Below are 113,838 nucleotides of genomic sequence, written 5' to 3'. Positions count from 1 at the left end.
CCGGGCGAGCAGGGAGTCGTCCCAGCGGTCGACCAGGTCGGACGGGCCGTCGAAGACCTCGTCGGCCCCGGCCGCCTCGAGGTCGCGCCCGGAGATCCCGCCGCAGGTGAGGCTGATGATCCGGACGCCCGCGGCCCGCGCAGCCTGCACGTCCCAGACCGTGTCGCCGATCGCCACCGTCCGGGCCGGGTCGAGGTCGTGCTGCCGCATCGCGGTGGTCATCAGGTCCGGGGCCGGCTTGCCCTCGGCGACGTCGTCCGAGGTGGTCGTCCCGGCCAGCACGCCAACGCCGACCCCGATCGCGGGCAGCATCCAGTCGAGGTCGCTGCGGGGCCCGCTCGTGGCCAGCACCACCCGGAGGCCGGCGTCGTGGCAGCGGCGTACGAGATGGTCTGCCCCCGAGAACGCGACGACCTCGTCCTGCAGCTTGGCGTAGCGCTTCGTGTGCCGCTTCACGACCTTGGCCTTGGTCCTGTCGTCGGCCTCGGCCGCCAGCCGGTCGACGAGCCCCTGGCTCGCGATGCCCACGGCGCGGTGCGTGTCCGCCATCGTCACGCCGGCGACGCCCGCGTCGCGGAAGGCCTGCCACCAGGCGAGGGCGTGCAGGTAGTTGGTGTCGAGGAGGGTGCCGTCGACGTCCAGCAGGACCCCGGGGGCGTCGTTCGCGCTCATCGCCCGATCGTCGCAGGGCCCGCCCGAGACCGACGGGGGGTCCACAACGCGGCCAAAGCCGGCGCACAGCGGCCGGCGCGAGGGTGAGGACGTGCCGACGACCTCTGCCCCCATCCCGACCGCCAGCAGCCCGGCTGCGTCGGCCGCGCCCGCGATCGACGCACGACCTTCAGTGCGCCGACGCGCGGTGCCGGTCGTGCTCGCCGTGCTCCTGGTCGTCGGCCTCGCGGCGCGGGTACCGATGCTGGGCGAGCAGTCCGGGGACTACAGGGCGTTCCTGCTGCCCTGGTACTCCCACCTCGTCGAGGCCGGCGGCTTCGCGGGCCTCGCGGACTCGTTCTCGAACTACAACACGCCGTACCTCGTCCTGCTGGCCGCCCTCTCGTACCTCCCGGTCGACCCGCTCGTCGGCGTCAAGGCGATCTCGATCCTCTTCGACGTGCTGCTCGCCGTCGTCGCGTACCGGATCGTCCGCGAGGTCCGCCCCGCCGCGCGGTGGCTGCCGACGATCGCCTTCGGGGCGACGTTCCTGCTGCCGACGGTGGTGCTGAACAGCGCCTGGTGGGCGCAGTGCGACTCGATCTACGCCTCGCTGTGCCTCGGTAGCCTCTACCTCCTGCTGCGCCGCCAGACGGCGCTGGCCTGCGTCCTCTTCGGGCTGGCCTTCGCCTTCAAGCTGCAGGCCCTGTTCTTCCTGCCGGCCCTGGTCGTGCTGGTGCTGGTGAACCGGCAGCGCCTGCGCGGACTGGTCCTGGTGCCGGCCACCTTCCTGGCGGCACTCGTCCCGGCCTGGGTCGCGGGCCGGAGCCTCGCCAGCCAGCTGTCGGTCTACCCCGCCCAGATCAGCAACCCGTCGGGCGCCGGCGGGAGCGGCGGGGGAGCGGCCCGGGCGGGCGGGGGCTTCGGCGGCGGCGGTCGCGGCGGTGGCGGCTTCGGGGGCGGTGGACCGGGCGGCGGTGGCGGCTTCGGCGGAGGAGGGGGTGGCAGGACGACGACCGCGCACAGCTTCACCAGCAACGCGCCCACCTGGTACGCCTGGCTCCCGGCCGACGCCTCGACCACGTGGAAGTGGGCCGGCCTGGGCCTCGCCGCCGCAGTGGCGCTGGCGTTCGCGGTCTGGCTCCTCGCCCGACGCCGGCGGCTGGACCCGGCGGAGATGGTGCTCGTCGCGGCCACGCTGTCGCTGGTCGTGCCGCTGCTGCTCCCCGAGATGCACGAGCGGTACTTCTTCCTCGGCGAGGTGCTCGCGGTGGTCGCGGTCTTCGTCGACCGGCGCTTCCTGGTCGTGGCCGCGCTGATGCAGATCGCCACGCTGAGCACGTACGCCACGTACCTGCGAAGCGTGACCACGCTCCCGCTCGAGACGGCGGCGGTGTTCGCGCTCGCTGCCGCACTCGGTGCCACGGTGATCCTGGTCCTCCGGCTCAGAAAGCGTCAGACCGACGCTGCATGATCGGTTCATGCTGCTCGAGCGACTGGCGAACACCTGGGGCGCGCTCGGCGCCACCCGCAGCCGGCTCGCCAAGCGGGACCTGATCGTCGCGGTCCTGGCCGACCTGGGGGACGGCGACGACCTCGAGACCGTGGTGTCGTACCTGATCGGTTCGTTGCGCCAGCGCCGGACGGGGGTGGGGGGACGTTCGCTCGGCGACCTGCCCGCGCCGGCCACCGTCGCGACGCTGACCGTCGCCGAGGTCCACGAGGCCTTCGAGGCCATCTCCGCCCTCGCGGGGCCGGGCTCGGTCGCCGTGCGGGCGGCCGCGGTGGAGGCGCTCTTCGCGCGGGCGACCGGGCCCGAGCAGCACTTCCTGCGGGGCCTGGTCTTCGGCGAGCTCCGTCAGGGCGCCTCGGAGGCAGCGGTCCAGGAGGCGCTCGCCGTCGCGTACGAGGTCCCCGTGGCGGCCGTACGCCGGGCGGCGATGCTGCGTTCCTCGACCGTGGCCGCCGCCGCCCTGCTGCACGCGGGCGGGCTGGCGGCGCTGGAGTCGGTCGGGCTGGCGGTCGGCACGGCGGTGCAACCGATGCTCGCGGCCAGCGAGCCGGACCCCGCGGCGGCCGTGGAGCGCTCGGGGCTCCCGGCGATGGTCGACGCCAAGCTCGACGGCATCCGCGTCCAGGTGCACCGCGACGGCGCTGCGGTGCGGGTCTTCACGCGCAGCCTGGACGACATCACCGCGCGGCTGCCCGAGGTGGTCAACGCGGTCCTCGCGCTGCCGCACCAGCGCCTGGTGCTCGACGGCGAGGTGCTGGCCCTGCGCGACGACGGGCGGCCCGAGGTCTTCCAGGCGGTGGCCTCGCGGACGATGAGCAGCCTCGACGTCCCGGCCGCCGAGCGCCGCCTGCCGCTGCGGCCGTTCTTCTTCGACGTCCTGCACGCCGACGGCCGGGACTTCCTCGACGTCTCTCTGCGGGAGCGCGCCGCGGCGATGGAGTCCCTGCTGCCCGCCGACCTGATCGTCCCGCGGGTCGTGGCGACGAGCACCGAGGAGGTCGAGACGGTCTTCGCCGACTGGGTCGGCCAGGGCTTCGAGGGGGTCGTGGTCAAGAACCTCGACGCCCCGTACGCGGCCGGTCGCCGCAGCTCGGGGTGGGTCAAGCTCAAGCCCCGGCACACCTTCGACCTGGTCGTCGTGGCGGTGGAGTGGGGCCACGGCCGCCGGCAGGGCTGGCTGTCGAACCTCCACCTCGCGGCCCGGGACCCCGACCGCGGCTTCGTGATGCTGGGCAAGACCTTCAAGGGGTTGACCGACGAGACGCTGCGCTGGCAGACCGAGCACTTCCTCGGCCTCGAGACGCGGCGTACGCGCGGGGTCGTCTTCGTGGAGCCGACGACGGTGGTGGAGATCGCGATCGACGGGCTGCAGGTCTCGACGCGCTACCCCGGCGGCGTGGCCCTGCGCTTCGCGCGCGTCCTCCGCTACCGCCCCGACAAGTCGGCCGAGGAGGCGGACCTGCTGGAGACGGTGCGGGCCCTGAGCCCGGTGCTGCCGGTGGGCGAACCGGAGTAGGCAGATCCACCTGCCCAACGCGTCTGCGAGCCGGACCCACGCCGGTCCGGGCGCCGGTGTCTGGACGACCTTAGGAGGAAGCCCCGCGGCACCCAGGCTCGGGAGAAGTGCGACCTGCGGGCTTCCGAGGGAGGGAGGAAGACATCGGACCAGAGCCCGGTCCGCGTCGGAGCGAAGCGGAGACAAAAAGATCCGGGCATGACAAACCCGCGAGCTTGGCGACGAGGCTCCGGTGGAGCCCTGACGTCGGCCAGATGGACGGTCTGGCACTCGCGGGTTCGGGTGTTGGCTTGGATTAGCCGGCCTCTCGACCGAGCGGATCACGCCGCGTCCTAGGTCGAACGGCTAGGCCGCCGCCACCTCACTTGTCCGAAGAGAATGCATGAATCGGACCACCTCCTTTCCGTGTACCGCAACGGTAGGTCGGCTCCGCGCGCCGGTCAACGACTTTCTCGAACTCGTCCGCCTGCCCCCGTTCGCCCACAGAAAACGCTGACTCCTGACGGGGACGACGCCGGGTTCCAGGGCGGGAGTCAGCGGTTCCTCAAGGGGATGGGGGAACGCGGGGGAGGGTGGGCTGCGGGCTTCAGCCGCGGACCTCGTTCCAGCGGTCGAGGGCCTCGAGGCGCTCGGTCTTGTGGTCGACGACCGGCGCGGGGTAGCCCGCCGGGGGACCGCCGGGTGCGAGCCAGGGCTCGTGGACGTGCTCGACGGCGACGCCGGCCAGCTCCGGCACGTAGCGGCGGACGTACGCCCCGTCCGGGTCGAACTTCTCCGCCTGGGTCGTGGGGTTGAAGACCCGGTAGAACGGCGACGGGTCGTTGCCGCAGCCGGCGACCCACTGCCAGTTGAGCTGGTTGCTGGCCACGTCGCCGTCGTGCAGCCAGGTCATGAACCAGCGCGCGCCCTCCTCCCACGGCAGGTGGAGGTCCTTGACCAGGAACGACCCGACGACGAGGCGTACGCGGTTGTGCATCCAGCCCTCCGCCCGCAGCTGGCGCATGCCGGCGTCGACGAGCGGGTACCCCGTACGGCCCTCCTGCCAGGCGACGAGTCGCGCGGCGGCGGTCTCCGAGGTGGCCGGGTCGTCGCGGTGGAGCTGGGCGAAGCGTGGCTGCACCGGACGGGTCGTCGCGGCGGGCCGGTGCCAGAGGACGTCGGCGTAGAAGTCGCGCCAGGCGACCTGGCGGGCGATCGCCGCCGGCCCCTCGCCGTCCAGCCCCGCGAGGTCGGCGAGGACCGTCCTCGGGTGCAGGTGGCCCCAGCGCAGCGCCGCCGAGATGTGCGCGGTGGCGTCGGCGCCCGGGACGTCGTGCAGCCGCTTGTAGTCCGCCGGCCCGCCGGCCTGGAGGTGCAGCCAGTCCTCCCAGCCGCGCCGTGCTGCGGCCTCGCCCGCCTTCTCGGCGAGGTCGGGGTCGGGGTCCTCGACCGCCAGGCGGTCCGGGTGGGCGAGCCAGGAAACCGCGGTCGGGTCGATCTCGGGCGCCGGGCCGTGCACGCCCCGGGCCAGCCAGGCCCGGTGGAAGGGGGAGAAGACCTGGAACGGGGTCCCGGTCTGGCTGCTCAGCGTGCCGGGCGCCACCGCGTAGGGCGACCCGGTCGCGTGCAGCTCTCGGCCGTCGCGGGCCAGCGCCGCCGCGACCCGGCCGTCCCGCCGGCGTCCGTACGGGCCGAAGTCCGCGCTCACGTGCACCGTGGGCGCGTCCACCGCGGCGGCGAGGCGGGGGACGACCTCCTCGGGCCGGCCCTCGAGCACCGTGAGACCCGGCCCGCCCGCGTCCCACAGCACCCGGTCGAGGTCGGCCACCGCGGCCGTCAGCCATGCGGCCCGGCCGTGCCCGGCGGACCGGCGCAGGACGGGGTCGGAGACGAAGAGGGGCAGCACGGCCGCCCCCTCGTCGACGGCGGCACCCAGCGCGGGGTTGTCGGCGAGGCGGAAGTCGCGCCGCACCCACCAGATCACCGGGCGATCGGGGGGAGTCATGTCGTCTAGTCTTGCGGTCGGGTCGCACACGCGAGGGCTGACGTTGCTCCACAGGCCCGTGCGCCGATCCAGGAGGGCTGAACGTGAGCGATCTCATCGACACCACGGAGATGTACCTCCGGACGATCTACGAGCTGGAGGAGGAGGGGATCGTCCCCCTCCGCGCCCGCATCGCCGAGCGCCTGCACCAGAGCGGGCCGACCGTCTCCCAGACGGTCGCGCGGATGGAGCGCGACAACCTGGTGCGCGTCCAGGGCGACCGTCACCTCGAGCTGAGCGACGAGGGCCGGTCCCGGGCCATCCGGGTCATGCGCAAGCACCGGCTGGCCGAGCGGCTGCTCATCGACGTCATCGGGCTGGACTGGGAGCTCGTCCACGACGAGGCCTGCCGCTGGGAGCACGTGATCTCCGAGGACGTCGAGCGCAAGCTCGTCGACCTGCTCAACAGCCCGACGGAGTCCCCGTACGGCAACCCGATCCCCGGCCTCGACGAGCTCGGCGTGGTCGAGCCCGCCACGCTGTTCCGGTCCGGGAACGTCCAGCTCGCCGACGCGGTCCGCGACGCCCCGGCGCGCGTGGTGATCGAGCGCATGAGCGAGGAGATCCAGAAGGACGTCGAGATGATGGGCACCCTGCGAGTCGCCGGCATCCGACCGGGCACCGAGGTCGACGCCGAGGCCGGCGGACTGGGCGTACGCCTGTCCGCGGCCGGGTTCCCGGGCTGCGAGATCGACCGCGAGGCCTCGACCCACCTGTTCGTCACCCCGGTCTGACGCGGGCCGTGGCTGACCGCCAGGTCGACTGGCCCGACTACCTCGCCGGCTTCCACGCCAGCCGGCCCGGGGTGGTCGAGGACGTGCTGTCGCGCGCCCTCCGCGCCGACCACACGCCCTACCGCTGGCTGGCCCGGGCCGTCTCGGCGGACGCAGGCGTGGTCGTCGACCTGGCGTCGGGCTCCGGACCCGTCGCCCGTGAGCTCGCCCGTCCCGGACGCACTGTCGTCGGGGTCGACCTCTCCGACACCGAGCTCCGGCTCGCCCAGCAGCGAGGCGCCGGTCCGCTCGTCCGGGCGGACGCCCGGGTGCTGCCGTTCCGCGACGGTTCCGTGGACGTGGTGACGAGCGCGCTCGGCCTCGTCGTCGTCCAGCCGCTGCCGACGGTGATCGCCGAGGTGGCCCGGGTGCTCCGCCCCGGTGGCGTGCTCGCCGCCATCGCCCCCGCCGTACGCCCGCTGGCCCCCGCCGACGTGCGCCAGCTGGGCCAGCTGAACGTCCGGCTGCGGGCCAAGCCCCGCTTCCCGGGACCGGTCGAGCTGGCCGGCTTCCGCCGGACGGTGGCCGAGCAGGGCATGACGGTGGTCGAGGACAAGCGCGAGCGCTACCGCTTCACCATCGAGACCTCGGACGACGCGGCCCTCCTGCTCTCCGCCGTCTACCTGCCGTTCACCTCCCCCGCCCGGGTCGCGTCGGCGCTCGACTACCTCAGCGAGGCCGCCGAACGGCGCGGCTCGGTCGACATCGCCATCCCCGTACGCCGGCTGGTGGCCATCAAGTAGGTCGCGGGGCCGTCGGAATAGCCCCGCCGGGTCGGTCGTTCCTCCTCCAAGGCCCGCGACGGACGTCGCGAGACGCAACGTGGAGGAGCAGGAACATGGCGACGGTCGAGATCAACGCCGACAACTTCGAGCAGACGATCAGCGACAACGACATCGTGCTGGTCGACTTCTGGGCCGACTGGTGCGGCCCGTGCAAGCGCTTCGGCCCGATCTTCGAGAAGGAGTCGAGCGAGCACGGCGAGATCGTCTTCGCCAAGCTGGACACGGACGCCAACCAGGCGCTCTCCGGGTCGCTCGGCATCGAGGGCATCCCGACGCTGATGGCCTTCCGTGAGGGCGTGCTGGTCTTCAACCAGGCGGGCGCGCTGCCCGGCCCGGCCCTGAAGCAGGTCGTGGACGCGGTCAAGGGCCTCGACATGGCCGAGGTGCACAAGCAGGTCGCCGAGCTCAAGCAGCAGCACGAGGGTTCCGACGACCACGCGGGACACGACCACCCGCACCAGTGAGCTAGCGGTCGAAGTCGTCGACGACCGCGCAGTACGCGGCCGCGGCGGCTTCGACGTCGAGGTCGAGCGCGACCTCGAGGACGCGCCACGGGTCGCGGTCCAGAGCCTGCTGGTCCTGCGCGAGGGGACGTCGGTCGACGACGGTCTGGCCGCGGCCGATGCCCTGCAGGTTCACCCGGACCGGTAGCGCCTCGGTCGTGAACAGCTCGGGGTGCGTGAGGATCAGCAGGGCGCCGGCGTCCCCGAGGACGCCCTCGTAGTCCTGCTCGAAGCCCGCGGCCCGCATGCCGCGGCGGTGCAGGAGCTCGCCCGCCGCGCGCACGGCGGGATGGCCGGACCGGGTCCACCGGTCGGCCGCCTCCTGCGGGATCAGCAGACGGTTGAACACATCGAGCCCGTACATCGTGACGGGCAGCCCGGACTCGACCACGCAGGTCGCCGCCTCGGGGTCCTGCCAGACGTTGAACTCGGCCACCGCGGTGACGTTGCCCTGCGACGCCGACCCGCCCATGAACACGAGGCGCTCGAGGTGGTCGGCGACGTCGGGGTGCAGCGTCAACAGCATGGCCACGTTCGTCATCGGCGCCAGGCTGACGAGAGTGACGGGCTCGGCGGACGACGTGATCTGCGTGTAGAGCATCTCCGTCGCGCTCAGCGCCGAGACGGTCCGCGTCGCGGTCGGCAACTCGACGCCGCTCAGCCCGTTCTCGCCGTGGAACTGCTCGTCGGTCTGAGCGCGCTCGATGAACGGCTTCGTGGCCCCGGCCGCGACCGGGAGGTCCGGCGCCCCGGCGACGTCGAGGACCCGCAGCGTGTTGTCGACCACCTGCTCCAGGCCGGCGTTGCCCGCCACGCAGGACACCCCGCGCAGGTCGAGGTCGGCGGACCGGACGGCGTAGAGCAGCGCGAGCGCGTCGTCGGTCCCGGTGTCGACGTCCAGCACGATCGGTCGGGGCATGGGCCCATGCTCCCAGGACGGTTAACCTGTGGCGCCGGCCCCCATAGCTCAGGGGATAGAGCAGAGGTTTCCTAAACCTCGTGTCGCAGGTTCGAATCCTGCTGGGGGCGCCGCCACTCGCCGTCAGAAGCCGGGGATCGACCCGCCGTCGAGACGTTGAAGAATAAATTGAGTTCCGGAGCAATCCAGGTCCGGAGGGGCTTCGAATCTGGGTCGATCGGGCGTAGCCGCGCTCTCGGGGGAGATCGGATCGTACTGGCACGGCTGCGCGCAGCCCTCCTCGGAAGAAGCCCCCGATGCTCCCTCGAACCGCTCACCCGCTGTCTCTCCGGGCCACCGCCGCGCCGACCGTCCACCCCGCCCCGGCGGGTCGGGTCCTCCACTACACGGGGAGCCCTCGACCGGAGGGCGCGGACGTCGCGTTCCACCCGGACGTCCTGCCCCTGGTGCCGGAGAGCCCCCTCGTCGAGCACGAGCCCGCGTACGGGGCCTGCCTCCCGCGGCAGGCGGACATCGTCTGCGCCGAGAACGCCACCTGCATCTGCCCGCTCTCCGACCACGTGACGGACGCGGAGCGCGCGGTCATGAACGACATCTCCCGCCAGGCGTCCCGGCTGGCGACGGTCCTGTCCTGGCTCTTCGCCCTCGCGGCCCTGGCCGCCCTGGTCCTGCTCCTCCTCCGCTAGCGATCGACCGGGACCTCCCCGGTCGGCGGCGGGCGTCAGGGTTCGAGGACGTGGCGCAGGTAGCGCTGCGGGTCCTGCAGGTAGGACCGCCAGCTCGCGACCAGCACGAGGTCGTCCCAGGTCGTCTCGCGCAGGCCCCAGTCGCCGACCTCGAGGATCGTCGCGCCCGGCAGCGCGGCCAGCACGGGTGAGTGGGTCGCGCAGACCACCTGGGCACCGTCGGTCTGCGCCAGCTCGTGCAGCTGCGCCACGAGCACGAGCGTCGAGGAGAAGGACAGCGCCGCCTCCGGCTCGTCGAGGCAGAAGAAGCCGGGACGGCGGAAGTACCACTGCATGGCCGCCAGGAACGACTCCCCGTGACTCATCTCGTGGTAGCCGGAGACGCCGGCCTCCGTGGCCAGGTAGGTGAAGAAGCCGTGCATGGTCTCCGCGCGGAGGAAGAAGCCGTTCCGGGTGCCGCCGGCTCCGCGTTCGAGGCGCAAGTGGTCCACGAGCCCGGACTCGGAGACGTACGTCTGGTGCAGCGACTGCCGCTCGCCGCCCTCCACCCCCAGCCCGAACGCCCCGGCCAGGCCCTCGAGCAGCGTGGACTTCCCCGAACCGTTCTCGCCGACCAGGAAGGTGACGCCCGCCGGGAGGTCGAGCCCGTCGCGGAGCACCTGCGCGACGGCAGGCACCGTCGCCGGCCACGTGACGTCCGGCGGCTCGTCGACCCCCTCGACGCGGCGGACCGGACGCCGGTCGAACGCCACCGGGCGGGAGGGCCTCAGGCGCCGGCGGTGATGTTGACCAGCCAGGGCACGCCGAAGCGGTCCTTGCACTGGCCGAACTCGTCGCCCCACATCTGCCGCTCGAGCGGGAAGACGACGGTCCCGTCGGCGGACAGCCGCTCCCAGTAGCCGTGCAGGGCGTCGACGTCGTCCCCGCTGAGGCTGACGGTGATGTTGTCGCCGACCGTCAGCTCCATCGAGCTCGGCACGTCCGAGACCATCAGCGTGAAGCCCATCGAGGTCTCGAGCTGGCCGTGCATGACGTCGGTGGCCTGGCTCCCGGGCGGCGGGTCGCCGAACTCCCCGAACGTGCTCACGGCGACGTCCCCGCCGAAGACCGACGCGTAGAAGTCGAGGGCCTCCCGGGCCTGGCCGCGGAAGTTGAGGTACGGGTTGAGGCGCGAGGCCATCACGTGCTCCTTCGGTCGCGGGCGGCTCCTGGCAGGAGGGTAGACCCGACCGCGCGCGTCGGGGAAGGGCTCCGACCCCGGCCCCGTACCCTCGTCGCCATGCGGCAACCCGGTGCTGTCAGCCGTACGGTGCTGGCGTTCCTCTGGCTGGTGCTCGGGGCCGCCATGGTCGGCGTCACGGTGTGGATCGGCTGGACCCGCGGGAGCGTGATCCTCAACGGTCACCCCGCCGGCGTGGTCCTCGGTCTGGCCACCGGCCTGCTGGGCTTCGTGGCCCTCGCCTGGGCCGTCGCGTCCCTGGCCATCGGCGACCGGCAGGACCGCGAGGGCGACGACCCCGAACAGCCGGCACGACGCACCCCCGCCCAGCTCGAGCGCCGCGCGAAGCTGCGGATCGTGCTCGCCGTCCCGCTGCTGGTGCTCGCGCTCGTGTCGGTCGTGCTCCTGGGCTACTCCCGCCCGCTCGCCGCCACCGCGGAGGCCGTCACGGCGCTCCGGACCGAGAACGGCGTACGCCTGGTCGACCGGGTCACCTGGTACGAGCTGGTGCCGAGCGTCGAGGACAACCGGGGCACCGTGGTCGCCCCGACGACGGGGCTGATCTTCCTGCCCGGCGCCCGGGTCGACCCTCAGGCGTACGCGCCCGAGCTGCGCCGCGTCGCCGAGGCGGGCTTCCTGGTCGTCGTGCTCAAGGAGCCGTTCGGCTTCTCGATCTTCGACCGCGACCACGCGACCAAGGTCATCGAGAACCACCCCGAGGTCGGGCACTGGGCGATCGGCGGGCACTCGCTCGGGGGCACGGTCGCGGCCTCGTACGCCGAGGACGACCGGCGCGTCGAGGGCCTGCTGCTGCTGGCCTCCTACCCCTCCGCGAAGGTCGAGCGGACCGACCTGAGGGTCACCTCCGTGTCCGGCGACCAGGACGGCCTCGTGACCCCGGAGGACATCGCGCGGTCGAAGGCCAACCTGCCCGCGGACGCGACGTTCGTCGTCGTGCCGGGGGCGTCGCACGCGAGCTTCGGCTCGTACGGCCGCCAGCCCGGCGACGGCACACCGACCGCCGACCCGGGGGCGGTCCAGGACCAGGTGGCCGCCGCGACCGTGAACCTGCTCACGGCGATCACGCCCGAGGCGAAGTAGGGCGCCCGTCCTCTCTAGGATCGGCGGCATGAGCGCAGAGGGTCTGGAAGCCGCCCGCAGCAAGATGTCCGAGGCCGGGGTGCAGCCCCAGGCGATCGAGGTCTTCACGCACTACTACCACCAGCTCGAGGAGGGCGTCACCGGCCTCATCGCCGAGGACAGCATCGACCCGCTGACCGACCCGCCGATGCTGAGCGCGGTCGAGGTGAGCCCCGAGCAGGCCGCCGAGGCGCTGGGTCGCACGGCGATCATCAAGCTGAACGGCGGGCTCGGCACGTCGATGGGCATGGAGAAGGCGAAGTCGCTGCTGCCCGTCCGCGGCGACCAGACGTTCCTGGACCTGATCGTCGAGCAGGTCCGGGCGGCGCGGGCCACCTACGGCGCCCGGCTGCCGCTGCTGTTCATGAACAGCTTCCGCACGCGGGACGACACCCTGGCGGCGCTCGCGGCGTACGACGACCTGCCGGTGGACGGGCTCGGCCTGGACTTCGAGCAGAACCTCGAGCCCAAGCTCCTCACCTCCGACCTCACTCCCGTCGAGTGGCCGGCCGACCCCACGCTCGAGTGGTGCCCGCCCGGGCACGGCGACCTCTACACGACGCTGGAGGGGTCCGGCATCCTCGACCGGCTGCTCGAGCAGGGCTACGCGTACGCCTCGGTCTCGAACTCGGACAACCTCGGTGCCGCGCCGGACGCCACCATCGCCGGCTGGTTCGCGGCGAGCGGGTCCCCGTACGCCGCCGAGGTCTGCCGCCGCACCCCGGCCGACCGCAAGGGTGGGCACCTGGCGATCCGGAAGTCCGACGGCCGGCTGATCCTGCGCGACACCGCCCAGACGGCTCCGGACGAGATGCACTACTTCACCGACGAGCACCGGCACCCCTTCTTCCACTGCAACAACCTGTGGTTCGACCTGGCGGCGGTCTCGAAGGTGCTCAAGGAGCGCAAGGCCGTGCTCGGCCTGCCGCTGATCAAGAACGTCAAGAACGTCGACCCGGCCGACGCGTCCTCGCCCGAGGTCGTGCAGATCGAGAGCGCGATGGGCGCGGCGATCGAGGTCTTCGCCGGGGCCACGGCGATCGGGGTCGGGCGCGAGCGCTTCCTCCCGGTCAAGACGACGAACGACCTGATGCTGCTCCGCTCCGACGTGTACGACGTCACGCCGGAGGGCCGGCTGGACCGGGTCGTCGACCCGGCTCCGCTGATCGACCTCGACCCGAAGCACTACAAGACGATCGCCCGGTTCGACGGCCACTTCCCCGACGGCGTCCCGTCGCTGCGCGGGGCCGAGAGCCTCGCCGTCGTGGGTGACTGGACCTTTGCGGGGGACGTCACGGTCACCGGTGCGGCGAGGCTCGAGGACGAGGGCCGACCGAGCACCGTCCCGAGCGGCACCGTCCTCGACGGCTGAGCGGGTGGACGGCACGGCGACCTGGCACCAGGCGCTCGTCTACGCGGTGACGGGGGAGCGCCGTCCGGAGCTCGGGAGCCAGCAGACGCCCGACCTGGCGGCGGTCCTCGAGGCGATCGGGGACCGAACCCGGGGCGCGCACCCGGTCCCGGCGGATCTCACGGAAGGCCTCGGCGCAGCGCGGTTCGCCGCGGTGCTGACCGAGCTGCGGGGGCGGCTCGTGGCCGCCGCCTCCCGTCCGGTCCTGGCGGAACGGGCCCCCGACGCGGCCGAACGTCGGCTCCTCGCCGAGGTCCCGCCGCATCACGGGTCCTGACCCGCACCGGGGCCTGACCCGAGGGCCGCGGCTCAGCGCTGGTCGGAGACCCGACCGGTGGTGGGGCTGCCGGCCTGCTGGCGCAGCAGGTCCCGGATCTCGGTGAGGAGGTCCTCGGAGGTGACGGCCGGGGCCGACTTCGGCTGGTCCTCCAGCTCCTTGAGCCGGGCGCTGACCCGGTTGTAGGGGATGACCACCAGGAAGTAGACGACCGCCGCGGTGAGGACGAAGGAGAGCACCGCGGTGACGAAGGCGCCGACGCTGATCCCGTAGAACGAGGTCTTGCTGAAGTCGGGCACGCCACCGACCTTGCCGATCAGGTCGGTGATCATGTCGGTGAAGGCCTTGACCACCGCCGTGAAGGCGGTGCCGATGATCACCGCGACCGCCAGCTCGACGAGGTTGCCCCTCATCAAAAAGTCGCGAAAGCCCTTCACATGTCCCCCTGGGTCGACGGAGCCGCCGGTGACTCCGCCGGAACGCTAGCAGCCCCGATCACGGCCAGACGACCGTCAGGTTGCCCGTCGCGGCCGCCCGCGCCAGTGGTTCGGCGTCGTCCTCGGCGAGGTCGAGGACCACGAGCGCACCGGTCGCGGTGCCCTGGTCGTCGGGGTCCGCCGCGGGGACGGTGACCACCCGGACCGAGCGGGCGACCGTGGTCGTGGCGCCGCCGTCGGCGGCCGAGGCGATGACGTCGACGAGGTCGCCCGGCTCGAGCAGGGCCACGACGTCGGCGTCGGCCAGCCGGACCGGGGCGAGGACGTGTCCGACCCCGACCGAGCTGTCCACCGACGCGAGCGCGGTCACGGTCAGCACCTGACGGCGGGGGACCGGCGCGGCGAGCCGCCGACCGACCAGCTCGGCCGGGTCGGACATCGTGCGGTCGGGCACGGCGTCCCGTGGGAGGTCGACGACCTCGAGGTCGTCCGCGGAGAGCAGCACCCCGCCGGCGAGCGCCTGCGTCGTCCGGACGACCGGGGTGGTGGGCGGTGCGGGTGGGGCGACGGACGCGAGGCCCGTCAGGACCGTCGCGACTGCGGCCAGGACGGCCAGCTTGCGCCGGTGCCAGGAGGCCGCACGCCTGAGCTGCCGCAGCGGGCTGCGGCGGTGAGGAGACGGACGAGGGGCAGGGCGGGCGCGCACACCTCAGTCATAAGGACGCCGACCCGGATCGGCCGGTCGTCCACAGCCTCAGCTGCTGGAGGTGGACCCTGTGGACGAGCCGGAGGAGGCCTTCGCGGGAGCCTTGCCGCCGCCGGACCCCGCGCCGTTCGTCGAGCCGGAGTCGGACTTCTTCTCCGACGTGCCGGAGCTCGAGGCGTCCTTGCTCTTGGTCTCGCCGCCGGCCTTGGACTCGCTCTTGGACTCGCTGCCCTTGGGCTCGCTGCTGGAGCCCGAGGAGGAGGACGCCCCCTCCTTCGGCCGGGAGTCGGTGCGGTAGAAGCCCGAGCCCTTGAAGACGACGCCGACCGCGTTGAAGACCTTCCGCAGGGCACCGTGGCAGGTCGGGCACTCGGTCAGGGTCGGGTCGGTGAACTTCTGCACGGCCTCGAGGTCGGTTCCGCACTCGGTGCAGCGGTACTGGTACGTGGGCATCTCGGGGCTCTTCTCGTCGTGGTCGTGCTGGTCTCGCTAGCACTCAAGGATATCGACTGCCAACTCATTCCGTGCTTTCTGCCCTCGCTGCGCTCGGGCGCGCATCTCGCTCGGACCCGATGTCTTTTTCCCTGCCGCGCAGGACGAAGAGCGTGTCCTGCACGTCCGGTCGTCCAGACACCGGCGCGAGATGCGGTCGTGGTCGGCCCGGCGATCGACCCTCGGTCGGCCTGACGCCGGCGCGAGATGTGGTCGTCGTCAGCCCGACCACCGATACTCGGCGGGTGCGTTCTCTGCCCCGCTGGCTCGTCTACGCCCTCGTCGTGGTCGTGCTGGCCGCCGGGGGCGTGCTGAGCGCCGGGACCGCCGCCGTCCGGAGCCCGCTTCCGCAGCTCGACGGCGAGGTGACCCTCCCGGGCCTCAACGACCGGGTGACCGTCCTGCGGGAGGGGCACGGGGTCCCGCAGGTCTACGCCGACCAGCCCGAGGACCTCTTCGAGGCCCAGGGCTACCTGGCCGCCCAGGACCGGTTCTACGAGATGGACCTCCGTCGGCACGCGGCCGCGGGCCGGCTGTCCGAGCTCTTCGGGGCCTCGCAGGTGGCGACCGACACCTACGTCCGCACGCTCGGCTTCCGACGGACGGCCGAGGCCGAGCTGGCGCTGCAGTCGCCGTCGACGCGCCGCTACCTCGACGCGTACGCCTCCGGGGTCAACGCCTACCTCCGCGGCCGCTCGCTCGGGCAGATCTCGCTCGAGTACACGCTGCTCCAGCTGAGGGGTCGTGACGCCCAGCCGGAGGAGTGGTCGGCCGTCGACTCGCTCGCCGTCCTCAAGGTCTTCGGATGGCAGCTGGGGTCCAACGCCGGTGCGGAGGCCGTTCAGGCGCAGGTCGTGAGCGCCGTGGGTCCGGACCGCGCCGCCGACCTGAGCCCGGACCACCCGCTGCCGGGGATGGAGCCGGTCGTGGAGAGCGGGACGGTGGTCGGCAAGGTGTTCGACCCCGCGGCCGGGACCTCGGCGGGCGCTCCGCGCTCGACCGCCGTCCCCGCCGTGCCCGCGGCCGCGAGCGGTGCCGTCGCCGGAGCCCGGCGGGCGCAGGAGACGCTGACCGGGCTGTTCGGCTCGGGGGAGGCCATCGGGTCCAACTCGTGGGTGGTCAGCGGCGCGCACACGGCGAGCGGCGCGCCGATGCTGTCCAACGACCCGCACCTGGACACGGCCATCCCGTCGCCGCTCGCCCAGGTCGGGCTCCACTGCACGACGGTGGCGGCGCAGTGCCCCTTCGACGTCACCGGCTTCTCCATCACCGGGATGCCCGGGGTCGTCATCGGACGCAACGCCTCGATCGCCTGGGGCCTGACGACCAGCTACGCCGACGTGGCCGACCTCTACCTCGAGGACGTCGTCGACGGCGCGGCCCGGGTGGGGGAGGCGTACGAGCCCCTGACCGTCCGCACGGAGGAGCTGCGCGTCGCCGGCGAGGACGACCCGCGCACGATCACCGTCCGCTCCTCGCGGCACGGCCCGCTGCTGTCCGACGCCGACCCCTCGACCGCGGCGGCCGGCCGCGTCCCGGGCGGGCCCGCCGACGGCTACGCGGTCGCCCTGGCCTGGACCGGCTCGACGCCGGGCCGGTCGATGGACGCGATCTTCGGCTTCGACGCCGCCTCGGGCTGGACGCCGTTCCGGACGGCCGCCGCGCTGCTCGGCGTCCCGTCGCAGAACCTCGTCTACGCCGACGTGCAGGGCAACATCGGCTACCAGCTGCCCGGTCAGATCCCGATCCGTCGCGCGGGCGACGGTCGGACGCCCGTCCCCGGGTGGGACACGGCGTACGACTGGGACGGCACGATCCCCTTCGCCCAGCTGCCGTACGCCGAGAACCCGGCCAGCGGGATCATCGTCGCGGCGAACAACCAGGTGATCGGCGCGCGCTACCCGTACGTGCTCGGCTCGGACTACTCCTACGGCTGGCGCAGCCAGGAGATCCACGACCGGCTCGCCGGCGCCAAGGGCCTGACTCCGGACGCCGGGGAGCAGATCTTCTACGACGAGCGGGTGCGGTTCGCCGCCACCCTCGTGCCCGAGCTGCTGCGGGTCCGCGTGGACGACGGCTTCGTCCGCGAGGGCCAGCAGACCCTCGTCGGCTGGGACTACACGATGTCGGCCGACTCCGCCGCGGCCGCCTACTTCGCCGTCGTCGCGCACGACCTCAAGAAGCTCGTCCTCGCCGACCAGCTCGCGCCGGAGCTCTGGCCGCAGGGCGAGGACCGGTGGTACGCGGTCCTCGACCGGCTGCTGCAGGAGCCGGACAACCCCTGGTGGGACGACGCCTCGACGCCGCAGGTCGAGCACCGCGACGACGTCCTCCTCTCGGCGCTCACGCTGGCCCGCAAGGAGGCGACCTCGCTGATGTCGCGCGATCCCGGTCGGTGGGCCTGGGGCCGGATCCACCACGTCCGCCTGCGGAACCAGACCCTCGGCTCGAGCGGCTTCGCCCCGGTCGAGGCCCTGTTCAACCGCGAGGACGACGCGGTCGGCGGCTCCGGCACGACGGTGAAGGCTCTCGGCTTCGACGACCAGGTGCCGTACGGCGTGACCCAGGGCTCGGCGATGCGCATGCTCGTCGACCTCGGCGCCGCCGACTCCGGGCGCTGGGTCAACCAGAGCGGCGCGTCGGGGCACCCCTTCGGCCCCTACTACGAGGACCAGGCCGAGCTCTGGGTCGCGGACCGCACCTGGCCGATGCTGCTGACGCGCAACGCCGTGGCCGCGCAGACCCAGCACACGCTGGTGCTGAAGCCGGACGGCTAGAACCCGGATGCTCGCGCGCCGGGTGATCGCTAGACTCGACCACATCAGGCGTCGACCCGGCCATCACCGGCGAGCCTCCGGAAGAACAGGCGTCCTGCCCCGGCAGCCGCCCCAGTAGAACCGGACGGGTGGGCCCGTCACAGCCTGCGACAAGAGCGGGCGGCCGTGCGGGTGGGCCGTCAAGCGGGGTGGTACCGCGGCGCGTCGCCTCCGGTTCGGAGGTCGTGTCGTCCTCGTGTCCCAGCAGGCACGAGCACGACGAAGGATCCCGCGATGACGTACCCGAAGCAGAGCCACGGCGAGGGCCGGTCCGTCCCGTCGAGCCCCGACTTCCCGCGGATCGAGGAGGGCGTCCTCGCGTTCTGGAAGGGTGACGACACGTTCCGCGCGTCCGTCGCCCGGAACGCGACGGGCACGAACGGGGCGAACGAGTTCGTCTTCTACGACGGCCCGCCCTTCGCCAACGGGCTCCCGCACTACGGCCACCTGCTCACCGGCTACGTCAAGGACATCGTCCCGCGCTACCAGACGATGCGCGGCCGCCACGTCGAGCGCCGCTTCGGCTGGGACACCCACGGCCTGCCCGCCGAGCTCGAGGCGATGCGTCAGCTCGGGCTGAAGACCAAGGCCGACATCGAGGCGCTCGGGGTCGAGAAGTTCAACGCCGCCTGCCGCGAGTCCGTGCTGCGCTACACCGACGAGTGGCAGGACTACGTCACCCGTCAGGCCCGCTGGGTCGACTTCGAGAACGACTACAAGACCCTCGAGCCCGACTACATGGAGTCGGTGCTGTGGGCGTTCAAGACCCTCTACGACAAGGGCCTGGTCTACGAGGGCTGGCGCGTGCTGCCCTACTGCTGGAACGACGAGACGCCGCTGTCCACACACGAGCTCCGGATGGACGACGACGTCTACCAGGTCCGCAACGACCCGGCCGTCACCGTCGGCTTCCGTCTCGAGACCGGCGAGCTCGCCCTGATCTGGACCACGACGCCGTGGACCCTCCCCAGCAACCTGGCGATCATGGTCTCCCCGGAGATCGACTACGTCGTCGTCGAGTCCGACTTCACCGGCACCACCGAGCGCTACGTGATCGGCGAGGCGCGCGTCGCGTCGTACGCCCGTGAGCTCTTCGGGGACGCGGCCAAGGAGAAGGGCTTCGACTGGCGCACGCGCGTCGTCGAGCGGCTCACCGGCGCGGACCTGATCGGGCGCTCGTACGCCCCGCCCTTCAGCTACTACGCGGGTCAGCCGCGCGCCCACCGGGTCGTGGTCGCCGACTTCGTCACCACCGACGAGGGCACCGGGCTGGTCCACAGCGCCGGCGCCTTCGGCGAGGAGGACAAGGAGGTCACCGACCGCGAGGGCATCGAGGCCGTGATGCCCGTGGGCCCCGACGGGAAGTTCACCTGGCCGGTCGAGGAGTACGCCGGGATGCAGGTCTTCGACGCCAACCCGCACATCATCGACGACCTCAAGGCGGCCACCCGCGGCGAGCGCGCCGCGTCGGTGACGCCGGGCACGGTGCTGCTGCGCCAGGAGTCGTACGCGCACTCCTACCCGCACTGCTGGCGCTGCCGGCAGCCGTTGATCTACAAGGCCGTCTCGAGCTGGTTCGTCGAGGTCACCAAGATCAAGGACCGGATGGTCGAGCTCAACCAGGACATCACCTGGGTGCCCGAGCACGTCAAGGACGGCCAGTTCGGCAAGTGGCTGGCCGGCGCGCGTGACTGGTCGATCAGCCGCAACCGCTACTGGGGCACGCCGATCCCGATCTGGGTCTCCGACGACCCCGCCTACCCGCGGACCGACGTCTACGGCTCCATCGCGCAGCTCGAGGCCGACTTCGGCGTGCAGGTGCCCGACCTGCACCGGCCGTTCATCGACGAGCTCACGCGGCCCAACCCCGACGACCCGACGGGGCAGTCGCGCATGCGCCGGATCGGCGACGTCTTCGACGTCTGGTTCGACTCGGGCTCGATGCCCTACGCCCAGGTGCACTACCCGTTCGAGAACGCGGAGTGGTTCGAGCACCACTACCCGGGCGACTTCATCGTCGAGTACATCGGGCAGACGCGCGGCTGGTTCTACACGATGCACGTCCTGGCGACGGCGCTGTTCGACCGGCCGGCCTTCTCGAGCTGCATCAGCCACGGCATCGTGCTGGGCAGCGACGGGCTCAAGATGAGCAAGTCGTTGCGCAACTACCCCGACGTGTACGAGGTCTTCGACCGCGACGGGGCCGACGCGATGCGCTGGTTCCTCATGTCGAGCCCGATCCTGCGCGGCGGCAACCTCGTCGTCACCGAGCAGGGCATCCGCGAGGGCGTGCGCCAGACGCTGATCCCGCTGTGGAACGCGTACTACTTCTTCACCCTCTACGCCAACGCGGCCAACGGCGGCGAGGGCTACGAGGCGAAGGAGAGCCGCGACTCCGAGCACGTCCTGGACCGCTACGTCCTGGGCAAGCTCGACGAGCTGGTCGCGACCCTGACGACGCGGCTCGACGCGCTCGACGTGGCCGGGGCGTGCGACGCCGTCCGCGGCTTCCTCGAGGTGCTGAGCAACTGGTACATCCGGCGCTCGCGCGACCGCTTCTGGGACGGCGGCTCGCCCGAGTCGTACGCGGCCTTCGACACCCTCTACACGGTGCTGGAGACCACGACGCGGGCCGCGGCGCCGCTGCTGCCGCTGGTCTCCGAGGAGGTCTGGCGGGGGCTGACGGGCGGACGTTCCGTGCACCTGACCGACTGGCCGGAGACGGCCGCGCCGGCCGCGGGGGCCTCCGACCTGACGGCGGCGATGGACCGGGTCCGCGAGGTCTGCTCGACCGGTTCCGCGCTGCGCAAGGCGGAGGGGCTGCGCGTCCGCCTGCCGCTGACGCGCCTGACGGTGGTCGCCGACGACGCGGCCGCGCTGGCCCCGTACGTGGACCTGGTCCGCGACGAGCTCAACGTGCGGTCGGTCGACCTCGCCGCGGCGAGCGACGAGGGCGCGGCCTCCTTCGGCGTGCGCCAGGTGCTGCAGGTCAACGCGCGTGCGGCCGGCCCGCGGCTCGGGCGTGACGTGCAGCTGGCGATCAAGGGCGCCAAGAGCGGCGACTGGTCGGTCGACGACGCGGGCGTGGTGACCGCGGGCGGGTTCGCGCTGGCCGAGGGCGAGTACACGCTCGTCACGCAGGTCAGCGAGGCCGGTGCCGACGAGCGGCGTGCGGTGTCGATGCTGCCCGGCGGCGGCTTCGTCGTGCTGGACACCGAGGTGACGCCCGAGCTGGCGGCCGAGGGGCTGGCGCGCGACGTCGTCCGGGCCGTGCAGCAGGCGCGGCGCGACGCCGGCCTGGACGTCAGCGACCGGATCGCGCTCGTCCTCGGCGGGGACGACGACGTGCGGGCCGCGCTCGAGCAGCACCGCGACCTCGTGGCGCGCGAGGTGCTCGCGTCGAGCGTCGAGGTCGGCGGCCCGCTGGGCGAGGGGAGCACCGCGGCGACGGTCGGGCTGGACCAGCTCGTGCGGCTGACGGTGCGTCGCGCCTGAGGGCCGCGGTCGGGCGCGGCGCTGATTGCGACCGGGGTGGTCGGGTAACCACCGGACATGGCTGACATCAACCCGATCCACCTGCAGAAGGCGCTCAAGGGCGCCAGCTACCCGGCCACCAAGGACTCGCTGGTCGCGACCGCCAAGGACAACGGCGCGGACGACGAGGTCATGACCTTCCTGAACGACCTGCCGGACCGCGAGTTCGGCGGGCCGAACGGCGTGACCAAGGAGATCAGCTCCGACAGCTGAGGCTGTCGCGCCGCCGTACGCCCACGAGGCGTGCGGCGGCGCCCTCCGAGCACCCACCCACGAACGGAAGGAGCGGCCATGCGCGCCGTCACCTGGCAGGGCAAGCGGAAGGTCTCGGTCGAGGAGGTGCCCGACCCGCGGATCGAGCAGCCCACCGACGCGATCGTCAAGATCACCAGCACCAACATCTGCGGGTCGGACCTGCACCTCTACGAGACGCTCGGCCCGTTCATGGACCGCGGTGACGTCCTCGGCCACGAGCCCATGGGCATCGTCCAGGAGGTCGGCAGCGAGGTCGGCGACCTCAAGGTCGGCGACCGCGTGGTGCTCCCGTTCCAGATCTCGTGCGGGCACTGCTGGATGTGCCAGCGCGGCCTTTACACGCAGTGCGAGACCACCCAGGTCCGCGACCAGGGCAGCGGCGCCGCGCTCTTCGGCTACTCCAAGCTCTACGGCCAGGTGCCCGGCGGCCAGGCGGAGTACCTCCGCGTGCCGCAGGCGCAGTTCACCCACATCAAGGTGCCCGAGGGGCCGGCGGACGACCGGTTCGTCTACCTCTCCGACGTGCTCCCGACCGCCTGGCAGGCCGTGACGTACGCCGAGTGCCCGGCCGACGGGACGCTGCTGGTCCTCGGTCTCGGACCGATCGGCGACATGGCGTGCCGCATCGCCCTGCACAACAACCCGGGCCGCAAGGTCATCGGCGTCGACCTGGTCCCGGAGCGGCTCGCCCGCGCCAAGGCCCGCGGGGTCGAGGTCATCGACCTCGACGAGCACGGCGACGACCTGCTCGAGGTCGTCCAGAGCATGACCGACGGCCGCGGGGCCGACGCCGTGATCGACGCCGTCGGGCTGGACGCGCACGGCTCGCCGAGTGCGGCGCTCGCGCAGAAGATGGCGGGGCTCCTGCCCGACGCCATCGCGCAGCCGATCTTCAAGACCGCCGGCGTGGACAAGCTCGCCGCCCTCTACTCCGCGATCGAGCTGGTCCGCCGCGGCGGCACCATCTCCCTCAGCGGCGTCTACGGCGGCATGGCCGACCCGATGCCGATGATGACGCTCTTCGACAAGCAGATCCAGCTGCGGATGGGTCAGGCGAACGTCCTGCGGTGGGTGCCCGACATCCTGCCGCTGCTGACCGACGAGGACCCCCTCGGCGTCGACACCTTCGCAACGCACCACCTGTCGCTGGAGGAGGCCCCGCACGCGTACGAGATCTTCCAGAACAAGGAAGAGGGCTGCGTGAAGGTCGTGCTCAACCCGTGAGCCGTTCCGACCTGACGGCGGCCGCACCGCTGACCCGGGTGATGGACCGGATCGTCGGGGTGATCGAGCACGCCACGTTCCTCGACAAGCTCGGCGAGCCGGCCGCCGCCTTCGAGAAGAAGCTCGGGCACGCGCTGCCCTGGTGGAAGAACCTCGCGAGCGGCACGTTCCTGGGCCACTCGCTCCACCCGCTGCTCGTGACCGTCCCGATCGGCTCGTGGACGGCGGCCGCCGCCTTCGACGTCGTCGGCGACCGCAAGGGCGCGAAGCGACTGGTCGGGCTGGGGATCCTGGGCGCGCTGCCGACCATGGCGACCGGTGGCTCGGACTGGGCCTACACGGCGGGCGCCGAGCAGCGCGTCGGCCTGGTGCACGCGACGGTCAACTCCCTCACCCTCGGGGCGTACGCGCTCAGCTGGTGGGAGCGGCACCGCGGCCACCACGGCCGGGGGGTCGCCTGGTCGATCGCTGGCGCGACCACCATGGCCGCCGGCGGCTGGCTCGGTGGGCACATGTCGTACGCGCTCGGGGTCGGCATCGACACCACCGCCTTCCAGCACACCCCCGACGAGTGGACCCCCGCGGCCGAGGCCACGGAGGTCCGGGTCGGCGAGCTCACGGGCGGCGAGGCCGACGGCGTGCCGGTCGTGCTCACCCGCCTCGTCGGCGGTCAGGTGGTCGCCATGGCCGACCGGTGCACGCACCGCGGGGCGCCCCTGCACGAGGGGGAGCTGGTCGACGGGTGCATCGTCTGCCCGTGGCACGAGACCCGGTTCGCCCTCGACGGCGCCGTCCTGCGCGGCCCGGCGACGCGTCCGCAGCTGGTGTTCGAGACGACCGAGCGCGACGGCCAGGTGCTCGTCCGCCGTACCGACGAGGAGCGCACGCTCCGGACGAACCCCGTCGGCGTCTGACCTCGGACCCGCGGCCGCCAGACGGCGGCCGCGGTGTCCCTCTAGGGCCGGGGCAGCCGCGCGTACGGCCGGTCGAGACGGGTCCGCAGGTCCCGGTCGGTCTCGTCGGCCGGGACCTCCCGGACCTGCAAGAACCGCAGCTCCGGACGCTCGTCAGGGCTCCGGTCCTCGTACACCGTGCGCCACGAGGTGACCAGCTCGCCGAAGAGGTGGACGGGGTGCACCTCCCACGCCTCGAGCGGGAGGTCTGCCACCACGCTCGACCCCGCCCTGACGGTGGTGCCGTCCCGCACGGCGGCACCGAGCCGGTTCAGCACCTCGTGGTCGGCCCGGACGTCGCGGCCGACGAGCAGCAGCTCGGGGTGGCCGTAGCTCTCGCTCAACCCGATCGTGTAGGACCAGCCCACCCGGCCGGGTCTCGGCTCGACCATCTGCACGCTCCACCCGATGGTCGCGATGTGGTGGCGCTGGTCGGCAGCCACCTCTTCGTGGGTCCAGCCCTTGCAGATCGCGCACATGCAACCCAGGGTGGCGTGGGCCTCTGACACTCCCTCGGCTCTCGCCGTGCGCTGACTGCCCGGCCCGGCCCGGTCCGGTCCGGTTCGGTTCGGTCCGGTTCGGCTCAGGCGGCGTACGGCGGGTCGCAGTCGACGATCGCGTCCGGCGTGGCCAGACGGTCCACGCGCCGGTCCCACGGCTGGGCGGGGATCGCGTCGAGCACCTCGTCGCGGTTGAGCAGGACCACGACGGGGGCGCTCTGCCCGGCGTGCAGCAGGGCGCGGTCGTACCAGCCGCCGCCGCGGCCGAGCCGGTCACCGTGGACGTTCGCCGCCAAGCCGGGGCACACGACCAGCTCCGCCTCCGGCAGCTGACGGGCGGGCAGCGGGGTGGTCGTCGGCTCGAGCAGGCCTCGCGGCCCGACGCGCAGCGCGTCCGGCCCGTCGTACGCGGCCCACGCCGGCTCGGCCAGCCGCCCCCCGGAACCGTCCGTGAGCAGCGGCAGCAGCACCCGGACCCGGCGTGCGGCCAGCCAGGCGACCAGGCGGAGCGTGTCCGGCTCGTCGTCGGCCGACAGGTACGCCGCGACGGTGTCCGGCAGGCGGTCGGCCAGCGTCGCCGCCAGCACCGCGAAGCGCGCCTCGTCGTCGGCGGAACGTTCCGCGGTGGGGCGCGACGCCCGGCGCAGCAGCACCGCCGAGCGGAGCCGGCGCTTGGCGGCGGCCAGGGCGGCCTGGTCGGCCGCGTCCGTCACGGGTCGACCGGTCACCGCGGGCCCCGCGGGGGAGCGCCGGTCGTGCGCCGCAGGACCACCCGGGTGGGTACGAGGACGGTCGGGTGGTCGGGGACCTCGCCCGCCGCCAGCGCGAGCGCCAGGCTCGCGGCCTCGGTCGCGGTGCGCTCCGCGGGCTGGGCGACGGTGCTCAGGCCGAGGCGCTCGGCCATCGCGTGGTCGTCGAAGCCGAGCAGGGACAGGTCGTCCGGCGCCCGCAGCCCGGCGCGTACGAGGGCGGCCAGGATCCCGATCGCCAGCTCGTCGGAGTCGACCGCCAGCGCGGTCGGCGGGTCCGGGTCGGCGAGCACGGTGGCGAGCACCTCGTCGCCCGCGTCGAGGTCGCGCGCGTCGACGACCAGCTGGTCGGACTCTGGCACACCCGCCTCGGTCATGGCGCTGCGGAACCCTTCGACCCGGCGGTCGGCGCTGTAGCGGAAGCCGGGCCGGCGCCCGACCGAGCGGACGAAGCCGATGCGGCGGTGGCCGAGACCGAGCAGTGCGCTCACGCCGTCCCGCGCGCCGGCGACGTCGTCGATCGCGACGCTGGGGACGCCGACGACCTGCTGGTTGAGGTAGACCAGCGGGACCCCGAGGGTCTGGAGCCGGGTGCGTTCCGCGGCGGTCAGCGCGAAGGAGGCGACGATGAGCGCGTCGACGTTCCGGCGGGCGGGCAGGCGGGTGAAGAACCGGTCGCGCTCGGCCCGGTCCGCGATGCGGAAGATCGTCAGCTCCACGTCGGCCGGGGTCAGCCGGGAGTAGACGGCGTCGATCACGGTCCCGTTGAACCAGCTCTGCAGCGGTCCGCCGACCAGCACGCCGATCCGACCGAGCCGTCCGCTGGCCAGGCCGGACGCGACCCGCGAGATGGCGAAGGAGAGCTCCTCGGCGGCCGCCAGCACCCGGGCCGTCGTCTCGGCCGAGACCAGAGGCGAGCCGTGCAGGGCGCGCGACACCGTGGCGACGGAGACGCCGGCGAGCCGGGCGACGTCGGCCATGCTGGCGTGGTGGTCCGTGGTCGGCACCCTGGTCCCTTTCCCCCTCGTGCGGGGTCCGAACGGTGTGAGCAGGGTAACGGCGGGGGTCCGCCCCGCCCCCTTTGCGCGGAACGTCGCGACGTCCGTACGCTGGTCCCTGCAAGCGCTTGCATAGTACGCCGCTCGCGTCCACCCCACTCCCGCTGAGGAACCGCTGTGCCCGCTCCCGAGTCCCTGCTGCTCGACTCCGACCTCTCGCCGCACCCCGCCCTCGACGCCGCCTGGTGGCGCCAGGCCGTGGTCTACCAGGTCTACCCCCGCAGCTTCGCCGACAGCGACGGCGACGGGCTCGGCGACATCCCCGGAGTGACCTCGCGCGTCGGCTACCTCGCGGAGCTGGGCATCGACGCGATCTGGCTGAGCCCGTTCTACCCCTCGGCGCTGGCCGACGGCGGCTACGACGTCGACGACTACCGCGACGTCGCCCCGGAGCTGGGGACGCTGACGGACTTCGACGCGCTGGTCGGCGCGGCGCACGCCGTGGGCATCAAGATCATCGTGGACATCGTCCCCAACCACAGCTCGAACCGGCACGCCTGGTTCACCGAGGCGCTGGCCTCGGCGCCGGGCTCCGCCGCCCGGGCCCGCTACGTCTTCCGCGACGGCACCGGTCCCGACGGCTCGCTGCCGCCGTCGGACTGGACGAGCCACTTCGGCGGGCCGGCCTGGACCCGGCTGGTGGACGCCGACGGCAACCCCGAGCAGTGGTACCTGCACCTCTTCGCGCCCGAGCAGCCCGACTTCGACTGGAGCAACCCGGAGGTGCACGAGGAGTTCCTCACGACGCTGCGCTTCTGGGCCGACCGTGGGGTCGACGGCTACCGCGTCGACGTCGCGCACGCGCTGGCCAAGGACCTGTCCGAGCCGCTGCGCAGCAAGCCCGAGACGCCCGGCGAGCTGCCGCTCGACGGCAGCGACCCGCTCTTCGACCGCGACGAGGTGCACGAGATCTACGCCGAGTGGCGTGCGGTGTTCGACGAGTACGACCCGCCGCGCACCGCGGTGGCGGAGGCGTTCTCGGCGCCCGAGCGGCGCGCGCTCTACGCCCGGCCGACCGGGCTCGGGCAGGCGTTCAACTTCGACCTGCTCAAGGCCGACTTCGACGCGGCCCAGTTCCGCGAGGTCGTCGAGTTCTGCCTGGCGCAGGCGGCCACGGTCGGCTCGTCCAGCACCTGGGTGCTGTCCAACCACGACGTCGTGCGGCACGCGTCGCGCTACGGCCTGCCCGCCGGGACCGACCTCGACGACTGGCTGCTGAAGGATGGGCTCGAGACGCTGCTCGACGAGGAGCAGGGCCTGCGGCGGGCCCGCGCCGCCGCGCTGTTCATGTTCGCGCTGCCGGGCTCGGCGTACCTCTACCAGGGCGAGGAGCTCGGGCTCCAGGAGGTCGCCGACCTGCCGGCCTCGGTCCTGCAGGACCCGATCTGGCTCCGGACGCTGAACACGAAGAAGGGTCGCGACGGGGCCCGCGTCCCGCTGCCGTGGACGGCGGAGGGCCAGACGTACGGGTTCGGCTCGGGCGCCAGCTGGCTCCCGCAGCCCGCCGCGTGGTCGCGTACCGCCGTCGACCGCCAGGCCGGCGTCGAGGGCTCGACCCTCGAGCTCTACCGTCACGCGCTGCGGATCCGGCACGAGCTCCAGACCGAGGAGACCCTGGGCTGGGTCGAGACCGGTCGGGCCGACGTCGTGCACTTCGTCCGCCCGAACGGCTGGCACTGCGTCACCAACTTCGGCGCCGAGCCGTACGCCCTCCCCGACGGCGTCGTCCGCGTCGCGAGCGCGCCGGTCGAGGGCGGTCGGCTCCCTGGCGAGTCGAGCGCCTGGCTGACGGCCTGACGCTCCGGACGACAACGGGGATGTTTCGGCACCGCTCAGGTGCCAGAACATCCCCGTTGTTCTCCAGGTGCACTGGCGCCTAGAGAGCCGGCTGGCAGTGCGGGCACCAGAACAGGTTCCGCGCGACCATCGTCGCCGCCGCGATCGGGGTGTCGCAGCGCAGGCAGGGCTGGTCCGTGCGCCGGTAGACGTAGTACGAGTCGGACTTGGTGGCCCGCCCGCTGCGTCGTACGCGGTCCTCGCGCTCGGTCGTGACGATCCGGCCGGCCCGGACGCCGGCCTGCATGAGCGTGATCAGGTCCGTCCACATGTCGTCGAACACCGCCGGGGCGAGCTCGCGCCCGGGGATGTAGGGGTTGACGCCGTGGCGGAAGAGGATCTCCGCGCGGTAGACGTTCCCGATCCCGGCGAGCACGTGCTGGTCCATCAGCAGCGCGCCGATCGCCACGCGGCTCTTGCCGATCCGCTCGCGGGCGGGCGTCGGGTCGGTCTTCGGGCGCAGCGGATCCGGCCCGAGCGCGGCGGTGACCTCGAGCTTCTCCTCCGGCGTCGCGATCTCGCAGCGCGTCGCGCCGCGGAGGTCGAGGTACTGCCCGCCGCCCTCGAGCCGGAGGCGCAGGGCGCCGCGCGGCTCGGGCGCGGGGAGCGGCCCGTCGGCGAACTTGCCGTAGAGCCCGAGGTGCACGTGCAGGTAGAGGTTGCCCGAGTAGCGGTGGAACAGGTGCTTGCCCCAGGCGTCGGTGCCCTCGAGCACGCGGCCGCTGAGCAGCTCGGCGCCCTCGGCGAAGCGGCCCTGCGGGCTCGTGGCGATCACCTCGTGCCCGGCGAACATGGCCTTGTGGCGCCGTGCCAGACGGTGGATCGTGTGCCCCTCAGGCACCGGCTGCTCCCTTGCTCCTCGACGGACGAGCGCCGAGCCTAGGTCTGCCGGGTCCGGACGCCGGAAGACCCTTCCCGCCGCCGGCCCGCTCCGGACGCGCGGTCCTGGGGTCCCCGAGGTCCCGGGCGGTGTCCGGGTGCCGCCGTAGGGTTCGGCCATGCCCCTCTTCGGACGCAAGAAGAACGACGAGGCGCTGCGGCACGTGCCCGAGGTCGCGGTGCTCCCGGAGCCGCCCGCGCCCGGTCCCGACGGGCTGCGCACCCTCGACCAGCACCGCGACTACCTGCTCGGCTGCGTCGAGGAGCTGATGCCCTTCGGCCAGCACGTCCTCGACTCGCTCGGGCTGAGCATCTGCGAGGACGTCGTCTCGGACCTCGACCTGCCCCGCTTCGACAACTCCGCGATGGACGGGTACGCCGTCCGCGCGGCCGACGTCCAGTACGCGACCGACCTTCGTCCCGTACGGCTGCCCGTGGTGGGTGAGGTGCCGGCCGGCGGGGCCGCGCCGCACCGTCTCTCGCCGGGGACGGTCATGAAGATCATGACCGGGGCCCCGGTGCCCGGCGACGCCGACGCGATCGTCCCGTACGAGGCGACCGACCGGGGCTCGGCGGACGTCACGGTGACCGTGCCCAGCACCGTGGGCCAGCACATCCGCCGTCGGGGCGAGGACGTCGCCGAGGGGGAGACGATCCTCGCCGCCGGCTCGCGGATCGGCGTGCGGGACGTGGGTCTGCTCACCGCCGTCGGGATCGACAAGGTGATGGTGCGACCACGTCCGCGCGTCGTCGTGATCTCGACGGGCTCGGAGCTCGTCGACCCGGGCCTCCCGCTCAGCCCCGAGCAGATCTACGACTCGAACTCCTACCTGATCGCCGCCGCGGCCAAGGACGCCGGCGCGCAGGTGTTCCGCGTCGGCCACGTCGGCGACGACCCGGCCGCGCTCAAGCAGCTCGTCTACGACCAGCTCGTCCGAGCCGACCTGATCGTGACCACCGGCGGCGTCAGCCAGGGCGACTACGACATCGTCAAGGCCGTGCTGCCCGAGCTCGGCGCCACGGACTTCGCCGGGGTGGCCATGCAGCCGGGCAAGCCTCAGGGCTTCGGCCTCATCGGCGAGGACCGGACGCCGATCGTCATGCTCCCCGGCAACCCGGTCAGCGCCTTCGTGTCGTTCGAGGCGTTCGTCCGCCCGGTCATCCGCAAGCTGATGGGCATCACCCCGTACGTCCGCCCGGGCGTGCGCGCGACCGCGGCCCACGCCATGAGCTCGGTCCGGGGCCGGACGCAGCTGGCGCGCGGCGTCGTCACCTCCGACGAGACCGGGGCCCGCTCCGTCGAGCTCGTCGGCGGCCACGGGTCGCACCTGCTCGGTGACCTGGCCAAGGCCGACGCGCTCGTCGTGCTCCCGGCCGACGTCGACTTCGTCGCCGCGGGCACCGAGCTCGAGGTCTGGCCGTTGGACCAGCCCCGATGACCGCCGCGGCCGAGCCCGGCGGCGGGCTCACGCACCTCAACGCGGCGGGCGAGGCCCGCATGGTCGACGTCTCAGACAAGGCGGTCACCGTGCGGACGGCGACCGCGGCAGGTCGCGTCCGGCTCAGCGCCGGCTGCGTCGCCGCGCTGCGCTCTGGGAACGTCCCCAAGGGCGACGCGCTGGCGGTCGCGCGGATCGCCGGGATCATGGCGGCCAAGAAGACCCCCGAGCTCGTGCCGCTGTGCCACCCCCTCATGATCAGCGGCGTGGACGTGCTGGCCGAGGTGACGGACGACGGGGTCGAGCTGCGCGCGACCGTGAAGACGAACGAGCGCACCGGCGTCGAGATGGAGGCGCTGACCGCGGTCAGCGTCGCCGGTCTCGCCGTGATCGACATGGTCAAGGCGATCGACCGGGACGCGACGATCACCGACGTCCGCGTGGTCGCGAAGTCCGGCGGCCGGAGCGGGGACTACCGCCGGGCGGGCGAGCCCGAGGGCGCTGCGTGACCACGGCGCTGGTGATCACGGTCTCGACCCGCGCGTCGGCCGGCGTCTACGAGGACCGGTCCGGGCCGGTGCTGGTCGCGGGCCTGCGTGAGTGCGGCTTCGAGGTCGGCGATCCCGTCGTCGTGCCCGACGGCGACGAGGTGGGTGCCGCGCTGCGCGATGCGGTGACGGCTGGCCACGCCGTGGTCCTCACCACGGGCGGCACCGGGCTCAACCCGAACGACCACACCCCCGAGCAGACCCGCGCCGTGATCGAGCGCGAGGTCTCGCAGTTGAGCGCGGCGGTGGCGGCGTACGGGGTCGCGCACGGCGTGCCCACGGCCACGCTGAGCCGTGGCGTCGCCGGCACCGCGGGACGGACCCTGATCGTCAACCTGCCTGGCTCCAGCGGCGGCGCGCGCGACGGTCTGGCGGTGCTGGCCCCGGTCCTGCAGCACGCGGTCAGCCAGCTCCGCGGCGGTGACCACTAGTGCCGGAGACCCCGAGGTGAGCTCCGGCTACAGCTACGGCTCGCACCACTGGCCCGTCAGCCTGCGCCACGAGCAGGTGGTCATGTCCCCGATGCGCCGCCGGGACCAGGCGACGTGGGAGCAGGTCCGGCGCCGCAACGCCGCGTGGCTCAAGCCGTGGGAGGCCACACTGCCGCCCGGCTCCTCGCTCGGACCGACCTCGTACGCCGCCCTCGTACGGTCGCTGGGCCGGCAGGCCCGTGACGACCGGATGCTGCCCTGGCTCGTCTTCTACGAGGACCGGCCCGGCCGCCCGCCGGAGCTCGCGGGTCAGCTGACCGTCAGCGGCATCGTCGGCGGGTCCGCGTCCTGGGGGCAGATCGGCTACTGGGTCGACCAGCGGCTCGCCGGGCGCGGCATCATCCCGACCGCCGTGGCGCTGGCCGTCGACTACTGCTTCAGCGTGATGCGGCTGCACCGGATCGAGATCGCCATCCGGCCCGAGAACGCGGCCAGCCTGCGGGTGGTGGAGAAGCTGGGGTTCCGGCCCGAGGGGGTCCGCCCGCGCTACCTCCACATCGACGGGGACTGGCGCGACCACCTGGTCTTCGCGCTCAACGCGGAGGAGGTGGGCGACGGCCTGCTGCGTCGCTACGAGAGCCTGCGGCTCCACCGGCCGCCCGCGACCGGGTCGTGACCTCCGGCCCGCGGCGGGTCACGCAATGATCACGCGACACACCGCGGCAGGTGGGCGGTGCCGGCCGGGGCAGGAAATACCGTTCGCCACGTGGGGACAACGGGTCTGATCTTCGCCGGGATCGCGATCGCCTGGCTCGCGTATCTGGTGCCGCACTTCGTGCGCAGGCGCGAGGGCGAGCCGGACGTCGAGCGCGAGGCGGTGGACCCGTTCTCGGACTCGGTCCGCATCCTGCGCAGCGGCACGGCGCCGCTGCTCGACCAGGACCTCGCCGAGCTGCGCGAGTTCGAGGTCTCGACGCCGGTCACGCGCCGCGCGGCCGTCGCCGACCTGCGGCGCCTCGAGCGGGTCGCCGCCTCGCGTCGCCGCCGGGTGCTCTCGGGGCTGTTCGCCATCCTCTGCGCGGTCATCAGCGTCGCCTCGATGAGCTGGCTGCCCTGGTGGACCGTGGCGATCCCCGGCGGCCTGGTGCTGCTCTTCGTCGTCGTCTCCCGGGTCAGCGTGGGGGCCATGCGCCGCGACCTCGACGCCCGCTACGTCGCGATCTCGCGCGGCAGCGACGAGCAGACGGTCATGATCAGCCGCAAGGACGCCGCCGCCGAGGGCAGGGACAAGAAGGCGCTGGCGAAGAAGGCCAAGAAGGCGGCCAAGGACGCCGAGGGCAAGCCGGGCCTGTGGGACCCGCTGCCGATCACGATGCCGACGTACGTCTCCAAGCCGCTCGCGCCGCGGACGGTCCGCACCATCGACCTCTCCGCCCCCGACGTCACCTCCTCGGGCCGGCAGAGCGTCCCGGTGACCGCCGACGCGCCGGCGGAGACGACGGTCGAGCACGCCGAGCACGACGAGACGCAGGAGCAGAGCGGCGGGTCGCAGGCCGCGTCCGCCTGAGCGCCCGTCTCGGGCCGACAGGTCCGGGCTCGAGCGGTGGTAATGTTCGTGGCCGACCGGTTCGCCGGTCGGTGAGGGGCCTTGGCGCAGTTGGTAGCGCGTCTCGTTCGCAATGAGAAGGTCAGGGGTTCGAATCCCCTAGGCTCCACCCCTCGTGGTCCGGCTCACGGACCCTTCCGCTGACGCAGCGTCCGCCTCCGTCCGTACGCCGGGCGCGAGGCGTGCGGCTTGGTCCTCCGCCCGTGATGACGGCACCTTCCCGCGGGAACGACGCGAGCCACCTCCCGGACCTGGCAGGGTTGTGGGGTGAGCGACCAACCTTCCCCGACGCCCCTCCCGACCATCTCCGAGCACGGGATGATCGGCGACCTCCGTACGGCGGCCCTGGTCGCGACCGACGGCAGCATCGACTGGTTCTGCCCGGGTCGCTTCGACTCCCCGAGCGTCTTCGCCCGGATCCTCGACACCGACGTGGGCGGTTCCTGGGACCTCGCCCCGGTCGACGGCGGCGTCCGGACCCACCAGACGTACCTGCCCGGCTCCAACATCCTCAACACCCGCTTCCTCGCCGACCAGGGCATGGTCGAGGTGCACGACTTCATGCCGTTGGTGAAGGGCCACGACGGCGAGCACCGGCAGCGCATCGTCCGGCGCGTGCAGAGCGTGCGCGGCGACCTGACCGTCCGGATGCGCCTCGCCGCCCGCCCCGACTACGGCCGCGAGCGGCCGACGCTGACCGCGGTCGACGGCGGGGTGCTCATCGAGAGCGGTTCCGTCCGGCTGGGCCTCGCCACCACGGTGCCGGTCCGGGTCGAGGGCGACGACGTCGTGGCCGAGCTGAAGCTGACCGGCGGCGAGCGCGCGTTGTTCGTGCTCGAGGTCCTCGGCGACGAGGGCGACTTCGTGCCGTGCACGACGGAGGACGCCGACGGGCTCTTCGACGCCACGAACGCCTTCTGGCAGGGCTGGATCGCGCACTCCACCTACCGCGGCCGGTGGCGCGAGACGGTCGAGCGCTCGGCCCTGACGCTCAAGATGCTGTGCCACGAGCCGACCGGCGGCATCGTCGCGTCCGTCACCACGAGCCTCCCCGAGCTGATCGGCGGCGAGCGCAACTGGGACTACCGCTACGTCTGGATCCGCGACGCCGGCTTCAGCCTCTACGCGCTGCTGCGGCTCGGCTTCCTCGAGGAGGCCGGTGCCTTCATCCGCTGGCTCTCGGAGCGGCTGGGGGACCACGACGGCCCCCGTACGGAGGAGCTCGGCCCGCTCCGGGTCCTCTACGACCTCGACGGCAACATCCCCGACACCGAGGTCGAGCTCGACCACCTCGCCGGCTACGCGGGCTCCCGGCCGGTGCGCGTCGGGAACGCGGCGTCGGGCCAGCTGCAGCTCGACATCTACGGCGACCTGATCGACTCGATCTACCTGTTCAACAAGTACGGGCCCGGGATCAGCCACGACGCCTGGCAGGACCTGACCCGGCTCGTCGACTGGCTGATGCGCAACTGGGACCGTCCCGACGCCGGCATGTGGGAGTCGCGCGACGAGCCCCGCAACCACACCACCTCCCGGATCATGGAGTGGGTCGCCATCGAGCGCGCGATCCGGGTCGCCCGCCAGCGGGGCCTGCCCGGCGACATCAGCGCCTGGTCGCGGGTCCGCGACGAGATCTACACCAGCGTCATGGAGGACTGCTGGGACGCGGAGCGGCAGACCTTCACGCAGGCGGAAGGTTCCGACACGGTCGACGCCGGCCTCCTCCTGCTGCCCCAGGTGAAGTTCGTCGCGCCGCTCGACCCGCGCTTCCTGTCGACGCTGAAGGTCATCGAGGAACGTCTCGTCACCGACACCCTCGTGTTCCGCTACGACGTCGAGGCCTCGCCCGACGGCGTCGACGGGACGGAGGGGACGTTCTCGCTCTGCTCGTTCTGGTACGTCGAGGCCCTCACCCGCGTCGGCCGCCTCGCCGACGCCCGCCTCGCGCTCGAGAAGATGATGACCTACGCCAACCACGTGGGCCTCTACGCCGAGCAGATCGGCCTCAACGGCGAGCAGCTCGGCAACTTCCCCCAGGCCTTCACCCACCTCGCCCTCATCAGCGCCGCCCACAACCTCGACCGCGAGCTGGGCTGAGGCCACCCATATCCGCGTAGCCGCATAGCCGCACAGGTCCGGAACAGCCGCACGGGCCCGATACACCCGCACAGGTCCGGGCCTGTGCGGGTGTGCGCGGTCTGTGCGGCTGCACGGTCAACGGCGCGCCCCGCGGTCGAAGGCGCGAAGGAGCCGCGCGCGAAGCCGGTCGGGCCGCCAGAGGTCGGCGTCGATCCAGCGGACCATCTCGTTCCCGAGCCCCCGCAGCTCGTCCTCGCGCACCTTCTCGTCGAACACGGTGTCACCCGGCTGCTCGTCGTCGGGCACCAGACGGCCGTACTTGACCTTGCCGTCGAACTCGCCGAGCGTGCGGAACTGCCGCCAGCCGAAGTCGCACCGCCCGACCAACCTGCCGTCCGCGTCGAAGACCTTCACCTGGAGGTCTGGTGGGGGCAGGCGGAGCTCGTCGATGACCACCCGGCTGTACGACTCGCCGACACTCTCGGACCGTCCGTCGAGGAAGGCCGCCGCCCGGCGGGCCGTGGTGATCCCGACGCGGCCCGCGGCTCGGCGGAGCTGGTCGGCGAGCTCGGCAGGGTCCAACCCCCGTCGCAGGGCGGCGTCACCGAGCGCCACCGCTCGGCGGAAGGGCAGCGTACGAAGGCAGTCAGCGGTGGTCCGTGCCAGGGACGTCGCGGCGGTGCCGCCCAGCCGCGCCCGGTCGGTCGGCTCGAGAAGGGCGGGATGGACGTGGACCAGCGGATCGCGTCGACCGCCTCCCAGTCGCGAACGGGTGACGTGCACCCGCTCCAGGAGGTCGCCCCACCAGGGCAGGTCGTGGAGCAGAGCAGCTGAAAGGTGGCTCACGCACGCGTCGTCCGACAGCAGCGGCATGGTCGCGCCGACGAGCAACCGGTGTGCCTCCGCCTCGTCCATTGCCGCCGCCATTCGGCTGGCGTAGGCACCACGCCTCAGGTGGGCGAGCTCGCCGGTCCGACGCATGGTGGCCAGGTCGCCGCTGCCGAAGCCAGCTCTGCGCAGGTCGCGGGCCAGCAGGACGGGTTCGGTCGTCACGGGTAGGAGCGGCATGACGTCCAGCGGAGCAGGCCGGGTGCTCTCGCTCCAGCGAGGCCGGCGAGCTGTGGACGACGTACGCACCTGCAGCCGGCTCCTGTGGACAGCGGGCACGGTCAGCCGCACAAACAGGACACAGGCGCACAGGACCCAACGTGTGCGGCGGTGCGGAAGGGGTGCGGCTGTGTGAGAGGTGTGCGGCTGGACCCAGAGGTACAGCACCGCTCAGATCCAGCTGCGGAACCACATCCTCGTCAGCCAGCGGGGGTAGGGGAGGAGCTCGTCGGTGAGGATCGGGTAGAGGTAGGCGAAGTTCGCGATCACGACGGCGACGAAGACGCCGACGACGATGCCGCCGAGCAGGCGGCGGTCCCCGGAACGTGCGTCACCCAGGATCCGGCCCGCCACGAGCGCGACGGCCATCACCGAGAACGGGATGATCATGATCGCGTAGAAGAAGAAGAGGGGCCGCGAGTCGTACTGGAACCACGGCAGCCAGCCGGCGGCGACGCCGACGACGGGGATGCCGTAGCGCCAGTCGCGCCCGCCGACCCAGAGCAGCAGGGCGACGACCAGCGCGAGGACGGCGACCCACCACAGGATCGGCGTGCCGATGCCGCTGATGACCCGGATGCAGTTGTCCGGACCGGCGCAGCCGTCGGTGCCGGGCGCGATGTTGTTCACCGCGTCGATCCCGATCGGCCGGGCCACAATCAGCCAGCCCCACGGGTCGGCGCGGTAGGCGTGCTCGGCGTGGTTGATGAAGTCGCCCGTGTGGAAGTTCCAGATGTCGCGCTGGTAGTGCAGCCAGCTCGCGAACGTCTCCCCGAACGCCTTCGTCGTCCCCGCCTCGGGGTGCTGCGCGCCCCACTGCCGCCCGTAGCCGCCGGACGTGGCGAACCAGCCCGCCCAGGTCGCCACGTAGACGCCGAGGGCGACGACGACGAGCGAGACGAACGCGGGGACGCCGTCGCGCAGGAGCGCCAGGTTCGCGCGCCGACCGGCGCCGGCGAGGCGGCGGGCACCGACGTCCCAGGCGAGGCTCAGCAGGGCGAAGGCGGCGAGCACGTAGAGGGCGTTCCACTTGGTCCCGAGCGCGAGACCCCAGCAGACGCCGGCGGCCAGGCGCCACGGTCGGACGACCAGCGCCGGACCGAACGCGCGCCCGAGGTCGGGGACGCCCCGGCGTACGAGGTCGGCCGCGAGCCGGGCGCGGAACCAGTCGCGGTCCGCGGCCAGGCAGGCGACCGCGGCCACCGTGAAGAAGGCGACGAACACGTCGAGCAGCGCAGTGCGGGACATGACGAAGGCCAGCCCGTCGACGGCGAGCAGCAGCCCGGCCAGGCCGCCGATCAGCGTCGAGCGCGACACCCGGCGCACGAGCCGGATCAGCACGAGCACGAGCAGCGTGCCGAAGACCAGCGGGGCGACCCGCCAGCCGAAGGAGTTCATCCCGAAGAGGTGCTCGCCGAACGCGATCAGCCACTTGCCGACGGGCGGGTGCACGACGAACTCGGCCGTCTTCTGGAACACGTCGACGTTGCCCGACGTGATCTGCTCGTTGGCGTTCTCGGGCCAGTTCCGCTCGTACCCGAACTTCAGGAGCGAGTACGCGTCCTTGGCGTAGTAGGTCTCGTCGAAGACGAGCTTGTTCGGGTAGGCGAGGTTCGGCAGCCGCAGGACGAAGGCGATCGCCGTGACCACGAGGGTGACGACCCAGCCGCGGAGCCGGTCGGCCGGCATGGGGTCCCGCAACCGCTCCACCGTGGTCGGGCGCGGCGCCTCGGGCGGCGCGGAGGCCGTGGTCGAGGCGGGTTCGGCGCCCGGCGCGGGGGGCGCGAACTCCAGCACCGGCCGCGTCACGCCGGCCACTGTAGTCAGCGGAGCCTGTGCCTTCTGCGATTCTGAAGGACGTGCAGGAGACCGCGAGCCCCGCCGGACCGGGCGTCCTCGTCCTGGCCGGGACCCCGATCGGTGACGTGGCGGACGCGTCGCCCCGGCTGCGGGCCGAGCTGGAGGGGGCCGACGTCATCGCCGCCGAGGACACCCGGCGGTTCCGCGCGCTGCTGCACCGGATGGGGCTGACCACCTCGGCCCGCGTCGTGTCGTACTTCGAGGGCAACGAGGCCGCCCGGACGCCCGAGCTGGTCCAGGCCCTCCTCGACGGGTCGCGCGTCCTCGTCGCGACCGACGCGGGGATGCCGTCGGTGTCCGACCCCGGCTACCGGCTGGTGACCGCCGCGGTCGAGGCGGGCATCCGGGTCACCGCGGTGCCGGGGCCCTCGGCGGTGCTCACCGCGCTGGCCGTGTCCGGCCTGCCCGTCGACCGGTTCTGCTTCGAGGGCTTCCTGTCGCGCAAGGCTGGAGAACGCTCCCGGCAGCTGGCCCGGCTCGCCGACGAGGCTCGGACGATGGTCTTCTTCGAGGCCCCGCACCGCACGGCCGAGACGCTCGACGCGATGGTCGAGGCCTTCGGCCCCGGACGCCCCGGTGCGGTCTGCCGCGAGCTGACCAAGACGTACGAGGAGGTCGTGCGCGGCTCGGTCTCCGAGCTCGCCGCCTGGGCGGCCGAGCAGGTCCGCGGCGAGGTGACGCTGGTCGTGGCCGGCGCGCCGGAGCGCGTCGTCGACCTCAACTCCGCGGCCGCGGAGGTCGCGACGCTGGTCGCGGCCGGTGCTCGCCTCAAGCCGGCCGTCGGCGAGGTCGCGGAACGTGACGGCATCGCCCGGAACGCCCTGTACGCGGCCGCGCTGGAGCTGACCCGGCGCCCGGTCAAGCCCTGATCGGCGAGGCCGGCCCGGATCGGGAAGGATCGGGGGCGTGAACGCACGCTCCGAGCCGCCCGCAGCACCCGAGCCACTGCCGGGGCCCGTGGTCGACACCCACTGCCACCTCGACATCACCGCCGAGTACTCCGGCCTCGACGCCGACGACGCGCTGGCCCGTGCGGCGTCGGTCGGGGTGACCCGGGTCGTGCAGATCGGCTGCGACGCCGAGCAGTCGCGGTGGGCCGTCGACTTCGCGCGGAACCACCCGTCGGTGGTGGCCGGGGTCGCCCTGCACCCGAACGACGCCGCCCGGCTCGGCCTCGCGTCGCGCCGGAGCCTGGACGAGGGCCTCGCCGTGATCGAGGCGTTGGCGCCAGACCCGCTGGTGCGCGTGGTCGGCGAGACGGGGCTCGACTTCTTCCGCACCCCCGACGCGGCCGGCCAGGCCGTGCAGCGCGACGCCTTCGCCGCCCACATCGGCTTCGCCAAGGCGTACGACCGCACGCTCGTCATCCACGACCGGGACGCGCACGACGCCGTGCTCGACGTCCTCGACGCCGAGGGCGTGCCCGACCGCGTGGTCATGCACTGCTTCAGCGGGGACGAGGCGTTCGCCCGGGCCTGCCTGGACCGCGGCGCGCACCTGTCGTTCGCCGGGACCGTGACGTTCAAGGCGAACGCGCACCTGCGGCGGGCCCTGGCCATCACCCCGCTGGACCGGGTCCTCGTGGAGACCGACGCCCCGTTCCTGACCCCGGAGCCGCTGCGCGGGCGCCCGAACGCGTCGTACCTCGTCCCGGTCACCGCCCGGGCCATGGCCGAGGTGCGCGCGCTGCCGCTGGAGGACCTCTGCCGGGCGCTCGACGAGAACGCCGAGGCGGCGCTCGGCGGGACCTGGCCCCCGTACGCGGCCGCCTGACGTGGAGCTCGCCGACGCCCTCGCCCGGCGGCGGATGGTCCGCCGCTACGACCCCGACGCACCCGTCGCCGCCGAGGCGGTCGACGCCGTGGTCGCCGCGGCCCTGCGCGCGCCGTCGGCCGGCTTCACCCAGGGCGTCTCGCTGCTCGTCCTCGCGTCCCCCGGCGAGCGCGAGCGCTTCTGGACCGCCACCGGGGGCACCCCGGGCGAGGCCTCGAACCGCTGGCTCGACGGCATGCGGACGGCCCCGGTGCTCGTGCTCGTGCTGACGAGCCGGCAGGCGTACCTCGACCGCTACGCCGAGGCCGACAAGGGCTGGACCGACCGCGACGAGGACCGCTGGTCGGCGCCGTACTGGTTCGTCGACGCGGGCATGGCGGCGATGGCGATGCTGCTGCGTGCCGTGGACCTCGGGCTGGGTGCCTGCTTCTTCGGCGTCCCGGCCGACCGGAGCGACGCCGTCCGGGCCGCGTTCGGCGTCCCCGTCGACCTGCTGGACGTCGGCGTGGTGAGCCTCGGGCACCCGGTCGCGCAGGGCGACCGGGGCAGTCGCGGGTCACCCAGCCGCCGCGGGCGTCGACCGGCGGAGGAGCTGGTCCACCGCGGGCGCTGGTGAGGGGAACCGTCGCGATCCGGCCGTGACGGGTGAGGCGTCGAGTTTGACGTCCTCTCAGGGTCTCGTTATGGTTCCGTGACCTTTGCGGCCGGAGCGGCCGCTTGACTCGACCGGGGCCCTCGGGGGTTCCAGCCAGGAGCAGCGTGCGTTCCCTCGTCCCCGTCATCGCCGGTGCCGCCGTCCTCGCCGTGGGCGGTGGATCCCTCGCCTACGCCGGCCTCCGGTCCGACGTCACCATGGCGGTCGACGGCCAGGCCACCCAGGTGACCACCAGCGCCCAGACCGTCGGGGACCTGCTCTCCGCCCAGCACATCTCTGTCGGCCCGCACGACGTCGTCGCGCCGTCGACAAACACCGAGCTGCGTGACGGCACCCAGGTGTCGGTCAAGTACGGCCGCCAGGTCACCGTGTCCGTGGACGGCGCCCCGCAGACCGTCTGGACAACCGCGACCGACGTCGGGAGCGCCATCGCCACCCTCGGCCTCGACACCACCGGTGCGGACCTCTCGACGAGCCGCAGCGCCCCGATCGGGCGGCAGGGGCTCTCGGTCAACGTCGCGACGCCCAAGCGCGTGACCGTCGACGCCGGCGGCAAGAAGCAGACCCTCACCACCACCGGTGCGACCGTCGGTGCCGCGCTCAAGGCCGCGGGGATCGCCCCGGACGACGACGACCAGGTCAGCCTGCCGGTCACGACCACCCTCACGAACGGGGCCAAGGTCACCTTCGTCCGCGTCGACGTCACGTCTAAGTCCAAGCGCTCCGACGTCGACTTCAAGACCGTCGAGCAGAAGTCGTCCAAGCTCGAGCGCGGCAAGACCCAGACGAAGACCCAGGGCCGCGAGGGCAGCCGGACCACCACCTACCGCGTGGTCTCCCACGACGGCGACGTGGTGAGCACCAAGGCGACCAAGAGCGTCGTCACCCGCAAGCCCGTGAACCGCGTCGTGGTGGTCGGGACGAAGGCCCCGGCAGAGCCCGCTGTCGCGAACGTGGGTCTGTGGGACAAGATCGCCGCGTGCGAGTCGGGTGGGAACTGGTCGATCAACACCGGGAACGGCTACTACGGCGGGCTGCAGTTCTCGCTGGCGACCTGGCGCGCGTACGGCGGCACCGGCATGCCGAACGAGCAGAGCAAGGCCGCGCAGATCGCCGTCGCCGAGCGCGTCCGCAAGGGCTCGGGGCTCGGGAACTGGTCCTGCGCCTGACGCACCGTCCCGGGATTGGCTGCGGCGGTCGGGAGCTCCGGTGAGCCTCCTCGACCCCCGGTCGGTCCGGGAGATCGCGGCACGCCTCGACCTGCGCCCGACCAAGCAGCGTGGGCAGAACTTCGTCGTCGACGCCAACACGGTGCGCCGCATCGTCGCCATCTCGGGCGTCGGCCCCGCCGACGTCGTGCTCGAGGTCGGCCCCGGGCTGGGCTCGCTCACGCTCGGGCTGCTCGAGGTCGCCGACCGCGTGGTCGCGGTGGAGATCGACGAGCTGCTGGCCGGCGAGCTGCCCCGGACGGCGGCCGAGCGGCTGCCCGACCGGTCCGACCGGCTCGACGTCGTCGTCGCCGACGCGATGCGGGTCACCGAGCTGCCCGCCGTCCCCACCGCGGTCGTGGCCAACCTGCCGTACAACGTCGCGGTCCCGGTGCTGCTGCACCTGCTCGCCACGTTCGACGGGTGGCGCCGCGGGCTGGTGATGGTCCAGGCCGAGGTCGCGCGGCGGATCTGCGCCCCGCCCGGCTCCAAGATCTACGGCGTCCCGTCGGTCAAGGCCGCCTGGTACGGCGAGGCCACCTGGGCCGGGTCGGTCCCGCCGACCGTGTTCTGGCCGGTGCCGAACGTCGACTCCGGCCTCGTCGCCCTCGTACGCCGCGACCCGCCGCCCACGACCGCGACCCGGGAGCAGGTGTTCGCCGTCGTGGACGCCGCCTTCGGTCAGCGGCGCAAGATGCTCCGCTCGGCGCTGGCGGGCCTCGCCGGCTCGTCGGCGGCCGCCGCGGAGGCCCTTGAGGCGGCCGGCGTCGACCCGCAGGCCCGGGGCGAGGTGCTGGACGTGACCGCTTTCGCCCGGATCGCCGAGCGGCTGCCCGGAGGCGCTAGCCTTCGGTGAATGGCCTCGCCCCTGCCGCCGTCCCCGGTCGGTGTGCACGTCCGGGCACCGGCCAAGATCAACCTCGCGCTGAAGGTGGGCGCCCCGCGCCCTGACGGCTACCACCCGCTGGCGACCGTCTACCACGCGGTCTCGCTCTACGAGGACGTCTTCGCCGAGTGGGCGGAGCCCGACGAGTTCGAGCTCGAGGTCACCGGCGAGGGCGTCGCCGACGTGCCGCTCGACGACAACAACCTCGCCCTCCGCGCCGCCCGGCTGCTCGCCCGGGTCCACGGGGGCCAGGACCGGCTGGGCGTCCGGCTGACCATCCGCAAGTCCATCCCGGTTGCGGCGGGGCTGGCGGGCGGCTCGGCCGACGGGGCCGCCGCGCTCCTCGCCTGCGCGACGCTGTGGGACATCGACCTCGCGCCCGAGGTGCTGCGTCATCTGGGGGCCGAGCTCGGCAGCGACGTGCCCTTCTCGCTGCTCGGCGGCACCGCGGTGGGCGGCGGCCGCGGGGAGGACGTCGCCCCGGCGCTGGCTCGGGGGAGCTACCACTGGGTGCTCGCCTTCGGCCACCAGGGCCTGTCCACCCCGGCGGTCTACCGCCGCTTCGACGAGCTCAACCCCGACCCCACGCCGCCCGAGGTCCCCGCGGACCTGATGAACGCGCTGCGCGGGGGAGACCCGTACGAGCTGGGTGCGGCGCTGACCAACGACCTGCAGCCGGCCGCCCTCAGCCTGCGTCCGGCGCTGCGGCGCGTCCTCGAGACCGGGCTCGAGCTGGGTGCGGTGGGCGCGATCGTGTCGGGCTCCGGTCCGACGTGCGCGTTCCTCGTCGAGGACGAGGAGGAGGCGATCGACCTGAGCGTCTCGCTCAGCGCCGAAGGGGTCGCGCGCAAGGTCCTGCGGGCCACGGGGCCGGTCGTCGGCGCCCGCGTCGTCGCCTGACCGGCGCCTACGTCCCCGCGCCGGGTCCGCGCGCCGCTACGGTTCGCCCGTGAGCGCACCCGCCGTGACCGCCCGGCTCCTGCGGCCCCTGCGGCCGCGTGACCCGTTGGAGCAGGGTCGCGTCGCCTCCGAGCTCGAGCTGCTGACCGACCTGTGCTTCGTGGTCGCCGTGGCCCAGGCGGCCCTCGCGCTGCACCACGGCCTGGTCGGCGGTCACGCCGGTCCCGCCGTCCTCGGCTACGCCATGGCCTTCTTCGCCATCTGGTGGGCCTGGCTGAACTTCAGCTGGTTCTCCTCGGCGTACGACAACGACGACGTCGTGTTCCGGCTGCTGACGATCCTGCAGATCCTCGGGGTGCTGACGCTGGCGGCCGGCATCGCGACGTTCGCCGCCGGCATGGACGAGGGCGAGGGGCGCTTCGGGCTGATCATCGTCGGCTACGTGATCATGCGCGTCGGCCTCGTCCTGCAGTGGCTGCGCGCCGCGCGCAACGATCCGGACCGACGGGCGACCTGCCTGCGCTACGCGCTCGGCATCGTCGTCGTCCAGCTGGGCTGGATCGCGTTCTACCCGGCCAGCCACGTCGAGGCGCTCGTCGTCCCGCTGTTCGCGCTCCTGGTCGTGTGCGAGCTCTGCGTCCCGGCCTGGGCCGAGCGCCGGGGCGAGACGACCTGGCACCCGCACCACATCGCCGAGCGGTACGGCCTGTTCTTCATCATCGTGCTCGGCGAGACGATCCTGTCCTCGACCCTGGCGGTGCAGGAGGCGTTCACGGGGGAGACCGAGCACCCGCTGGCCGTGGCGTCGGTGACGCTCGGCGGGGTGCTGATCGTCTTCGGGCTGTGGTGGCTCTACTTCTCGCGCGACGCCGCCGAGGTCCGGGAACGGGCCCGGCGCGACGGCACCCACGTGCAGTACCTCTTCGGCTTCGGCCACTACTTCATCTACGCCGCCGCGGCGGCCGTGGGCGCGGGGCTGGCGGCGCGGACGGAGCACGTGGCCGACCCGAGGGACGAGCACCTGGACCTCGTCACGTCGGCCGCCGTGACCGTGCCGATCGCGGTGCTCCTCGTGGCGATGTGGGTCGTGCACCTGCGCCTGCACGACGCTTCCTGGCGGACCGGCCTGCCCTTCTTCGGTGCGGCCGCGATCGTGCTCGCCGGGACGCCGCTGGCGTTCAGCGAGCTGCTCGCGGGCGCCGTCATCGCGGCCCTGGTGATCGTCGAGACCCGCCTCGCGGACGCCGCGCCCCCGCTCCACGAGCACGCCGGCGAGCCGGCCGGGGACGGGGCCTAGGCCGGGTCCCCGTACGAGGCCAGCAGCCGCCGCAGGCCCGCGGCCAGGGTCGTCCGGCCGGGAGCGTCCAGCCCGGCGAGCAGCTCGCGCTCGGCGTCGAGCAGGTCGACCAGGGCCCAGTCGACGGTCGCCCGACCCTCGGGCGTGAGCTCGACCCGGATGGAGCGCCGGTCGTCCGGGTCGCTGTCGCGGCGGACCAGGCCCCGACCGACGAGGCGGTCGACGCGGTTCGTCATGGTCCCCGAGGTGACCCCGGTGGCGCGGACCAGGGCGCTGGGGGAGGCGCGGTAGGGCGCGCCCGACCGGCGCAAGGCGGCCAGCACGTCGAACTCCCAGCCCTCGAGCCCGTGCCGGCTGAAGGCGGCCGCCCGGACGCGGTCGACGTGGCGGGCCAGCCGGTCGACCCGGGACAGGACCTCCATCGGCGACGTGTCGAGGTCCGGCCGCTCCCGACGCCAGGCCACGACGAGGTCGTCGACCTCGTCGACCTCGCTCCGGGCGTCGCTCACGCGGTCAGGCTAGGGGGTGGGGCACCGCTCAGGCGAGGTCGCGGTCCTCGCGCGGCATGGTCGCGGCGAGGGCGACGATGCCGGCGCAGAGCACGGCCGGCACGGCCATCGCGTGGTGGATGCCGACGTGGCGCACGAGGAAGCCGATGACGGCCGGCCCGGCGAGGAACGCGGCGTAGCCGAACGTGACCACCACGGCGAGCACCCGACCACCGCCCAGGTGCCCGGCCACCGCGTACACCTGCGGGGCGATCATCCCGACGCCGAGGCCGACGAGGGCCCACCCGGCGACGAGCAGCGGGAGCGGGCTGACGAGCGTCACCGTGAGGTAGCCGAGGGCAGCGCTGACGCCGCCGAAGCGGACGATCGCACGACGCCCGAAGCGCGTCACGAGCCGGTCGCCGAGGAGGCGGATGACGACCATGAACCCGCTCACCGCGACCAGCCCGATCGCGCCGGTGGTCGAGTCGACCCGAGCGACGTCGGTGATGTGGATGGAGGACCAGTCGACCGCGGTGCCCTCGGACAGGCCGAAGGCCAGGGCCATGATCCCCAGGACCCAGGCGGCATGCGGGATGCGGATCTTCCCGCCCTCGGCGTCGCGGTGCTCGACCGGGGCGGCCGTCGGGGCGATGCGGACCAGCACGACGAGGACGAGGACCGCGACCACGGCGAGCGTGAGCAGCAGCGGCGTGACGACCGTGCCGCCGGAGAGGCCGAAGGCGCCGGCCAGACCGAGGACGGCGGCGGCACCGAGGAGGTTGCCGATGGAGAAGAACGCGTGGAACGAGCTCATGACCGGCCGGCGGCGGGCCTGCTCGATCTGCACCGCGACGGCGTTCATCGCGACGTCCATCGCCCCGTTCCCGAGGCCGAGCAGCGCCGCGCCCACGACCGCGACCGGGTAGGCCGGGGCGAGCGCGAGCGTGACGATCGCGGCGACGAGGACCGGCAGCGCGACGAGGGCGATCCGGCGGGCGCCGACGACGTCGGACAGCCGCCCGCCGATCTGCATCGAGGTGATCCCGGCGATGCCGGCGGTGAAGAGCAGCACGGCGACCTGGCCGTCGCTGATCGCGAGCTTGTCGCGCAGGGACGGGAGGCTACCGCCCCAGCCGCCGATCAGCAGCCCGTTGACCGCGAACATCAGCGTCACGGCCGTACGGGCCACCGGTGCGGCCAGCGAGCGGGGGGTGGCCGGGTCGACCGGCGACACGGGCGCGAGAGAGGCGCTCACGGGTTCTCCTTCTTAAACGTTACAGAAGCAGCGTAGGACCTCGTGGGCCGTCGCGCAACCGTCCGCGGCGTCCCGCCCGGGTGACGTGGGGGCCGCCCCGTGCGTACCCTGGTGCCGGCCGGTCCCCGGTCGGTCTCACGACGGCCAGGGCCCACCGCGAGCAAGCGATCCCCGGTTGGTCTGCCGGCAGGGCCCGCCTGACTTTGAATCAGGACCAGCGACGTAGGTTCGACTCCTACCCGGGGAGCAAGGCACGAGCGGCGGCGGTCTCCGCCCCAGGACAGACAGGACGTGCGTGTGCCCGTGAGCAGCGGCCTGCCGCCGACCAGCACCTTCGAGGGCGAGCCCGTCTCGGCGGTCGTCATCCTCGCCGCGGGCGAGGGCAAGCGGATGCGTTCGTCCCGCTCCAAGCTCCTGCACGAGATCGCCGGGCGCTCGATGCTCAGCTACGCCGTCGACGCGGCCGCGGCCCTCCAGCCCGAGCACGTCGTCGTCGTCGTCGGGCACCTGCGGGAGCAGGTCGAGGCCCACCTCGCCGAGATCGCGCCCCACGTGACGACCGTCGTCCAGACCGAGCAGCGCGGCACCGGGCACGCGGTCCAGGTCGCGCTCGCGGCGCTGCCCGACCTCACCGGCGACGTCCTGGTGACGTACGGCGACGTCCCGATGCTCACCGCCGACACCCTCGTGGCCCTCGTCGCCGACCACCGCGGCGCGCGGACCTCGGTCTCGGTGCTGACCGCCCGGGTCGACGACCCCACGGGGTACGGCCGGATCGTGCGCGGGGCCGGGGACGACGTGCTGGCGATCGTCGAGGACCGCGACGCGAGCGAGGAGCAGCGCGGGATCGACGAGATCAACTCGGGCATCTACGTCTTCGAGCCCCAGACGCTGCGCGAGGGGCTGGCCCAGCTGCGGCCCACGAACGACCAGGGCGAGCTCTACCTCACCGACGTCGTCGCCCTGGCGCGGGAGGCCGGCCGGACCGTGTCGGCGTACGCGACGGCCGACGCCTGGCAGACCGAGGGCGTCAACGACCGGGTGCAGCTCGCCCGGATGAACGCCGAGGTCAACCGGCGCACGCTCGAGGCCTGGATGCGCGCGGGCGTGACCGTGGTCGACCCGGCGACTACCTGGGTGCACGCCTCCGTCGACCTCGCCGAGGACGTCACGCTGCTGCCGGGCACCTCGCTCGAGGGCGCCACCTCCGTCGCCGCCGGCGCGACGATCGGCCCGGACACCACCCTCGTCGACGTCGAGGTGGGGGAGGGCGCGACCGTCGTCCGCGCCCACGGCTCGCTCGCGGTGATCGGCGCGGGGGCGAGCGTCGGCCCGTACGCCTACCTGCGGCCCGGGACGGTGCTGGGCGAACGGGGCAAGATCGGCACGTTCGTCGAGACCAAGAACGCGAGCATCGGCGCGGGCACGAAGGTGCCGCACCTGACGTACGCCGGCGACGTCGAGATCGGCGAGGACGCCAACATCGGCGCCGGCGTGATCTTCGCCAACTACGACGGCGTGACCAAGTCGCGGACGCGGGTTGGGCGCGCGAGCTTCGTCGGCAGCGACTCGACCCTCGTGGCCCCGGTCGTCGTCGCCGACGGCGCGTACGTCGGGGCCGGCTCGACCGTGACCGGGGACGTCGGCGCCGGCGAGCTCGCGGTCAGCCGCGGCCGCCAGCGGAACGTGGCCGGCTGGGTCGCCCGCAAGCGGGCGGGGACCAAGACCGCCGCGGCGGCGGAGGCGGCCGGAGCGAGCCTGGCTGCCGGAGCAGGCGACGGTTCCGCGGACGTGGCGCCCGACGCCCCGGTGCCGCCGCCGGAGCAGGCGCAGGACGTCGTCCACGCGCCGCTCACCGACCAGGCGGTCGTGCCACCCGGCCCCGACCGACCGAACACCGACGAGAGGGAGTCGTGACCGGCTTCAAGCGGCCGAACGTCAAGCACCTGATGCTGTTCTCGGGGCGTGCCTACCCCGAGCTCGCGGCCGAGGTCGCCGAGATCCTCGACGTCGACATCGTCCCGACGCGGGCGATCAGCTACGCCAACTCCGAGATCTACGTGCGCTTCGAGGAGTCGGTGCGCGGCAGCGACGCGTACGTCCTGCAGAGCCACGCGGCCCCGGTCAACGAGTGGCTGATGGAGCAGCTGATCATGGTCGACGCGCTCAAGCGGGCCTCGGCCAAGCGCATCACCGTCGTCGCGCCCTTCTACCCGTACGCCCGCCAGGACAAGAAGCACCGCGGCCGTGAGCCGATCTCGGCCCGGCTCGTCGCCGACCTGTTCAAGACCGCGGGCGCCGACCGGATCATGTCGGTCGACCTGCACGCCGCGCAGATCCAGGGCTTCTTCGACGGCCCGGTCGACCACCTCTGGTCGCTGCCCGTCCTCGCCGACCACGTCGAGAGCCGCTACGACAAGTCGGAGATCACGGTCGTCTCGCCCGACGCGGGCCGTGTCCGCCTCGCCGACATGTGGAGCGACCGGCTCAACGTCCCGCTGGCCATCGTGCACAAGCGCCGTGACCACGACGTCGCCAACACCGTCGTCGTCCACGAGGTCGTCGGCGAGGTCGAGGGCCGCGTCTGCCTGCTCGTCGACGACATGATCGACACGGCCGGGACGATCTGTCAGGCCGCCGAGGCGCTGATGGCCCGCGGGGCCAAGGCCGTCGTCGCCGCCGCGACGCACGCCGTCCTCTCCGGTCCCGCCGTGGACCGGCTGACCGCCTCCTCGATCGAGGAGGTCATCGTCACGAACACCCTCCCCATCACGCCGGAGCGCCAGTTCCCCAAGCTGACGGTGCTCTCCATCGCCCCCCTGATCGCCCGGGCCATCCGCGAGGTCTTCGAGGACGGCTCGGTCACGAGCCTGTTCGACGGGCAGAGCTAGCCCCGTCCGGCGGGGCTGACGCCGCGAGTGGGACGACACGCCGGGGTTCTCTGCGGGGCGCCTCGGCGCGTCGTCACTCTGGACGGCTTGTCCACAGCTCGCGGGGACGGACCGGCCGATCTCGGGTCCGGTCCTTACAGATCTGGGTGTGGACCCGGACCTGCTCGACCGCTGCGCGCGTGCGCGCTTCCACCTGCCGGCCGACGCCGTGCTCGTCGGGGTGACCGCCCTGCAGCTGTACGGCGTCGACGTCGGCGATCGACGACCCGTGCGTGCCTCGACGCTCACCCGGGCGCAGACCCGGCGGCACGGCGTACGGCTCTCCCGCGTCCGGTCGCTCCCGCCGCACCGCGACGGGCTGGCCCGCCCGGCCGCCGCCTGGTGCCAGGCGGCAGCGGACCTCGACCTCGTCGAGCTCGTGGCCGCCGGCGACGCCCTGCTGAAGGCCGGGCTCGTGACCCTGCCGGACCTGCAGGCGGTCGCGGCACGGGCCGGCGGTCGCGGCTGCCGGCTCGTGCGGCGGGCCGCGGGTCTGGTCCGGGAACGGGTCGACTCGATCCCGGAGACGCGCCTGCGCCTGTGCCTGGTCCTCGCGGGTCTGCCCGAACCGCGCTGCAACGTGGTGCTGGGGCACGGGGACCGCGTGATCGGGAGGGTCGACCTGCTCGTCGAGGAGTTCGGGCTGATCCTCGAGTACGACGGGGGCCAGCACCGTGAACGCGGCCAGTGGAACAACGACCTGGACCGCGACGACGCCTTCTCCGACGCTGACTTCTCGACCATCCGCGTGACCCGGGACCGCCTGCGCCGACCGCGTGAGCTGGTGCGCAAGATCCACGCACGGCTCGTCGAACGGGGCTACCGCGGTCCTGCTCCCACTTTCACGCCCGAGTGGGTGGCGCACTTCGAGCGCCGAGTGTGACGACATGCCGAGAAGCCCGCCCGAGAACCCCGGCGCGCCGTCACTCTCGACGGGAGGACTGAAGGGGCGGAGGGCACGACGGGACGGATTCGGGCGTACGGCCGCCGTCGGCTAGTCTTCTGAGGTTGCCTCGGCGAGGGTCGCAGACCGTGATCGACAGGGCACCGGCTCCGCGCGGGCCGGCCTGCGGTCGCCCGCTGCGCACCTCCCGGTGCTGACATCCGAGTCCAACCCACATCGTTCGAAGCAGTCGTTCGAAGCAAATCGCAAGGAGTTCGTCCGTGCCTGAGGTCACGATCATCGCCGAGGCGCGCACCGAGTTCGGCAAGGGTGCTGCCCGCCGTATCCGTCGTGCCGACAAGATCCCCGCCGTCCTGTACGGGCACGGCACGGATCCTGTCCACATCACCCTGCCGGGTCACGAGACCCTGCTCGCGCTGCGCACCGCCAACGCGCTCCTCTCCATCGAGCTCGACGGGGGCGCCCAGCTCGCCCTGCCCAAGCAGGTCCAGCGCGACCCGATCAAGCGCACCATCGAGCACGTCGACCTGGTCCTCGTCCGTCGTGGCGAGAAGGTCACGGTCGACGTCGCCATCCTCGTCGAGGGCGAGGCGGCTCCGGACGCGCTCGTCGACGTCGTCGCGAACTCGATCCCGGTCGAGGCCGAGGCGACGCACATCCCCGTGAACGTGGTCGTGTCGATCGAGGGCCTCAAGGCCGGTACGCAGATCACCGCGGGCGACATCACGCTCCCCGAGGGCTCGACCCTGTCCGGGCTCGACCCCGAGGCGCTCATCATCAACATCACGGCGGCCGCGACCGCCGAGCAGGTCGAGGCCGAGCTGGCCGAGGCCGAGGCCGAGCTGGGCATCGAGCCCACGCTGGCCGAGGACACCGAGACCGACGCGGCGCAGGCCGAGGAGTCCGGTTCCTCCGAGGACTCCGAGAACGCCTGACCTCACCCGGTCGAGGCAGCATGCTCTGGCTGGTGGTCGGGCTCGGTAACCCGGGCCCGACCTACGCCGGTCACCGCCACAACGTGGGCTTCCTCGTCGTCGACGAGCTGGCCCGTCGTGGCGGTGCTCGTTTCTCACCCGTCAAGGGCATCCGCGCCGAGACGGCCGACGTCCGCGTCGGCCCTCCCGGCGTCGACCAGCAGCGGCTGGTCCTGGCCAAGTCGCGCTCGTACATGAACGAGACCGGCGGGCCCGTCTCCGGGCTGATGTCGTACTACAAGCTCGAGCCGTCGGCGTTGATCGTGATCCACGACGAGCTCGACATCGACCCCACCCAGCTGCGGGTCAAGCTCGGTGGCGGGGACAACGGCCACAACGGCCTCAAGTCGATCCGGCGCTCGCTCGGCACCGGCGACTACTACCGCGTCCGCATCGGCGTCGGGCGTCCGCCCGGGCGGCAGGACCCGGCCGACTTCCTGCTGAGCAACTTCCCTCCGTCGGCCCGGACGGACCTCGAGATCGAGGTCCAGCGGGCCGCCGACGCGGTCGAGTTCCTCGTCCAGAACGACCTCGAGCGGACCCAGAGCCAGTTCAACTCCTGAGGGACGCACCCCCGCGTCGGTTTCGCGCCCTCAGTACAGTCTGACCAGTGAGTCTTGCGGGCCTGGTGAGCCTTTTCTGCACCGATCCTGTCGTCGCCGAAACGATCGGTGACGCGCGCTCGCGCGCGCTCCCGGCCCTCGACCTGACCGCCCCGCCCGCCATGCGGGCGATGATCGCCGCCGCGCTCACCTCGGCCGTCGCACAAGGTGGGGCCGACCGGCCCGTCCTGCTCGTGACGTCGACCTACCGCGAGGCCGAGGACCTGACGGCCGCGTGCCAGTCGCTGCTCGGGACCGACGCGGTCGCCTACTACCCCGCCTGGGAGACGCTGCCGCACGAACGGCTGAGCCCGCGCTCCGACACCGTCGGTCGCCGCCTCGCCGTGCTGCGGCGCATCGTCGGCAACGACGAGCTGCCGCCCCCGCGCGTCGTCGTGGCCCCCGTCCGCAGCATCCTGCAGCCGCAGGTCAAGGGGCTGGCCGACCTGCTGCCCGTACGCCTCGTCACCGGCCAGGACTTCGACACGTCCGACCTGGCGGCCGCCCTGGTGGGGGCCGCGTACAACCGGGTCGACCTGGTGGAGCGGCGCGGCGAGTTCGCGGTCCGCGGCGGCATCGTCGACGTCTTCCCGCCGACCGAGGAGCACCCGGTCCGCATCGACTTCTTCGGCGACACCATCGAGGACATCCGCTACTTCACCGTCGCGGACCAGCGCTCGACCGACCTCGTCATCACCGACGTCGTCGCGTCGCCGTGCCGGGAGCTGCTGCTCACCGACGAGGTGCGGAGCCGCGCGTTCGCGCTGTCGCAGGAGCACCCCGAGCTCATCGAGATGCTCGACAAGATCGCCCAGGGCCACGCCGTCGACGGCATGGAGGCCCTCTCGCCGGTGCTCGTCGACGGGATGGAGCTGCTGGTCGAGCTGCTGCCCACCGGCACGCAGGTGCTGATCTGCGACCCCGAGCTGGTCCGCGGCCGCGCGATCGACCTCGTCCGGACGAGCGAGGAGTTCCTGCACGCGTCCTGGGCCGCCGCGGCGGGCGGGGGCAAGGCGCCGATCGACCTGGGCGAGTCCTCCTACCGGCCCTTGGCCGAGGTGCGTTCCGCGGCGCTGGCCCGCGGCCTGTCCTGGTGGACCCTGTCGCCCTTCAGCGCCGGCCCTTCGACAGGCTCGGGGAACGAGGGCGCCGGGGACCAGGGTCCGCGGCACGGCGAGACCCGGGCGGCGGAGGGCTGGGGCGCCGGGAACGTCCGCACCGAGGACGGTGAGCTCATCGACTTCAGCTCGGTCTCCCGGGAGGCCGGGGTCGTCAGCCGGACCATCGCCGGCCGTCCCGTCGAGAGCTACCGCGGCGACACCGAGTCCGCACTGCACGAGGTCACCGCGCGGATCCGCGACGGCTGGCGCGTGCTGCTGATGGCCGAGGGCAAGGGCATCGCCGACCGTCTTGCCGAGGTGCTCGTCGCGGAGGACCTCCCCGTACGCCGGCTGGAGGCCCTCGCCGACCACCCGGCCCCGGGCATCGCCACCGTCGTCTGCGGCGAGCTGGCGTCGGGCTTCGGGGCCGACGGCGTGAAGCTCCTCGTGCTGACCGCCCGCGACCTCTCGGGCCAGCGGGCGCCGGACAAGGCGAGCCGCAAGATGCCGGCGCGCCGCAAGCAGACCATCGACCCGCTCGAGCTGAGCCCCGGCGACGCCGTCGTGCACGCCCAGCACGGCGTCGGCCGCTACGTCGAGATGGTGCAGCGCTCGGTCGGCAAGGACAGCACGCGGGAGTACCTCGTCATCGAGTACGCCCCCTCCAAGCGCGGGCAGCCGGGCGACCGCCTCTACGTCCCGATGGACGCGCTCGAGCAGGTCACGCGCTACGTGGGCGGGGAGAACCCGACGCTCGACAAGATGGGCGGCGGGGACTGGGCCGCGCGCAAGACACGCGCCCGCAAGGCCGTCCGCGAGATCGCCGGCGAGCTGATCAAGCTGTACGCCGCCCGCCAGGCCACGCGCGGCCACGCCTTCAGCCCCGACACGACGTGGCAGCGCGAGCTCGAGGACGCGTTCGGCTTCGTCGAGACCCCCGACCAGCTCGCCGCCGTCGAGGAGACCAAGCGGGACATGGAGCAGGTGGTCCCGATGGACCGCCTGATCTGCGGCGACGTCGGCTACGGCAAGACCGAGATCGCCGTCCGCGCCGCGTTCAAGGCGGTGCAGGACGGCAAGCAGGTGGCCGTGCTGGTGCCGACGACGCTGCTCGTGCAGCAGCACCTCCAGACCTTCGCGGGCCGCTACTCCGGCTTCCCGGTCAACGTGGCCCCGCTCAGCCGCTTCCAGTCCGCCGCCGAGATCAAGGCGACGATGGCGGGGGTGACCGAGGGCAAGGTCGACGTGGTCATCGGCACGCACCGCCTGCTCGGCGGGGAGATCAAGTTCAAGGACCTCGGGCTGGTGATCATCGACGAGGAGCAGCGCTTCGGCGTCGAGCACAAGGAGCAGCTCAAGCGCCTGCGCACGAGCGTCGACGTGCTCGCGATGTCCGCGACGCCGATCCCGCGCACGCTCGAGATGGCCATCACCGGCATCCGCGAGATGAGCACGATCGCGACCCCGCCGGAGGAGCGGCACCCCGTGCTGACCTTCGCCGGGCCGTACGACGAGGCGCAGGTCACCGCAGCCATCCGGCGCGAGCTGAGCCGTGAGGGCCAGGTCTTCTTCGTCCACAACCGCGTCTCCAGCATCGACAAGACCGCGAAGCGGATCACCGAGCTGGTCCCCGAGGCCCGGGTCGCGACCGCCCATGGCCAGATGGGGGAGCAGCGGCTCGAGCAGGTCATGGTCGACTTCTGGGAACGTCGTGCCGACGTCCTCGTCTGCACGACGATCGTCGAGGCCGGCCTGGACATCAACACCGCGAACACCCTGATCGTCGACCGCTCCGACCAGCTCGGCCTGAGCCAGCTGCACCAGATCCGCGGTCGCGTGGGGCGTGGGCGCGAGCGCGGCTACGCGTACTTCCTCTACCCGCCGGAGAAGCCGCTGACCCAGACGGCGTACGACCGGCTGGCCACGATCGCGGCCCACACCGACCTCGGCGCCGGCATGGCCGTGGCGATGAAGGACCTCGAGATCCGTGGGGCGGGCAACATGCTCGGCGGCGAGCAGTCCGGCCACATCGCCGACGTCGGCTTCGACCTCTACATCCGCCTGGTCGGCGAGGCCGTCTCGGAGTACCGCGGCGACGCCACCGAGCCCGAGCCGGAGATGCGGATCGAGCTGCCGATCGACGCCCACCTGCCGACCGACTACGTCGAGTCGGAGCGGCTGCGGCTGGAGATGTACAAGCGGCTGGCCGAGGTCAAGACCGAGGCCGACGTCAAGGCGATCGAGGCCGAGCTGCACGACCGCTACGGCGCACCGACCCAGCCGACGCTCAACCTGCTCGAGGTGGCGCGGTTCCGGCTGCTGGCGCGCGAGGCGGGGATCACCGAGGTCGTGTCGCAGGGGAACTACATCCGCTTCGGGCCGGCGGAGCTGCTCGACTCTCGTCAGCTGCGGCTCAAGCGCCTCTACCCGCGCAGCGTCGTCAAGGAGACCGCGCGGCACATCCTCGTGCCGCGCCCGCTCGCCAGCACGATCGGCGGGCCCACCGTCGAGGACCTCGAGCTCCTGCGCTGGTGCGCCAAGGTCGTCCGCGAGATCTTCCTGGCCTAGGCTCAGGTCAGCTCCGCCCTACGTCTCGAGAGGTCCCATGCGTCCCAGGTTCCCGGCTGCACCGCAGCGCCGGCTCCGCCTCGCCGCCACGACCGTCGCGCTCCTCGCGGTCGGCCTCACCGCCGGCTGCGGCGACGCGAGCCCGTCGGTCGCCGCGTACGTCGACGGCACGACGATCACGTCGAAGCAGCTCGACGCCGCGGTCGCCGGGGTCGGCTCGACCGTCCAGGAGGGCCAGCAGGTGTCGCCCCAGGCGGTGCTGGACGCCATGGTCCACGGGGTCATCGCCGACCACATCGCGGCGAAGAACAACATCGTCGTCACCGACGCCGAGCGCGGCGCCGCGCTGCAGGGCTCCAACCTGGAGCCGCTCGTGTCGGTCCCCGGGGCGGCGGAGGTCGCGTACGACGTGGCCGACCAGCAGATCGTGGCCCAGAAGATCGGCCCCCAGCCCTACCTCGACCAGGTCGCGCAGCAGAAGGTCACGCTCAACCCGCGCTACGGCGTGCTCGACGAGCAGCAGAAGCTGATCATCACCGACCAGTCGGGCTCGCTCGCCCAGCCCGCGAGCCCCAGCCCGACGCCCACGCCCTGACGCCGGTGCCCCAGGCGGTGACCGAGGTCGACCGGCTCGTGGCGGTGATGCACCGGCTGCGCGCCGAGTGCCCCTGGGACGCCGAGCAGACGCACCGCTCGCTCGTCCCCTACCTCGTCGAGGAGTCCTGCGAGGTGGTCGAGGCCATCGAGGCCGGGACGACCGACGACCTGCGCGAGGAGCTCGGCGACCTGCTGCTGCAGGTCGTGTTCCACAGCGAGCTGGCGGCGGAGGAGGGTGCGTTCAACGTCCAGGCCGTGGCCGCGGGGATCGCCGACAAGCTGGTCCGCCGGCACCCCCACGTGTTCGCCACCGAAACGGCCCCCGACGACCCGCACGCGAGCTGGGAGCAGCGCAAGGCGGTCGAGAAGGGCAGGACGTCCGCGCTCGAGGGCATCCCCGAGCAGCTCTCGGCCCTGTCCCGGGCGGGCAAGATCCTGTCCCGGGCCCGTTCGCGTCGCGTGCCGCTGGCGGCCCCGGCGGAGGTCGAGCCGATCACGGACGAGGCGCTCGGCGAGGCGCTGCTCGACCTCGTGGTCCGCGCGCAAGCCTCCGGGCTCGACGCCGAGCAGTCGGCCCGCACGGCCGTACGCCGCCTCGAGGTGAGGGTCCGCGACGCCGAACGGGGCTAGCCTGACGGTGTGAGCGAGCCCACACGACCCTCCTCAGAGCTCCGACGCGACGTGGACGCGGCGCTCGGAGCGCGCCACGACCTCGGGCCCGACTACGAGGACGCGGTCGCGGCGAGCCTGGCCGACCGCGTCGAGGAGATCGTCGCGCAGCGGACCGCGCAGGTGGTCGCGACACCCGAGGAACGCCAGCACGCGCGCGACGAGGAGAAGGCGACGGGAGACGGCCGCTTCTTCATCGCGCTGGCCTCGCTCGGCGCCGGCATCCCGATCACCGGGATCGTCCACGACTCGATCATCAGCACCGCGATCGCCTGGGCCGGGATCGTAGGGATCAACGTGGCCGCCGCCCTGCGCGGGCGACGGCCCCGTCGACCTGACGTCGGCTGATCAGCCGGTCAGCCGGTCAGCCCTCGAGGTTGCGGTTGCGCTGCCCGACGCCGAGCTCGCCGTAGGGGTAGTCCGTCGCGCGGAGGTCGCTCGCCTCGTCGAGGGCAGCGGTCTCCTCGTCGGTCAGGTGCAGACCGGCGGCCTTGAGGTTGGTCTCGAGCTGCGCGGTGGTGCGGGCGCCGAGGATCGTCGAGGTGACGCTGGGCCGGTCGGTGACCCAGGACAGGGCGACCTCGGCCATCGAGACGCCGCGGTCCTCGGCGATCTTCTGGACGGCGTCGATCGTGTTCCAGGTGCGCTCGGTGCCGCGGCGGTCGTACGCCTCCATGCCGCGCTCCGGGTTGTCCCCGAGCCGCGTGGCGCCGGTCGGACGCTCGTCGCGCTTGTACTTGCCGGACAGCCAGCCGCCGCCCAGCGGGCTCCACGGCAGCAGGCCCATGCCGACGTCGAGGGCGGCGGGGACGATCTCCCACTCGATCTCGCGGACGATCAGGCTGTACTGCGGCTGCAGCGTGACGGGCTCGTTCAGACCCAGCGCCCGCGCCGTGTGGACGGCCTTGGTGAGCTGCCAGCCGGTGAAGTTCGACAGGCCGTAGTAGCCGATCTTGCCCTCCTGGACGAAGCCGTCGAGGGTGCGCAGCGACTCCTCCAGCGGGGTCCACGCGTCGAACGCGTGCACCTGGTAGAGGTCGACGTGGTCGAGGCCGAGCCGACCCAGCGAGGCGTCGAGCGACCGGGTGAGGTTGCGGCGCGAGAGGCCGGACGAGTTCGGCCCCTCGGTCGTCGGGAACCGACCCTTGGTCGCGAGAACGACCCGGTCGGTGACGTCGGAGGGGCGGTTCGCGTACCAGCGACCGATGATCTCCTCGGAGACCCCGCGGGTGTAGACGTTCGCCGTGTCGACGAAGTTGCCGCCGGCGGCGACGAAGGTGTCGAGCTGCTCGTGGGAGCCGGCCTCGTCGGTCTCGTTGCCGAAGGTCATGGTGCCGAGGCAGAGGCTGGAGACGGCGGTGCCGCTCGAGCCGAGGGTGCGATATTCCATGTCCGCAGTGTTACCCCGCCGAGACCTGCCTCAGCGCCGGGGCTTCGGCGCCCGGGCCTCAGCCCTCGTCACGCGGCTTCGCGGCCACCTTGTTGAGCAGCGCCTTGACCTTGTCGGGCAGCACGCCGGCCACCAGCGCGCTGGCCTTGGGGCCCGGCGACGAGGCCGCCACCTTGGCCTTGCCGGCCATGAGCGCGTCGAGGCCCTGACGGGCGACCTCGGCCGGGTCGTCCTGCGGGCCCTCGCCCATGAGCGTGTCGTCCATGCCGGCGCGCGCGAAGAAGGCCGTGTCCGTCGGGCCGGGCATCAGCGCGGTGATGACGACGTCCGTCTCGGCCAGCTCGGACTGCAGCGCCTCGGTGAAGGACTGGACGAACGACTTCGACGCGTTGTAGACGGTCATGAAGGGGCCCGGCAGCTCCGACGCGATCGAGGAGGTGACGAGCACCCGGCCCGTGTTCGCCAGCACCATGTCGTCGAGCACGAGCTTGGCCAGGTGCACGGTGCCGAGCACGTTCAGCCGGATGACGTCGAGCTCGTCGTCGAGGCTGTTGTCCACGAACGCCCCGCCCCGGCCGATCCCGGCGTTGAGCGCGACCACGGCCAGCGGGCGGCCCAGCGCGACGGTCGCCGCGTAGAGGGACTCCACCCCGGTCCCCGTCCGCAGGTCGGCGACGAAGGTGTGGACCTCCGCGCCCAGCGCGGCGAGCTCCTCGACCCGGTCGTCCAGCGGCACCTCGGCGGTGATCAGGAGGTCGTGGCCTCGGCCGGCCAGCTGGCGCGCGAGCTCCAGGCCGATGCCGCTGGAGGCCCCCGTCACCAGGGCGAACGGTCGGTCCGAGGTCGGGGCGGGGGTGTCGTTGCTCATGGGTGGGACTTACCCCGCGAGGCGAGCCGTACGCCGCCGCCTCAGGTCCCGGGCCCGCGCCCGCGTGGGAGACTCGGCGACGTGGAGATCCCGCTCCTGCCCGTCGTGCTCGTCGGCATCCTCCTGACCTTCGCGGTCGCGGTGCTCGGCTGGTGGGTCGCGTCCCGCGTCGAGCGGCGGCGTCGGACGGCCCGCCGCCTCGCCGAGGACGACCGGCTGCGGGGCCGGCCGGGAACCCCCTCCTGACGACTTCTCAGTTTCCGCACAGTCCGCTCTGATCCTCCGTACGCTCCTCCTGCCCGGTCGGGCGACGAGGCAGTGGAGGTCAGGGGTACGTGGTGCGACAGCAGCGGTTCGCGACAGGTCGGCGCTTCATCGGGGTGGTCGTCCTGGCGGTAACCGCCGGCGTCCTCGGGACGGTGCCCGCGTCGGCGACGCCCGTGTCCGTCCCCGCCCCCGTGGAGCGGCTGGCGGAGGCCGCCGGTCACGACCTCGTCGCCCAGAAGCACGACCGGGCCGGCGAACGCCACGCCCTGGCGATCCCCGGCGAGGACGACGAGGCCTGGCTGGACGTCGATCCCGGCTGCGCGACCGGCACGGGCAAGGCCAAGGTCGCCGGCTACGTCTACACGCCGACGAAGGTCAAGCTCGACTACGTGCTGACCGGGACCGGTCTGCGCAAGACCGGCACCGTCAAGACCAAGGCCGACCGGCCCGTGTCGTTCTCGCTGCCGTCCGTGCGCACTGGCTCCTACCACCTCACGGTCGCCCTGCACGGCAGGACCGACCTCGTGGCGGACGCGACGTTCGACGTCCTGCCCTGCGTCACGGTGAAGGCCAGCTGCCGAGCGGTCACGTTCACCAACCCGGCGGGCAACCCGGCGGCGTACGGCCTCTACCGCGGCCACAAGAAGAACCAGGACTTCGAGCTCGACCTCGCCCCGGGCGCATCGCTCACCGTGCGCGCCGACCACTCCAAGATCGACTACGACCTGACGTCGGACGACTCCGGTCTCGGGAATGGCACGATCAAGGTCAAGCAGTCCTGCAAGCACGGCGCCGCGCAGCCGGACTCCCACGCCCTGCAGACCACGGGCTACGTGGGCTGCGCCCAGTCAGCGGCGAAGGCGGACGTCCAGCTGGGCTGGTCAGCGCAGCCGTCGCTGAAGAAGCTGCGCTTCGAGGTGCTGGACGCCCAGCAGGCCGTCGTCGCCAAGGGCACCCCGAAGGGTGGGCGCGAGAAGGACCTGAGCCTGGCCGCCGGCTCGTACACCTACCGCAGCTACGCCAACGGCCTGGCGAAGCCCTTCGAGGACGTCGCCTTCGTCGTGCTCGGCTGCGTCGAGATCACCCCGCGCTGCGAGGCGATCGAGCTGCGCAACCCGAACCCCATCGGTGTGGTCGTGGAGCTTGAGACGGCGGGCGACGGCGACCCCGACGAGGACTACGTCGACCCCGTGACGGTGGGTGCCGGGCAGACCGTGACCGTGCCGTGGCAGAGCACCGGCGCGTACGCGGCCGCCTACCTCGACGACCCGACGTCGCTGAGCCAGTCGTACTTCCTCAGCCTCGCGTCGCCGGCGCCGTGGGACGAGGACTCGCCCGAGATCGTGGTCCCGCAGAACTGCTGACCTCCTCCGCGAACCGCCGAGGCGGCGCGGCGGCCGTGCGCCGTCGCGCCGTTAGGGTGGGGCCGACACCTGGTCCTCCCCGACGCTGACGCGCGGGAAGCAGCGAAAGGCAGTGCTCGTGGCGAGTATCGAATTCATCGGGGCACGCGAGATCCTCGACTCCCGGGGCAACCCGACCGTCGAGGTCGAGGTCATCCTCGACGACGCGTCCGAGGGTCGCGCGGCGGTGCCGTCGGGCGCCTCCACCGGCGCGTTCGAGGCGGTCGAGCTCCGTGACGGCGGCTCCCGCTACGGCGGCAAGGGCGTGACCAAGGCCGTCCTCGGCGTGGTCGACCAGCTCGGCCCCGAGCTCCTCGGCTTCGAGGCCAGCGAGCAGCGCCTCATCGACCAGGCGATGCTCGACCTGGACGGCACGGACAACAAGTCCAAGCTCGGCGCGAACGCCATCCTCGGCGTCTCGCTCGCGGTCGCGCACGCGGCGGCGAACTCGGCCGACCTCCCGCTCTACCGCTACGTCGGCGGCCCGAACGCCCACGTCCTCCCGGTGCCGATGATGAACATCGTGAACGGCGGCTCGCACGCCGACTCCGACGTCGACGTCCAGGAGTTCATGATCGCGCCGATCGGGGCGGCCACGTTCCGCGAGGCCGTCGAGATGGGCGCCTCCGTCTACCACTCGCTCAAGTCCGTGCTCAAGAAGCAGGGTCTGTCGACCGGCCTGGGCGACGAGGGCGGCTTCGCGCCGAACCTGCCCGCCAACGTCGCGGCGCTCGAGCTCATCTCCACCGCCGTCGAGGCGACCGGGCTCACGCTCGGCACCGACATCGGTCTGGCCCTGGACGTGGCGAGCAGCGAGTTCTTCAAGGACGGGTCGTACAGCTGGGAGGGCGGGACCAAGTCCGCCGACGAGATGACCGCCATCTACGCGCAGTGGGTGAACGACTTCCCGATCGTGTCGATCGAGGACCCGCTGGCCGAGGACGACTGGACCGGCTGGTCCGCGCTGATGGCCCAGCTGGGCGACAAGGTCCAGGTCGTCGGCGACGACCTCTTCGTCACCAACGTGACCCGCCTGCGCCGCGGCATCAGCGAGCGCGCCGCCAACGCGCTGCTCGTCAAGGTCAACCAGATCGGATCCCTCACCGAGACCCTCGACGCCGTCGACCTCGCGCACCGCGCCGGCTTCGCCTGCATGATGAGCCACCGCTCGGGCGAGACCGAGGACACGACGATCGCCGACCTCGCCGTCGCGACGAACTGCGGCCAGATCAAGTCCGGCGCCCCGGCCCGGACCGACCGCGTCGCGAAGTACAACCAGCTGCTCCGCATCGAGGAGGACCTCGACGACGCGGCCCGCTACGCCGGCGCCTCCGCCTTCCCGCGCTTCACCGCCAAGTAGGCCGCAGCAGTGCCGCCGTCCGGACCTCGTCCGACCTCCCGGCCGGGCGCAGGTCCCGGCCGGGGCAAGCCGCGCGCGCGGCCGCAGGCCCGCGAGCGGTCCGGGTCGACCGACCCGGCGAACGAGCCGACGGTCGCCTTCGAGGTCGGCACGCCGGCCCCGGAGCCCAAGCCGGCCGCCGCCGGCGCGAAGGCGAAGGCAAGGACGACGGCCGCTGCGGCGCCGGTCCGGAGCTCGGCTCCGCGGCCGGGTCTGACCGCTCCGCGGTCGGGACGGACCGCGGCGGCCGGGTCGGCGGTCACGCGACGGTCCGCGGCCGTGCTCCACCGGGCCGTACGGGCCAACCTGACCGCGCGCGCCCTCGCGCTCGTGGTCGTCGTGCTCGTGCTGACGATCTCGTACGCGACCTCGTTGCGCATCTACTTCTCGCAGGCGCACGAGATCGCGACCACCAAGGCCGAGATCGCCGACAGCCAGGCCGCCATCGGCGACCTGCAGGGCCAGATCGCCCGCTGGAACGACCCGGCGTACGTCGCCGCCCAGGCCCGCGAACGGCTCGGCTGGCTGGTGCCCGGGGAGACCGGCTACACGGTGGTCGGCGCCGACGGCAAGCCGCTCGGCGGCGGTCTCACGCTCGACTCCTCGGCCACCACCGACCCCGAGCAGCAGCAGCCGATGTGGTGGGACCGCATGTGGGGTTCGGTCAAGGCCGCGGACAAGCCCGCCCCGGTCAAGGCCAACCCCGCCAACCGCGCACCCGTGACGCCGGACTCCAAGCCGCGCTAGCTTCGCGTCCGCGCAGCTAGCGGCCCTTGAGGAACGTGTCGACCTCGGCGGCGGTCGGGATGCTCGGGCTCGCGCCGGGCTTCGTGGTGGCCAGGGCGCCGGCCGCGGCGGCGCGGCGCAGGGCGACGGGCCAGGGCAGACCCGCGGCGACCGCGGCACCGAGGGCTCCGGCGAATGTGTCGCCCGCGGCGGTGGTGTCCACCGGCGTGACGCCGAAGGCGGGGATCTCCGTCGTGCCGGACGGCCCGACGACGACCGTCCCGCGGCCACCGCGGGTGATGACGACCTGATGGACGCCCCGCTCGAGGAACCAGCGCGCCGCACGTTCCGCGGAACGGACGTCGGTCACCCGGGTGCCGGTGAGGACCTCCGCCTCGGTCTCGTTCGGGCAGGCCAGCCAGACGCCGGCCCAGATCTCCTCGGGCAGGGGCGTCGCCGGCGCGGGGTCGAGCGAGAGCCGCAGGCCGAGGTCGGCGCAGGCGCTCGCGGTCGCGACCGTGACCTCGAGCGGGGTCTCGAGCTGGAGCAGGACCACCGGAGAGGTCGGGGCGGCGGCGGTCAGCGCTGCCCGGACGCGCTCGGCCGTGACGGCGCCGTTCGCCTCGGGGACGATGACGATGCTGTTCTCACCGGTGCGGGAGTCGACGCGGATGTGGGCGACGCCGGTGGACCCGTCCACCTCCTCCACCCAGCCCACGTCGACCCCGTCGGCGCGCAGGGCGTCGAGCGCTACCGCGCCGAACGGGTCGCGGCCCACGGCCCCGACCATGAGCGTCCGTGCACCCGCGCGGGCCGCAGCCACCGCCTGGTTGGCGCCCTTGCCGCCGAGCAGCGTGGAGAACTGGGTGCCCGACACCGTCTCGCCGGGCCGGGGGAGCGGGGAGGCCGAGACCGTGAGGTCGACGTTGATGCTCCCCACCACGACGACCGTGCCCGGTCCCGGTGCGGTACGACCCGCCGATGCTGCCGCCGCTGCCATGCGCGAACTGTAGCGAGGACCGGGGTTACGGTTCTCGCAGGTCGCAGCCGTGCGCGGTCGTCCGGAACCGGGGAGAACGGAGCAGCTCTGAGCCTCAGCGGCCAGACCACGTCCTCGGGACGCGGCTCTCGACGCGTGCCCGAACCGCGCCGGGCTCTGCCCGGTCCGCGCGACAGCGGGCTCTGGCTCTTCGGCTACGCCCACTCCCTCGTCGGCGAGCAGATCTTCTACGTCGCCCTGACCTGGGCCGCGGTGCAGATCATGTCGCCGGCCGAGGTCGGCCTGCTCCTCGTGCTGGGCTCGCTGCCCCGCGCGGTCGTGCTCCTCGCCGGCGGGGTCTTCGTGGACCGGGCCGGTCCCAAGCGCCTCATCATCGTCTCCGACGTGCTGCGGACCGCGGTGATGGTCGCCGCCGCGGTGCTGCTCGGGGTGGGGCTCACGGGGACGTTCCTGCTCGGGGCCCTGACCGTCGTCTTCGGCTTCGTCGACGGGCTGTTCCTCCCGGCCGTGGGGGCCGCCCCGGCCTTCGTCGCGACCGTGGAGGGCCAGACGCGGCTGCAGGCCCTGCGCACGATCGTCTACCGCGGCGCCCCGATGGTCGGCGCCCCGCTGGCCAGCGCGCTGCTCCTCACGTACGGCACCGTCACCGCCTTCGGGGTCACGGCCTTCCTCTTCGCCGCCTCGGTCGTCGCGCTGTCCTTCACCCGGATGACGCGCCCTGCGTCCGGCTCCGCGCTCTCCGCCGCGGTCGACCGGACCGCGCGGACCAGCGTCTTCGGCGAGATCCGCGAGGGGCTCCGGCTGATCGTCTCCAACCGGCAGCTCCTGGTGGTCGTCGGCGTCCTCGCCATCCTCGACTTCGGGTTCGCCGGCCCGACCACGGCCGGCGTCCCGCTCCTCGCCGCCGAGCAGGGCTGGGGACCGGGGGGCATCGGCTGGATCGTCGGCGGCTTCGGGGTGGGTGCCGTCGTCACGGCGGCCGTGCTGGCGTGGCGCCGCCCGACCGTCCGCGCCGGTGTGGTGGCCGCCGTCGGCCTGACCATGATGAGCGTCGGCCTCGTCGCGCTCGGCCTCGTCGAGCAGGTCGACGGCACCCCGATGCGGGAGGTCCTCCTGGCCGGGTCCTGCGCCGCCTTCTTCGGCGTCGGGACCGGGCTGTTCGGCACGCTCGTCAACGCCGCGCTCGTGGCCATGACCCCGGTCGCCCAGCTCGGCCGCATCATGGCCGCCGTGTCGCTGTCCGGCTACCTCGGCGACCCCGTCAGCTTCTCCCTCACCGGCATCGCGGCCCAGGGCCTCGGCGCATCGAGCACGTTCCTCTTCGGTGGTGGCTTCATCATGGTGGCCGTGATCATCAGCTGGGTCTCGCCCGCCGTCCGTTCGCTCTCGCTGCCCGGCACGAGCCGGCGGTCCTGAGACCATCGACCCCGGGACGCGACCGATGGACCACACCACCCCCACGCTGAGCGACGAGGACACCGCCACCGTCGAGGCGCAGCTGGGGCGCCCACCCCGCGGCGCCGTCGAGGTCGCCCACCGGTGCCCGTGCGGCCGCCCCGACGTGGTCGCCACCGGCCCGCGCCTACCCGGTGGCTCGCCCTTCCCGACGACGTTCTACCTCACCTGCCCCCGGGCCTCCTCCGCCTGCTCGACCCTGGAGTCGAACGGCGTGATGGCCGCCATGGCCGCCCGGCTGCGCGAGGACCCGGCCCTCGCCGACGCGTGCGCGGCCGCGCACGAGGCCTACCTGGCCGCGCGGCGCGGCATCGGCGCGCTGACCGGTGACGGCGACGTCCCCGAGATCGCGGGGGTCAGCGCGGGCGGGATGCCCGACCGGGTGAAGTGCCTGCACGCGCTCGCGGCGCACGCCCTCGCCGCGGGCCCGGGGGTCAACCCGCTGGGGGATGAGACGCTGGCGCTCGTCGGGCCCTGGTGGGAACGACCCTGTCTCCCGAGCCCCGCGGAACCCTCCGCGGGACGCGCGGGCGACCGAACGGAAGAGGACCGATGAGCACCACCGTGGCGGCGTTCGACTGCGGCACCAACTCGCTCCGCCTGCTGCTGGCCGGCCCGGGCACCGGAGGCGAGGACGGGACGGCCCTGACCGACCTGGACCGCCGTACGGAGATCGTCCGGCTCGGCCAGGGCGTGGACGCGACCGGGGAGTTCACGCCGGAGGCGCTGGAGCGGACGTTCGCGGTGACGCGCCGCTTTGCCGAGCTCGTCCGCGCGGCCGGTGTCCCCGCCGGGCGCACCCGGTTCGTCGCCACCTCCGCCTCGCGGGACGCCCGCAACCGCGACGAGTTCTTCAGCGGCATCGAGGAGCTGGTCGGGGTGCGCCCCGACGTCATCAGCGGCGACGAGGAGGCCCGGCTCTCCTTCGCCGGCGCCCTCAGCCGCATCCGGCCCTCCGCCGAGCCCGTCCTGGTCATGGACGTCGGCGGCGGCTCGACCGAGCTCATCGTCGGAACCGCCGCCGGCGAGGTGACCTCGGCGATCTCGCTCGACATCGGCTCCGTCCGCCTGACGGAACGGTTCCTGGGCGCCGGCCCGCCCGCTCCCGCCGCCCTGACGGCCGCCCGCGACCACGTCGACGCGCTGCTCGACTCGTCCGGCGTCGACTTCGCCTCCGTGGGCACCTGGGTCGGCGTCGCCGGGACGGCCACGACCCTCGCCGGGGTCCACCTGCAGCTCGAGGCGTACGACCGCGAGCGCGTCCACGGCTCCACGATCCCGCTGCCCAAGCTTGACGAGCTCGCGTTCCTGCTCTCCCGGATGGACGTCGACCAGATCAAGGCGCTGCCGTCCATGCACCCCGGCCGCGCCGACGTGGTCACCGCGGGCGCCCTCATCGCGAACCGCGTCGCCGCCCGCCTCCACGTCGCCGACCTGGTCGTGAGCGAGTCCGACATCCTCGACGGCATCGCCCTGCAGCTGCTGCAGGCCGGCTGAACCCTCACCGCGGCGGGGGCACGACCGTCGCGTAGTGGTCGGCGATCGCTCCCGGCGTCGTGAACCACACGCCGTCGGCGTGCGCCCGCAGGTGCTCCAGCGCCTCGCGCACCCGCCGCAGGCGGTAGGGCTGCCCCGCCAGGAACGTGTGCAGCGAGATCGACAGCACCAGGGGCTGGCGCCGGGAGTCCTCGCGCAGCTCCTCGAACGAGTCGATGATCATCGAGGCGAAGGTCTCGGCGGTCTGGTGGTGGTGCACGAAGACCGGCAGGTCGTTGAGCTCGTGGGGGTAGGGGACCGACAGCAGCGGCCCGCCGCGGGTGGTCATCCAGACCGGCTGGTCGTCGATCGGCCAGTCGAGCGTGTACGCGTACCCGGCCTCGGCCAGCAGGTCCTCGGTAGCCCGGCTCGGGTTGGCGCCGGGGCTCATCCAGCCCCGTGGCGCTGCGCCCTCGGCGTCGGCGACCGTGCGGCGCACGAGCTCGACGGTGGCCCGCTCCTCGTCCTCGGTCTGCGCGTTCGGCTGCACGGAGTTCGTGCGGCCGTGGGCGACGAACTCGGCCCCCAGCGCCCGGAACGCGGCGGGCACCGACGGGGCGTGCTCGTACACCTCGCTGTTCACCAGCACCGTCGGCACGATCCCGACCCGCTCCAGGGTCTCGGCCACCCGGAAGGCGCCGACCCGGAGGCCGTAGTCGCGCCAGCCGAAGTTGTACGAGTCCGGCTGGTCCAGCCCGGGCGTCCAGCCGAGGTCGGTCTCCCCGTCGTCGTAGGCGAAGTGCTCGCAGTTCACCGCGACGTAGACGGCGAGGCGTGCGCCGCCCGGCCAGTCGAAGTCCGGGCGCTGGGTGATGGCGGAGTGGCCGAACCGGCCGTGGGTGGGCAGCACCCGGCCATCATGCCGACGCGCCCGCCGGTCCGCCGGACCGGTCGGTGCGGGCGCCCGGGCTGGCAGGATGACGCCTGTGAGCTCCCTGGCCGTGACCGTCGTCGGGCACGACCGCCCCGGCATCATCGCCGCGGCGGCCGACGCCCTCGCCACCTGCGGGATGAACCTCGAGGACTCCTCGATGACCCTGCTGCGCGGGCACTTCGCCATGACGCTGGTGTGCGCCGGCGACGCCGCGGTCGAGGCCGTGCGTGCGGCGCTCGAGCCGCTCTCCGCGTCCGGGCTCGACGTCGCCGTGCGTGAGGTGGTCCCCGACCCCGACGTGCCCGCGGCGGTCGCGACGCACCTCGTGACGGTCTACGGGGCCGACCGGCTCGGGATCGTCGCGCGCCTCGTCGGCGTCGTCTCCGAGGCCGGCGGCAACGTCACCGACCTCACCACGCGGCTCTCGGGCGAGCTCTACGTGCTCCTCGCCGAGGTCGCGCTCCCGGTCGGCGCCGCCCCCGGGACCGACGTCGACGCCCTCCGCGCACACCTCGAGGAGGTCGCCTCCGACCTCGGCGTCGAGGTCACGCTGCGGTCCGTGGAGAACGACGAGCTGTGAGCTTCGACGAGACCACCCTGCCGCCGGGCCGGGTGCGTGAGGTTGTGCGCGCCCCCGCGCACGTCCTCGCCGCGGCCGGGCCGGAGGTCGACCCGACCGACCCCGAGGTCGTCCAGCTCTGCGCCGACCTCGTGGCGACCATGCGGGTGTCGCCCGGCTGCGTCGGCCTCGCCGCGCCGCAGGTGGGGGTCTCGGCGCAGGCCTTCTGCGTCGACGTGACCGACCACCCCAAGACCCGGACGGCCCACGGCCTCGTCGTCCTGGTCAACGCCCGGGTCGTGGAGTCCAGCCGGAACGAGCGCGCCCGCGAGGGCTGCATGTCCGTCCCCGACCTCACCGGCGACGTCAAGCGCGCGACCCGGTTGACCGTGCGCGGGCAGCTGCCGGGCAGCGGCGAGGAGACCGACGTCGTGACCGACGCCTTCGAGGCGCGCGCGCTCCAGCACGAGATCGACCACTGCGCCGGCCTGCTCTTCCTCGACCGCGTCGCCGGCGCCCATGCCCTGCACGCCCGCCAGGTCTACCTCGACGCCCCGGCCGACCCCGGCGCCTGACCTCCGCCCGCCCCGGCGTCCGCGTCTCACGGAGGACCCGCGCCCGACACACGGCTTCCGCACACTGGTGGCGTGCGTACGCGTCGGCTGGGCAGCGTGCTCGCGCGGCACGCCGCGCGGGTCCGCTCGCGCCGCACGCTCCTGGCCAGCACCGGTCGCGCCCTGGCCGTGACCCTCGTCGCCGCCGTGCTGGCGCTGCCGCTCGCCGCCGCGTGGGGCGTCGGGCACGCCCGGGTCGACGACTACCTCGGGCCCAACCGGGTGTCGCTCGCCGCCGACTACAGCGGCGAGATCGAGATCGACCTGGGCCCGCTCGGCCGGGCCTACCTCCCCAGCCCGTACGCCCCGGTCGGCCTCCGGGCGACCGTGGGCGGGGTGGGGGAGTCCGGCTCGACGCTCGGCTCGCTCTTCTCGAACGAGACGCTCGCCGCCTACACCGCCCTCTACACCGACCCCGAGGAGGCGGTCCGGGGCGTCGTCGAGCGGCTCCAGCGTGACGCGCTCGAGCGGACGGCCGTGGCCGAGGCGGTGCTGCTCGTCGGGTTCGCGGTGTGGAGCCTGCGGTCGCGCCTCCTGGCGCCGTGGGTGGTGCGGCGGGTGACGCGCCGCCGCACGCTCGCCGTCTACGGCGTGGTGATGGCGGTCGTCGTCGGCGGGGTCCTCGTGCCCACGCGCCCCGACGGGCCCCGCATCCCGATCGACCTCCCGCTGCCCGACGCCAGCCCGACGATCAGCGTCGACAGCCCGCTGCTCGCCGACCTCCTCGGGCGCGGCGTCTCCGGCATCCGGATCCTCAGCGCCCGGCAGCAGGCGGCGGTCGCGGCGTGGGTCGAGACGGCGACGCAGAGCCTGTCCGCCCAGCTCGCGGTGCTCCCGCGTCCCCGCCCCGGCGAGACGATGGCGTACGGCTTCAGCGACCTGCACTGCAACCAGGCGACCACCGAGCTGATGTCGCGGCTCGTCGCGGTCACCGATCCGGCAGTCGTCCTCGACTCGGGCGACGACACCGTCAACGGGACCGCGGCCGAGCGGGGCTGCATCCGGCGCGAGGCGGGGATCCCCGGCGGCCGGCCGTTCGCGGTGGCGACGGGCAACCACGACTCCGACGTCACCGAGGCGCAGCTCCGCGCGGCGGGGGCCACGGTCCTCGACGGGAGCGCCGCACAGGTCGGGGACTGGGACGTCCTCGGCGACGACGACCCCGAGCGCCAGGTGCCCTTCAGCGTGGAACGCACCCTCGACCGGCCCGAGGACGAGGCCCAGCTCGGGCAGCGGATGGTCCAGGCGGCCCGGACGCGGCCCGTCGACGCGATCCTCGTCCACCAGCCGACCGCCGCGGCCGAGATCATGAAGGCGCCCGACCCGCCCGCCGCGCTCGTGCTGTGGGGCCACATGCACGCCCAGCTGGGCCCGACCGTCGTCACCCACGCCGACGGCTCCTGGACCGTCGGGATGCAGCAGGGCACCTCGGGCGGGGTCAAGCAGCCGACGCTGGCCTCGTTCAGCACGCCCTTCAGCCCGCCGCTGGTGCGGGCGGACTCGTACTTCTACTTCTCGGACCTGGCGACCGGCCTGGTCACCGGCGTGCAGGCGGTGCACCTCGAGCCCGACGGCGAGGTCGTCGTCGACGCCCGCACCGACACCGGGAACGTGGCCGCGCTGCCCCCCGAGACCCGGAACCGCCTGGCCGGGGAGACCGCCTCGCCGACGCCCGAGGCGCCCCAGGCCTCCGTGCGCTGAGCGGACGGCGCTCCGGCACTAGGCTCACGACGCTCGGCGCGGCCCTCGTAGCCCAACGGCAGAGGCAGGCGGCTTAAACCCGCTCCAGTGCGGGTTCGAGTCCCGCCGGGGGCACGCCGAGAGCCCCGAACCATAGCCCGAACATGCGTCTGACCAGGGGAGATCCAGGGTCGGGGCGGCGGGGGAACACGCGACCCGGGTCCGTTCGTTGTCTACACTGGAAGCACGGCGCGCGGGTTGGCCTTCCCGGCAAGCTCCAGAGCGCCTCACCCAGGAGGACCCCAACACCATGTTGCGCAGCTCGAACCCGATCCTCTCCAAGAAGGACGCGTTCACCCCCGCAGCACCCCAGTACGGCCAGCAGCCCTACCAGGGCTGCCCGGGCCAGGGTGGCGGCTTCGGCGGTCCGCAGGACCCCCGCTCGAACGCGAGCCAGACGGTCCAGGGCCGGATGACCCTGGACGACGTCATCACCAAGACCGCCGTGACGATCGCCGTCCTGGTGATCACCGCGGCCCTCGCGTGGAACTTCGTCCCGGACAGCCTCTACTTCCCGGCGATGATCCTGTCGGCCCTCGTCGGCTTCGGCGTGGTGCTGCTCGTCTCGTTCCGCCGGGTCGTCTCGCCCGCCCTGGTCGTGCTGTACGCGGCCATCGAGGGTGTCTTCATCGGCATGATCAGCAAGGTCTTCGAGTCGGTCTACACCGGCATCGTCGCCCAGGCGGTCGTGGCCACCTTCGTCGCGGCGGGCGTGACGCTCGCGGCGTACAAGTTCTTCAACATCCGCGTGACGGCGAAGTTCACCAAGATCGTCTTCATCTCGACCGCCGCGTTCGCCGGTCTGATGCTGGTCAACTTCATCTTCTCGCTCGTCACCGGCAGCGGTGGCCTGCGCAGCGGGATCACCGGCCCGGTCAGCGGCCTGTCGCTGCTGGTCTCGGCCGTCGCGATCGTCCTGGCCGTGCTCAACCTGATCCTCGACTTCGACTACGTCGAGCGTGGCGTCGAGATGGGCGCCCCGGCCAGCGAGTCCTGGCGGGCGGCCTTCGGCCTGACCGTCACGATGGTCTGGCTCTACATCGAGCTCCTCCGGCTGATCTCCTACATCCGCCGGTAGTCCTCGCTCGAACCACGTACGCGGGCCGCGTCTCCCTCCTGGGGGACGCGGCCCTCGTGCGTTCTGGGGGTGCAAGCCGACCCGCTCCGGGCCGTTCGACCAGATCAGGGCGCGTTCGACGCGCCGAACACGCTCCCTGAGCTTGTCGAAGGGCCTCGAAGAGGTTGGCGTGCTCTTCCGTGGACTGGGCAGGATGGGGGGCATGAGCAACGACGCCCCGGTCATCGTCGTGGGCGCCGGCCTCGCCGGCCTCGCCTGCGCGCAGCACCTCGTCCGGTCCGGCGTCGAGGTGGTCGTGCTCGAGGCGTCCGACGGCGTGGGCGGTCGGGTCCGGACCGACGTGGTGGACGGCTTCCGCTGCGACCGTGGCTTCCAGCTGCTCAACCCGGCCTACCCCGCGCTGAAGCACGTCGTGGACGTCGGAGCGCTCGACCTCCACGCCTTCGGGGCCGGCGTCGTCGTCGCGCACGGGCGGACGCGGTCGATCCTCGCCGACCCGCGCCGCGAGCCCTCGCTGATGGTCGCGTCGCTGCGGGCGCCGCTCGGGACCTTCGCCGAGAAGGTCCGCTTCGCCGCCTGGGCCGCCTTGACCCTGGTCCCCGTCCGGACGCAGCTGGCCCGGCCGGACCGGTCGCGCACCGAGGAGCTCGACGCGTTCGGGGTGACCGGTCGGCTCCGCGCCGGCGTCGTCGACCCGTTCCTGACCGGCGTCCTCGCCGAGAGCGACGGCTCGAGCTCCGCCCGCCTCGCCCGGCTGCTCGTCCGCTCCTTCGTCCTCGGCTCGCCGTCCGTCCCCTCGCTCGGGATGGGGCGGCTCCCCGAGCTGGTCGCCGCGTCGCTCCCCGCCGGGACGGTCCGCCTCGGCGTCCGCGTGCACGGCGTGACGGGCCGATCCGTCCGGACCGACGACGGCGAGCTGGCCGCCCGGGCGGTCGTCGTCGCGGCCGACCCGGCCACCGCCGGCGAGCTGACCGGGGCCGATGCGCCGCGGATGAAGGCGCTCACCACGTTCTGGTACGCCGCCGACGAGCCCCCGAGCGCGCGCAACCTGCTGCACCTCGACGCCGACCACCGCGGCCCGCTGGTCAACACGGCCGTCATGACGAACGCGGCCCCCTCGTACGCGCCCGCCGGTCGTGCGCTGGTGCAGGTGACGGTGCTCGGGGCCGACGGCTCCGCCGCCACGGAACGTTCCGCGCGGACCCAGGCCGGTCTCGTCTACGGCGTTGGCACGGAGCGCTGGGAGCTCGTGACGACGCACGTGGTGGCCGCCGCGCTCCCGGCCCAGCCGGCGCCGCTCGACGTACGGCAGCCGGCCGCGCTCGACGAAGGGCTGTTCGTGGCGGGCGACCACCGCGACACGGCGTCGATCCAGGGTGCGCTCGTCTCGGGGCGCCGGGCCGCGGACGCCGTCCTCGCACCGGGCTCGACACCGCGGAGCTGAACCACCCGAGCTGAACCCAGCGGTGCCGAACGCTCCGTAGAGTCGGGGGGTGCAGTACGTCACCAACGTCATGGACCTCGTCGGCAACACCCCGCTGGTCCAGCTGTCCAAGGTCACCGACGGGTCGAAGGGACTCGTCCTGGCCAAGGTCGAGTACCTGAACCCCGGCGGCTCGGTCAAGGACCGCATCGCCGTCCGCATGGTCGAGGCGGCCGAGCGCGAGGGGCTGCTCCTCCCGGGCGGGACCATTGTCGAGCCGACCAGCGGGAACACGGGCGTCGGGCTCGCGATCGTGGCGCAGGCCAAGGGCTACCGGTGCGTCTTCGTCTGCCCCGACAAGGTCGGCGAGGAGAAGCGGAACGTGCTCGCCGCGTACGGGGCGGAGGTCGTCGTCTGCCCCACGGCCGTCGACCCCGACGACCCGACGTCCTACTACTCGACCTCGGCCCGCCTCGCCCGCGAGATCCCCGGCGCCTGGAAGCCCGACCAGTACAGCAACGTCAACAACCCGCTGAGCCACTACGAGACGACCGGCCCGGAGATCTGGGCGCAGACCGAGGGGCGCATCACGCACTTCGTCGCCGGGATGGGCACGGGCGGCACGATCAGCGGCGCCGGGCGCTACCTCAAGGAGGTGTCCGGCGGCCGCGTCCAGGTCGTCGGCGCCGACCCGACCGGCTCGGTCTACTCCGGCGGCGACGGGCGGCCGTACCTCGTCGAGGGCGTGGGGGAGGACTTCTGGCCCTCGACGTACGACCCCACGATCGCCGACCGCGTCATCGAGGTCTCCGACGGCGACTCGTTCGCCATGACGCGCCGGCTCGCCCGGACCGAGGCGCTGCTGGTGGGGGGTTCCTGCGGGATGGCCACGGTCGCCGCGACCCGGCTGGCCGCCGAGCTCGACGACCCCGACGCGGTGATCGTCGTGCTGCTGCCCGACGGTGGTCGCGGTTACCTGGGCAAGATCTTCGACGACGGCTGGCTCGCGCGGTACGGCTTCGCGCCGCGGCCCGAGGGGCCGGTCCGCGTGGTCGGTGACGTGCTGCGCGAGAAGGCCGGCCGCCTGCCCGACCTCGTGCACACCCACCCCGGCGAGACCGTGGCCCAGGCCGTGGAGATCCTGCGTGAGTACGGCGTCTCCCAGATGCCCGTCGTCCGCGCCGAGCCGCCGGTCATGGCCGCCGAGGTCGTGGGCTCGGTCAGCGAGCGCGGCCTGCTCGGCGCCCTCTTCAGCCAGAAGGTCCGCCTCGCCGACCCGGTCGAACGGGCCATGGAACCGCCGCTCCCCACCCTCGGCGCCACCGAGCCGGTCACCCGCGCCGTCGAGCTCCTCGTCGACGGCGACGCTCTGCTCGTCCTCGACGACGGCCGCCCCGCCGGCGTCCTCACCCGCCAGGATCTCCTCAGCGATGTGAGCTAGAGAGGGTCAGCAGGGCGTTTCGCAGAATCGACCACCGCCGGTTCGCGCGCCGGTGCCTGGACGACCGGACGCGCAGGACACGCTTTTCGTCCTGCGCGGGAGGGAGGAAGGCATCGGGTCAGAGCGCGGGCCGCGTCCGAGCGGAGCGAGGACAGACAGCACAGCTCCGCTACCTCATGAGGCGTCGGAGCGCCTGGCGCCAGTTGGCGGTCCAGGTGAGGTCCTGCCAGGCCGCCTTGGGCACCCACTTCGCGGCCGCGGTCGTGCCGCCCTGGTCGTGGACGACCGGGTCGGTGGGGTCGGGGCAGGTGCCGCGGTAGATGAGGCGTACGGCGTGGAAGTCCTCGACGCCGCCGTGCGGGCTGCGGCCCACCCAGTGCGAGCTCTGCACGAGCACGAGGTCGCCGACGTCGACGGGCTGGCCGGTCTCCTCGTGCACCTCGCGCACGACCGCCGCGACGGGCGCCTCGCCCTCGTCGATGCCGCCGCCGGGCATGCCCCAGCGGCCGGAGACGGCGGTGAGGTCGGAGTACTCCGTGGCCAGCAGGCCGAGCTCGGACTCGACGACCGCGTACGCGGCGAAGCGCTGCCGCACCACAGGCGGGTCGTCGGTCGAGGTCGCCAGCCCGCGGTCGCGTCCGGGCCGCCGCGTCCGCGGGTGGCCGTCGCCCTTGCGGCGGTGCCGCACCTTGAGCACGAGGCGCAGCGTGTCGTGCTCGTCCAGGTCGGCCTCGACCGGGCGCAGGACGACCCACCCCGACTCGTACGCCAGCACCCGCGGGTCGACGCCGTGCCCGAGCGGCTGGTCGAACACGCGACGACCCTTGGCTGCCACCCCGATCACCCGCATCTGCGCGCCGGCCGGGCGCGCAGCGAGATGATCTTCGGGGTCCACGCGCCTAATCTAGTGGCGCGCGACAGAACGGCTCGCGGGCGCGTCGTAGCCTGGGGCCTCGTGCCGACCAGACCCGAGCGTGGAGGACCAGCGTGATCGCACCGCTGGGCTACGCCGTCGCCGCCCTCGCCCTGGTGTCCATGTGCTGGGGGCTGCTGACCGCCGTCCTCGACCGCGCCCCGGGCAAGGCGCAGCTGCTGTACGCCGCGTTCCTCGAGCTCGTCGTCCTCGTGCAGTCGGTCATCGCGCTGGTCGGCCTGGTCCGTGGCTTCCGGCCCGCCGAGCTCGCCACGACGATCGGCTACCTGATCGGCATCCTCGTGCTGATCCCGGTGGCCTGGTTCTGGGCCAACGCCGAGCGCACCCGGTTCTCCGGCGTCGTGCTCGCGGTCGCCGCCGCTGCGGTCGCGGCGATGACGTTCCGGCTGGTCGTGCTGTGGGTGCCGGCGTGAGCACCCCCGTCGGCGAGCCCGCCGCCACCCCTGACCCCGCCGCCCCCGACCCCACGACCACCGACCCGGGGACCGCGAAGCCGCCGCGGACGAGCTCCGGCCCCGGCCGCGCGCTGGTGGCGGTCTACGGCCTCTTCGCCCTCGCGGCGACGGCCCGCGGGGTCACGCAGCTCGTCACGAGCTACGACGAGGCGCCGCTCGCGTACGTGCTCTCCCTGGTCGCCGGGATCGTCTACATCGTCGCGACGTTCACGCTGGCGCGTGGCACGGCCACCTCGCGGCGGGTGGCCCTGGTCGCGGTGAGCGTCGAGCTCGTCGGCGTCCTGACCGTCGGCACCCTGAGCGTGCTCGACCCGGCCGCGTTCCCGCGAGCGACCGTCTGGTCGCTCTACGGGAGCGGGTACGGCTTCGTGCCGCTCGTCCTGCCGGTCCTCGGGCTGCTCTGGCTCCGCCGCACCCGGCCTACGCCGACAGCGCGGAGAAGCGCGCGCTGACGGCGCTCACGTCGTACGGGTCGACGGCGGCCGGTCGGGCGAGGCCGGCGACCAGCACGGCCAGCTCCCGGCCCGCCCGGTCGACCCGGGTGTCGAGCTCGCCGGGGGAGCCCCAGTCCTCCGTCGCCGCGAACACGCCGGTGGACGTGGTCGTCGCGCGCAGGTAGGCGAACAGCGGTCGCAGCGCGTGCTCCAGGACGAGCGAGTGCCGTGCGCTGCCGCCGGTCGCCCCCAGCAGCACCGGGACGCCGTCGAGCGAGCCGACCGACAGCGCGTCGACGAACATCTTGAACAGCCCGCTGTACGAGGCGTTGAAGACCGGGGTGACCGCGACCACCGCGTCCGCGGCGGCGACCCGGTCGAGCACGGCGGCGAGGCGGGCACCGGGGAAGCCGGTCACCAGCTGGTTGGCCAGGTCGACCGCGAGCTCGCGGAGCTCGACCACGTCCACCTCGACCTGCTCGCCCTCCGCCCGCAGCGCACGGGCCGCCGCAGCGGCGAGGCGGTCGCCCAGCAGCCGGCTCGAGGACGGCTGGCCGAGGCCGGCGCTGACGACGACGATGCGGCGGGTCATGCCGCACGCCCCGCCGTGGTCAGCTGCGCGGTGGGGGCCGGGCTCTGGGCGGCCAGCACCCGCGAGGCGTGCGTGGGCGCGTCGGGGACGTGCGCGGGACGCAGCGCGTCCATCTCGCGGCGTAGCACCGGCACGACGTGCTCGCCCAGCAGGTCGAGCTGCTCGAGCACGGTCTTGAGCGGCAGGCCCGCGTGGTCGGCCAGGAACAGCTGACGCTGGTAGTCGCCGAAGTGCTCGCGGAACGTCATCGTCCGCTCGATGACCTCCTGCGGGCTGCCGACGGTCAGCGGCGTCTCGCGCATGAAGTCTTCCAGCGCGGGGCCGTGGCCGTAGACCGGCGCCGAGTCGAAGTAGGGGCGGAACTCGCGCACGGCGTCCTGGCTCTTGGGCCGGATGAACGCCTGACCGCCCAGGCCCACGATCGCCTGGTCACGCGTGCCGTGGCCGTGGAACGCGAAGCGGTCGCGGTAGAAGCCGACCAGACGCTGGAAGTGGTGGGTCGGCCAGAAGATGTGGTTGGCGAAGAAGCCGTCGCCGTAGTACGCGGCCTGCTCGGCGATCTCGGGGCTCCGGATCGAGCCGTGCCAGACGAACGGGGGTACGCCGTCGAGCGGCCGCGGCGTCGAGGTGAAGCCCTGCAGCGGCGTCCGGAACTCACCGGTCCAGTCGACGACGTCCTCGGTCCACAGCCGACGCAGCAGGGCGTAGTTCTCGACGGCGAGGGCGATGCCGTCGCGCGCGTCCTTGCCGAACCAGGGGTAGACCGGCCCGGTGTTGCCGCGGCCCATCATGAGGTCGACGCGACCGTCGGCCAGGTACTGCAGCATCGCGTAGTCCTCGGCGATCTTGACCGGGTCGTTGGTCGTGATCAGCGTCGTGGACGTCGACAGCAGCAGCCGCGAGGTCTTCGCGGCGATGTAGCCGAGCATCGTGGTCGGCGAGGACGGAACGAAGGGCCGGTTGTGGTGCTCGCCGGTAGCGAAGACGTCGAGCCCGACCTCCTCGGCCTTCTGGGCGATGGTCACCATCGCCTTGATCCGCTCGGCCTCGGACGGCGTACGCCCGGTGGTGGGGTCGGTCGTGACGTCGCCGACGGTGAAGATCCCGAACTGCATGGTCGCTCCTAGTTGAACGCTCAACTTCTTGTCGATCCAAACCGCAGCGCCGCGCCCGCTATTCCGGGGACCCCGCGCGGAACTTCCGACGCCGGACCGACCTGTGGTGTCGTCAACCGCACAGAAGTTCGACGACGCCGATCAGGCCGTCGAGGATGCCGTCGGTAGGGTGCGGGTCGCTGCGGTGAGGCGGCTGAACGCCGGGGTGTCCAGTGGCCGACCGGCCAGTCGCGCCGCGTAGAGGGCGGCGCCGATCACGGGCGGGAGCAGCGGCTCGCGCAGGTCGTCGTTCGGGTGCTGCGCGAGCAGCGCACGGCTGAAGCCCTCGCGGATCCGGTCAGCGGCGAAGGTGCCGCCCGACCAGGAGACGCGGACCGCGTCGTCGACGGTGAACCCGAGCTGTGCGCGGGTGCGGGAGACGAGCAGCGCGAGCTCGTGGGCGGCTTCGTCGAGGATGGCGGCGGCCACCTCGTCGCCCGCGTCGGCCGCCTCGACGACCTGTCGGCACAGACCGGCCACGCGGGCGCGGTCCGAGCGCCAGCGGAGCAGCACGACGTCGACGAGGTCGAGGTCGCTCGGTAGTCGGAGGTGCTCCAGCAGAACCTCCAGCAAGGGACCCGGAGGCAACCGCCCGTCACTCATCCGCGAGAACGCGTTCAGCCCTCGGACCGCGATCCAGTGGGCGGACCCCTCGTCCCCGAACAACGCACCCCAGCCGCCCACGCGCACGCGGCGTCCCTGGCGCTCGCCGTAGGTCATCGAGCCGGTGCCGCTGATGACGTTGATGCCGTCGAGCGCTCCGAGCGAACCGGCCCAGCCGGCCACCATGTCGTTGTCGCAGGAGTAGCGGTCGTGCCCGAGCACCCGTAGCGGCGCGGCGTCGAGCAGGGGACGGTCTGTGCTCGACTCGCCGTAGCCAGGCAGGGCGAAGAAGGCGTGAGTGACCGAGGCGGGTGTGACGCCCGCGTCGGCGCAAAGTGCCGCGACCGCTGGCGTGAGCACGTCGGCGACGAGGTCGACGCTCTGGCCGGCGTAGTAGACGCTGCCGGCGATCCGGTGGGCGGCCACCCGGCCGTCAGGGGTGACGAGGCAGAGCGCGGTCTTGGTGCCGCCGCCGTCGACTCCCAGGAAGAGCGCCTCGCTCATCGCGGGTCGTGCTGCCAGGGGTGGATCGTGACACCCTGCACGACGCGGTTGACCTCGCCGGTCGGGAACGGGTTGTCCGGGGTGTGACCGCGCAGCAGCGAGCTCTCCAGACCGATCAGCTGAGCGACGAGGACGGCAGGCAGTCCCCACCACGCGTCGGGCAGGTCGGCGACGCCTCTCAGCCGGAGCACGTGGACCGACCCGGGCAGGTCGGCACGACCTGAACCGTCGACGGCCAGCACCGGGCCAGGGTCCTGGCCGGCGGTCAGCTCGGCGAGCAGGTCGACGTCGTAACGCCGGGTGTACGAGTCGTTGGAGACGTAGACGACGGTGAGGGTGCGCGGCGTGAGGACCGACTTCGGTCCGTGGCGAAAGCCGAGCGAGGACTCGGCCAGGGTGACCACCTCGCCCGCCGTGAGCTCGGTCAGCTTGAGGGCGGACTCCCGGGCCAGCCCGGTCAGAGCTCCGCTCCCGAGGTACACGACCCGGTCGGGGCGGAGACCGGCCAGCTCGGCGATCTGCGCCCGGTCGGCGAGCAGCATCGCTGCTGCTCCTGACAGCTGCTCCACCCGGTCGGCCGTCCCCTCGTCGGAGCCCCCGAGGGCCAGCAGGGCCGCCAGGGTCATGCACGTGAAGCTGGACGTCATCGCGAAGCCCCGGTCGTTCGCCGCGGGCGGCATCAGCAGGACCACAGACGTGGCGCGACCACGGTGCGCACGCGCCAGCCCGCCCTCGGAGTCGCAGGTGAGGACCAGGTGTCGGACGTCGCCGAGCAGCTGGTCGGCCAGCTCGGTCGCGGCCAGGCTCTCCGGGCTGTTGCCCGAGCGGGCGAAGGACACGATCAGCGTGGGCACGTCGGGGACGAGGTGGGCGGCAGGGGCGGTGACCAGGTCGGTCGTCGCCACCGCCTCGACCTGACGGCCCAGAGCCGTCGACAGCGCAGAGCCCGCGACCTGCCCGGCGTACGCGCTCGTACCGGCGCCGCAGAGCAGGATCCGGCTGGTCGGATCGTTCAGCAGCGGTCCGAGCAGGGCCTCCAGCTCGGTCCGGTGGTCGGCCACCAGGCGGGCCACCTCCGGCCACAGCACGGGCTGCTGGAGGATCTCGGCTTCGGTGTGCAGGCCGTGGTCGGTGACGGTCACGAGTTCTCCCGGTGTCCAGGGGCGGGCGGCGTCAGCGCCGCGGTGCAGTGCGTCGGGGGAGCGGTCGGACCCTTCTGACCCTCGGTCAGACGGTCGACCGCCCGGGGTTGGGGTCAGTCGGCCAGACGCGTCCCGGACGCGGGGTCGAAGGTGTGCAACCGGGCCGCCGAGGTGTCGATCTTCACCGGGTCTCCGACCTGGAACGTGCCGAAACCGGGCACGCGCACGGCGAACAGGGCGGTCCCGAGATCGACGGTCACGTCGGAGGCGTTACCGAGCGGTTCGATCACCTTGACAGTGCCGTGGGCGTCGGACCCCGGCGCGGCGACGAGACCGCACTCCTCGGGCCGCAGGCCGACCCGGACCTCGTCGGCGGACGCGGGGAGCCCGACCCGCAGGGTCGAACGGGCTATCGCGTACCGCCCGTCCCCGTCCCGCTGCGCGGGCAGCAGGTTCATCCGGGGCTTGCCGACGAAGGAGGCGACGAACTCGGTGGCCGGCTGGTGGTAGATCTCGTACGGCGTCCCGTACTGCTCGAGCCTGCCGCGGCTCATCACGACGATGCGGTCGGAGAGCGTCATCGCCTCCTCCTGGTCGTGGGTGACGTAGACGCTGGTCGCCCCGAGCTCGGCGTGCAGCAGCTTGAGCTCGCTCCGGGTCTGGTCGCGCAGCAGGGCGTCCAGGTTGGACAGCGGTTCGTCGAACAGGAACACCGCGGGCCGCCGGGCGATGGCCCGGGCCAGCGCGACCCGCTGCCGCTGGCCGCCCGACAGCCGACGCGGCTTGTCGCGCAGCACGTGCTCGATGTCGAGCCGACGGGCGGCGTCGTGCACCCGCTGGTCGAGCTCGGCCTTGGGGACCTTCCGCATCCGCAGCCCGAAAGCGATGTTCTCGTAGACGTTCATGTGCGGGTAGAGCGCGTAGTCCTGGAACACGAACGCGAGGTCGCGCTTGTCCGCGTCGAGGTCGTCGACGCGCTCGCCGTCGATCAGGATCTCGCCGGACGTGATGTCCTCCAGGCCGGCGATCATGTTCAGGGTGGTCGACTTGCCGCACCCCGACGGCCCGAGCAACGAGACGAACTGCCCGTCGCCGATGGTGTAGCTCAGGTCCTGCACGGCAGGCGCACCACCCTTGCGGCCGCCGTAGGTCTTCTCCACGTGCACGAGCTCGATCTCTGCCATCTCTACCCCTTCACCGCACCTTCGACGAGGCCATGGATGATCCACTTCTGCGCCACCAGCGCGAGGACGAGCACCGGCACCGCGGTGATGACTCCCGCGGTCGCCGCCGACGTGTAGTCCATGGCGAACAGACCCTGGAACGCGGCCGTCTTCACCGGCAGCGTCGTCGCCGCGGTGGAGGTCAGCACCTTCGCCAGGAAGAAGTCGCTCCAGCTGGTGATGAAGGCCAGGATCGCCGTCGCGGCCAGCCCGGGGGCGGCCAGGGGGAAGGCGATCTTGACCATGATCTGCAGGCGGTTGCAGCCGTCGATCCGGGCCGCCCGCTCCAGGCTCGGCGGGATCTCGTCGAAGAAGCCGACGAGCATCCACACCACCAGCGGGAGGATGAACGCGGTGTAGGTGACGACGAGCCCGCCCAGCTGGTCGTACAGGCCGAAGGCGCGCAGCAGGATGAACAGCGGCACGGCCAGCACGATGACCGGGATGGCCTGCACCGTCAGCATCCCGAGCAGCAGCGCGTTCCGCCCGCGGAAGCGGTAGCGGGCGAAGGCGTAGGCGCAGGCCGAGCCGAGCACCATGCAGACGACCGTGGTCGAGATCCCCACGATGGCCGAGTTGGCCATCGGGACCAGGAACGAGGAGTCCGACAGCAGCCGCCCGTACGAGGCTCCGGTCAGCAGGGCGGGGTCCAGGTCCGGGTGCGCCTGCTGGAGCGCCGATGACGGGTACAGGCTGTACACGAGCATCCACAGGAACGGGGCCAGCAGGTACACCAGCAGGAGCGCGACCAGCACGCGGTGGCCCACGGTCCCCAGCCGGCGACGGCGCCGACGGCCCGCGTCCCCCGGCGTGCTCGCCCGTGGTCCGCTCGTCGTGCCCGCAGGCGTCGTCAGCGTGCTCACCGCGCCTCCGTCCGGTCGTCGCCCCGTCGCCCGAGCAGCAGGATCCAGAACAGGGTCACGAGGATGATCAGGACCATCGCCGCGACGGCGAGGCTGGCACCGTAGCCGCGGTCCAGGTTGCTGAAGGTGACGAGGTAGGCCAGGAAGTTGATCGTGGTCGTGCCCTCGGCCGGGCCGCCGGAGCCGCCGGTCAGGACGAAGATCGTGTCGAAGACCTTCAGCGACCACATCGACTGCACGATCAGCGCGAACATGATCGGTCCCCTCAGGTTGGGCAGGGTGATCTTGCGGAACCGCTGCCAGCCGTTGGCCCCGTCGATCCGGGCCGCCTTGTAGATGTTGCTCGGGATCCCCTGCAGGCCGGCCAGCATCAGCAGGCACAGGAACGGCAGGAGCTTCCACATCTCGGCGAAGATCAGCACGTTCATCGTCAGGCCCGGGTCGGCCAGCCACTGCACCCGGGTGTCGATCACCCCGGTGCTGAGCAAGATCGTGTTCATGATCCCGCTCGAGCCGTCGAAGATCAGCTTCCACATGATGCCGTTCACCACGGGCGGCACGGCCCACGGCACGAGCAGCAGCACCCGGACGAGGGTGCGGCCGCGGAACTCGACGTTGAGCAGCACGGCGATCAGCACGGCGAGGGCCACGCCGCCGAGCACGGTGAACGCGGAGAAGTAGAGCGTCCGCCCGACCGCACGATGCACGGCGGGGTCGCTGAGCAGGTCGCCGTAGTTGGCCAGGCCGACGAACGGGTGGTAGGACCCGAGCTTGTCGTTCCAGCTGAAGCCCGACATGTACAGGGCGTAGCCCATCGGGTAGCCGAGCAGCAGCACCACGACCGCCACCGCGGGCAGGGAGAGGCCCAGCCCGAAGCGGAGGTCACGCCGTCGTCGTACGTCGGCGCGTGTCGTCACCGTCATCGTCCCCTCCTCGCCATCGTGCTGCTCCTCCGTCCTGCCTTCCGAGTCCTACCGCTTCAGGTACTTGTCGACCAGGGCCTGCGTCTGGGTCGCCAGCGTGTCCAGCGCCTCCTTCGGCGTCGTCTTCTTGTTCATCGCGTTGATGATCTGGACCGACATCAGCTGGTCGAGCTCGCTCGACCACGGGGTGCCCCAGCGCTTGGTCGCGTACGCCGTCGACTCCTGGTAGGTCTTCAGCACCGGAAGCGCCTTGACGCTCGCCGGGTCGGTCAGCACCGGCTCGGAGACCGGGAACCAGCCCTCCTGGGTGACGATCTGCTTCTGCACGTCACCGGTCGCCACGAACTGCAGCCAGGCGAGTGCCGCCTCCTTGTTCTTGCTGAACTTGCTGACGGCGAAGCCCTCGGAGCCGTCGATGGATGCCGACCGGACCCCCATGCCGGGGATCAGGCCGTTGCCGACCGTGCTCGCGTCCAGGGCTGAGCCCTGAGCGGTGGCGACCGCGTACTGGAAGGGCCAGTTGAAGACCATCCCGGTCCGGCCCTTGGCGAACAGGTCGCCGAGGTCGGAGGCGTTGCTGATCTGCAGGGAGGAGGGGTCCATGACCTTGTGCACCTGCAGCAGGTCGACGAAGTTGGACAGCGCCTGGACACCCTGCTCGCTGTTGAAGATCGGCTTGTAGTCCGCGTCGTACATGTCGCCGCCGTTGAGCAGCAGCACGCGCAGGAAGTTCTGGTAGGCACCCGCCGCGTTGCCGATGTCGCAGGCGTAGCCGTACCGGTCCTTGGTGGTCAGCGCCTTGGCGGTGCTGACGAACTCGTCCCAGCTCTCGGGGCCCTTCGTCGGGTCGACCCCAGCCTGCTCGAACAGCGGCTTCGACCAGAACATGGTCTGCACGCTGGAGAACTTCGGCAGCCCGTAGACCTTGCCCTGCCACGACACCGCGTCCAGGGCCGGCTTGATCAGGTCCGCCGGGACCGCGGAGCTGTCCAGCTCCTGCAGCCAGCCTGCCTGGCCGAACTCGGCCGACCAGCCCGCCCACGTCATCACCACGTCGATGCTGCTGTCCTGCGCGGCGAACAGGGTGGCGTAGCGGTCGTGCAGGTCGTTGAAGTTGCCCTGCGTGTAGGACTTCACCTTGATGCCGGTCTTGGCCTCGAAGGCGGCGATCGTCGAGGCCTGGAAGAGCTTGTTCGTGTTGTCGTCCACGATCGTGATCTCGCCGGTCGGCGCGCTGCCCGGCTTGAGCGGACCTTCTGACGCCGCGCCGGACGCGCCGTTGCTGGAGCTGTCGTTGGCACTGACGCAGCCGCCGAGGGCGACCGCACCGACGGCGAGGCCGCTCAAGGAGAGCAGGCGACGGCGGGTGAGCGGTGTGGGCATGGCGTTCCTCCGAGGTGTGGGGTGGGTGGTCAGAGAGGCTGCGGGAGACCAGTGGCGAGGCTGGCGTGCACGGCCTCGATGGCGGCCGTGATGCGACACCCATAGGCGGCGTCCGGCAGGTCGCGTTCCTCGCCGTTCAGCGCGGCGATGAAGTCCGAGGCCATGTCGATCGGCACTCCGCGCAGCCGGCCGTGACGCTCGTGCACGCCGAACTGCAGCCAGCTGATGCCGTCGGGGTCGTAGCGGGTGACCCCGTCGTGGGAGATGTCGAAGTGGTAGACCGAGCTCTCGGTCTGCACCTCGTAGCGGAAGTCGAAGACCGACGGAGCGGTCTCCGGCAGCACCCAGGACGAGTTGAGCACGACGGTCGACCCGTCCGACATGGCGAACGAGGCGGTCACGGCGTCCCAGGTGTCGACGCCCAGCTCGGGCAGCACCCGCTTCGTGCCCCGAGCGAACACCTCGACGGGATGGGTGCCGGTCAACCACATGGTCAGGTCGAGGCTGTGGGGCATCAGGAACCAGGCCGGCGAGCTCTTCGAGGCCCAGGACAGCATCTCGGTGGGCACCCACCGCGTGTCGTTGAGGTTCACGACCTGGGCGACGACGCGTCCTGCCGCCGCCTGGGCGAGCTGGTCCCGGACCTCGAGGAACTTCTGGTTCCAGCGGTTCTCGAAGCCGACCACGACCCGCGAACCCGACTCCTCGGCCGCTGCGCGGATCGCCTCGGCGTCCTCCGTGGTCGTCGCCAGCGGCTTCTCCACCAGCAGGTCCAGACCTCGGGAAGCGCAGGCCACGGCGACGTCGCGGTGGGCGAAGTCCGGGGTGGCGATGATGGCGGCGGTGGCGTCCGGGTGGGCGCTGAGCATGGTCTCGACGTCGGCGTGGACGGGGACGCCCAGCGTCGTCGCGTTCCGGTCGCGCACGGCCGGCGACGGGTCGCAGAGCGCGACCAGCACCGCGTCCGGGTGCTGGAGCACCGTGGTCGCGAACATGGAGCCACGGATGCCACCGCCGACGACGACGACCTGAGGGCGTGCGGGGAAGACCATGCGGTACCGCCTTCGTATGCGAGCTCGGGGTCCCGGGAGCCAGGATCAGGACGGGCACCCAGAAGGTATGTTGTGAACTCTTACATACCGTGGAGGGGCTGTCCAGGGTCCGCAATTACGATCATGTGAACCATCTCGGGGCGTCCTGCGCCTCACGCAGGAAGGGCGACCTCGACCATGCCGACGGTCAAGCGCGACGCGGGGCTGCTCAACCCCGCGAGCATCGGGCAGGTGAACCGGTCGCGCGTGCTCGAGCTGCTGCACCAGAACGGACCGTCCAGCCGGGCGCAGCTCGCCCGGGCGCTGAACGTCAACCGCGCCACCATCGCCTCGATCCTCCACCCGCTGATCGACAACCGGACGCTCGTTGAGGGGGAGCAGGTCGCCGCTTCTCCGCACGGGGGCAAGCCGGCCCGACCGCTGTGGTTCAACGCCGACGGGCTCGAGCTGGGGGCCATGCGGCTGGCGGCCCAGGCCGTCGCGGTGGCGCGCATCGGGATGGACGGTACGACCCACGCGTCCGAGCACGCCCCCCTCGACCCGGGGCAGAGCATCGAAGACCTGGAGGAGACGGTGCTGGCGCTGGCCGCGCGCTGCTTCGGGGACCGGCCGCTGCTCGGGATCGGCATCGCCGCCTCGGGCATGGTGGACACCACGTCGGGCACGATCATCTCCCTGCACCTCGCGCCGGTGCTGAACCACTACCCGCTGGGACCTGTGCTGGCCGAGAGGTTCGGGGTGCCGGTCGCCGTCGACCACCACCCTCGCGTCCAGGCGCTCGGCGACAAGTGGTTCGGGTACGGACGCCACCTGCCGAGCTTCGCGTCCGTCTACACCGGCGAGGCCCTGGGCATGGGCATCGTGCACGAGGGCCAGATCATCGCCGGCCCGGCCGGTGCCGGTGGTGAGTACGGCCACACGGTCGTCGACATGGGCGGTGAGCTGTGCCTCTGCGGTCGGCACGGGTGCTGGGAGACGGTGGCGAGCGTGCTGTGGCTGCGTCGGGAGGCGGAGCGGCGCGGTGTCGAAGACCCGCAGACCGTGGGCGCTGCACGGTTGTCCCGTGCCGCGGGAACTGGCGATGCGGCGGCCTCTGACCTGCTCGACCTCTACGCGCGGAATCTCGCCATCGGGATGGCGAACAACGAGCACATGCTGGCCTCGGGCACGTACGTCGTCCACGGTGATGTGGCGGCTGGTGGCGAGCTCATGCGAAGCCGGCTGCAGCACTGGCTGACCACCTTCAGCCCGCGACGCGGCCTCCCGACGACCGTCGTCCTGGGGGAGAGCGGCGACCAGATCGCTCTGCTCGGCGGCGCGGGCCTCGTGCTCTCACGGGAGCTCGGCGCCGGGATCTGACGTCAGCCGCCGGTCTCGGCCACACTGTGCGTCGTGAAGTACAACGAGGGCGCGAACCTGGACCCGTCGCAGGTCGGCGGCCGTTCCGGCGGCGGTGGCAAGATCGCGATCGGCGGCGGGGCCGGCGTGGTCGTGCTGATCCTCGCCCTGCTGCTCGGCGTCAACCCCGGCGACCTGCTCGGCACGGACGCCCAGCCGGGGCAGCAGCCCGGGTCGAGCCAGGCCGCGTCCTCGCCCTTCGCGCAGTGCACCCGGGGCAGCGACATCGGCACCGACCGGAACTGCCGCTTCGTGGCCTACACGAACTCGATCCAGGACTACTGGGGCGACGCGGTGCCCGACTACCAGGTCATCAAAGTCAACACCTTCACCGGGCAGATCTCCACCGCGTGCGGCACGGCGACGTCGGAGGTCGGGCCCTTCTACTGCTCCGGCGACACCGCGGTCTACCTCGACCTCGGCTTCTTCGACGAGCTCACGACCAAGCTCGGCGCCCAGGGTGGGGACGCGGCGGAGGCGTACGTGCTGGCCCACGAGTTCGGCCACCACGTGCAGGACCTCGAGGGCACGCTGCGCCGGGTCCAGGGCGGCAGCGGCGGGACGGGACCGACCTCGCCGGGCGTCCGGCTCGAGCTCCAGGCGGACTGCTACGCCGGCGTCTGGTTCAACCACGCGACGAACGACCCGCAGTCACCGATCAGCGAGGTCACGCAGGCCGACCTCGACGACGCGTTGGACGCGGCGGCCGCGGTCGGCGACGACCGGATCCAGAAGAAGATGCAGGGCCAGGTGACCCCGGAGTCGTGGACGCACGGGTCCGCGGCGAATCGTCAGAAGTGGCTCACGACCGGCTTCACCACCGGCGACCCGAACGCCTGCGACACGTTCGCCGCGGGCGCGGTCAGCTGAGGACGGTCTCGCGGGCCTTCTCGCGCCGCTGGAACGCGAGCCCGACGGCGAAGATGATGATGCCGACCACTGGCAGCACGACGGACACCCGGCTCGGCCACGCGTACGAGTAGCCCGCGGCGAGCACGGCGCCGCCGAGCCAGGCGCCGACCGCGTTCGCGACGTTGAGGGTGGAGTGCATCAGCGCGGCGGCGAGCGACTGGCCGCCCGCGGCGACGTCCATCAGGCGGGTCTGGAGCGCCGGCATCATGAAGCTGCCCGAGCCGCCGAGCAGGAAGACGGCGAGGAACGCGCCGACCGGCGTCGTGGCCAGGAAGCCGAACGCGCCGAGGACCACGCCGATGGCGACGAGGCCGGCGAACAGGGTCGGGACCAGCGCGCGGTCGGCGAGCCGCCCGCCCAGCAGGGTCCCGACGGTCGAGCCGACGCCGAAGGACGCGAGGATCCAGACCACACCGTTCTCGCTCAGCCCGGCCAGGGTCATCACCGTGGGGGCGATGTAGGAGTACGTCGCGAACATGCCGCCGAAGCTGACCATGCCGGTCACCAGCGCGAACCAGACCTGCGGGCGGGCGAGGGCGCTCAGCTCGGAGCGCACGCTCGCCGTCCCGGTGCCGACGCGGACCGGGGGCACCCAGGTGTTCACGGCGACCAGGCACGCGAACGCGAGGACCGCGACGGCGATGTAGAGCGCGGGCCAGCCGAGGTGCTGCCCGGCCCAGGTGGCCACCGGCACGCCGACGATGTTCGACACCGTGAGCCCGAGCATCACCCGGGCCACGGCGGAGGCGCGACGGTTGGCGGGCACCAGGGCGGCGGCGGTCACCGAGGCCACCCCGAAGTACGCGCCGTGCGGCAGCCCGGAGACGAACCGCGCGACCAGCAGGAAGCCGAACGACGTGGCGAAGGCCGAGGCCGCGTTCCCGACGAGGAACACGAGCATGAGGATCAGCAGGAGCTGACGGCGCGGGACCCGCGCGGCGACGGCGGCGATCAGCGGGGCGCCGACGACGACGCCCAGCGCGTACGCGGAGACGAGGTGGCCCGCGGTGGGGATCGAGACGCCGACCCCGGCGGCGATCTGGGGCAGCAGACCCATCGACGCGAACTCGGTCGTGCCGATCGCGAAGCCGCCGACGGCGAGGGCGAACAGCGCCCAGCTCGCCCGGGTCGGCCGGTCTGCTCCGAGGGAGTCGAAGTGGGTGGGGCTCGAGGTCGTCGACGGCTCGGGGGGCGCAGCGGCAGTCATCAACGTCTTCCTGAGGGGGTGGTCGGGCGAACGGGTCGCCTCTGACCGTCCGCGCCAACCTCGGTCGCCGCCCGCTTGTTCCGGCTGTGCCTCACCTCACAGCGAGGTGGGGAACGACAACGGGGATGATTCGACACCGCTGCGGTGCCGAATCATCCCCGTCGGTCGGGAACAGGTCAGGTCAGGCGTGGCCGACCGTGGGGCCGTCGACTTCCTGGACGTCCTGGCTGGGCTCGACCGCCTCCTCGAGGTCCTTCGCGTCGATCTCCAGGCCGGCGACGGGGTTGCCCGACGCCGTGCCCTCGGTGCCGTGCTCGGGCATCTCGCCCGGCTTCAGCGCGTCCCGCGGCGGTGCGCCGCCGTTGCTGGCGCGGGCCACGCGCTGCATGCTGTTGGCCGCGTACGCCTTGGACTCACGGTTGTCGCGGACGTCGATGTCCTGCTGCTGCGGGGTCTCGGGCTGCTCGTTGGTCATGCCCCGAACCTACTGGGCCCTGCCGCACCGCCGTCGCCCGAGCGTCAGACGGGTCGTTCCTCGACCCGGCCGTGGTCGACGTGCAGGCGGCGGGTCACGTGCACGGCCTCGAGGAGCCGACGGTCGTGGCTGACCAGGACGAGCGTGCCCGCGTACGAGGCGAGCGCGCTCTCGAGCTGCTCGATCGCCGGCAGGTCGAGGTGGTTGGTGGGCTCGTCCAGGACGAGCAGGTTCGTCCCGCGGGCCTGCAGCAGCGCGAGCGCGGCCCGGGTGCGCTCGCCGGGGGAGAGGGACTCGGCGGCCCGGCCCACGTGGTCGGCCCGCAGGCCGAACTTGGCCAGCAGCGTCCGCACGTCGGCCGGCGACCAGTCGGGCAGGGCACGTTCCACGACGTCGGTGAGCAGGTCGGGCCCGTCGACGAGGTCGCGGGCCTGGTCGATCTCGCCGACCTGCACCGAGGCGCCCAGCGACGCCGAGCCCTCGTCCGGGACGGTGCGGCCGAGGAGCAGCCCGATGAGCGTCGTCTTGCCGGCCCCGTTCGGCCCGACGACGGCCACCCGGTCGCCGTACGCGAGCGACAGGTCGACCGGGCCGAGGGTGAAGTCGCCCCGTCGGACGACCGCGCGGTTGGCGGTGCTGACGACCGAACCCGACCGCGGGGCGGCGGCGATCTCCATCTGGAGCTGCCACTCCTTGCGCGGCTCCTCGACCTGGTCGAGACGCTCGATCAGCCGCTCCGTCGCCCGGACCTTGGACGCCTGCTTCTCGGTCCGGTTGATGCGGAAGTCGCGCTGCGCCTTGTCCCCGTCCTTGGGGTTCTTCTTCTCCTTGGTCACGCCCTGCACCGCCCACGCACGCTGCGAGCGCATCCGCGTGGTCAGGTCGGCCTTGGTCTCGGCGAACTCGTCGTACGCCTCCCGCGCGTGCCGGCGGCGCACCTCGCGCTCGGCCAGGTAGGCCTCGTAGCTCCCGCCGAACACCTCGACGCGCTGCTGGGCGAGGTCGAGCTCGACCACGGTCGTCACGCAGCGGCGCAGGAACTCGCGGTCGTGGCTGACCACGACGGCGCCGACGCGGAGGTCGGTCACGAAGCGTTCCAGCCGGTCCAGGCCGTCGAGGTCCAGGTCGTTCGTCGGCTCGTCGAGCAGCAGGACGTCGAAGCGGGACAGCAGCAGCGCCAGCAGCCCGACGCGGGCGGCCTCGCCGCCGGACAGGCTGGTCATCAGCGCGTCCGGCCCGACGGTCAGCCCGAGGTCGGCGCTCTGCTCGGCCACCCGCTCCTCGAGGTCGGCCCCGCCGAGGGCGAGCCAGCGGTCGAACGCCGTCGCGTACCAGTCGTCGGCGCCGGCCTCCTCGCGGGTCAGCGCCTCGGTGGCCGCGTCGAGGTCGGCCTGCGCGGGCTCGACGCCGGTCCGGCGGGCGACGTACGCGGTGACGGTCTCGCCCTCGCGGCGCTCCGGCTCCTGGGGCAGCAGGCCCACGGCCGCGCTCGGCGGGCTGAGGCTGATGGTGCCCGCCTCGGGTCGCCCGTGCCCGGCGAGCAGGCCGAGCAGCGTCGACTTGCCGGCCCCGTTCGCCCCGACGAGCCCGATCACGTCTCCCGGGGCGACGGTGAGGTCCAGCCCGGAGAACAGCACCCGCGCCCCGTGCCCGGCGCTGAGGTCACGGGCGACGAGGGTGGCTGACACGAGACCTCAACTTACGGTCGTGGCGGACCGAGCGCGACCGATTACCGCGGGGCAGGGAGCGGACCACCTCCGAGCGTCGGCAAGGGAGGGAGCCCGGCGGAGTCTGGACGACGAGCCGGGAACGACACGCTCTTCGTCGTTCCCGGCGAGCCGGAAGACCCCGTCGAAGGCGGACGACCGGGCGCGAGGAGGAGTAATCAGTTGCAGGTCACACCGGTGGCGTGGACCGGGCAGTAGCCGTTCGGGTTCTTGTCGAGGTACTGCTGGTGGTAGTCCTCGGCGTAGAAGAACTCGGGGGCCGGCTTGACCTCCGTGGTGATGCGGCCGTAGCCGGACCGCGTGTACTGCACCTGGTACTCGTCGCGGACGCGCTCGGCCGTGGCCAGCTGCTCGGGCGTGGTGGTGTAGACCGCCGAGCGGTACTGCGTGCCGACGTCGTTGCCCTGGCGCATGCCCTGGGTCGGGTCGTGGTTCTCGAAGAAGATCCGCAGCAGGTCCTCGAGCGTCGTCTTGGTCGGGTCGTAGCTGACCTTGACGATCTCGGTGTGCCCGGTGCGGGCGCTGCAGACCTCCTCGTACGAGGGGTTGGGGGTGTAGCCGCCCTGGTAGCCGGCGGCGGTGTTCGTGACGCCCGGCGCCTGCCAGTAGAGCTTCTCCGCGCCCCAGAAGCAGCCGAGGGCGAGGTAGACGACCTCGGAGCCCGCGGGGACCTGCTGGACCGGGATGCCGAAGATCTCGTGGAACGTGGGCTCGGCGAGGACCGAGCGGCCGCGGCCGCGCAGGGCCTGCTCCGGCTCGACGAGCGTCGACTTCATCTTCGAGAAGAACATGGTTCGAGTCTGCCTCTCTGCACGGACCTGGATGGGCCGGCACCGACACAACTGTCGCGTGCGACCGGATGTTCCGGGGCGGGCGACGTTCCCCGAGCCCGGTGGCGGGGTGCCTATTAACCTCGGGCGCGTGACTGAACCCCTCGGCTTCTCCACCCGCGCCATCCACGCCGGGCCGGAGGCGGACCCCGCGTACAACGCGGTGACACCGCCGATCTACGCGACCTCGACCTACAAGCAGGACGGCGTGGGCGGGACGCGCGGCGGCTACGAGTACTCGCGCTCGGGCAACCCGACCCGCACCGTGCTCGAGGAGACCCTGGCCTCGCTCGAGGGTGGTCGTCACGGGCTCGCCTTCGCGAGCGGGCTCGCCGCGGAGGACGCGGTGCTGCGGGCGTTCACCGGTCCCGACGGCCACGCGGTCGTCCCGCACGACGCGTACGGCGGCACCTACCGCCTGTTCGCCCGCGTGTACGACGGCTGGGGCCTGCGCTGCTCGCCCGTCGACCTGACCGACCTCGCCGCGGTCGAGGCCGCGATCGTGCCGGAGCAGACGACGGTCGTCTGGGTCGAGACCCCGACCAACCCGATGCTCAACGTGGTCGACATCGCCGCGGTCGCCGGCCTCGCGCACGCCGCCGGGGCGCTGCTCGTCGTCGACAACACCTTCGCCTCGCCCTACCTGCAGCAGCCGCTCGCCCAGGGGGCCGACATCGTCGTGCACTCGACGACGAAGTACATCGGCGGGCACTCCGACGTGGTCGGCGGGGCGCTCGTCGTGAACGACGACACCCTCGCCGAGCGCCTGCGCTTCCACCAGAACGCGATGGGCGCCGTCGCCGGCCCCTTCGACGCCTGGCTGACGCTGCGCGGCCTGCGCACGCTGAGCGTCCGGATGGAGCGGCACTGCGACAACGCGGAGCGGGTGGCCGAGTTCCTGGTGGAGCACCCGGCCGTCTCCGAGGTGATCTACCCGGGCCTCACGTCGCACCCCGGCTACGACCTCGCCGCCCGCCAGATGCGGCGCTTCGGCGGCATGATCAGCTTTCGCGTCGCCGGCGGCGAGCAGCAGGCCCTCGACGTCTGCGCCAAGACGAAGGTGATCATCCTCGGCGAGTCTCTCGGCGGCGTCGAGTCCTTGATCGAGCACCCGGCCCGGATGACCCACGCCTCCGTCGCCGGCACCCCGCTCGAGGTGCCCTCCGACCTCGTCCGCCTCAGCGTCGGCATCGAGGACGCGGACGACCTCATCGCGGACCTCGCGCAGGCCCTCGGCTGAGCCCGGACGTTCCCCGAGCCTGTCGACGAGTCGCGAGAACGCTCCCTGAGCCTGTCGAAGGGCCCGGAACGGGTTGGCGCTGCTGAGGTGGAACGCCGACCTCTTCGAGGCCCTTCGACAGGCTCAGGGGGCGTCTCGGCTCAGGAGACGGTCGGCAGGCGCCAGTCGATCGGCGCGGCACCCTGGGCGGCGAGCAGGTCGTTCACGCGGCTGAAGGGGCGTGAGCCGAAGAACCCGTAGCGTGCCGAGAGGGGCGAGGGGTGCGCGCTCTCGACGACCGGGACGTCGCCGAGCACCGGCGCGAGCTTGCGGGCGTCGCCGCCCCAGAGCACCGCGACCAGCGGACCGCCGCGCTCGACGAGCGCCTCGATGGCCCGCTGCGTGACCTGCTCCCAGCCGCGGCGCCGGTGCGAGCCGGAGCGGCCCGGTTCCACGGTGAGGACCCGGTTGAGCAGCAGCACGCCCTGCTCGAACCACGCCGTCAGGTCGCCGTGCTCGGCGGGCGGGATGCCGAGGTCGGCCTCGAGCTCGACGTAGAGGTTCCGCAGCGAGCGCGGCACCGGTCGTACGTCGGGCGCGACCGAGAAGGCGAGCCCGACCGGGTGGCCGGCGGTGGGGTAGGGGTCCTGGCCCACGACGAGCACGCGGACGTCGGCCAGCGGGCGGCTGAAGGCCCGCAGGACCCGGGGCCGGTCGGGGAGGTACGCGCGCCCGGCGGCCTCCTCGGCGTCGCAGAAGGCCTCGGCGCGGTCGAGCGCCGCAGCGGCCGGACGGAGGGCGTCCGCCCAGTCCGGGCTGAGCCCGTCAGTCCACACGGGTCGGCTCATCGCTCCCCTGGGGATCGGTCGGCACGGGCACCGGCGCGGCACCCGGGTGCGGCGTCTCGCGCGGCATCCGCGCCGACGCGACGGTGCCGACGAGCAGCAGCGCCGCGCCGACGGCGAAGGCGACGGGGTAGCCGACGCGGTCGGCGAGGAAGCCGGCGACCAGCGGGCCGAGGATCGCGCCGACGTCGGACGACATGGAGAAGATCGCCACCGGGGTGCCGCCCCGTGCCCCGGCCGCGTCGCCCACGGAGGCCGCCGGCGCCGTGCCGAGGAACGCGGCGGCGACCCCGTAGAGGCAGAGCAGGGCGATGAGGACGACGATGTTCGGGGCGAAGGCCACGCCCAGGATCGAGGCGGCCGCGAGCACCGTGCCGAGCATCATCGCGGGCCGGCGACCGACCGTGTCGACGAACCGCCCGGCGGGCCCGACCGCCACGGTCTGGACGACGGCCGCGCAGGTGAAGGCGATGCCGGTCCAGGACGTGCTGCGGTGCAGGACCTCGACCACGAGCACCGGCACGAGGGCCGACCGGACGCCGAAGGACGACCAGCCCTGACCCAGGCTCACCAGGCACGCGGCCTGGAACCGCCTGTCGTGCAGCACCTCGCGCAGCGGGCGTACGGCGAGGTCGGGTGCGTCGCCGGGCCGCTCGCTGCGGGTGCGCAGCAGGAACAATCCGACCGTGCCGGCCACGGCGAGGGTGGCGGCGTAGAAGAAGAACGGGGCGGTGATGCTGATGGCCGCGAGGACGCCGCCGATGGCCGGGCCCGCCATGCCGCCGAGCAGGAAGCCGGCCTGGAAGAAGCCCGTCGCGCGGCCCCGGACGCCCGGTCCGACGCTGGTCAGCAGGAGCGTGGTGGCCGACACCGTGAACATGGCCGAGCCGATCCCGCCGAGCCCGCGCAGCACGAGCAGCTGCTCGTAGCTCGTCGAGATCCCCGCCAGCCCGCTGCTGACGGCGACGACGTAGATGCCGACCGCCAGGACGACGCGCTCGCCGAAGATCCCGATCAGGCGACCGCAGAACGGGCTGCACGCCAGCCGCATCAGGGCGAAGGCGGAGACGACCGCTCCCACCTCGAAGTTGTTCACCCCGAAGCTCCGCGCGAAGACGGGGAGCACCGGGACCAGGACGCCGAAGCCCACGGCGACGCAGAAGGCGATCAGGCCCAGGACGTAGACCTCACGGGGCAGCCGCGCCTCGCCGGGGTGCTGTCGCCGCCGCAGGAAGGCGGGTCGGGCGGGTGGCACCGGGACAGTGTGCCCGCATCGGCCGGGAGAACGCGGTCCGACCACTAACGTTGAGCCGTCTCGGGCCCCTCACCGAGCACGAGGAGAGCAGAAGCGTGACGTTCATGGACCAGCTCCGCCGCAGGATCGGTGGCGGAGGCGGCGCGATCCCACCGGCGCTGCTCCCGACCAGGACCGGTACCCGGGGCGACGGGGCCGACACCGACGTCGCGGAGATCCCGGAGGTCTCCGTCCACGTCGAGGACGTGAACTCGCGCTTCAACGAGGCGGTGCCGGACGGCCTGCACGTGGCCGCGGCCTGGGGCTGGCGGGTCATCGTCGTCGCGATCATGGTCGCGGGGATCGCGTACGTGCTGGCGTTCCTCTCCGAGGTCACCATCCCGCTGCTGGTCGCCGTGCTGCTCACCGCGCTGCTCCTGCCGGTGACGAAGCGCCTCCACACCTGGGGCGTCAACCGCGGCCTCGCGACCGCGATCACCGTGCTCGGCGGTCTCGTGGTCATCGCGGGCGTGCTGTTCCTGATCGTCAGCTCGATCGTCTCTCAGTCGTCGACCCTGGGCACGAACGTCACCACGGGCTTCAACCAGCTCGCCAACTGGCTCCAGAACGGGCCGCTGCACGTCAGCGCCACGTACTTCAACCCGAACGAGTGGGTCACCCGCATCACGGACTGGGTGAAGACGAGCCAGGACACGATCACCACGTACGCGGCCGAGATCGGGTCGTCCGTCGGGCACTTCCTCGCGGGCTTCGCCCTGGCGCTGTTCTCGCTGTTCTACTTCCTCCACAACGGCCGCGAGATCTTCGCGTTCCTGCTGCGGTTCTTCCCGCGGAAGTCGCGGGCCCGCGTGGACCGCGCCGCCCTCAACGGCTGGCAGTCGCTCTCGTCCTACGTCCGGGCGACCATCCTCGTCGCGCTGGCCGACGGCGTGGGCGTGCTGATCGCCGCGCTGATCATCGGGGTGCCGGCGGCGCCGGCGCTGGCCGCCCTGGTCTTCCTCGGCGCCTTCGTCCCGATCGTCGGGGCCTTCGTGTCCGGCTTCGTCGCCGTGCTCGTGGCCCTCGTCGCGCTGGGCTGGGTCCAGGCCCTGTTCATGCTCGGCGCGATCGTCCTCGTGATGGAGCTCGAGAGCCACATCCTGCAGCCCTTCCTCATGGGCCGGGCGGTCAAGATCCACCCGCTCGCCGTGCTGCTCGCGATCGCCATCGGCATCATCCTCGGCGGCATCATCGGTGCCCTCTTCGCGGTGCCGATGCTGGCCTTCGTCAAGACGTTCGTCCAGCACCTCTCCGACGAGCTGCCCAACCCGGAGACGTCGGTCGTGTCCCGCTGACGGCGGCTCAGGGGGCGCGCTCGACAGGCTCAGGGGGCGTAGCCCGGGTTCAGGGGGACTGCAGGGCGTACCCGCACCGATGAACGCGAAGGGCGGGCCCGGCGTGAGCCGGACCCGCCCTTCGTGGCGTTCAGAGGTTCAGCCTCAGAGGGCCGAGCCCTTCTTGTACTCGTTGAACGAGGCGTTCCAGTCGGAGTAGCCGTTACCGGCCTCGATGCCCTTGCTCGAGCCCGTGGTGACGACCGGGTCGCCGATGAGCGTGTTCTCGATCAGGTAGCGCGAGTTGGCGATGCTCATGCCCACGCAGCCGTGGCTGACGTTCGCGCGACCCTGGCTGGCCGTGCTCCAGGGCGCCGAGTGCAGGAACTCGCCGGAGTTCGTGAGCCGCATGGCGTACGCCGCCGTGAGGCTGTAGTCCTCCTCGGCCCCGATCTGCTCGTTGGTCATGACCTTGTTGTACTCCTTGGCCATGATCAGCTTGGTGCCGCTGCGGGTCGTCCAGCCCGGCTTGCCGCCGGTCACGGGGATGCTGCGGACCTTCTTGTCGTTCTTGTAGACCGTGGCGTAGTCGGACTTGAGGTTGACCTTGATCACGAACTTGCGCCCGACGGTGAAGTCGGTCTTGGACGACTTCTGCCCGTAGGTGCCGTTGCCGGCGCTGACCCCGTTGATGTCGGCGTCGACGACGACCTTGGTGCCCGGCTTCCAGTACGACTTCGGACGCCAGTGCACCTCCTGGTTGCCGTACCAGTGCCAGCTGCCGGTCTGCTTGGGCGTCGTGGTGACGTGCAGGTTCTTCTCGATCGACTTCTTGTCGGAGACCGGGGTGTCGAAGCGCACGATGGCCGGCATGCCCACGCCGACCTTGCTGCCGTCGAGGGGGTAGATCTCGGGGAAGACCTGCTTGCTCAGCGCGAGCGACTGGGTCTTGAAGCTCGTCTTCTCCGAGGTGCTCTGCCCGGCGGTGTTCTTGCCGGTCATCGTGAGGTCGTACGTGCCGGCGGGCTCGAGGCGGTCGGCGGCGGTCCAGCTCGTCTTCGCCTTGTTCATCGAGCCCTTGAGGGTGCCCTTCTGGGCCTTCCCCTTGGTGTCGGTGTACTTGTACGCGAGCTCGACCTTCGACAGCTTGCCGAGGCTGGCCTTGGCGCTGACCACGGTCGAGACCTTCACGCCGTCCTCGCCGTCGTCGACGTTCGCGGTCAGCTTGACCGCGGGGGTCGTCGGGGTCGCCGAGGGGGAGGGCGAGGTCGCCGGCTGGGTGGTGCTGCCCGGGGCCGGGCTCTGGCCGGTCGTGCCGGAGGCGTCGGGCACGGTGCCGCACCCCGCGCTCACGGCGAGCAGGATGACTGCGGAGACCAGGCCACCAGCGGCCAGGTGTCGTCGGGTCGGCATCGGGTGTCGTCTCCTCAGGTGCGTCCGGATGGACTCGGTGGCGCCAGCGGGGGCAGGCGGACGTGGTCCCACGAGGCACAACGCATCGAGCACCGCTAAGGTGCCCCACCTCACCCGCCCCTCCAATGTGCCACCGGCCCCGACCCTTTTCCTAATCCGGGTGAAGTCCGAGACGAGACCGTTGCGCTCTCGTACGGCGGCCGTGCGAAGTGTGTCGAGCCGGTCTCAGTGGACGGAGCCGACCAGCTCGTCGCTGGCCTCGAGGGTCGCCGGGTCCGGCGTCTCCCGACCGCCCAGCGGCTTCTCGCGCATCAGCAGCGCGATGACCAGCGCGACCCCGAGGAAGGGCACCGCGACGAGGAACAGGTCGTCCATCGCCTGGGTGAAGGCGGTCAGGACCCAGGTGCGGACCGGCTCGGGCAGCGCCTGGATGGCGCTGACGTCGCTGATCGAGCTCGTGGCGGCGCCGGCCTCGGCGCCGGCACCGGCCGGGATGACCGCCGCCAGGTGGTGGGCCAGCCGCAGGTTGAGGATGGCGCCGAAGAGAGCCGTCCCGACCGCGCCGCCCATCGAGCGGAAGAAGGTCACCGCGGCGGTGGCGACCCCCATGTGCCGGCGGTCGACGCTGTTCTGGACCGCGGTCACGACGACCTGCATGGTCAGCCCGAGCCCGGCGCCGAAGACGAACATCAGCACGGCGACGTACGGGTAGCCGGTGTCCACGGCGATCCGGGACAGCCCGACGAACGCCGCGCCCACGACGACCGCCCCGGTGACCGGCATCCACTTGTAGCGCCCGGTCCGGCTCATGATCTGCCCGCCCGAGATCGAGGTCGCGAAGATCCCGACGACCAGCGGCAGCATGGCCAGACCCGACTCGGTCGCGCTCATGCCCTTGACCGCCTGCAGGTAGATCGGCAGGTAGATCAGCCCGCCGAACATCGCGACGCCCATGATCATCGCGAAGCCGACGTTGGAGACGAAGGTCCAGGAGCGGAAGAGCTCCAGCGGGATGATCGGCTCCGCGGCGCGACGCTCGACGAGCACGAAGAGCACGGCCAGCACGACGACGGCGGCGAGGAGGCCGAGCCCGGTGGCCGAGGTCCACCCGAGGTCGGGACCCGCCCAGCTCAGGTAGAGCACCAGGCTCGTGACCGCGCCGACGATGGTGGCCGCGCCGAGGTAGTCGACGGTGGCCTCCCGCTTGACGTGGTGCAGCTTGAGCGCGAAGGACGTGACCACCAGCGCGGCCGCACCGATCGGCAGGTTGATGAAGAAGATCCACTCCCAGCCCAGGTGGTCGGTGAAGAGCCCGCCGAGCAGGGGGCCCGCGACCGAGGAGACGCCGAAGACGGCGCCGAAGAGGCCCTGGTAGCGGCCGCGCTCGCGGGGCGGGATCACGTCGCCGATGACGGCGAGCGCGAGGGACATCAGCCCGCCGCCGCCGAGGCCCTGCACCGCACGGCCGAAGATCATCACGTCGATGCCGGGCAGGCCGAGCGCGGTGGAGAGCGGCAGCGCGAAGCCGCAGATCACCGAGCCGACCAGGAACACGACGATCGCGGCCTGGAAGATCGGCCGGCGACCGCGCAGGTCGGAGATCTTGCCCCACAGCGGCGTGGCCGCGGTCGAGGTGAGGAGGTAGGCGGTGACGACCCAGGACAGCTTGTCCAGCCCGCCGAGCTCGGAGGTGATCTTGGGCAGCGCGACGCCGACGATGCTCTGGTCGAGGGCCGCCAGGAACATGCCCGCCATCAGGCCGCCGATGACCACGAGGATCTGGCGGTGGCTGAGGTAGTCACCGCTCGGGGTCGGGTCGGCGGTGGCGGCTGTCGTGCTGGACGGCGTGCCGGTCGGGGCGTCCGCGAGGGCGCGGCGGGGTTCGTACGAGCTCATGGGCGTTCTCTGTCTGCTGGTTCTGGTGGTGACGGCGGGTACTGGTGAGGCCGGGCGCGTCAGCGGGTCCGGGACTCGACGCTGGCGACGAAGCGGCCGAGGAGACGTTCGAGGTCGGCGAGGTCGGCGGTGTCCCAGTCGTCGAGGCTGTCGGTGAGCACCTCGCGGCGCCGGGCCGTGGAGGCCGCGAGCTGCGTACGACCCTCCTCGGTGAGCCCGACGCGCTGGGCACGCCCGTCGTCGGGGTCCTGGGTCCGCTCGACGAGGCCGGACTGCTCGAGCTGGGTGACGTGGCGCGACACGGTGGAGGTGTCCAGCTGGGTGCTCGACGCGAGCGCGGTGACGCGGAGGGCGCCGGCCGCGAGGTTCTTGAGGACCCAGTACGTGGCCGGCTCGAGCTGGTCGCCCGCGAGGCGCTGCCGCATCAGCCGGCCGATGGTCATCGTCGTGCTCAGGAGGGAGTCGACGACCTGGGTGGCGGACGCCGCGGCCAGCGTCGCGTCCGAAGTCGATTGCATGGGACAAGCATATGAGTAGGTGTGTGGCCCAAGCAAGTGTCGGCTCCGCAGGCGCACAGGAACTGTCCCGACCCCGGCCCCGCCCTGATAGTGGAGCGAAGATCTTCCACTCTGGAAAGGTCCGCTTTACATTTGTGGTCATGAGCCCTGACCCGTTGATGACCGCGATCCTCGGCGACCTGGCAGCGGGGCGCATCGACGCCTCCGAGGCCGCCCGTCGGATCGACGCCCTGAAGGCCGCGCCCGTGGAGGACCGCTCGGAGCCCGTCGGCGTCGCGGCCGAGCCCGTGGACCGGACGACCACCACCCACGACGACGCCGAGAGCGACCCGTGGGCGGCGGCGACCGACCGGCCGCAGCACGCGACGTTCGCGCGGGAGAGCGTCGGGCAGCCGGTCGAGCCGGCCGGCGGGACGCCCGCCGACCCGCCCGTGGCCTCCGAGCCGCGCGGCAAGGCCGCCAACGGGGTGGAGCGTGTCTCCGTCCGCGCGGTCGGGCGACGCGTCCGCATCGTCGGCGAGACCTCGGTCGCCACGCTGTCGGCCGACGGGCCCCACGTGCTGCGCCGCAACGGGACCACGCTGGAGGTCTCGAGCGACGGCGAGATCGGCCCGAGCCTCGACGGCTTCAGCATCCTGCGGGGCGTGCCGCGCAGCCTCGAGGACGTCCGCGCGCTCGGCCTCGGCAAGGAGCTGCTGATCCGGGTCAACCCGGCGCTCACGGTGGACGTCGAGGTGACCGCTGGTCAGCTGAGCACGGAGCGCGTGCCGCACCTCGGCAAGATCCGGGTGACGGCCGGCGGCGCCAAGCTGCTCGACGTCACCGAGGTGAACGACGTGCTGGTCCAGGCCGGGTCGGCCACCATCAAGGGCACGATCACGCAGGGTCGGCACCGCGTCCGGGCGGAGTCGGGCTCGCTGTCGATCACGCTCGGCGACGACTCGAACGTCACGGTCAAGAGCGACGCCCAGCTGGGGCGGGTGAGCTGGGCCGGCGGCCACAGCGGGGCGGGCGACGAGGTCGTCATGGGCAACGGGAACGCCCGGCTCGACGTCGAGGTCGTCATGGGGCACGCCCAGGTCCGGGTCGGTTCCGACGCCGCGTCCTCGACGAGCGGCGCGTGACCGGCGTGGGGGAGCGCGTCCGGGCGACCGACCCGCACCGGCACCGCGCGCCCAGCGCCTGCCCCGTGTGCGGCGACCAGCTGGCGGTGACGCGGCTCGGCTGCGGGACCTGCGGCACCGAGCTGGCCGGCCTCTTCGCGCCCTGCGACTACTGCGCGCTGGACGACCGCGAGAGCGAGCTGCTCCGGGTGTTCCTCGCCTCGCGCGGCAACCTGCGCGAGGTCGAGAAGCACCTCGGCGTCTCGTACCCGACGGCGCGGGCCCGGTTCAACGACCTGCTGCGCAAGCTCGGCCTCGCCGGCGTCGAGGAGGCCCCGACCGTGCTGACCCGCGAGCAGATCCTCTCCGAGGTCGCCTCCGGCGCCCTCACCCCCGACGCCGCCCAGGAGCTCCTCGCGAACCTCTGAGCCCCGCCTTCTCCCGGCAAGTGGTCATTCCGGCAGTCTCCAGCCGGGTTTTGGAGGCCCGGAGTGACCACTTTCCGGGAGGACCGGGTGCGGCTAGCCGCCGTAGGGCTCGACCTTCACCACGGTGACGTTGATCTTGCTGCCGTTGGGGGCCTCGTACGTCGCGAGGTCGCCCTTCTTCTTCCCGAGGATCGCGGAGCCGAGCGGGGACTGGGGGCTGTAGACGTTGGTGTCGAGGTCGTCGGCGCCGAGCACCTCGCGCGAGCCGAGCAGGAACGTGTCGGTGTCGCTCTCGTCCCCGTCGAAGGCGATCGTCACCCGGGTGCCCGGGGCGACCTCGTCGGCGACGGCCGTGGCCTCGCCGACCTCGGCGCGCCGCAGCATGTCCTTCAGCTGGCGGATCCGGGCCTCCTGCTTGCCCTGCTCCTCGCGGGCCGCGTGGTAGCCGCCGTTCTCGCGGAGGTCACCCTCGTCGCGTGCGGCGGCGATCTTGGCGGTGACGTCGGCGCGGCCGGGACCTGACAGCTGCTCGAGCTCGTGCTGCAGCTTGTCGTAGGCATCCTGCGTCAGCCAGATGGTCTGTGTGGTGGCCTCGGACATCCGGTCACGATAGCAACGTGCGGGCCCGGCCCCCACCCCCTCACGCGCCGCCCCTCACGGTCACCTCACCGGGAGGTGCAGCTCCGGACGGTCGCCGAGGTCGCGCGGCGCAGCGTCGTGAGGGTGACCCGGGTGTCGACGACCTTGACCGTGCCCGCCTCGATGGGGACGTCCCGCTCGGCCACCGGCTGGAAGTCGGTGGACTGGGCGAGCAGCCGGCACGTGGCGGGCCGCGACGGGTCGGAGCGCTGGACGGTGATGACGACGTCGATCGCGGTGTCGGACACGACCTGATAGCTGGCGACCTGCCCGGCGACGGCCGGCTCGGCGTGCAGCAGCGCGGCCCACACGAGCCAGCCGAGGGCCACGAGCGTGGCCACGGCCGTGATGAGGATCTTCGTCCGGCGCTTGACCAGCGGCGGGGGATAGCGGCGGGCGAGACGTTCCGCGGCCGCGGCGTCCACGGTCGTCGGCTCGGTCACGCCCCCATCATCCTCGGTCCCCGAAGGGCTCGCGGGCCGAGACGGCTTCGGCGTGCGTGGGACGATGCCGGATGTGAACGAGGCCCCCCTGCGTGTCGACGCCCGTGGTGAGCGGCTGCGGCTGCTCCACGTGCACGCCCACCCCGACGACGAGTCCAGCAAGGGCGCGGCCACGACGGCGCGCTACGTGGCGGAGGGCGTGGAGGTGATGGTCGCGACCTGCACCGGCGGGGAGCGCGGCTCGATCCTCAACCCGAACATGGACCGCCCCGACGTGCTCGCGAACATCGCCGAGATCCGGCGCCAGGAGATGGACGCGGCCCGCCACATCCTCGGCATCGAGCAGGTCTGGCTCGGCTTCGTCGACTCCGGGCTCCCCGAGGGCGACCCGCTGCCGCCGCTGCCGCCGGGCAGCTTCGCCACCCTCGACGTCGACGAGGCGTCGATCCCGCTGGTGCAGGTCATCCGCCGTCTCCGCCCGCACGTCATGACGACGTACGACGAGCGCGGCGGCTACCCGCACCCCGACCACGTCATGTGCCACCGGATCAGCGTGGCCGCCTACGACCACGCCGCCGACCCGGACTGGCACCCCGAGCTCGGCCCGGTCTGGCAGACGCCGAAGCTCTACTACTCCTTCGCCTTCCACCTCGCCAAGACGGAGGCGCTCGACGCCGCCATGACCGCGCGCGGGCTGGAGTCCCCGTACGCGGAGCGCCTGCGCCGGTGGCCGCCGGACCCGGCGATGCAGGACCGGGTCACCACGCGGGTGCCGTGCGGGGACTACTTCGAGGTCCGCGACCGCGCCCTGCTCGCGCACGCGACGCAGATCGACCCGGAGGGCTCCTGGTTCCAGATCCCGATGGACCTGCAGCTCGAGGTGTGGCCGACCGAGGACTTCGAGCTCGCCCGGACGACGGTGGAGACCCACCTGCCCGAGGACGACCTGTTCACCGGCGTCGCCGATCGCGCGCCGACGCGGTGAGGAGGAACAGGTGAAGACACGCTTCTTCGTCTTCACCTGTGACGACGAACGCGTCGGACGAGGAGCGCGATCGCGTCCGAGCGGAGCGAGGACAGAAGGTTCCCATCACCCCCGCGTACGCTCGAGGTGTAGTCGTCCCCGGAGAAGGTGCCCTCGTGCTCACGCTGCTCGACCTCGACCCCAACATCGTGAAGCCGGGCTGGATCCCGCTGCTCATCACGATCGGTCTGGCCGCCGTGATGGTGCTGCTGTTCTTCAGCCTGCGCAAGCAGTTCCGGCGCATCGACGTCACCCGGTCGCAGCCCCAGCCCGGCGTCACCGACCCCGAGGCGTCGAAGGACGCGGCGCCGAAGGTCTGACGCAGACCTGACCTCGTCGGGTCGACGTCACCGCGTCGGGACGACCGTCGTGACCGCCCCGTCGGGAGCGACGACGAGGGCGCTGTCGATCGGTCGGGTGCGCAGCCACGCGGCCGCGCCGTCGCCCTGCGCGTACGCGGCCGTCGCGTCGATGTCGGCCCAGGTCAACGACGGTCCGATCACCGTGACCGACGCGACGTCTCGCGGCGGCAGCCCCGTCCGGGCGTCCACGAGGTGGGCGCCGCGGTGTGCGGTGCCGGAGGTGGCCACCGCCCCGGTCCGCAGCGGGACCACCGCGAGGACGCGGCCCGGGTCGTGCGGGTCCTCGATCCCGATCCGCCACGGCTCGGACGCCGACGAGGCGCGGCAGGTGATGTCACCCCCGGCGGAGAGACAGAAGTCGGTCTCGGCGAGGCGCGCGAGGTGCCGGGCGGCCCGTTCCGCCGCCCAGCCCTTGACCACCCCGCTCGGGTCGAGCCGGCGTGAGCCTCCTGCTGCCGGGAGCCGGACGGAGAAGGCGCCGCCCGACTCCGCGGCCGCCCGGGCGCCGAGCTCGAGGACCTCGGCGACCTCGGGCGGGCACTGACCGAGGTCGAGCTCTCCCCGGGCGAGGCGGCTGATCAACGAGTCCGACCGGTAGGTGCTGAAGACCCGGTCCACCTCGGCGAGCTCGGCCATGACGGCGGTCCAGGCCGACCGCCCCGCCGGTGTGGCCGCGTGGCGTCCGCGCAGCGCGAGGCTGATCGGCATCCCCATCACGTGCTCGACGTAGCGGTGGACGTCGGGCGCGGCGACCGAGGGAGCGGTGGTCACCTTCAGATCCCGGCCTGGTCGAGGGCGGACTGCAGTGACCCCACGTAGCCGTCGCTGGTGACGGTGGCGCCGCTGACCATGTCGATCTTCGCGCTCTGCGCGTCGATCGTCTCCTGGGTCAGCACCGGCAGGGCCCGGCTGTTGATCTCGAGGTCGCGACCGTTGCCGCTCGGGGACTGCACCACCGTGACCTTCGTGATCGTGCCGTCGGTCACGGTGATCTTGACCTGGACGGGACCCCAGCGTGTCTGGGTCACGTCCCCGGTGTAGCTCTTCGTGCCCGACGACGACGAGGACGGCGAGGATGAGGACGGCGCGGACGAAGACGAAGACGACGACGAGGGGGTGGGCGGGTCGGACGCCTGGGGCGTCGTCGTGGTCGACGGCGCGGCGGGGGCGCCGGACGAGGAGGGGCTCGCCGCGGTCGCGGCCGAGTTGGTCGAGGTGTGGTAGCCGAACAGGAGCACGACGACCGTCACGGTCGAGGCGAGCCAGATCACGATGCGACGCACAAGATCACCATCCAAAGCTCTCGGTGTGGACATGGTCGGCGGGGACGCCTGCCTCGGCGAGGAGTCGTTCGACCCCGTCGGTCCAGGCGGTCGGTCCGCAGAGGAAGACGTTGCGCTCGGCGACGTCGGGGACCCACTGGCGCAGGGCCGCGAGCTCGTCGGGCCCGGCGAGGGGCCCGAAGACGGACCGTGCGCTGGTGCGACGCCCGGGCAGGGCGAGCGTCTGGAGACCCCGCTCCCGGGCCAGCACGTCGAGCTCGGACACGAACAGCGGTTCGTCCGTGCAGCGCTGCAGCAGCACCGCGTCGCCGGGGGCGTAGTCCAGGCCCTCGGCCAGCGATCGGATCGGGGTGATCCCGACGCCCGCCCCGACGAGCAGCAGGCGGTGCCGGGTCCGGGCCCGGCTGCTGAGCCGCCCGTACGGGCCCTCGAACAGGACCCGGGTGCCGGGGCGCAGCCGCGACAGCCGGCCGCTCCCGTCACCGAGCGCCTTCGCGGTGATCCGCAGGCTGCGGCCGTCGGGCGCGGCGGAGAGCGAGAACGGGTTGGAGCGGGTCCAGCCGGGCCCGTCGAGAAAGCGCACGTTGAGGAACTGCCCGGCGCGCTGCGGAAGGCGGTCCAGGTGGCGGCCGGTCAGGTAGACCGACACCACGTCGGAGGACTCCTGCACGACCGAGGTGACCCGGAGCCCGTGCCGCAGGCTCCTGACGAGCGGGAGCAGCACTCGCCAGACGAGGACGGCTCCGGCCGCCGCGATCCACAGGCCCCACCAGTAGAGGGTCCGGCCGGTCGAGAGCAGGAACTCCTGCCCCGTCCACAGCTGGTGCGGCAGCGCGAGCCCGACGCCGAGGTAGGCGTAGAGGTGCAGCAGGTGCCAGGACTCGTAGCGCAGACGGCGGCGGGCCTTCTTCACGCTGGTCACGACGACCATCACGAGGCAGACCGTGCCGGCGACCGAGAGCAGCACCCCCGCGTACGTGGTGACGAGCTCCCAGGTCGTGGCCGGGACCTGTGACCAGGAGGCGCCCGCGTAGCCACCGATGATCGTGAGGACGTGCGCGCACATCAGGTCGAAGGACAGGAACCCGACCACGCGGTGGATGCGGTTGAGCCGGTCACGACCGAAGGCGTTCTCGAGGGGCGGCAGCCGGGACATGAGCAGCACCTGGACCAGCAGCAGGTCGGCCGACCACAGCCCGGTGAGGCGCCCGACCGAGGTCAGCCCGGTCGCCCACCCGGTGGTGAGGTCGGTGACGCCACCGTCCGCGACCCACCAGTAGGTGACGAGCAGCAGGCCTGCCCACAGCAGGAGACCTCCGGTGGTGCGGACCGCCCGGTCCAGCGCGGCGTCGGCGTCGAGGCGGACCCGCGTGGGAACCCCCTCGTCGGCGGCGGAGCGGCTGAGGAGAGCGGTCATGGCCGCGGTCCGTGGTGGTCGTGCCCGTGCGGCCCGCCCTCGGGCCCGGAGACCTGCGAGGTCGACCCGGTCGGGGCCGGCGCTGCGGGGGCGCCACCCTGCGCGTACGCCGCACCGGTCGTCACGGCCCCGGCGCCGAGCACGGCGAGGAGCACCGCGACCAACGGCCGACGGGAGCGACGACGCGGCTCGGGGCCGCCCGTCCGTGCGGTCGCCGGCGGTGCCGTGCGCACGGTCGTCGGTACCACCGGTTCCCAGCGCGATCCACTGGGGCCTCTCCGGTCGTCCTGCATGGTGCTGCCTACCTCTCGTCGACATCCTGACGAGGAGAACTGCACCAGGCGTTTCTTAGCCGCAGGTGAGTCCGCGGGGACCTCCGGAGAAGTCAGACGGTCCTCTAAGAAACCTCTGATCAACTGTGCCGATCCTGTGCGGAGCCCATCAAGAAGGAGCTCCAACCGTGACCGTCTTCGGCCTCCCCCTCCACCCGCTGATCGTGCACGCCACCGTCGTGGTGGTGCCGACCGCCGCGTTCGCCGTGCTGCTCGCGACGTTCTGGCCCCGGTTCCGCCGGTGGGCGTCGTGGGGACCGGCCGCAGCCGCCGCCCTGGCGGTGGTCCTCGTCCCGATCACGACGTCGTCGGGGGAGTCCCTCGAGCACACGCTGCCCCACTCGGACCTGATCGAGAAGCACTCCCACCTCGCCGACGGACTCCTCCCCTGGGTGATCGCGCTGCTGGTGGGCGCGCTCCTGGTCCTGTGGCCGCAGCTCGCGGCGACGCGGCCCCGGATGTGGTCCCTCCCGCGCTGGCTGGCCGTCGCCGGTGCGGTGGTCGCGACGGCCGCCGCCGTCGGGGCGCTGGTCGAGGTGGTCCTGATCGGGCACAGCGGCGCCGCGGCAGCCTGGTCGCCGAACGCGTGACCCAGGGCATCCTGTGCGGGTGGACGACGAGGCGGTGACCGGACGCGAGCCGGCCGGGGCGCCGGACGCGCGGCGGCTGCTGCTCGTCGAGGACGACCGGTCGCTGGCCGCCATGCTCGAGGAGATCCTCGGCTCCGCGGGCTACGTCGTCGACCTCGCCCGTGACGGGCAGGCCGGGCTGCACCTGGGCCTGACCCGCTCGTACGACGTGATGGTCCTCGACCGGGGCCTGCCGGCGATCGAGGGGCTGGACCTGCTCGGTCGGCTGCGCGCCCGCGGGGTCGCGGTCCCGGTGCTGGTGCTGTCGGCGCTGGGTCTGGCCCGGGACCGGGTCGACGGGCTGGACGCGGGGGCGGAGGACTACCTGTCCAAGCCGTTCGACATCGACGAGCTGCTCGCGCGGATCCGGGCGCTGCTGCGCCGCCACGGCGACGTGGCCGACACCCTTACCGTGCCGGGCGGGCGGCTGGTGGTCTCCGCCCGGACCGTGGTGGACGCCGCCGGCGAGGCCCGTTACGTCTCGGAGCGGGAGTGCGCGCTCCTCGCGGTCCTGGCGCGTCGGCCCAGCCGGGTCTTCAGCCGGGACGAGCTCATGGCCGAGGTGTTCCCGGACGCGGAGGACGACGGCGTCGTCGACACGTACGTGCACTACCTGCGGCGCAAGCTCGGCCGCGACACGGTCCGCACGGTCCGCGGGCTCGGCTACCAGCTCGGCACGGAAACCGCGTGAGCCGCCGCGCGCTCGGGTCGGACGCCGACCTGCGGCGTACGGCCAGGCGGATCGGGCTCCAGACGGCCGGGCTGCTGATGGCCTGCCTCGTCGTGGTCGGCGCCGTCCTCTACGGGCTGGTCGTCCGCAGCCAGGACGCGCAGCTGACAAGCACGCTCAGCGACGCCGTCGCCACCGCGGGGATGGGCCGTGACCCAGACCACGACCACGACCACGACCTCAACGAGCCCCGCGGCGGCATCCAGTACGCGGTGCTCGACTCCCGCGGGCTCCGGACCTCCACCGACGTGCCGCCCGGGCTGCCCGACCTCGACGTGATGCGGACCGTCGCCACGACGCACGCCCAGGACCGGCGCACCCTGCACCTGGCCACCGGCGGCTTCGAGATCCTGACCGTGCAGCGCGGCGACGACACCGTGCAGGTCATGGCCAGCACGTTCGAGCAGCACCAGGAGCGCGAGCGCATCGTGGGTGCGCTGGGCCTGGCCGGTGGCGCGGGACTCGTCCTCTCCGCCCTGGCGGCCGCGTTCCTGGCCCGTCGGGCCGTCCGGCCGATGGCCCGGGCGCTCGAGCAGCAGCGCCGGTTCGTCGCCGACGCCGGCCACGAGCTGCGGACACCGCTGACCCTGCTGAGCACGCGCAGCCAGCTGCTGGCGCGGCGGGTGCGGGACACCACGACGCCGGCGGAGCAGCGCGACCAGCTCGTGGAACGTGACGCCTCCGGCATCGTCGCCGACACCGCGGCCCTCGTGGCGGTCCTCGAGGACCTGCTGACCGAGGCGGACGACCGTACGCCGGTGCCGCAGACGCCCGTCGACCTCGCCGCGGTGGCGCGCTCCGTCGTGGCGTCGGCCCAGGCCGCGGCGCAGGAGGCCGGCGTGACGCTCCACGTCGAGGTCGGCACCGCCGGCCCGATGACGGTGCACGGGGCCGAGACCGCGCTGGCGCGCGCCGTCGCCGCGCTCGTCGACAACGCGGTCGACCACGCCGCCGGTGCGGTCGACGTCCGCCTCGCGCGGACGGGCCGCTCGGTCGTCGTCGAGGTCGTCGACGACGGCCCCGGCATCCCGGCGGAGACGCTCCCGCGGATGTTCGACCGCTTCTCCAGCGACCGGCGCCCCACCGCCGAGACCGGAGGTCGACGACACTTCGGTCTCGGCCTGGCCCTGGTCAGCGAGATCGCCACCCGTCACGGCGGGACGGTGACCGCGGAGAACCGACCGACGCCCCGGGTCGGCGCGCTCCTGCGCCTGACCGTTCCCGCCGCACCCGGCGGCCGTACCTCCCGCTCGACCGACCCCAACCCGGAGTGACCATGTCGCACGACCAGCCGCAGACCGACCTCGAGCCGGGCGCCCACCCGGACGAGCCGCACGCCGGCGGGCTCGCCCAGCAGCTGAACTGGCTGCGCGCCGGTGTGCTCGGCGCCAACGACGGCATCGTCTCGGTCGCGGCCGTCGTCATCGGCGTCGCCGGCGCGAGCGGGGGCACCCGCGCGCTGGAGACCGCCGGCCTCGCCGCGCTGGTCGGCGGCGCCCTGTCGATGGCGCTCGGTGAGTACGTCTCGGTGAGCAGCCAGCGCGACGCGCAGAACACGCTGATCGCCAAGGAGCGGCTCGAGCTCGCGACCGAGCCCGAGGCCGAGCTCGAGGAGCTGGCCGGGCTCTACGAGGCCCGCGGGCTCACGTCCGCGACGGCCCGCCAGGTCGCGGTCGAGCTGACGGAGCACGACGCGCTCGGCGCGCACCTCGCCGCCGAGCTCAACCTCAGCGAGGACGACGTGGTCAGTGCCGGTCACGCCGCGTTCGCGTCGGCCGTCTCGTTCCTCGTGGGCGGGCTGGTCCCGTTCCTCGCGATCGTCCTGCTGCCCGCGTCGCTCCGGGTGCCGCTCACCTTCGCCGCGGTGCTGCTCGCGCTCGCCCTGACCGGCTGGCTCAGCTCCCGGGTCAACGACACGCCCCGCCTGCGCCCGATCCTCCGGCTGGTGGTCGGGGGTGCGGTGGCTCTCGTCGCGACCTTCGCCATCGGCTCGGCCGTCGGGGCCCTGTTCGGCTGACCGGCGTTTCGGGCGTGCCCGAGTAGAAGAACACCCTGACAGCTTTCTGAGTGTCTGTTAGGTTTTCGGCGTCGCGCACCCCCGACGCGGCCTCGTCCCGGATCCCCCCGAATCCGAGGTTCCTCATCTCCACCGTCGCTCCCGCACGCCCGCACACCCGCCGTCCCGTGTCGCACGGGCTCCGGGCCGGCCGTGCCGTCGCCCTCCTGGTCGCCGCTGCCCTCGCCCTCGTCGGTGCGGTGCTGGTCGTCCCGACGCCCGCCGCCGACGCGGCCGTGGTCCGGGCGTTCACGCCGTACTTCAGCACGCAGACGAACGGCGAGATCGCGATCACCGGCAACGCGCTGCTGACGTGCGACAAGGTGTCCCGCGACTGCCCGGGCGCGCTCGCCGGCACCGTCGACTCCGGCAACAACAACTTCACGATGCGGCTCGTCGACACCGACGGCGACCCGGCGACCAAGTCCTCCTCGGCGGCGACGGTCCGGGTCCCGGACGGGTCGACCGTGCTCTACGCCGGTCTCTTCTGGGGCGCGACGGCCTCGACCGCGGCGGGGACGGCGGCCGCCAACTCCACGATCAAGCTCAAGGCCCCGGGTGCCTCGACCTACTCCTCCGTCACCGCGTCGCGGGGCCTGGACGTGCAGGCCAGCAACTACTCGGCGTACGCCGACATCACCGGTCTCGTGCAGCGTGCCGGCGGCGGGCCCTACACCGCCGCCGACATCACGAGCTCCGTCAACAGCGCCGACCAGTACGCCGGGTGGTCCGTCGTGGTCGCCTACAGCAACCCTGCGCTGCCGTTGCGCGACCTCACCGTCTTCGGCGGCTACGCCGCGGTCGGGAAAACCGACACCATCAGCGCGTCCATCTCGGGATTCCTGACCCCGGCCGCGGGCACGGTCAACGCCCGCATCGGCTCGGTCGTCTACGAGGGCGACCAGCAGCTCACCGGGGACTACCTCACGGTGAACGGCACCCGGGTCGCCGACGCCCAGAGCCCGTCGTCGAACTTCTTCGACAGCCGGGTCACCACCGGCGGTGCCAACCTCACGGACCGGACGCCGGCGAACGTCAACAACATGGCCCTCGACGCGAAGGTCGTCGACGCGCCGAACGTCCTGCCCAACGGCGCCCGCTCGGCGGACCTGGTCTTCGGCACGAACGGCGACGTCTACTTCCCCGCGGCCCTCACCACGCAGGTCGACCTCTACGCGCCGAACGTGCGCGGGACGACGTCCGTGGTCGACCTCTCCTCGCACGACCCCGCGCAGGTCGGCGACACGCTGGAGTACACGGTCGCCCTGTCCAACACCGGCCAGGACCCGGCGACCGGGACGGTGCTCGACGTGCCGCTGCCGGCGGGGACGACGTACGTCCCGGGCAGCCTCGCCGTCACCGACGGTCCCGGCGCCGGTGCGCAGACCGACGTGGCCGGGGACGACCGGGCCGAGGTCTCGGCCAGTGCCGTGCGTTTCCGGCTCGGCACCGGCGCGAGTGCCCGAGAGGGCGGCACGCTCGCCTCGAACGGCACGAGCACCGTGCGGTTCCGGGCGGTCGTCCAGCCCGCCGCCGCCGGGACGAACCTCGACGTCACCTCGAGCGTGGCGTACACGGCCAAGACCCTGGCCAAGGCGTACACCTACCGGACGAACACGGTGAGCACCGCCGTCGCCACCCTGGCCGACCTCGCGCTGACCCTGACGGGTCCGGACGCGGTCAGCGGCGGCCAGGACCTGACGTGGCGTCTCGGTGTCTCCAACGCCGGCCCGTCCACGGCGACGGGGGTCGTCGTGACCGCCACGCTGCCCGAGGGCGCCACCTACGACGCCAGTGGCGCCGACCCCGCCGGCCCCACCTGCGTGCAGGCCGGCCGGACGCTCACCTGCACCCTGCCCGACGTCCCCGCCGGTGTCGGGGACACGTTCGTGGGGCGGGCGACGACCGACCCCGACTCCGACGCCACCTCGCTCCCCGGCACCGCAACGGTCACCAGCAGCACCTCCGACCCCGACCCGACGAACAACACGTCCTCGGTCACCACGGCGCAGCGCCGCGCGGCCGACGTGTCCCTCGTCGCCTCGATCGACCCGACGAGCGCCCGTCCCGGCGACGTCGTGACGTTCCTGTTCCAGATGGCGAACGCAGGACCGTCGCGGGCGCGGGCCACCACGCTCGCCGCCACCCTCCCGCCCGGCTTCACCGTGGTGGGCGACGTCGGCAGCAGCCGGGGGACGTGCGACGTCTCGGGCGCCGACCTGTCCTGCGCCCTCGGCACGACGGACGCCGGGGAGCCGTTCAAGGTCAGCGTCAGCGCGCGCCTCGACCCGGCCTGGACCGGCGTCGACCCGTTGCGGTCCACCGCCTCGGTCCAGACGACCACCTTCGACCCCGACACGGCGAACAACAGCGCGAACGTCCTGGTCGCGCCCGCACCGCCGCAGGCCGACCTCCAGGCGTCCCAGGAGCTCCTGAGCGGTCCCGTCGTGGCGGGTCAGCCGGTGCGCTACCGCCTGACCGTCACCAACCGCGGACCCTCCGTGGCCACGTACGTCTCCCTCGTCGACGAGCTCGACGAACGGTTGCTCGACCCCGCCGCGACGTCCGAGGTCGGGGGCTGCGCTGCCGACGACGGGCTCTTCTCCTGCGCCGTC

General features: G+C 72.8%; 110 protein-coding genes, 4 tRNA genes and 1 pseudogene (2 of these 115 cut by a window edge). 70 read left to right on the top strand and 45 right to left on the bottom strand.

The window, feature by feature from the left end; genetic code table 11:
• On the bottom strand, positions 1–672 hold the 5' portion of the coding sequence (locus FHX39_RS17900) for an HAD family hydrolase (protein WP_183340640.1). The gene continues 9 nt to the left of window position 1, outside the view; 672 of the gene's 681 nt are visible here — the first part of the coding sequence; it begins with the start codon at positions 670–672; its stop codon lies beyond the left edge, outside the window.
• Between the two features lie 91 nt (positions 673–763).
• Between FHX39_RS17900 and FHX39_RS21870 the strand changes: the two genes are divergently transcribed.
• Both FHX39_RS21870 and FHX39_RS17890 read left to right on the top strand, forming a co-directional pair.
• Entirely contained in the window at positions 764–2,125 is a 1,362-nt protein-coding gene (locus tag FHX39_RS21870; protein WP_183340638.1) for a glycosyltransferase 87 family protein, read from the top strand.
• A 7-nt stretch (positions 2,126–2,132) separates the two neighbouring features.
• Positions 2,133–3,680, top strand: a complete 1,548-nt coding sequence (locus FHX39_RS17890; protein WP_183340636.1) for an ATP-dependent DNA ligase — start codon at positions 2,133–2,135, stop codon at positions 3,678–3,680.
• A gap of 586 nt (positions 3,681–4,266) precedes the next feature.
• Here FHX39_RS17890 and FHX39_RS17885 read toward each other — a convergent pair.
• A complete protein-coding gene (locus FHX39_RS17885; protein WP_183340634.1) occupies positions 4,267–5,664 on the bottom strand; it encodes a cryptochrome/photolyase family protein in 1,398 nt (465 codons plus the stop codon).
• An 83-nt stretch (positions 5,665–5,747) separates the two neighbouring features.
• Here FHX39_RS17885 and FHX39_RS17880 point away from each other — a divergent pair, with 83 nt between their 5' ends.
• The 3 genes from FHX39_RS17880 (at position 5,748) to trxA (ending at position 7,725) form a co-directional block, all read left to right on the top strand.
• Positions 5,748–6,437 (top strand): metal-dependent transcriptional regulator, encoded by a 690-nt coding sequence (locus FHX39_RS17880; RefSeq protein WP_183340632.1) that lies wholly within the window; start codon positions 5,748–5,750, stop codon positions 6,435–6,437.
• Positions 6,438–6,445: 8 nt separating this feature from the next.
• Positions 6,446–7,219, top strand: coding sequence for a class I SAM-dependent methyltransferase (locus FHX39_RS17875; RefSeq protein ID WP_183340630.1), 774 nt, complete (start codon positions 6,446–6,448; stop codon positions 7,217–7,219).
• Positions 7,220–7,314: 95 nt separating this feature from the next.
• On the top strand, positions 7,315–7,725 hold the full coding sequence (trxA, locus tag FHX39_RS17870) for a thioredoxin (RefSeq protein ID WP_183340628.1): 411 nt from the start codon (positions 7,315–7,317) through the stop codon (positions 7,723–7,725).
• 1 nt (position 7,726) lies between these two features.
• Here trxA and FHX39_RS17865 read toward each other — a convergent pair whose 3' ends face one another.
• Complete coding sequence (locus FHX39_RS17865; RefSeq protein WP_183340626.1) at positions 7,727–8,683, bottom strand: nucleoside hydrolase; 957 nt, start codon at positions 8,681–8,683, stop codon at positions 7,727–7,729.
• Between the two features lie 37 nt (positions 8,684–8,720).
• Between FHX39_RS17865 and FHX39_RS17860 the strand changes: the two genes are divergently transcribed.
• Positions 8,721–8,793, top strand: a tRNA-Arg gene (locus FHX39_RS17860).
• A gap of 186 nt (positions 8,794–8,979) precedes the next feature.
• Positions 8,980–9,369 (top strand): hypothetical protein, encoded by a 390-nt coding sequence (locus FHX39_RS17855; protein ID WP_183340624.1) that lies wholly within the window; start codon positions 8,980–8,982, stop codon positions 9,367–9,369.
• Between the two features lie 35 nt (positions 9,370–9,404).
• Here FHX39_RS17855 and FHX39_RS22315 read toward each other — a convergent pair whose 3' ends face one another.
• Together FHX39_RS22315 and FHX39_RS17845 are read right to left on the bottom strand one after the other, a co-directional pair.
• Complete coding sequence (locus FHX39_RS22315; protein WP_183340622.1) at positions 9,405–10,121, bottom strand: AAA family ATPase; 717 nt, start codon at positions 10,119–10,121, stop codon at positions 9,405–9,407.
• Between the two features lie 14 nt (positions 10,122–10,135).
• Positions 10,136–10,549 carry a VOC family protein gene (locus FHX39_RS17845; RefSeq protein ID WP_183340620.1) on the bottom strand — a complete coding sequence of 138 codons (414 nt, stop codon included), beginning with the start codon at positions 10,547–10,549 and terminating at the stop codon, positions 10,136–10,138.
• Between the two features lie 99 nt (positions 10,550–10,648).
• Here FHX39_RS17845 and FHX39_RS17840 point away from each other — a divergent pair, with 99 nt between their 5' ends.
• Genes FHX39_RS17840 through FHX39_RS17830 form a run of 3 tightly spaced genes read left to right on the top strand, consistent with a single transcriptional unit; the run spans position 10,649 to position 13,416 of the window.
• Complete coding sequence (locus tag FHX39_RS17840) at positions 10,649–11,689, top strand: alpha/beta hydrolase (RefSeq protein ID WP_183340618.1); 1,041 nt, start codon at positions 10,649–10,651, stop codon at positions 11,687–11,689.
• Between the two features lie 28 nt (positions 11,690–11,717).
• Complete coding sequence (locus FHX39_RS17835; protein WP_183340615.1) at positions 11,718–13,100, top strand: UTP--glucose-1-phosphate uridylyltransferase; 1,383 nt, start codon at positions 11,718–11,720, stop codon at positions 13,098–13,100.
• A gap of 4 nt (positions 13,101–13,104) precedes the next feature.
• On the top strand, positions 13,105–13,416 hold the full coding sequence (locus FHX39_RS17830) for a hypothetical protein (RefSeq protein WP_183340613.1): 312 nt from the start codon (positions 13,105–13,107) through the stop codon (positions 13,414–13,416).
• 32 nt (positions 13,417–13,448) lie between these two features.
• Here the strand turns inward: FHX39_RS17830 and mscL are convergent, their stop codons facing one another.
• The 3 genes and pseudogenes from mscL to FHX39_RS17815 form a co-directional block, all read right to left on the bottom strand.
• Positions 13,449–13,853 carry a large conductance mechanosensitive channel protein MscL gene (mscL, locus tag FHX39_RS17825; RefSeq protein ID WP_183340611.1) on the bottom strand — a complete coding sequence of 135 codons (405 nt, stop codon included), beginning with the start codon at positions 13,851–13,853 and terminating at the stop codon, positions 13,449–13,451.
• A 58-nt stretch (positions 13,854–13,911) separates the two neighbouring features.
• Positions 13,912–14,559, bottom strand: coding sequence for an RcpC/CpaB family pilus assembly protein (locus tag FHX39_RS17820; RefSeq protein ID WP_183340609.1), 648 nt, complete (start codon positions 14,557–14,559; stop codon positions 13,912–13,914).
• 159 nt (positions 14,560–14,718) lie between these two features.
• A pseudogene (locus FHX39_RS17815) lies at positions 14,719–15,012 on the bottom strand (FmdB family zinc ribbon protein); the annotation flags it as partial.
• Positions 15,013–15,296: 284 nt separating this feature from the next.
• Here FHX39_RS17815 and FHX39_RS17810 point away from each other — a divergent pair.
• The 5 genes from FHX39_RS17810 to FHX39_RS22310 all read left to right on the top strand — a co-directional run bounded on the left by FHX39_RS17810 (position 15,297) and on the right by FHX39_RS22310 (position 23,794).
• Complete coding sequence (locus tag FHX39_RS17810; protein ID WP_183340605.1) at positions 15,297–17,828, top strand: penicillin acylase family protein; 2,532 nt, start codon at positions 15,297–15,299, stop codon at positions 17,826–17,828.
• A gap of 273 nt (positions 17,829–18,101) precedes the next feature.
• Entirely contained in the window at positions 18,102–21,362 is a 3,261-nt protein-coding gene (ileS, locus tag FHX39_RS17805) for an isoleucine--tRNA ligase (protein ID WP_183340602.1), read from the top strand.
• Between the two features lie 57 nt (positions 21,363–21,419).
• On the top strand, positions 21,420–21,614 hold the full coding sequence (locus FHX39_RS17800; protein ID WP_183340600.1) for a DUF2795 domain-containing protein: 195 nt from the start codon (positions 21,420–21,422) through the stop codon (positions 21,612–21,614).
• Between the two features lie 78 nt (positions 21,615–21,692).
• Positions 21,693–22,880, top strand: a complete 1,188-nt coding sequence (locus FHX39_RS17795) for a zinc-dependent alcohol dehydrogenase (RefSeq protein WP_183340598.1) — start codon at positions 21,693–21,695, stop codon at positions 22,878–22,880.
• Positions 22,877–23,794, top strand: a complete 918-nt coding sequence (locus tag FHX39_RS22310) for a Rieske 2Fe-2S domain-containing protein (protein WP_198423454.1) — start codon at positions 22,877–22,879, stop codon at positions 23,792–23,794. Before FHX39_RS17795 ends, FHX39_RS22310 begins: the two co-directional genes overlap by 4 nt.
• Before the next feature lie 41 nt (positions 23,795–23,835).
• On the opposite strand, the gene FHX39_RS17785 is transcribed toward FHX39_RS22310, so the two are convergent.
• The 3 genes from FHX39_RS17785 to FHX39_RS17775 all read right to left on the bottom strand — a co-directional run bounded on the left by FHX39_RS17785 (position 23,836) and on the right by FHX39_RS17775 (position 26,089).
• A complete protein-coding gene (locus FHX39_RS17785) occupies positions 23,836–24,312 on the bottom strand; it encodes a DUF4262 domain-containing protein (protein ID WP_183340596.1) in 477 nt (158 codons plus the stop codon).
• Positions 24,313–24,416: 104 nt separating this feature from the next.
• Entirely contained in the window at positions 24,417–25,061 is a 645-nt protein-coding gene (locus tag FHX39_RS17780) for a 5-formyltetrahydrofolate cyclo-ligase (RefSeq protein WP_183340594.1), read from the bottom strand.
• Complete coding sequence (locus FHX39_RS17775) at positions 25,058–26,089, bottom strand: LacI family DNA-binding transcriptional regulator (protein ID WP_183340592.1); 1,032 nt, start codon at positions 26,087–26,089, stop codon at positions 25,058–25,060. Before FHX39_RS17775 ends, FHX39_RS17780 begins: the two co-directional genes overlap by 4 nt.
• A gap of 168 nt (positions 26,090–26,257) precedes the next feature.
• On the opposite strand from FHX39_RS17775, the gene FHX39_RS17770 reads away from it, so the two are divergent.
• On the top strand, positions 26,258–27,937 hold the full coding sequence (locus FHX39_RS17770; protein ID WP_408631494.1) for a glycoside hydrolase family 13 protein: 1,680 nt from the start codon (positions 26,258–26,260) through the stop codon (positions 27,935–27,937).
• A gap of 79 nt (positions 27,938–28,016) precedes the next feature.
• On the opposite strand, the gene FHX39_RS17765 is transcribed toward FHX39_RS17770, so the two are convergent.
• Positions 28,017–28,817: an Fpg/Nei family DNA glycosylase gene (locus FHX39_RS17765; RefSeq protein WP_183340590.1), complete on the bottom strand. Its 801-nt coding sequence runs from the start codon at positions 28,815–28,817 to the stop codon at positions 28,017–28,019.
• A 157-nt stretch (positions 28,818–28,974) separates the two neighbouring features.
• On the opposite strand from FHX39_RS17765, the gene glp reads away from it, so the two are divergent.
• The 7 genes from glp to FHX39_RS17730 all read left to right on the top strand — a co-directional run bounded on the left by glp (position 28,975) and on the right by FHX39_RS17730 (position 34,976).
• Positions 28,975–30,294, top strand: coding sequence for a molybdotransferase-like divisome protein Glp (glp, locus tag FHX39_RS17760; protein ID WP_183340588.1), 1,320 nt, complete (start codon positions 28,975–28,977; stop codon positions 30,292–30,294).
• Positions 30,291–30,803 carry a cyclic pyranopterin monophosphate synthase MoaC gene (gene moaC, locus FHX39_RS17755; RefSeq protein ID WP_183340587.1) on the top strand — a complete coding sequence of 171 codons (513 nt, stop codon included), beginning with the start codon at positions 30,291–30,293 and terminating at the stop codon, positions 30,801–30,803. The genes glp and moaC overlap by 4 nt, the downstream gene beginning before the upstream one ends.
• Positions 30,800–31,273 carry a MogA/MoaB family molybdenum cofactor biosynthesis protein gene (locus FHX39_RS17750; RefSeq protein ID WP_332836920.1) on the top strand — a complete coding sequence of 158 codons (474 nt, stop codon included), beginning with the start codon at positions 30,800–30,802 and terminating at the stop codon, positions 31,271–31,273. The genes moaC and FHX39_RS17750 overlap by 4 nt, the downstream gene beginning before the upstream one ends.
• 82 nt (positions 31,274–31,355) lie before the next feature.
• Positions 31,356–31,949, top strand: coding sequence for a GNAT family N-acetyltransferase (locus tag FHX39_RS17745; RefSeq protein WP_183341708.1), 594 nt, complete (start codon positions 31,356–31,358; stop codon positions 31,947–31,949).
• Positions 31,950–32,039: 90 nt separating this feature from the next.
• The gene (gene sepX, locus FHX39_RS17740) at positions 32,040–32,840 is read left to right on the top strand and encodes a divisome protein SepX/GlpR (RefSeq protein ID WP_183340585.1); all 801 of its coding nucleotides are present in this window, start codon (positions 32,040–32,042) and stop codon (positions 32,838–32,840) included.
• Positions 32,841–32,915: 75 nt separating this feature from the next.
• Positions 32,916–32,988, top strand: a tRNA-Ala gene (locus FHX39_RS17735).
• A 158-nt stretch (positions 32,989–33,146) separates the two neighbouring features.
• A complete protein-coding gene (locus tag FHX39_RS17730; protein WP_332836919.1) occupies positions 33,147–34,976 on the top strand; it encodes a glycoside hydrolase family 15 protein in 1,830 nt (609 codons plus the stop codon).
• Between the two features lie 117 nt (positions 34,977–35,093).
• On the opposite strand, the gene FHX39_RS17725 is transcribed toward FHX39_RS17730, so the two are convergent.
• Together FHX39_RS17725 and FHX39_RS17720 are read right to left on the bottom strand one after the other, a co-directional pair.
• A complete protein-coding gene (locus FHX39_RS17725; protein ID WP_183340583.1) occupies positions 35,094–36,011 on the bottom strand; it encodes a hypothetical protein in 918 nt (305 codons plus the stop codon).
• A 225-nt stretch (positions 36,012–36,236) separates the two neighbouring features.
• Positions 36,237–37,754 (bottom strand): dolichyl-phosphate-mannose--protein mannosyltransferase, encoded by a 1,518-nt coding sequence (locus FHX39_RS17720; RefSeq protein WP_183341704.1) that lies wholly within the window; start codon positions 37,752–37,754, stop codon positions 36,237–36,239.
• 170 nt (positions 37,755–37,924) lie between these two features.
• Here FHX39_RS17720 and rsmI point away from each other — a divergent pair, with 170 nt between their 5' ends.
• The 7 genes from rsmI (at position 37,925) to FHX39_RS17685 (ending at position 44,644) form a co-directional block, all read left to right on the top strand.
• On the top strand, positions 37,925–38,794 hold the full coding sequence (rsmI, locus tag FHX39_RS17715) for a 16S rRNA (cytidine(1402)-2'-O)-methyltransferase (protein ID WP_183340581.1): 870 nt from the start codon (positions 37,925–37,927) through the stop codon (positions 38,792–38,794).
• A 37-nt stretch (positions 38,795–38,831) separates the two neighbouring features.
• The gene (locus FHX39_RS17710) at positions 38,832–39,698 is read left to right on the top strand and encodes a TatD family hydrolase (RefSeq protein WP_183340579.1); all 867 of its coding nucleotides are present in this window, start codon (positions 38,832–38,834) and stop codon (positions 39,696–39,698) included.
• A gap of 1 nt (position 39,699) precedes the next feature.
• Positions 39,700–40,314, top strand: coding sequence for a nitroreductase family protein (locus FHX39_RS17705; protein ID WP_183340576.1), 615 nt, complete (start codon positions 39,700–39,702; stop codon positions 40,312–40,314).
• 143 nt (positions 40,315–40,457) lie between these two features.
• The gene (locus FHX39_RS21455; RefSeq protein WP_183340574.1) at positions 40,458–41,522 is read left to right on the top strand and encodes a ubiquitin-like domain-containing protein; all 1,065 of its coding nucleotides are present in this window, start codon (positions 40,458–40,460) and stop codon (positions 41,520–41,522) included.
• A gap of 40 nt (positions 41,523–41,562) precedes the next feature.
• Positions 41,563–42,417 (top strand): 16S rRNA (adenine(1518)-N(6)/adenine(1519)-N(6))-dimethyltransferase RsmA, encoded by an 855-nt coding sequence (gene rsmA, locus FHX39_RS17695; protein WP_332836917.1) that lies wholly within the window; start codon positions 41,563–41,565, stop codon positions 42,415–42,417.
• Positions 42,418–43,347, top strand: coding sequence for a 4-(cytidine 5'-diphospho)-2-C-methyl-D-erythritol kinase (locus tag FHX39_RS17690; protein ID WP_183340572.1), 930 nt, complete (start codon positions 42,418–42,420; stop codon positions 43,345–43,347). It begins immediately after the preceding gene.
• 49 nt (positions 43,348–43,396) lie between these two features.
• Positions 43,397–44,644 (top strand): low temperature requirement protein A, encoded by a 1,248-nt coding sequence (locus tag FHX39_RS17685; protein WP_332836916.1) that lies wholly within the window; start codon positions 43,397–43,399, stop codon positions 44,642–44,644.
• Here FHX39_RS17685 and FHX39_RS17680 read toward each other — a convergent pair.
• Both FHX39_RS17680 and FHX39_RS17675 read right to left on the bottom strand, forming a co-directional pair.
• Entirely contained in the window at positions 44,641–45,153 is a 513-nt protein-coding gene (locus tag FHX39_RS17680) for a MarR family winged helix-turn-helix transcriptional regulator (RefSeq protein WP_332836915.1), read from the bottom strand. The two genes, FHX39_RS17685 and FHX39_RS17680, sit on opposite strands and share 4 nt — an antisense overlap.
• A 28-nt stretch (positions 45,154–45,181) precedes the next feature.
• Positions 45,182–46,390 (bottom strand): MFS transporter, encoded by a 1,209-nt coding sequence (locus FHX39_RS17675; protein WP_332836914.1) that lies wholly within the window; start codon positions 46,388–46,390, stop codon positions 45,182–45,184.
• Positions 46,391–46,558: 168 nt separating this feature from the next.
• Here FHX39_RS17675 and FHX39_RS17670 point away from each other — a divergent pair.
• From FHX39_RS17670 to FHX39_RS17625, 10 genes are all read left to right on the top strand, one after another.
• Positions 46,559–46,637, top strand: a tRNA-Gln gene (locus FHX39_RS17670).
• A gap of 50 nt (positions 46,638–46,687) precedes the next feature.
• On the top strand, positions 46,688–48,307 hold the full coding sequence (gene glmU, locus FHX39_RS17665) for a bifunctional UDP-N-acetylglucosamine diphosphorylase/glucosamine-1-phosphate N-acetyltransferase GlmU (RefSeq protein WP_332836913.1): 1,620 nt from the start codon (positions 46,688–46,690) through the stop codon (positions 48,305–48,307).
• Complete coding sequence (locus FHX39_RS17660; protein WP_183340570.1) at positions 48,304–49,281, top strand: ribose-phosphate diphosphokinase; 978 nt, start codon at positions 48,304–48,306, stop codon at positions 49,279–49,281. The genes glmU and FHX39_RS17660 overlap by 4 nt, the downstream gene beginning before the upstream one ends.
• A 148-nt stretch (positions 49,282–49,429) precedes the next feature.
• Complete coding sequence (locus FHX39_RS17655; RefSeq protein ID WP_183340568.1) at positions 49,430–50,203, top strand: DUF559 domain-containing protein; 774 nt, start codon at positions 49,430–49,432, stop codon at positions 50,201–50,203.
• 281 nt (positions 50,204–50,484) lie between these two features.
• Positions 50,485–51,159 (top strand): 50S ribosomal protein L25/general stress protein Ctc, encoded by a 675-nt coding sequence (locus FHX39_RS17650; protein WP_183340567.1) that lies wholly within the window; start codon positions 50,485–50,487, stop codon positions 51,157–51,159.
• A 20-nt stretch (positions 51,160–51,179) separates the two neighbouring features.
• Positions 51,180–51,761 (top strand): aminoacyl-tRNA hydrolase, encoded by a 582-nt coding sequence (gene pth / locus FHX39_RS17645; protein WP_183340565.1) that lies wholly within the window; start codon positions 51,180–51,182, stop codon positions 51,759–51,761.
• A 47-nt stretch (positions 51,762–51,808) separates the two neighbouring features.
• Positions 51,809–55,468, top strand: a complete 3,660-nt coding sequence (mfd, locus tag FHX39_RS17640; protein ID WP_332836912.1) for a transcription-repair coupling factor — start codon at positions 51,809–51,811, stop codon at positions 55,466–55,468.
• A 37-nt stretch (positions 55,469–55,505) separates the two neighbouring features.
• Positions 55,506–56,063 (top strand): SurA N-terminal domain-containing protein, encoded by a 558-nt coding sequence (locus FHX39_RS17635; protein ID WP_183340563.1) that lies wholly within the window; start codon positions 55,506–55,508, stop codon positions 56,061–56,063.
• Between the two features lie 47 nt (positions 56,064–56,110).
• Complete coding sequence (locus FHX39_RS17630; RefSeq protein WP_183341690.1) at positions 56,111–56,695, top strand: MazG family protein; 585 nt, start codon at positions 56,111–56,113, stop codon at positions 56,693–56,695.
• A gap of 9 nt (positions 56,696–56,704) precedes the next feature.
• Complete coding sequence (locus tag FHX39_RS17625; RefSeq protein WP_183340560.1) at positions 56,705–57,082, top strand: hypothetical protein; 378 nt, start codon at positions 56,705–56,707, stop codon at positions 57,080–57,082.
• A gap of 16 nt (positions 57,083–57,098) precedes the next feature.
• Here the strand turns inward: FHX39_RS17625 and FHX39_RS17620 are convergent, their stop codons facing one another.
• Together FHX39_RS17620 and FHX39_RS17615 are read right to left on the bottom strand one after the other, a co-directional pair.
• A complete protein-coding gene (locus FHX39_RS17620; RefSeq protein ID WP_183340558.1) occupies positions 57,099–58,124 on the bottom strand; it encodes an aldo/keto reductase in 1,026 nt (341 codons plus the stop codon).
• 58 nt (positions 58,125–58,182) lie between these two features.
• Positions 58,183–58,992 carry an SDR family NAD(P)-dependent oxidoreductase gene (locus FHX39_RS17615; protein ID WP_183340556.1) on the bottom strand — a complete coding sequence of 270 codons (810 nt, stop codon included), beginning with the start codon at positions 58,990–58,992 and terminating at the stop codon, positions 58,183–58,185.
• Positions 58,993–59,073: 81 nt separating this feature from the next.
• On the opposite strand from FHX39_RS17615, the gene FHX39_RS17610 reads away from it, so the two are divergent.
• From FHX39_RS17610 to FHX39_RS22305, 4 genes are all read left to right on the top strand, one after another.
• Complete coding sequence (locus FHX39_RS17610) at positions 59,074–59,238, top strand: hypothetical protein (protein WP_183340554.1); 165 nt, start codon at positions 59,074–59,076, stop codon at positions 59,236–59,238.
• A gap of 92 nt (positions 59,239–59,330) precedes the next feature.
• Positions 59,331–60,623: a hypothetical protein gene (locus FHX39_RS17605; protein WP_183340552.1), complete on the top strand. Its 1,293-nt coding sequence runs from the start codon at positions 59,331–59,333 to the stop codon at positions 60,621–60,623.
• A 118-nt stretch (positions 60,624–60,741) separates the two neighbouring features.
• Positions 60,742–62,022: a phosphopyruvate hydratase gene (gene eno / locus FHX39_RS17600; RefSeq protein WP_183340550.1), complete on the top strand. Its 1,281-nt coding sequence runs from the start codon at positions 60,742–60,744 to the stop codon at positions 62,020–62,022.
• A gap of 9 nt (positions 62,023–62,031) precedes the next feature.
• The gene (locus FHX39_RS22305; RefSeq protein ID WP_183340548.1) at positions 62,032–62,808 is read left to right on the top strand and encodes an FtsB family cell division protein; all 777 of its coding nucleotides are present in this window, start codon (positions 62,032–62,034) and stop codon (positions 62,806–62,808) included.
• A 16-nt stretch (positions 62,809–62,824) separates the two neighbouring features.
• On the opposite strand, the gene FHX39_RS17590 is transcribed toward FHX39_RS22305, so the two are convergent.
• Positions 62,825–63,787, bottom strand: coding sequence for a ribokinase (locus FHX39_RS17590; RefSeq protein ID WP_183340545.1), 963 nt, complete (start codon positions 63,785–63,787; stop codon positions 62,825–62,827).
• A 135-nt stretch (positions 63,788–63,922) separates the two neighbouring features.
• On the opposite strand from FHX39_RS17590, the gene FHX39_RS17585 reads away from it, so the two are divergent.
• From FHX39_RS17585 to FHX39_RS17575, 3 genes are read left to right on the top strand one after another with little or no spacing between them, the layout of a single operon-like run.
• Positions 63,923–65,203 (top strand): MFS transporter, encoded by a 1,281-nt coding sequence (locus tag FHX39_RS17585; protein ID WP_183340543.1) that lies wholly within the window; start codon positions 63,923–63,925, stop codon positions 65,201–65,203.
• 25 nt (positions 65,204–65,228) lie between these two features.
• Positions 65,229–65,798, top strand: a complete 570-nt coding sequence (locus FHX39_RS17580; RefSeq protein WP_183340542.1) for a DUF501 domain-containing protein — start codon at positions 65,229–65,231, stop codon at positions 65,796–65,798.
• Complete coding sequence (locus FHX39_RS17575; RefSeq protein ID WP_183340540.1) at positions 65,795–66,739, top strand: Ppx/GppA phosphatase family protein; 945 nt, start codon at positions 65,795–65,797, stop codon at positions 66,737–66,739. The genes FHX39_RS17580 and FHX39_RS17575 overlap by 4 nt, the downstream gene beginning before the upstream one ends.
• A 4-nt stretch (positions 66,740–66,743) precedes the next feature.
• On the opposite strand, the gene FHX39_RS17570 is transcribed toward FHX39_RS17575, so the two are convergent.
• A complete protein-coding gene (locus FHX39_RS17570; protein ID WP_183340538.1) occupies positions 66,744–67,628 on the bottom strand; it encodes a polysaccharide deacetylase family protein in 885 nt (294 codons plus the stop codon).
• A gap of 76 nt (positions 67,629–67,704) precedes the next feature.
• On the opposite strand from FHX39_RS17570, the gene FHX39_RS17565 reads away from it, so the two are divergent.
• The 7 genes from FHX39_RS17565 (at position 67,705) to FHX39_RS17535 (ending at position 74,507) form a co-directional block, all read left to right on the top strand.
• Complete coding sequence (locus FHX39_RS17565) at positions 67,705–68,232, top strand: glycine cleavage system protein R (protein ID WP_183340536.1); 528 nt, start codon at positions 67,705–67,707, stop codon at positions 68,230–68,232.
• On the top strand, positions 68,229–68,786 hold the full coding sequence (def, locus tag FHX39_RS17560; protein ID WP_183340534.1) for a peptide deformylase: 558 nt from the start codon (positions 68,229–68,231) through the stop codon (positions 68,784–68,786). The genes FHX39_RS17565 and def overlap by 4 nt, the downstream gene beginning before the upstream one ends.
• Before the next feature lie 72 nt (positions 68,787–68,858).
• Entirely contained in the window at positions 68,859–70,526 is a 1,668-nt protein-coding gene (locus FHX39_RS22300) for a metallophosphoesterase family protein (protein WP_183340532.1), read from the top strand.
• 41 nt (positions 70,527–70,567) lie between these two features.
• A tRNA-Leu gene (locus tag FHX39_RS17550) sits at positions 70,568–70,640 on the top strand.
• A gap of 175 nt (positions 70,641–70,815) precedes the next feature.
• Positions 70,816–71,643: a Bax inhibitor-1/YccA family protein gene (locus FHX39_RS17545; protein WP_183340530.1), complete on the top strand. Its 828-nt coding sequence runs from the start codon at positions 70,816–70,818 to the stop codon at positions 71,641–71,643.
• Positions 71,644–71,845: 202 nt separating this feature from the next.
• The gene (locus FHX39_RS17540) at positions 71,846–73,087 is read left to right on the top strand and encodes an NAD(P)/FAD-dependent oxidoreductase (RefSeq protein ID WP_183340528.1); all 1,242 of its coding nucleotides are present in this window, start codon (positions 71,846–71,848) and stop codon (positions 73,085–73,087) included.
• 70 nt (positions 73,088–73,157) lie between these two features.
• Entirely contained in the window at positions 73,158–74,507 is a 1,350-nt protein-coding gene (locus tag FHX39_RS17535; protein WP_198423997.1) for a cystathionine beta-synthase, read from the top strand.
• Positions 74,508–74,676: 169 nt separating this feature from the next.
• Here the strand turns inward: FHX39_RS17535 and FHX39_RS17530 are convergent, their stop codons facing one another.
• A complete protein-coding gene (locus FHX39_RS17530; protein ID WP_332836911.1) occupies positions 74,677–75,402 on the bottom strand; it encodes an NUDIX hydrolase in 726 nt (241 codons plus the stop codon).
• A 92-nt stretch (positions 75,403–75,494) separates the two neighbouring features.
• On the opposite strand from FHX39_RS17530, the gene FHX39_RS17525 reads away from it, so the two are divergent.
• Complete coding sequence (locus FHX39_RS17525) at positions 75,495–75,854, top strand: hypothetical protein (RefSeq protein WP_183340525.1); 360 nt, start codon at positions 75,495–75,497, stop codon at positions 75,852–75,854.
• The gene (locus FHX39_RS17520; protein WP_332836910.1) at positions 75,851–76,348 is read left to right on the top strand and encodes a hypothetical protein; all 498 of its coding nucleotides are present in this window, start codon (positions 75,851–75,853) and stop codon (positions 76,346–76,348) included. Before FHX39_RS17525 ends, FHX39_RS17520 begins: the two co-directional genes overlap by 4 nt.
• Here the strand turns inward: FHX39_RS17520 and FHX39_RS17515 are convergent.
• The 9 genes from FHX39_RS17515 to FHX39_RS17475 all read right to left on the bottom strand — a co-directional run bounded on the left by FHX39_RS17515 (position 76,317) and on the right by FHX39_RS17475 (position 85,769).
• Complete coding sequence (locus FHX39_RS17515; protein ID WP_183340523.1) at positions 76,317–76,922, bottom strand: CE1759 family FMN reductase; 606 nt, start codon at positions 76,920–76,922, stop codon at positions 76,317–76,319. The two genes, FHX39_RS17520 and FHX39_RS17515, sit on opposite strands and share 32 nt — an antisense overlap.
• Positions 76,919–78,037: an LLM class flavin-dependent oxidoreductase gene (locus FHX39_RS17510; RefSeq protein WP_183340521.1), complete on the bottom strand. Its 1,119-nt coding sequence runs from the start codon at positions 78,035–78,037 to the stop codon at positions 76,919–76,921. The genes FHX39_RS17515 and FHX39_RS17510 overlap by 4 nt, the downstream gene beginning before the upstream one ends.
• 141 nt (positions 78,038–78,178) lie before the next feature.
• Positions 78,179–79,183, bottom strand: a complete 1,005-nt coding sequence (locus FHX39_RS17505) for an N-acetylglucosamine kinase (protein ID WP_183340519.1) — start codon at positions 79,181–79,183, stop codon at positions 78,179–78,181.
• Positions 79,180–80,325 (bottom strand): SIS domain-containing protein, encoded by a 1,146-nt coding sequence (locus FHX39_RS17500; RefSeq protein ID WP_183340517.1) that lies wholly within the window; start codon positions 80,323–80,325, stop codon positions 79,180–79,182. The genes FHX39_RS17505 and FHX39_RS17500 overlap by 4 nt, the downstream gene beginning before the upstream one ends.
• A 113-nt stretch (positions 80,326–80,438) precedes the next feature.
• Positions 80,439–81,509, bottom strand: coding sequence for an ABC transporter ATP-binding protein (locus FHX39_RS17495; RefSeq protein WP_183340515.1), 1,071 nt, complete (start codon positions 81,507–81,509; stop codon positions 80,439–80,441).
• Between the two features lie 2 nt (positions 81,510–81,511).
• Positions 81,512–82,411, bottom strand: a complete 900-nt coding sequence (locus tag FHX39_RS17490; protein ID WP_183340513.1) for a carbohydrate ABC transporter permease — start codon at positions 82,409–82,411, stop codon at positions 81,512–81,514.
• The gene (locus FHX39_RS17485; protein ID WP_183340511.1) at positions 82,408–83,334 is read right to left on the bottom strand and encodes a carbohydrate ABC transporter permease; all 927 of its coding nucleotides are present in this window, start codon (positions 83,332–83,334) and stop codon (positions 82,408–82,410) included. Before FHX39_RS17485 ends, FHX39_RS17490 begins: the two co-directional genes overlap by 4 nt.
• A 48-nt stretch (positions 83,335–83,382) precedes the next feature.
• Entirely contained in the window at positions 83,383–84,717 is a 1,335-nt protein-coding gene (locus FHX39_RS17480) for an ABC transporter substrate-binding protein (RefSeq protein WP_183340509.1), read from the bottom strand.
• A 29-nt stretch (positions 84,718–84,746) separates the two neighbouring features.
• A complete protein-coding gene (locus FHX39_RS17475; RefSeq protein WP_183340507.1) occupies positions 84,747–85,769 on the bottom strand; it encodes a Gfo/Idh/MocA family protein in 1,023 nt (340 codons plus the stop codon).
• Positions 85,770–85,946: 177 nt separating this feature from the next.
• On the opposite strand from FHX39_RS17475, the gene FHX39_RS17470 reads away from it, so the two are divergent.
• Positions 85,947–87,128 (top strand): ROK family protein, encoded by a 1,182-nt coding sequence (locus FHX39_RS17470; protein WP_183340505.1) that lies wholly within the window; start codon positions 85,947–85,949, stop codon positions 87,126–87,128.
• 33 nt (positions 87,129–87,161) lie between these two features.
• Complete coding sequence (gene ypfJ, locus FHX39_RS17465; protein ID WP_183340503.1) at positions 87,162–88,037, top strand: KPN_02809 family neutral zinc metallopeptidase; 876 nt, start codon at positions 87,162–87,164, stop codon at positions 88,035–88,037.
• On the opposite strand, the gene FHX39_RS17460 is transcribed toward ypfJ, so the two are convergent.
• The 4 genes from FHX39_RS17460 to msrA all read right to left on the bottom strand — a co-directional run bounded on the left by FHX39_RS17460 (position 88,030) and on the right by msrA (position 92,279).
• Positions 88,030–89,286 carry an MFS transporter gene (locus tag FHX39_RS17460; RefSeq protein WP_183340501.1) on the bottom strand — a complete coding sequence of 419 codons (1,257 nt, stop codon included), beginning with the start codon at positions 89,284–89,286 and terminating at the stop codon, positions 88,030–88,032. The genes ypfJ and FHX39_RS17460 overlap by 8 nt on opposite strands.
• A gap of 181 nt (positions 89,287–89,467) precedes the next feature.
• Positions 89,468–89,761 (bottom strand): hypothetical protein, encoded by a 294-nt coding sequence (locus FHX39_RS17455; RefSeq protein WP_183340499.1) that lies wholly within the window; start codon positions 89,759–89,761, stop codon positions 89,468–89,470.
• A gap of 44 nt (positions 89,762–89,805) precedes the next feature.
• Positions 89,806–91,449 (bottom strand): ABC-F family ATP-binding cassette domain-containing protein, encoded by a 1,644-nt coding sequence (locus tag FHX39_RS17450; RefSeq protein ID WP_183340497.1) that lies wholly within the window; start codon positions 91,447–91,449, stop codon positions 89,806–89,808.
• A gap of 197 nt (positions 91,450–91,646) precedes the next feature.
• Positions 91,647–92,279, bottom strand: coding sequence for a peptide-methionine (S)-S-oxide reductase MsrA (msrA, locus tag FHX39_RS17445; RefSeq protein ID WP_183340495.1), 633 nt, complete (start codon positions 92,277–92,279; stop codon positions 91,647–91,649).
• A 130-nt stretch (positions 92,280–92,409) separates the two neighbouring features.
• On the opposite strand from msrA, the gene FHX39_RS17440 reads away from it, so the two are divergent.
• A complete protein-coding gene (locus tag FHX39_RS17440) occupies positions 92,410–93,558 on the top strand; it encodes a cystathionine gamma-synthase (protein WP_183340493.1) in 1,149 nt (382 codons plus the stop codon).
• 140 nt (positions 93,559–93,698) lie between these two features.
• Here the strand turns inward: FHX39_RS17440 and FHX39_RS17435 are convergent, their stop codons facing one another.
• Both FHX39_RS17435 and FHX39_RS17430 read right to left on the bottom strand, forming a co-directional pair.
• Positions 93,699–94,385: a uracil-DNA glycosylase gene (locus FHX39_RS17435; protein WP_183340491.1), complete on the bottom strand. Its 687-nt coding sequence runs from the start codon at positions 94,383–94,385 to the stop codon at positions 93,699–93,701.
• Positions 94,363–95,637 carry an MFS transporter gene (locus FHX39_RS17430; protein ID WP_332836909.1) on the bottom strand — a complete coding sequence of 425 codons (1,275 nt, stop codon included), beginning with the start codon at positions 95,635–95,637 and terminating at the stop codon, positions 94,363–94,365. Before FHX39_RS17430 ends, FHX39_RS17435 begins: the two co-directional genes overlap by 23 nt.
• Before the next feature lie 104 nt (positions 95,638–95,741).
• On the opposite strand from FHX39_RS17430, the gene FHX39_RS17425 reads away from it, so the two are divergent.
• Positions 95,742–96,971, top strand: a complete 1,230-nt coding sequence (locus tag FHX39_RS17425) for an AI-2E family transporter (protein ID WP_232531433.1) — start codon at positions 95,742–95,744, stop codon at positions 96,969–96,971.
• Between the two features lie 144 nt (positions 96,972–97,115).
• Here FHX39_RS17425 and FHX39_RS17420 read toward each other — a convergent pair whose 3' ends face one another.
• The 3 genes from FHX39_RS17420 to FHX39_RS17410 all read right to left on the bottom strand — a co-directional run bounded on the left by FHX39_RS17420 (position 97,116) and on the right by FHX39_RS17410 (position 100,777).
• Positions 97,116–98,363, bottom strand: a complete 1,248-nt coding sequence (locus FHX39_RS17420) for a L,D-transpeptidase (RefSeq protein ID WP_183340487.1) — start codon at positions 98,361–98,363, stop codon at positions 97,116–97,118.
• 225 nt (positions 98,364–98,588) lie between these two features.
• Complete coding sequence (locus FHX39_RS17415) at positions 98,589–100,259, bottom strand: MDR family MFS transporter (RefSeq protein WP_183340485.1); 1,671 nt, start codon at positions 100,257–100,259, stop codon at positions 98,589–98,591.
• 59 nt (positions 100,260–100,318) lie between these two features.
• Entirely contained in the window at positions 100,319–100,777 is a 459-nt protein-coding gene (locus FHX39_RS17410) for a MarR family winged helix-turn-helix transcriptional regulator (protein ID WP_183340483.1), read from the bottom strand.
• Between the two features lie 140 nt (positions 100,778–100,917).
• Between FHX39_RS17410 and FHX39_RS17405 the strand changes: the two genes are divergently transcribed.
• Both FHX39_RS17405 and FHX39_RS17400 read left to right on the top strand, forming a co-directional pair.
• Positions 100,918–101,901 (top strand): hypothetical protein, encoded by a 984-nt coding sequence (locus FHX39_RS17405; protein WP_232530652.1) that lies wholly within the window; start codon positions 100,918–100,920, stop codon positions 101,899–101,901.
• On the top strand, positions 101,898–102,308 hold the full coding sequence (locus tag FHX39_RS17400) for a DUF2089 domain-containing protein (RefSeq protein WP_198424012.1): 411 nt from the start codon (positions 101,898–101,900) through the stop codon (positions 102,306–102,308). Before FHX39_RS17405 ends, FHX39_RS17400 begins: the two co-directional genes overlap by 4 nt.
• Positions 102,309–102,401: 93 nt before the next feature.
• Here the strand turns inward: FHX39_RS17400 and greA are convergent, their stop codons facing one another.
• The gene (greA, locus tag FHX39_RS17395; RefSeq protein WP_183340481.1) at positions 102,402–102,908 is read right to left on the bottom strand and encodes a transcription elongation factor GreA; all 507 of its coding nucleotides are present in this window, start codon (positions 102,906–102,908) and stop codon (positions 102,402–102,404) included.
• Positions 102,909–102,973: 65 nt separating this feature from the next.
• On the bottom strand, positions 102,974–103,390 hold the full coding sequence (locus FHX39_RS17390) for a DUF4307 domain-containing protein (protein ID WP_183340479.1): 417 nt from the start codon (positions 103,388–103,390) through the stop codon (positions 102,974–102,976).
• Between the two features lie 73 nt (positions 103,391–103,463).
• Here FHX39_RS17390 and mca point away from each other — a divergent pair, with 73 nt between their 5' ends.
• Together mca and FHX39_RS17380 are read left to right on the top strand one after the other, a co-directional pair.
• Positions 103,464–104,375: a mycothiol conjugate amidase Mca gene (gene mca, locus FHX39_RS17385; RefSeq protein WP_332836908.1), complete on the top strand. Its 912-nt coding sequence runs from the start codon at positions 103,464–103,466 to the stop codon at positions 104,373–104,375.
• Positions 104,376–104,530: 155 nt separating this feature from the next.
• On the top strand, positions 104,531–104,734 hold the full coding sequence (locus FHX39_RS17380) for a hypothetical protein (RefSeq protein ID WP_183340475.1): 204 nt from the start codon (positions 104,531–104,533) through the stop codon (positions 104,732–104,734).
• A 27-nt stretch (positions 104,735–104,761) separates the two neighbouring features.
• On the opposite strand, the gene FHX39_RS17375 is transcribed toward FHX39_RS17380, so the two are convergent.
• Positions 104,762–105,547 (bottom strand): FAD:protein FMN transferase, encoded by a 786-nt coding sequence (locus FHX39_RS17375; protein WP_332836907.1) that lies wholly within the window; start codon positions 105,545–105,547, stop codon positions 104,762–104,764.
• 2 nt (positions 105,548–105,549) lie between these two features.
• Entirely contained in the window at positions 105,550–105,804 is a 255-nt protein-coding gene (locus FHX39_RS22295; RefSeq protein ID WP_332836906.1) for an FMN-binding protein, read from the bottom strand.
• A gap of 19 nt (positions 105,805–105,823) precedes the next feature.
• Between FHX39_RS22295 and FHX39_RS22290 the strand changes: the two genes are divergently transcribed.
• Positions 105,824–106,000, top strand: coding sequence for a hypothetical protein (locus FHX39_RS22290; RefSeq protein ID WP_332836905.1), 177 nt, complete (start codon positions 105,824–105,826; stop codon positions 105,998–106,000).
• A gap of 63 nt (positions 106,001–106,063) precedes the next feature.
• Here FHX39_RS22290 and FHX39_RS17365 read toward each other — a convergent pair whose 3' ends face one another.
• Together FHX39_RS17365 and FHX39_RS17360 are read right to left on the bottom strand one after the other, a co-directional pair.
• The gene (locus tag FHX39_RS17365) at positions 106,064–107,476 is read right to left on the bottom strand and encodes a ferredoxin reductase family protein (RefSeq protein WP_183340471.1); all 1,413 of its coding nucleotides are present in this window, start codon (positions 107,474–107,476) and stop codon (positions 106,064–106,066) included.
• Complete coding sequence (locus tag FHX39_RS17360; protein WP_183340468.1) at positions 107,473–107,640, bottom strand: hypothetical protein; 168 nt, start codon at positions 107,638–107,640, stop codon at positions 107,473–107,475. The genes FHX39_RS17365 and FHX39_RS17360 overlap by 4 nt, the downstream gene beginning before the upstream one ends.
• 296 nt (positions 107,641–107,936) lie before the next feature.
• On the opposite strand from FHX39_RS17360, the gene FHX39_RS17355 reads away from it, so the two are divergent.
• The 5 genes from FHX39_RS17355 to FHX39_RS17335 form a co-directional block, all read left to right on the top strand.
• Positions 107,937–108,398 carry a DUF2231 domain-containing protein gene (locus FHX39_RS17355; protein ID WP_183340466.1) on the top strand — a complete coding sequence of 154 codons (462 nt, stop codon included), beginning with the start codon at positions 107,937–107,939 and terminating at the stop codon, positions 108,396–108,398.
• A 19-nt stretch (positions 108,399–108,417) separates the two neighbouring features.
• Positions 108,418–109,128: a response regulator transcription factor gene (locus FHX39_RS17350; protein WP_332836904.1), complete on the top strand. Its 711-nt coding sequence runs from the start codon at positions 108,418–108,420 to the stop codon at positions 109,126–109,128.
• Entirely contained in the window at positions 109,125–110,441 is a 1,317-nt protein-coding gene (locus FHX39_RS22285) for a sensor histidine kinase (RefSeq protein ID WP_183340464.1), read from the top strand. Before FHX39_RS17350 ends, FHX39_RS22285 begins: the two co-directional genes overlap by 4 nt.
• A 2-nt stretch (positions 110,442–110,443) precedes the next feature.
• Positions 110,444–111,184 (top strand): VIT1/CCC1 transporter family protein, encoded by a 741-nt coding sequence (locus FHX39_RS17340; RefSeq protein ID WP_183340462.1) that lies wholly within the window; start codon positions 110,444–110,446, stop codon positions 111,182–111,184.
• A gap of 167 nt (positions 111,185–111,351) precedes the next feature.
• Positions 111,352–113,838, top strand: partial view of a DUF11 domain-containing protein gene (locus FHX39_RS17335; protein WP_183340460.1) — the 5' end (the start) only. It continues 4,920 nt past the right edge of the window; only the first 2,487 of its 7,407 coding nucleotides appear in the window; its start codon is at positions 111,352–111,354; the stop codon falls past the right edge of the window.

Source organism: Microlunatus antarcticus (assembly GCF_014193425.1).
GTDB classification, from domain to species: Bacteria; Actinomycetota; Actinomycetes; order Propionibacteriales; family Propionibacteriaceae; genus Microlunatus; species Microlunatus antarcticus.
The sequence above is the reverse complement of the archived record's forward strand: the minus strand, read 5'-3'. Positions and strand labels throughout refer to the sequence as shown.

Excerpts from the sequence above, each read along its gene's own strand:
- FHX39_RS17435 (WP_183340491.1), bottom strand. The coding sequence starts at position 94,385 with ATGAGCCGACCCGTGTGGACTGACGGGCTCAGCCCGGACTGGGCGGAC.
- FHX39_RS17455 (WP_183340499.1), bottom strand. The coding sequence starts at position 89,761 with ATGACCAACGAGCAGCCCGAGACCCCGCAGCAGCAGGACATCGACGTC.
- FHX39_RS17495 (WP_183340515.1), bottom strand. The coding sequence starts at position 81,509 with ATGGCAGAGATCGAGCTCGTGCACGTGGAGAAGACCTACGGCGGCCGC.
- FHX39_RS17365 (WP_183340471.1), bottom strand. The coding sequence starts at position 107,476 with ATGACCGCTCTCCTCAGCCGCTCCGCCGCCGACGAGGGGGTTCCCACG.
- FHX39_RS17720 (WP_183341704.1), bottom strand. The coding sequence starts at position 37,754 with ATGCCGGCCGACCGGCTCCGCGGCTGGGTCGTCACCCTCGTGGTCACG.
- FHX39_RS17515 (WP_183340523.1), bottom strand. The coding sequence starts at position 76,922 with ATGACCCGCCGCATCGTCGTCGTCAGCGCCGGCCTCGGCCAGCCGTCC.
- FHX39_RS17510 (WP_183340521.1), bottom strand. The coding sequence starts at position 78,037 with ATGCAGTTCGGGATCTTCACCGTCGGCGACGTCACGACCGACCCCACC.
- FHX39_RS17535 (WP_198423997.1), top strand. The coding sequence starts at position 73,158 with ATGGACCTCGTCGGCAACACCCCGCTGGTCCAGCTGTCCAAGGTCACC.
- FHX39_RS17545 (WP_183340530.1), top strand. The coding sequence starts at position 70,816 with ATGTTGCGCAGCTCGAACCCGATCCTCTCCAAGAAGGACGCGTTCACC.
- FHX39_RS17885 (WP_183340634.1), bottom strand. The coding sequence starts at position 5,664 with ATGACTCCCCCCGATCGCCCGGTGATCTGGTGGGTGCGGCGCGACTTC.
- FHX39_RS17405 (WP_232530652.1), top strand. The coding sequence starts at position 100,918 with ATGAGCCCTGACCCGTTGATGACCGCGATCCTCGGCGACCTGGCAGCG.
- FHX39_RS17855 (WP_183340624.1), top strand. The coding sequence starts at position 8,980 with ATGCTCCCTCGAACCGCTCACCCGCTGTCTCTCCGGGCCACCGCCGCG.
- FHX39_RS17800 (WP_183340600.1), top strand. The coding sequence starts at position 21,420 with ATGGCTGACATCAACCCGATCCACCTGCAGAAGGCGCTCAAGGGCGCC.
- FHX39_RS17425 (WP_232531433.1), top strand. The coding sequence starts at position 95,742 with ATGGACCAGCTCCGCCGCAGGATCGGTGGCGGAGGCGGCGCGATCCCA.
- FHX39_RS17835 (WP_183340615.1), top strand. The coding sequence starts at position 11,718 with ATGAGCGCAGAGGGTCTGGAAGCCGCCCGCAGCAAGATGTCCGAGGCC.
- FHX39_RS17630 (WP_183341690.1), top strand. The coding sequence starts at position 56,111 with ATGCACCGGCTGCGCGCCGAGTGCCCCTGGGACGCCGAGCAGACGCAC.
- FHX39_RS17635 (WP_183340563.1), top strand. The coding sequence starts at position 55,506 with ATGCGTCCCAGGTTCCCGGCTGCACCGCAGCGCCGGCTCCGCCTCGCC.
- FHX39_RS17340 (WP_183340462.1), top strand. The coding sequence starts at position 110,444 with ATGTCGCACGACCAGCCGCAGACCGACCTCGAGCCGGGCGCCCACCCG.
- FHX39_RS17505 (WP_183340519.1), bottom strand. The coding sequence starts at position 79,183 with ATGAGCGAGGCGCTCTTCCTGGGAGTCGACGGCGGCGGCACCAAGACC.
- FHX39_RS17410 (WP_183340483.1), bottom strand. The coding sequence starts at position 100,777 with ATGCAATCGACTTCGGACGCGACGCTGGCCGCGGCGTCCGCCACCCAG.
- FHX39_RS17865 (WP_183340626.1), bottom strand. The coding sequence starts at position 8,683 with ATGCCCCGACCGATCGTGCTGGACGTCGACACCGGGACCGACGACGCG.
- FHX39_RS17475 (WP_183340507.1), bottom strand. The coding sequence starts at position 85,769 with ATGGTCTTCCCCGCACGCCCTCAGGTCGTCGTCGTCGGCGGTGGCATC.
- FHX39_RS17795 (WP_183340598.1), top strand. The coding sequence starts at position 21,693 with ATGCGCGCCGTCACCTGGCAGGGCAAGCGGAAGGTCTCGGTCGAGGAG.
- FHX39_RS17415 (WP_183340485.1), bottom strand. The coding sequence starts at position 100,259 with ATGAGCTCGTACGAACCCCGCCGCGCCCTCGCGGACGCCCCGACCGGC.
- ileS (WP_183340602.1), top strand. The coding sequence starts at position 18,102 with ATGACGTACCCGAAGCAGAGCCACGGCGAGGGCCGGTCCGTCCCGTCG.
- FHX39_RS17540 (WP_183340528.1), top strand. The coding sequence starts at position 71,846 with ATGAGCAACGACGCCCCGGTCATCGTCGTGGGCGCCGGCCTCGCCGGC.
- FHX39_RS17590 (WP_183340545.1), bottom strand. The coding sequence starts at position 63,787 with ATGGCAGCGGCGGCAGCATCGGCGGGTCGTACCGCACCGGGACCGGGC.
- greA (WP_183340481.1), bottom strand. The coding sequence starts at position 102,908 with ATGTCCGAGGCCACCACACAGACCATCTGGCTGACGCAGGATGCCTAC.
- FHX39_RS17840 (WP_183340618.1), top strand. The coding sequence starts at position 10,649 with ATGCGGCAACCCGGTGCTGTCAGCCGTACGGTGCTGGCGTTCCTCTGG.
- glp (WP_183340588.1), top strand. The coding sequence starts at position 28,975 with ATGCCCCTCTTCGGACGCAAGAAGAACGACGAGGCGCTGCGGCACGTG.
- FHX39_RS17785 (WP_183340596.1), bottom strand. The coding sequence starts at position 24,312 with ATGTGCGCGATCTGCAAGGGCTGGACCCACGAAGAGGTGGCTGCCGAC.
- moaC (WP_183340587.1), top strand. The coding sequence starts at position 30,291 with ATGACCGCCGCGGCCGAGCCCGGCGGCGGGCTCACGCACCTCAACGCG.
- FHX39_RS17460 (WP_183340501.1), bottom strand. The coding sequence starts at position 89,286 with ATGACTGCCGCTGCGCCCCCCGAGCCGTCGACGACCTCGAGCCCCACC.
- msrA (WP_183340495.1), bottom strand. The coding sequence starts at position 92,279 with ATGTTCTTCTCGAAGATGAAGTCGACGCTCGTCGAGCCGGAGCAGGCC.
- FHX39_RS17745 (WP_183341708.1), top strand. The coding sequence starts at position 31,356 with ATGTCCCCGATGCGCCGCCGGGACCAGGCGACGTGGGAGCAGGTCCGG.
- FHX39_RS17470 (WP_183340505.1), top strand. The coding sequence starts at position 85,947 with ATGCCGACGGTCAAGCGCGACGCGGGGCTGCTCAACCCCGCGAGCATC.
- trxA (WP_183340628.1), top strand. The coding sequence starts at position 7,315 with ATGGCGACGGTCGAGATCAACGCCGACAACTTCGAGCAGACGATCAGC.
- FHX39_RS17690 (WP_183340572.1), top strand. The coding sequence starts at position 42,418 with ATGGCCTCGCCCCTGCCGCCGTCCCCGGTCGGTGTGCACGTCCGGGCA.
- FHX39_RS17615 (WP_183340556.1), bottom strand. The coding sequence starts at position 58,992 with ATGAGCAACGACACCCCCGCCCCGACCTCGGACCGACCGTTCGCCCTG.
- FHX39_RS17480 (WP_183340509.1), bottom strand. The coding sequence starts at position 84,717 with ATGCCCACACCGCTCACCCGCCGTCGCCTGCTCTCCTTGAGCGGCCTC.
- pth (WP_183340565.1), top strand. The coding sequence starts at position 51,180 with ATGCTCTGGCTGGTGGTCGGGCTCGGTAACCCGGGCCCGACCTACGCC.
- FHX39_RS17580 (WP_183340542.1), top strand. The coding sequence starts at position 65,229 with ATGGACCACACCACCCCCACGCTGAGCGACGAGGACACCGCCACCGTC.
- FHX39_RS17845 (WP_183340620.1), bottom strand. The coding sequence starts at position 10,549 with ATGGCCTCGCGCCTCAACCCGTACCTCAACTTCCGCGGCCAGGCCCGG.
- FHX39_RS17620 (WP_183340558.1), bottom strand. The coding sequence starts at position 58,124 with ATGGAATATCGCACCCTCGGCTCGAGCGGCACCGCCGTCTCCAGCCTC.
- FHX39_RS17890 (WP_183340636.1), top strand. The coding sequence starts at position 2,133 with ATGCTGCTCGAGCGACTGGCGAACACCTGGGGCGCGCTCGGCGCCACC.
- FHX39_RS17575 (WP_183340540.1), top strand. The coding sequence starts at position 65,795 with ATGAGCACCACCGTGGCGGCGTTCGACTGCGGCACCAACTCGCTCCGC.
- FHX39_RS17420 (WP_183340487.1), bottom strand. The coding sequence starts at position 98,363 with ATGCCGACCCGACGACACCTGGCCGCTGGTGGCCTGGTCTCCGCAGTC.
- FHX39_RS17485 (WP_183340511.1), bottom strand. The coding sequence starts at position 83,334 with ATGACGGTGACGACACGCGCCGACGTACGACGACGGCGTGACCTCCGC.